General features: G+C 43.8%; 76 protein-coding genes and 1 pseudogene (1 of these 77 running past the window's edge). 24 read left to right on the forward strand and 53 right to left on the reverse strand.

All coding sequences use genetic code 11. From position 1 onward, the window contains the following. Positions 1–103: 103 nt before the first annotated feature. From R7F67_RS07705 to R7F67_RS07780, 16 genes and pseudogenes are all read right to left on the reverse strand, one after another. Positions 104–592: a hypothetical protein gene (locus tag R7F67_RS07705; RefSeq protein WP_017633712.1), complete on the reverse strand. Its 489-nt coding sequence runs from the start codon at positions 590–592 to the stop codon at positions 104–106. A gap of 21 nt (positions 593–613) precedes the next feature. Next, the gene (locus tag R7F67_RS07710) at positions 614–1,057 is read right to left on the reverse strand and encodes an imm11 family protein (protein ID WP_025998544.1); all 444 of its coding nucleotides are present in this window, start codon (positions 1,055–1,057) and stop codon (positions 614–616) included. Between the two features lie 258 nt (positions 1,058–1,315). After that, complete coding sequence (locus tag R7F67_RS07715) at positions 1,316–1,606, reverse strand: hypothetical protein (protein WP_054576086.1); 291 nt, start codon at positions 1,604–1,606, stop codon at positions 1,316–1,318. Beyond that, complete coding sequence (locus tag R7F67_RS07720) at positions 1,603–2,133, reverse strand: hypothetical protein (protein WP_225472993.1); 531 nt, start codon at positions 2,131–2,133, stop codon at positions 1,603–1,605. The genes R7F67_RS07715 and R7F67_RS07720 overlap by 4 nt, the downstream gene beginning before the upstream one ends. A 125-nt stretch (positions 2,134–2,258) precedes the next feature. After that, complete coding sequence (locus tag R7F67_RS07725) at positions 2,259–2,750, reverse strand: hypothetical protein (protein ID WP_017635715.1); 492 nt, start codon at positions 2,748–2,750, stop codon at positions 2,259–2,261. Positions 2,751–2,759: 9 nt separating this feature from the next. Further along, a pseudogene (locus tag R7F67_RS25145) lies at positions 2,760–3,331 on the reverse strand (hypothetical protein). An 88-nt stretch (positions 3,332–3,419) separates the two neighbouring features. Next, positions 3,420–3,572: a hypothetical protein gene (locus R7F67_RS07735; RefSeq protein ID WP_157632379.1), complete on the reverse strand. Its 153-nt coding sequence runs from the start codon at positions 3,570–3,572 to the stop codon at positions 3,420–3,422. A 116-nt stretch (positions 3,573–3,688) separates the two neighbouring features. Beyond that, positions 3,689–4,105 carry a hypothetical protein gene (locus tag R7F67_RS07740; RefSeq protein ID WP_130546334.1) on the reverse strand — a complete coding sequence of 139 codons (417 nt, stop codon included), beginning with the start codon at positions 4,103–4,105 and terminating at the stop codon, positions 3,689–3,691. A gap of 50 nt (positions 4,106–4,155) precedes the next feature. Continuing rightward, entirely contained in the window at positions 4,156–4,725 is a 570-nt protein-coding gene (locus R7F67_RS07745; RefSeq protein WP_053304698.1) for a hypothetical protein, read from the reverse strand. After that, positions 4,722–5,528: an AHH domain-containing protein gene (locus tag R7F67_RS07750; protein WP_017633750.1), complete on the reverse strand. Its 807-nt coding sequence runs from the start codon at positions 5,526–5,528 to the stop codon at positions 4,722–4,724. The genes R7F67_RS07745 and R7F67_RS07750 overlap by 4 nt, the downstream gene beginning before the upstream one ends. 14 nt (positions 5,529–5,542) lie before the next feature. Further along, positions 5,543–7,030 (reverse strand): PAAR-like domain-containing protein, encoded by a 1,488-nt coding sequence (locus R7F67_RS07755; RefSeq protein ID WP_017633751.1) that lies wholly within the window; start codon positions 7,028–7,030, stop codon positions 5,543–5,545. A gap of 147 nt (positions 7,031–7,177) precedes the next feature. Then, positions 7,178–7,969, reverse strand: a complete 792-nt coding sequence (icmH, locus tag R7F67_RS07760; RefSeq protein ID WP_005373354.1) for a type IVB secretion system protein IcmH/DotU — start codon at positions 7,967–7,969, stop codon at positions 7,178–7,180. Then, positions 7,966–9,291: a type VI secretion system baseplate subunit TssK gene (gene tssK / locus R7F67_RS07765; protein WP_318057134.1), complete on the reverse strand. Its 1,326-nt coding sequence runs from the start codon at positions 9,289–9,291 to the stop codon at positions 7,966–7,968. Before tssK ends, icmH begins: the two co-directional genes overlap by 4 nt. Before the next feature lie 11 nt (positions 9,292–9,302). Next, the gene (gene tssJ / locus R7F67_RS07770) at positions 9,303–9,803 is read right to left on the reverse strand and encodes a type VI secretion system lipoprotein TssJ (protein ID WP_005386118.1); all 501 of its coding nucleotides are present in this window, start codon (positions 9,801–9,803) and stop codon (positions 9,303–9,305) included. Further along, on the reverse strand, positions 9,796–11,289 hold the full coding sequence (locus tag R7F67_RS07775) for a type VI secretion system-associated FHA domain protein (RefSeq protein ID WP_047101282.1): 1,494 nt from the start codon (positions 11,287–11,289) through the stop codon (positions 9,796–9,798). The genes tssJ and R7F67_RS07775 overlap by 8 nt, the downstream gene beginning before the upstream one ends. A 9-nt stretch (positions 11,290–11,298) precedes the next feature. Beyond that, on the reverse strand, positions 11,299–11,898 hold the full coding sequence (locus R7F67_RS07780) for a hypothetical protein (protein WP_017633753.1): 600 nt from the start codon (positions 11,896–11,898) through the stop codon (positions 11,299–11,301). Positions 11,899–12,401: 503 nt separating this feature from the next. On the opposite strand from R7F67_RS07780, the gene R7F67_RS07785 reads away from it, so the two are divergent. From R7F67_RS07785 to R7F67_RS07795, 3 genes are read left to right on the forward strand one after another with little or no spacing between them, the layout of a single operon-like run. Further along, positions 12,402–13,715 (forward strand): type VI secretion system ImpA family N-terminal domain-containing protein, encoded by a 1,314-nt coding sequence (locus R7F67_RS07785; RefSeq protein WP_025767906.1) that lies wholly within the window; start codon positions 12,402–12,404, stop codon positions 13,713–13,715. A gap of 27 nt (positions 13,716–13,742) precedes the next feature. Next, on the forward strand, positions 13,743–17,132 hold the full coding sequence (gene tssM, locus R7F67_RS07790; protein WP_025767907.1) for a type VI secretion system membrane subunit TssM: 3,390 nt from the start codon (positions 13,743–13,745) through the stop codon (positions 17,130–17,132). Positions 17,133–17,163: 31 nt separating this feature from the next. Next, positions 17,164–17,616 (forward strand): Lrp/AsnC family transcriptional regulator, encoded by a 453-nt coding sequence (locus R7F67_RS07795; protein ID WP_005373369.1) that lies wholly within the window; start codon positions 17,164–17,166, stop codon positions 17,614–17,616. Positions 17,617–17,670: 54 nt separating this feature from the next. On the opposite strand, the gene tssG is transcribed toward R7F67_RS07795, so the two are convergent. The 13 genes from tssG to R7F67_RS07860 form a co-directional block, all read right to left on the reverse strand. Further along, entirely contained in the window at positions 17,671–18,669 is a 999-nt protein-coding gene (tssG, locus tag R7F67_RS07800) for a type VI secretion system baseplate subunit TssG (RefSeq protein WP_213897872.1), read from the reverse strand. Next, positions 18,666–20,414: a type VI secretion system baseplate subunit TssF gene (tssF, locus tag R7F67_RS07805; protein ID WP_017820373.1), complete on the reverse strand. Its 1,749-nt coding sequence runs from the start codon at positions 20,412–20,414 to the stop codon at positions 18,666–18,668. The genes tssG and tssF overlap by 4 nt, the downstream gene beginning before the upstream one ends. A 10-nt stretch (positions 20,415–20,424) precedes the next feature. Beyond that, the gene (gene tssE, locus R7F67_RS07810) at positions 20,425–20,835 is read right to left on the reverse strand and encodes a type VI secretion system baseplate subunit TssE (protein ID WP_005373376.1); all 411 of its coding nucleotides are present in this window, start codon (positions 20,833–20,835) and stop codon (positions 20,425–20,427) included. Between the two features lie 61 nt (positions 20,836–20,896). Beyond that, positions 20,897–22,372, reverse strand: a complete 1,476-nt coding sequence (gene tssC / locus R7F67_RS07815; RefSeq protein ID WP_005373378.1) for a type VI secretion system contractile sheath large subunit — start codon at positions 22,370–22,372, stop codon at positions 20,897–20,899. Positions 22,373–22,380: 8 nt separating this feature from the next. Further along, complete coding sequence (tssB, locus tag R7F67_RS07820; RefSeq protein ID WP_005373381.1) at positions 22,381–22,887, reverse strand: type VI secretion system contractile sheath small subunit; 507 nt, start codon at positions 22,885–22,887, stop codon at positions 22,381–22,383. 26 nt (positions 22,888–22,913) lie between these two features. After that, on the reverse strand, positions 22,914–24,488 hold the full coding sequence (gene tssA, locus R7F67_RS07825; protein ID WP_318057135.1) for a type VI secretion system protein TssA: 1,575 nt from the start codon (positions 24,486–24,488) through the stop codon (positions 22,914–22,916). Further along, on the reverse strand, positions 24,475–26,475 hold the full coding sequence (locus tag R7F67_RS07830; RefSeq protein WP_318057136.1) for a serine/threonine protein kinase: 2,001 nt from the start codon (positions 26,473–26,475) through the stop codon (positions 24,475–24,477). Before R7F67_RS07830 ends, tssA begins: the two co-directional genes overlap by 14 nt. 237 nt (positions 26,476–26,712) lie before the next feature. After that, positions 26,713–27,657: a hypothetical protein gene (locus R7F67_RS07835; RefSeq protein ID WP_053349229.1), complete on the reverse strand. Its 945-nt coding sequence runs from the start codon at positions 27,655–27,657 to the stop codon at positions 26,713–26,715. After that, positions 27,650–28,642 carry a DUF2169 domain-containing protein gene (locus tag R7F67_RS07840; RefSeq protein WP_017633760.1) on the reverse strand — a complete coding sequence of 331 codons (993 nt, stop codon included), beginning with the start codon at positions 28,640–28,642 and terminating at the stop codon, positions 27,650–27,652. Before R7F67_RS07840 ends, R7F67_RS07835 begins: the two co-directional genes overlap by 8 nt. After that, positions 28,623–29,942 (reverse strand): hypothetical protein, encoded by a 1,320-nt coding sequence (locus R7F67_RS07845; protein ID WP_017633761.1) that lies wholly within the window; start codon positions 29,940–29,942, stop codon positions 28,623–28,625. The genes R7F67_RS07840 and R7F67_RS07845 overlap by 20 nt, the downstream gene beginning before the upstream one ends. A gap of 94 nt (positions 29,943–30,036) precedes the next feature. Continuing rightward, entirely contained in the window at positions 30,037–30,519 is a 483-nt protein-coding gene (locus R7F67_RS07850) for a hypothetical protein (RefSeq protein WP_017633762.1), read from the reverse strand. A 2-nt stretch (positions 30,520–30,521) separates the two neighbouring features. Beyond that, on the reverse strand, positions 30,522–32,600 hold the full coding sequence (tssI, locus tag R7F67_RS07855) for a type VI secretion system tip protein VgrG (protein WP_005373412.1): 2,079 nt from the start codon (positions 32,598–32,600) through the stop codon (positions 30,522–30,524). Between the two features lie 72 nt (positions 32,601–32,672). After that, positions 32,673–33,191 (reverse strand): Hcp family type VI secretion system effector, encoded by a 519-nt coding sequence (locus R7F67_RS07860; RefSeq protein WP_318057137.1) that lies wholly within the window; start codon positions 33,189–33,191, stop codon positions 32,673–32,675. A 456-nt stretch (positions 33,192–33,647) separates the two neighbouring features. Between R7F67_RS07860 and tssH the strand changes: the two genes are divergently transcribed. Both tssH and R7F67_RS07870 read left to right on the forward strand, forming a co-directional pair. Next, positions 33,648–36,326 carry a type VI secretion system ATPase TssH gene (tssH, locus tag R7F67_RS07865; protein WP_213916996.1) on the forward strand — a complete coding sequence of 893 codons (2,679 nt, stop codon included), beginning with the start codon at positions 33,648–33,650 and terminating at the stop codon, positions 36,324–36,326. Further along, a complete protein-coding gene (locus R7F67_RS07870) occupies positions 36,313–37,941 on the forward strand; it encodes a sigma-54-dependent Fis family transcriptional regulator (RefSeq protein WP_213916868.1) in 1,629 nt (542 codons plus the stop codon). Before tssH ends, R7F67_RS07870 begins: the two co-directional genes overlap by 14 nt. 105 nt (positions 37,942–38,046) lie before the next feature. Here R7F67_RS07870 and R7F67_RS07875 read toward each other — a convergent pair whose 3' ends face one another. From R7F67_RS07875 to R7F67_RS07890, 4 genes are all read right to left on the reverse strand, one after another. Continuing rightward, the gene (locus tag R7F67_RS07875) at positions 38,047–42,663 is read right to left on the reverse strand and encodes an OmpA family protein (protein ID WP_318057138.1); all 4,617 of its coding nucleotides are present in this window, start codon (positions 42,661–42,663) and stop codon (positions 38,047–38,049) included. Positions 42,664–42,675: 12 nt separating this feature from the next. Then, a complete protein-coding gene (locus R7F67_RS07880) occupies positions 42,676–44,118 on the reverse strand; it encodes a hypothetical protein (protein ID WP_318057139.1) in 1,443 nt (480 codons plus the stop codon). 3 nt (positions 44,119–44,121) lie between these two features. Beyond that, positions 44,122–45,789 carry a hypothetical protein gene (locus R7F67_RS07885; RefSeq protein WP_213916866.1) on the reverse strand — a complete coding sequence of 556 codons (1,668 nt, stop codon included), beginning with the start codon at positions 45,787–45,789 and terminating at the stop codon, positions 44,122–44,124. 767 nt (positions 45,790–46,556) lie between these two features. Next, a complete protein-coding gene (locus R7F67_RS07890; RefSeq protein WP_318057140.1) occupies positions 46,557–57,098 on the reverse strand; it encodes a tandem large repeat in 10,542 nt (3,513 codons plus the stop codon). 253 nt (positions 57,099–57,351) lie between these two features. On the opposite strand from R7F67_RS07890, the gene R7F67_RS07895 reads away from it, so the two are divergent. Next, positions 57,352–58,326 (forward strand): peptidoglycan DD-metalloendopeptidase family protein, encoded by a 975-nt coding sequence (locus R7F67_RS07895; RefSeq protein WP_053304503.1) that lies wholly within the window; start codon positions 57,352–57,354, stop codon positions 58,324–58,326. Positions 58,327–58,661: 335 nt separating this feature from the next. On the opposite strand, the gene R7F67_RS07900 is transcribed toward R7F67_RS07895, so the two are convergent. Together R7F67_RS07900 and ampC are read right to left on the reverse strand one after the other, a co-directional pair. Beyond that, positions 58,662–59,306 carry a CatB-related O-acetyltransferase gene (locus tag R7F67_RS07900; RefSeq protein ID WP_085569132.1) on the reverse strand — a complete coding sequence of 215 codons (645 nt, stop codon included), beginning with the start codon at positions 59,304–59,306 and terminating at the stop codon, positions 58,662–58,664. 94 nt (positions 59,307–59,400) lie between these two features. Continuing rightward, the gene (gene ampC, locus R7F67_RS07905; protein ID WP_005373435.1) at positions 59,401–60,552 is read right to left on the reverse strand and encodes a class C beta-lactamase; all 1,152 of its coding nucleotides are present in this window, start codon (positions 60,550–60,552) and stop codon (positions 59,401–59,403) included. Between the two features lie 360 nt (positions 60,553–60,912). Here ampC and R7F67_RS07910 point away from each other — a divergent pair, with 360 nt between their 5' ends. Continuing rightward, positions 60,913–62,316 (forward strand): PLP-dependent aminotransferase family protein, encoded by a 1,404-nt coding sequence (locus R7F67_RS07910; RefSeq protein WP_054574689.1) that lies wholly within the window; start codon positions 60,913–60,915, stop codon positions 62,314–62,316. Positions 62,317–62,830: 514 nt separating this feature from the next. On the opposite strand, the gene R7F67_RS07915 is transcribed toward R7F67_RS07910, so the two are convergent. From R7F67_RS07915 to R7F67_RS07930, 4 genes are all read right to left on the reverse strand, one after another. After that, positions 62,831–72,268 carry an Ig-like domain-containing protein gene (locus tag R7F67_RS07915; RefSeq protein ID WP_411913740.1) on the reverse strand — a complete coding sequence of 3,146 codons (9,438 nt, stop codon included), beginning with the start codon at positions 72,266–72,268 and terminating at the stop codon, positions 62,831–62,833. 315 nt (positions 72,269–72,583) lie between these two features. Continuing rightward, positions 72,584–73,198 (reverse strand): phage tail protein, encoded by a 615-nt coding sequence (locus tag R7F67_RS07920; RefSeq protein WP_054576103.1) that lies wholly within the window; start codon positions 73,196–73,198, stop codon positions 72,584–72,586. 146 nt (positions 73,199–73,344) lie between these two features. Further along, on the reverse strand, positions 73,345–74,292 hold the full coding sequence (locus R7F67_RS07925; RefSeq protein ID WP_246535126.1) for a formyltransferase family protein: 948 nt from the start codon (positions 74,290–74,292) through the stop codon (positions 73,345–73,347). A gap of 7 nt (positions 74,293–74,299) precedes the next feature. Beyond that, the gene (locus tag R7F67_RS07930) at positions 74,300–75,598 is read right to left on the reverse strand and encodes a hypothetical protein (RefSeq protein WP_182038394.1); all 1,299 of its coding nucleotides are present in this window, start codon (positions 75,596–75,598) and stop codon (positions 74,300–74,302) included. A gap of 867 nt (positions 75,599–76,465) precedes the next feature. Between R7F67_RS07930 and R7F67_RS07935 the strand changes: the two genes are divergently transcribed. Beyond that, positions 76,466–79,639, forward strand: a complete 3,174-nt coding sequence (locus tag R7F67_RS07935) for an AAA family ATPase (RefSeq protein ID WP_017819913.1) — start codon at positions 76,466–76,468, stop codon at positions 79,637–79,639. 134 nt (positions 79,640–79,773) lie between these two features. Here the strand turns inward: R7F67_RS07935 and R7F67_RS07940 are convergent, their stop codons facing one another. Further along, on the reverse strand, positions 79,774–80,247 hold the full coding sequence (locus R7F67_RS07940; protein WP_005373450.1) for a DUF1842 domain-containing protein: 474 nt from the start codon (positions 80,245–80,247) through the stop codon (positions 79,774–79,776). A 283-nt stretch (positions 80,248–80,530) separates the two neighbouring features. On the opposite strand from R7F67_RS07940, the gene R7F67_RS07945 reads away from it, so the two are divergent. From R7F67_RS07945 to R7F67_RS07955, 3 genes are all read left to right on the forward strand, one after another. Further along, positions 80,531–82,222: an FAD-dependent oxidoreductase gene (locus R7F67_RS07945; protein WP_318057141.1), complete on the forward strand. Its 1,692-nt coding sequence runs from the start codon at positions 80,531–80,533 to the stop codon at positions 82,220–82,222. A gap of 87 nt (positions 82,223–82,309) precedes the next feature. Continuing rightward, positions 82,310–82,636, forward strand: a complete 327-nt coding sequence (locus R7F67_RS07950; RefSeq protein ID WP_258475549.1) for a hypothetical protein — start codon at positions 82,310–82,312, stop codon at positions 82,634–82,636. Between the two features lie 471 nt (positions 82,637–83,107). Then, positions 83,108–84,397 carry a linear amide C-N hydrolase gene (locus R7F67_RS07955; RefSeq protein WP_017635214.1) on the forward strand — a complete coding sequence of 430 codons (1,290 nt, stop codon included), beginning with the start codon at positions 83,108–83,110 and terminating at the stop codon, positions 84,395–84,397. A 146-nt stretch (positions 84,398–84,543) separates the two neighbouring features. On the opposite strand, the gene R7F67_RS07960 is transcribed toward R7F67_RS07955, so the two are convergent. The 5 genes from R7F67_RS07960 to R7F67_RS07980 form a co-directional block, all read right to left on the reverse strand. Continuing rightward, positions 84,544–85,587, reverse strand: coding sequence for a GMP reductase (locus tag R7F67_RS07960; RefSeq protein WP_005373458.1), 1,044 nt, complete (start codon positions 85,585–85,587; stop codon positions 84,544–84,546). 436 nt (positions 85,588–86,023) lie between these two features. Beyond that, complete coding sequence (locus tag R7F67_RS07965) at positions 86,024–87,565, reverse strand: NAD(P)H-hydrate dehydratase (RefSeq protein ID WP_318057142.1); 1,542 nt, start codon at positions 87,563–87,565, stop codon at positions 86,024–86,026. Positions 87,566–87,651: 86 nt separating this feature from the next. Further along, positions 87,652–88,089, reverse strand: coding sequence for a PAS domain-containing protein (locus R7F67_RS07970; RefSeq protein WP_005373463.1), 438 nt, complete (start codon positions 88,087–88,089; stop codon positions 87,652–87,654). Beyond that, positions 88,089–89,093, reverse strand: a complete 1,005-nt coding sequence (locus R7F67_RS07975) for a response regulator (protein ID WP_005373466.1) — start codon at positions 89,091–89,093, stop codon at positions 88,089–88,091. Before R7F67_RS07975 ends, R7F67_RS07970 begins: the two co-directional genes overlap by 1 nt. Positions 89,094–89,460: 367 nt before the next feature. Continuing rightward, positions 89,461–90,369 carry an aldo/keto reductase family oxidoreductase gene (locus tag R7F67_RS07980; RefSeq protein ID WP_005387688.1) on the reverse strand — a complete coding sequence of 303 codons (909 nt, stop codon included), beginning with the start codon at positions 90,367–90,369 and terminating at the stop codon, positions 89,461–89,463. 95 nt (positions 90,370–90,464) lie between these two features. Between R7F67_RS07980 and R7F67_RS07985 the strand changes: the two genes are divergently transcribed. Further along, positions 90,465–90,878, forward strand: a complete 414-nt coding sequence (locus tag R7F67_RS07985; protein WP_005387686.1) for a helix-turn-helix domain-containing protein — start codon at positions 90,465–90,467, stop codon at positions 90,876–90,878. Here the strand turns inward: R7F67_RS07985 and R7F67_RS07990 are convergent. Further along, a complete protein-coding gene (locus R7F67_RS07990) occupies positions 90,859–91,473 on the reverse strand; it encodes a hypothetical protein (protein WP_080996737.1) in 615 nt (204 codons plus the stop codon). The two genes, R7F67_RS07985 and R7F67_RS07990, sit on opposite strands and share 20 nt — an antisense overlap. Positions 91,474–91,929: 456 nt before the next feature. Here R7F67_RS07990 and clcA point away from each other — a divergent pair, with 456 nt between their 5' ends. Both clcA and R7F67_RS08000 read left to right on the forward strand, forming a co-directional pair. After that, positions 91,930–93,333 (forward strand): H(+)/Cl(-) exchange transporter ClcA, encoded by a 1,404-nt coding sequence (gene clcA / locus R7F67_RS07995; RefSeq protein WP_053307249.1) that lies wholly within the window; start codon positions 91,930–91,932, stop codon positions 93,331–93,333. Between the two features lie 261 nt (positions 93,334–93,594). Then, positions 93,595–94,542, forward strand: coding sequence for a TDT family transporter (locus R7F67_RS08000; RefSeq protein WP_005373475.1), 948 nt, complete (start codon positions 93,595–93,597; stop codon positions 94,540–94,542). A 45-nt stretch (positions 94,543–94,587) separates the two neighbouring features. On the opposite strand, the gene folE is transcribed toward R7F67_RS08000, so the two are convergent. Further along, entirely contained in the window at positions 94,588–95,241 is a 654-nt protein-coding gene (gene folE / locus R7F67_RS08005; RefSeq protein ID WP_005373478.1) for a GTP cyclohydrolase I FolE, read from the reverse strand. Positions 95,242–95,528: 287 nt separating this feature from the next. Between folE and moeA the strand changes: the two genes are divergently transcribed. The 5 genes from moeA (at position 95,529) to R7F67_RS08030 (ending at position 101,282) form a co-directional block, all read left to right on the forward strand. Further along, positions 95,529–96,764, forward strand: a complete 1,236-nt coding sequence (moeA, locus tag R7F67_RS08010) for a molybdopterin molybdotransferase MoeA (RefSeq protein ID WP_262627228.1) — start codon at positions 95,529–95,531, stop codon at positions 96,762–96,764. Positions 96,765–96,773: 9 nt separating this feature from the next. After that, positions 96,774–97,523: a molybdopterin-synthase adenylyltransferase MoeB gene (moeB, locus tag R7F67_RS08015; protein WP_053349250.1), complete on the forward strand. Its 750-nt coding sequence runs from the start codon at positions 96,774–96,776 to the stop codon at positions 97,521–97,523. Positions 97,524–97,698: 175 nt separating this feature from the next. Next, positions 97,699–99,804: an LruC domain-containing protein gene (locus R7F67_RS08020; RefSeq protein WP_318057143.1), complete on the forward strand. Its 2,106-nt coding sequence runs from the start codon at positions 97,699–97,701 to the stop codon at positions 99,802–99,804. Between the two features lie 12 nt (positions 99,805–99,816). Beyond that, positions 99,817–100,311 carry a hypothetical protein gene (locus R7F67_RS08025; RefSeq protein WP_318057144.1) on the forward strand — a complete coding sequence of 165 codons (495 nt, stop codon included), beginning with the start codon at positions 99,817–99,819 and terminating at the stop codon, positions 100,309–100,311. Positions 100,312–100,451: 140 nt separating this feature from the next. Continuing rightward, positions 100,452–101,282, forward strand: coding sequence for a sulfurtransferase (locus R7F67_RS08030; RefSeq protein WP_318057145.1), 831 nt, complete (start codon positions 100,452–100,454; stop codon positions 101,280–101,282). A gap of 165 nt (positions 101,283–101,447) precedes the next feature. On the opposite strand, the gene R7F67_RS08035 is transcribed toward R7F67_RS08030, so the two are convergent. Then, positions 101,448–102,449, reverse strand: a complete 1,002-nt coding sequence (locus R7F67_RS08035) for a sugar-binding transcriptional regulator (protein ID WP_005387670.1) — start codon at positions 102,447–102,449, stop codon at positions 101,448–101,450. Between the two features lie 466 nt (positions 102,450–102,915). Here R7F67_RS08035 and tal point away from each other — a divergent pair, with 466 nt between their 5' ends. Both tal and tkt read left to right on the forward strand, forming a co-directional pair. Continuing rightward, on the forward strand, positions 102,916–103,866 hold the full coding sequence (gene tal / locus R7F67_RS08040; RefSeq protein ID WP_005373488.1) for a transaldolase: 951 nt from the start codon (positions 102,916–102,918) through the stop codon (positions 103,864–103,866). Between the two features lie 125 nt (positions 103,867–103,991). Further along, on the forward strand, positions 103,992–105,983 hold the full coding sequence (tkt, locus tag R7F67_RS08045) for a transketolase (protein WP_005373489.1): 1,992 nt from the start codon (positions 103,992–103,994) through the stop codon (positions 105,981–105,983). A gap of 141 nt (positions 105,984–106,124) precedes the next feature. Here tkt and R7F67_RS08050 read toward each other — a convergent pair whose 3' ends face one another. The 3 genes from R7F67_RS08050 to aroG form a co-directional block, all read right to left on the reverse strand. After that, positions 106,125–107,687: a methyl-accepting chemotaxis protein gene (locus tag R7F67_RS08050; RefSeq protein ID WP_017819900.1), complete on the reverse strand. Its 1,563-nt coding sequence runs from the start codon at positions 107,685–107,687 to the stop codon at positions 106,125–106,127. A gap of 209 nt (positions 107,688–107,896) precedes the next feature. Continuing rightward, entirely contained in the window at positions 107,897–109,069 is a 1,173-nt protein-coding gene (locus tag R7F67_RS08055; protein ID WP_025767923.1) for an MFS transporter, read from the reverse strand. Positions 109,070–109,228: 159 nt separating this feature from the next. Continuing rightward, positions 109,229–110,281 (reverse strand): 3-deoxy-7-phosphoheptulonate synthase AroG, encoded by a 1,053-nt coding sequence (gene aroG, locus R7F67_RS08060; protein WP_005389030.1) that lies wholly within the window; start codon positions 110,279–110,281, stop codon positions 109,229–109,231. Positions 110,282–110,740: 459 nt separating this feature from the next. On the opposite strand from aroG, the gene R7F67_RS08065 reads away from it, so the two are divergent. Continuing rightward, positions 110,741–111,733 (forward strand): OmpA family protein, encoded by a 993-nt coding sequence (locus R7F67_RS08065; RefSeq protein WP_042522668.1) that lies wholly within the window; start codon positions 110,741–110,743, stop codon positions 111,731–111,733. A gap of 88 nt (positions 111,734–111,821) precedes the next feature. Here R7F67_RS08065 and R7F67_RS08070 read toward each other — a convergent pair whose 3' ends face one another. After that, positions 111,822–112,424, reverse strand: a complete 603-nt coding sequence (locus R7F67_RS08070) for a beta-phosphoglucomutase family hydrolase (protein ID WP_005389034.1) — start codon at positions 112,422–112,424, stop codon at positions 111,822–111,824. Positions 112,425–112,500: 76 nt separating this feature from the next. Between R7F67_RS08070 and arfB the strand changes: the two genes are divergently transcribed. Then, a complete protein-coding gene (gene arfB / locus R7F67_RS08075; protein WP_017635196.1) occupies positions 112,501–112,914 on the forward strand; it encodes an alternative ribosome rescue aminoacyl-tRNA hydrolase ArfB in 414 nt (137 codons plus the stop codon). 100 nt (positions 112,915–113,014) lie between these two features. Further along, on the forward strand, positions 113,015–114,784 hold the full coding sequence (locus R7F67_RS08080; RefSeq protein ID WP_025767924.1) for a methyl-accepting chemotaxis protein: 1,770 nt from the start codon (positions 113,015–113,017) through the stop codon (positions 114,782–114,784). An 89-nt stretch (positions 114,785–114,873) separates the two neighbouring features. On the opposite strand, the gene vmeZ is transcribed toward R7F67_RS08080, so the two are convergent. After that, on the reverse strand, positions 114,874–115,343 hold the 3' end of the coding sequence (gene vmeZ, locus R7F67_RS08085; protein WP_086047498.1) for a multidrug efflux RND transporter permease subunit VmeZ. The gene runs 2,683 nt beyond the window's last position; the window shows 470 of its 3,153 coding nt (coding positions 2,684–3,153); its start codon lies off the right edge, out of view; it ends in the stop codon at positions 114,874–114,876.

Raw genomic sequence — 115,343 nt, forward strand, 5'->3', positions numbered from 1 at the left:
TTAACATGAGTAGTTTTACAGGCAAAGCCGAAACGGATGATAACCACCTACTGAAGTAGGTGGTTTAGGGCTGAAAATAAAAAGCGCCTTTCGGCGCTATTAATTATACATCCCTTACCCAAACGTCTTTGACGTCTTTCTTAAGAAGGTCAATCACACTCTGGTGAATAAAAACTAATCCAAAGTCTTCTTCTAGTTTAAATATTAATCGTTCTTCTAAGGGAATATTTTCTAATTTAGAGAAATCAAACTCCGTTGACTCGATGTCTAACCAGTTTAACTTGCCGTATTGTTTTTCTTTGTCCGTCAATTTATAAGTTTGATGGATGTAAGGCATTCGATAATCTTCGTAAACTTTAATTTGATCATCTGTTGGTTGGCCTGGAGAACAATCGACACGAGCGTCTAACCATTCTACTCCGTGTACGACCAGTTTCTCCACTTTTGACGCAATATCGCTGATGATAAATAACTTTGGAGAAAAGGTCATTTCAAGCAGTAAATCAGGCTCAACTGGCACTATTGGCTTAGGGCTTTGCTGGAATGGGAAGTCAGTCAAAGATTGTTTAGATAAAACTATGTAGTTAGTCATTATTATATTTACCTACTTACACTAGACTCGGGGCGTCTCTTCGGATGTATCAAATGAAAAGGCAACGATACTAGTGTTTATTTTACCCTCCTCATCTAAACGGACAAGCGCTTCAAACAACTCGATTGAGAAGAACGTTTTTGTCATTCCGACAGGTTTAAAAACATGCCTCTTGCTATCCGGAAGTTCCTTGATCTTTTCATCAGATAAGTAAAAACGAGTAGTTACGTCAGTCACTTTTATGCTTTTATCATAATCAACGACATCTACTAAGTTATCTACTGCTATTATGTAGCGCTCAGTTAACACTCCGTCTCCGGAACAGGTTAATTTTGCGGGATAAACTTCAACACCGTATGGGTCGAAACTCATAATTAGTTCAGCAATAGGCTTAGTGACATTAAAAGCGCCACCTTTGATTAAATCTAATGCTTCAATTTCATAGATATCATCATCTTTCCACACAATCTCACTTTTACAAGAAGTAGGAGTGAAATCATTATCATCATAGAAAGACGACCGAATATCAACGGAAGTAAATAATGATTCACCCTCGTTAAAGTCCTCATTTAAGTATGTTATTTGCATTTTAAACGTAGAAAGCTCCTAATTTCATTACGTAAACAAGGTTGACAACCAGTACAAACACGATCAGTTATACTAGATACTAAAAAATCGATCAAAACATAAAATTTATTTTTAAATAGATCTTCATATAAGTCTTTAGAAAAAAACATGCCCTTCTTCATTTGTAAAAAACGAACTTTCATCTCGTAATATTGGTTCCAACTTATAATAACCAGACAAAAAATAATCTGTCTTAAAATAACGGATTGATATAACACCCTCAGTTAAATTAAGAGCATCAATATAACGTATTTTCCTTTTAACATAATCACTTATAAAAATACTTAATCCGTATGTTTGGGATATATCCGGCTCAACTTTAACAAGTCGGATTTTATAATTATACAAGCTAACTAGGTCATCAATTTTATGCTCTGTATAATTCATGACATTTCCCATTCAACTGACCAATCGGAAGCCTTTTGATACTTTGCATATGAAAAACTCTTAACAGAGTTGATTTTCTCTATAATTGATTTATGAAAAAAAACAACGATAGAACCATAAGAGGGTTTGAATACCAACCTTTCCTCGACGGGTATTTCTGATAATAGATCAAAGTTAAACCCCTTAACTTCATTCTCTATATCGATAATATTATAACAATGAAGATAAACAAACTCTTTCTCTTTGATCTTAGCAGGAACAAGTGAGTTTTTGTATAGCATTAATTCTGATAATACTGCAAGAAAATCCAGGTCAAACAATATCTCAGTGTTGACAGAAACATCAAACGGAGCATCGATAGCGCTGAAATTCTTTAAGCTAATACACTCAAAGTTAACATGCATGGTTGTAGATATCGCTTTATCCATTAACAAACTAAATCCACGTTCATCTTCCATGTTTACTACAAAATTCACCTTTGTGTAGTCATTTGATAACACATAATATTCTTCACTAATTGGTATCACACCATGCTTCTTAAACAAATAATAAAAAGAAGGCTAAGCGTTCAGCTTGCGTTTCCTCTTACAAAATACTCAACACATTACATAAATTGAAGTTACGTGCTCAAAAAAGCGCCTTTCGGCGCTTATTATACATCCCTAACCCAAACGTCCTTGACGTCTTTTTTAAGAAGGTCAATCACACTTTTGTGAATGAAAACTAAGCCAAAATCTTCTTCTAGTTTAAATATCAATCGTTCTTCTAAGGGGATATTTTCTAATTTAGAGAAATCAAACTCTGTTGACTCGATATCTAACCAGTTCAACTTGCCATATTGTTTTTCTTTATCCGTCAATTTATAAGTTTGATGTATGTAAGGCATACGATAATCTTCGTAAACTTTAATTTCATCATCAGATGGCTGGCTTGGAGAACAATCCACGCGAGCGTCTAACCACTCTACTCCGTGTACGACCAGTTTCTCTACTTTTGACGCAATATCACTGATGATAAATAGCTTCGGAGAAAAAGTCATTTCCAAAAGCAGATCAGGCTCTACTGGCACTATTGGTTTAGGGGTTTGCTGGAATGGGAAGTTAGTTAAGTTTTGCTTTGTTAAAATAATATAGTCTTCTTTCATTATTTTCCCCTAAAATTTAGGTGCACGCATAGATGTATTCTTCTTCATTTTCCTAACTAGAGAAAATCTTGAATCATTACTAATCAAATCATAGATTTCTGGAGCGAAAAATACTGCAGTATCAGCTCCTTTAGCCCTATAAACCACCCGTTTATGGAAGGGGATCTTTAAAATTTTCTCTGGGCTTAGAAACAATCGGTGGACGATCAGGTCCCCATTGTTTGGTGATACTTCTACAACACTTCGTTCAAAGTCGACAACGTCTTGAATGTTATTCAGAGCTAGTATATATCGATCGGTGATGACTCCATCTTTAGTCGATAGTGATGCTGGATAAAACTCTACACCATAAGGATCAAAGCTCATTACAAGATCTGCAAATTCTTTAGTAACACATATGTCACCATTGTCCGAAATGGGGTGAACCATGGAGGAAGTTACATTTTATCCTCCCATCTTATTGGACTCTCCGAACTCGTTGGGTGAAAATTATTTGTACTATATAGAAATTCACGATCATCCACACATTGGAATACCGTTGAACTTCTCATATAGTCCTCAGAGATTACCGAAAACTCCATCTTATACCTCTTTATTGTTTGGTAATTATCTTGCTTTGCTCTCTTACACTCATAAGGCGATATTACTAGTGAAGGAATTAAAAACACATCAATAATCTTCTGTAGGAGCAAACCTTTTTACAAGCGGAATTGGCTGATTAGGATATGTTAATACGTTGGATGGAACCGAATAAGAAAATTCATCCGGAAAATCATAAAGTGGTGTTTCAACAATTTCTCTAGCAAAGTAATAATCGCTCATTTACAACTTCTGACGTTCTTATTTTATTCTTGTTCTTTAATTCAACAGGCATCAGCGGTGCTTCAATCGTAGTATTAAAGAAAAAGCGCCATGAGACGCTTTTCAATGCTGGCAGTCTAATAACGGCCATATGGAGCTGTGGTATCATACCATACATCGACACATCCAGCTGACTTCAAGTCTTTAACGAAGTTCTCACTAATATATAATTCATTATTCTCGTTAAAAACAAAAGCATATTTTTCTTCTACTTCTAAATCTGTCAGGGTTGGGAATTGTAAAAGTTCAATTGTTTTATAATCATCAAACTGTCTATCATAATCGTCGGGATTACTACCAAAATCAAAATGACTATCCCAAGTATCTTTTCCTTCTAACCAAAATTCATTTAACTTTTCTAAAATTTCTTCCCAAATTACGAATCGGATAGTATTGTCAAAAATAATAAACAAGTCAGGGTTAGAAAAAACCATACCTGGTCTTTTTTCTGGTAGAATATTGCTTAAATTTTCTTTAATAAACTTAATATACATATTACTTTAGGATTGTTATTTACATAAAAGTCATTTAAATTTAATTTCATCTATCTAAAGTCTGAATAGCCGTCTGCCGGTATAAATTCCACACCGACTAGCTTAGAATTTTTTATTTTTTCAACTAAACTTTTATGGAAAAAAACACACTTCAACCAACCAGGATCTATCACTATCTGTCTTCTATCTACTGGTATAGTCTGAATTAGTTTTTCATCTAATATAAGATTAAGAATACCACTAATCATCTCATCACCATTAGAATCCTTTCGGTACCTCTTGATCTTACTTTCAGATCTATCAATCAACTTAATCTCGTTGACAACTTGTAGCATAAGAAAATCATGTTCGCCTTTATCATGAAGTTTAATATCGACCCAATTAACCCCAAAAATGTTATTAAAATCTAATTTCGAAAATTCATTTTTCTTAATCGAGAAATTTGGCATTTCAAGTATATCTGGGATTTCATAATCATCTTGTGGAAGAAATTCGACTATCAAGGGAACAGGTGCTTTAGGGTAAGTAAAACTCGTTAAGGGCACGGAATCGATGTATTCATCTGGAAAACAATAAATTGGGGAATTGACACACTCTCTTGCAAAAAAATATTCACTCATTTTCCAACCTCAAGTTTTCTAGGTTTCATAGTCTTACCTTTTACATTCTTTATATTGTGTTTTTCTTCCGGTAGCTTGGAAGATCTACTTGGGCATGCGCTTCTTGATTTATTCTTGCTTTCTATATTACTCTCGCCTGCACAACCTATGTCACTTGCCGGAGAGTAATCATGACCAAAAGTCGAAATTGTATATAAAAAGCTATCTAAACACACTAAAACGTCTTCAGAGACGTCGTCTAAATCAGACTGAAAGTGCCTTTTATTCCCTGATTTGCAATAATAGCCTCTTCTTGCACTTTCTTTTACACCTTTAATATCTCGATTAACTGACTTTATATACTTTATATCATCCAGCCGCAACTTAGATGCTACGGGGTCAGGAACCTTTGTTACCGGAATTGATGTAAGTTCACCACTTTCAAGATCTGAACTTGTTTCCCAAAACTGTTCTTGCTCGGTCTTGAAGTCCAAACCTCCACCATGGCCAGACTTATGGACGTGTGTATTGACTTGACAAGCGATATCCGTTTTGGAAGGGAACATTACCCCATTTTTCCAGGTGTTTATATCATACTCATATGCTTCTCTGTATTTTTTCCACTCTGGAGTATCTAAGTTTTTAGTTGTTATGATGTGGTGAGCCTGAAGTCCGAACTGTCCGTCATCCCCCTTCAAACGTCCATCCGCCCATAAATGTTCATTGAAGCCCGACTTATAGTGCTTAGATTTAATTGCTTTTGCTAAAGCAGGCCCTGAACCTTTTATAAGACTATGTGTTTTTGCAGTTGAGTTTTTAGCCATGATGGTATTGACCTCTAATAAGCATCACATTTTTCTGGTTTTTTCTTACAAACGGGACAGACAAAATCTTTTTTATCTTTGTCCTCATTTGCCTTCGCAGAACTCTTTCCTGACTGTGCAGACTCGCCAGTATTATGTTTTACTTTTGCTGGGTAAGTTTTCTCACTCTTACCTAAAATTCGAGCAAAAAGGTCATCAAACTCGCCCATCGCTTCTTTAAGCTTATCCGGTACCATCTTATCGATGATTTTTACCTCATCCGCTAATTTCAAGAAATACGTACCGAGCTCATCTGCACCCATTCTGTTTGCGTATGAAGCCAACTCAGTTGCCACTTCAATGCAAGGTTTTAGAACATCGCTAACAATCTGGCTGGTCTGTTTTGCATAATCCATCCAATCTAACGTGCGTAGGAATTTTTCTGGATCGCCTTTACCCATGCCTCTTAAAACAGCAAGCAAAGTATCTTTTGATGTTCCTTTACCGCCTTTTAACGCAACTTTACAAGTGCCTTTGACTGCACTACCAAATGTCGGGACACAACCGATAAGCGTTAATGAAAGAGCTAGCCAGTTTTCCGACTTTTCACGTTCTTCCTCATTCAACAACGTCATAATGTTCGCTGATAAATCGCGGACATCGGCTGCTTGATCGACAACAGGGATCATGGTCAGGGCCGTATTGGCAATGATCTGTTCTACGGAGGCATCATCGTTAAAGTCACCAAGAATGACGCCCCAAACCCAGCTTGCAGCACCAGACATTCTCTTCCACGCATTCTCCCAGAAACCGACTTCTCCACGCTTAGCTTCTTCAATAATTAGCTGCGCGTTCGCACTCGGATTAAAGTTGGGATTGGTCTCGGTTGGGACATTTGGCATAAAATCGCGGCTGTCCTCGCCGTACTCTATAGCAAACTCCCCCGGAGCAACGCCACCAACAGATGCTTTACCGTTGTTGTCTAGTGTTCCTTCAAACACCGCGCCAGATTGATCTGTGAGAGTGTATGTTGCGCCTTGAACGGGTTCACCATCTGAGTATGAGAGATACAAATCAACCGTATACGTCCCTTCCTGCTCTTCAGTCACAGAAACCGATGGGTTTTGTGCGCCACCCAAACACATAGTGTTGGCTTTGTTCATGGTCATTTGATCGGACAGGCGACATACGCCCTTGCCTTCAAACTTAACCGTTGGTGAGGCTGAAATGAATTTTGCTTCAGCTTCTATCGTGCCAGAGGAAACGCCTTTTCTGTCACCGCCCGCATCGCCGGTACTTTTTGAGAACGTACTGCCCTTGATAGCGACACTGTTACCGCCATCCATAGAGACTGTCGTAGTCCCACCAGCAAGGTCTGCTGATTTAGCATTGTTGCCATAAGGGATAGGGACGACTGGCTTGCCGACCTTAGTTAAACAAACATCTGGGAGCGTTGCATTCGCTTCACCCCCTGAGCCTTTATGAACTATCGAAAGTCCATTCGCACCAACTGTTACGCCCATAACCAATCCATTTGAATTTTATTGATTGAATGATAAAAGAGATCGCAAACTGCAATCTCTCTAAATAACTAGTGAATTTCACTAAAAGACCAGTGATATTCACAATAAGCCCTAAAACTGGCAGAAGATCTCATTTTAGATCTCTGGTTATCTATACATTTCAAGCAGTTGCTGAAATTTTAAGTCTATGACGATGTAGGTTGCCGCATACATAAGCGCAAACGTCATCGCACTAAGACTTAAGATCAGCTTGGGTGAAATTACCCTTTTTAACGGCTTCTTTAGGTATTTAGCTTTAAGGTTGATTAAAGAAACTTTTTCTTGTTCTGCTAGGCGGTCATCTCGCACTAATCGATAAATGGTGCTGCCAATTTCCGCTAACTTTTCGTTACCACGCTCTTCACGGCCGTACTTGCCTTGGAAACCAAGTTGAAGCAATAAATAGAGAAACTCTATAACGTGACGATATTTGCGAGGGTCGGCTTTTAAGCGGTCGAGAATAACGAAGAACTTATCACCACCAGACGTTTCATTATGGAATTCAGACAGTAAGCTGTTCTGGCTCCAGTGACTATTTGCCCCCCATTCTTGCCGACAAACAGATTCATCAATCGCCGCACACAAGCAGTAACGAATTACAAGAACCGAAGCACGATCGAGCTCCATTTCATTAAGTTTTCGTTCGCCTTTTCGAATCTCACGTGCCACTTGTTCACGAAATGGCATCGGGTCATCAAGCCAAGGGATCGAAGACATACAAGACAGACTGGCGATCAACCATGAGAACTGGTCCACTAGCGGGTTAATACCCATGTTGTCGATAGATAGATCTTGTACTGCGATGTTTCTCGACAAGTCAGGCGCTGGCATTACCTCCATTGGTTTGCCAGGCTCTGGTTGGAATAAGACTACGGTGACGTCGGTTTCTGCGTAACTCATAGACGAACGGCCCAAAGTTGCAATGATAAGTTAGCGAAATCGCCCGCAACGTGAATCGCAATCGCAGCAGTATTCTTCAATGCCATCCACTCTTCGCCCGTTTTATCGAGCTCGAAATAGGTGTAGCCAGCGTGATACGGCAGCGCGCGTGGCACTACTGGCATTGGTTTAATCTCAATCCCAGGCAGTTGAAGGTTAATCAAGTCACGTATGTTATCGATAGAACCGATCTTCGTTTGGCTGACAAACTGGATATGCAGGACATCCAAGGTCACGTCGGCTTTAACTGCGAGGATAAAGGTTGTCGTATCAATGATCTTATTGTCAGGGATTGCTGCCGTTCTGATGCCATAGTTCTGATCTTTTAAGGTCAGTGGAATTGCTCTTTGCTCAGACATCACGCTCAATGTCATTTTTGCACTGTCTAGGACACGAGAAAGACAGCTAGTAAGATCACCATGATTGTACTTCGTAAACTCAATAGGTCGGCGTGTCGTTGAGCACAGCGTCGAAAGCTCACCCTCTGCCTGAAGAAGAATTCGATACAAAGACTCAGGATGCACAGCTTCTGTGCTTGCGAAATGCCAAAACAAGGGTTCGTATCGGTTGAGCGCTTGCAATAGCATAAAGTCAGAAACCGATGATACGCCTTGTTGATCCACCACCCCTAATCGCTGAACTATCGATTCCGCGCGATGCTTCAACATAGAAGCAAACTCGGTCGCAAATTTACTCAGTACTGTCGACGCATGAATATCGATACAGGTAGGAATGAAACTATCATCTAAGATCACGCTGCCATCAGGCTTCACTTCTGAGATCTTTAAGATCGGAATAGACGTGTAAGCACTCTTATCTTCATGATCGTACATTAAGCAAAAGTTAAGCTTACCGACGACGATATTTGCCATGTCTTCCGAATCATAACAAGCGTCAACCGCTTCTTGAGATTCCATCGTATAGCGCGCACCGTCTTTTTTGGTACCAAATAACTCAGAGCGTTCCGATGGTAACGGACAGCACAAATAAACGACTTTATCGGCAATCGAAGGATCTACATCTTTCACTTCAGGCAACTCGGCAAGCAACGGAAGCTCAAATGGTGTCCGGTCTTGTAAAATACCTTCAGCACGAGTAATACCGATTTTACCCAGTGCTAGTAACTGAGAGTTGATTTCTAAACGTTTAATTCCCCAATGCAAAGGCGATGCATTGGCACTCAGTAGGCTCGATAGTTTACTTTGCGAACGATCGAGTTGTTGAAAATGCTGCGGCTTCATGAACATTCCATCTTGCCAAACAACTGGATTGTATAAAGACATGTTTCTATCCCTTAAAAGTAAACCTGTTCAATGCCGCGAGTGTTATCAGAAATTAACTCACTGCCCTCTAACTTGAGCTTGATGTAGTACTCGCTCTTCTCTTCAATAACTTCCACTTTTCGCCATGACGAACCATCAATATCACGAAAAGCCACTGAAAAACCGACGGCACGAGTGTCAGGGTCTAGCGTTAGCATTTCATGAACTTTTCCACCTGGCTGTATTTGATATTCGTAACGTTTGATGTACTCATCACCCAACGACGCTTTATCGCTCTCAAACAAGGCAAAGAAATCTAAGCTTCGGAACAATACTGGCGAACTTAATTCGTGAAGACGGAGAATAACTGGAGATGACTGGCCCCCATTTCTCACATTGAGTACAGGTGATGCCTCAATAACCAATTCAATCGACGAAGTTTCTGGTGTGATACCTGTGGACTCTTTAAATTGATCCCACATGGAACAACCGGACAACATGGCAAATCCGAGTAATACGGCGATACTACGCATGGTTTCCCTTAATCACTTTGTTATAGTTTTTCTTAATCAGCCCTTTTAAGGATGTTTCATTAAGCAGGCGACGATTATTAGTGTAGAAATCTAGGTATTCGGCCCACAGCTTTGACTTAGTTGAGAACAAAGACTGGCTAGCGACCCTGTTAGCAAATGCTACGGGATCGTTCGTTTCAGACTGTTCTAAAACGAGCTCATTCAGTGCTTTGTTAAACATAACTTGGTGGTCGTTCAGCTCATCGAGCATTTGTTCAACCAGTTCATTTGGAGCCAGTAATTGCTGACTATTCAAAGTGAGCATTAGCTCTGCAATGTTCGAGTTAGCCTCACTCGCACTCTGCTCATCCTTTAACGATTCCACTTCGTGCAACTCTTTCTGTAGGTTATCAATACATAAACGCAAGCAAGTGCCCATTTGCTTGAATAACTGCGCCTCGTTTGTCATCAACTCTGGATTTCGAATACCCAAACCATCAAAAAACGCTTGCGCTATATCTTGAGAGCAAACGGCCGCATCAGTATCGACTTGTGCTTTCGTCGTACTGTTTATCGCGTGCTCTGCCGTAGGTATTTGAAGTTGCTGATTAGTGTTAGGAGAAGGCGTAAAAGATTGGGTCATCTCTTCCCATTTTGACCCTGTGTTAGCCTGCTCTACGACCATCTCAGTAACATTAGGCGTACGATGTTGTCTTTGAATCGTGCTATCTGGGGCTACCGTGCCAGGTTGCATCACCTCAGCTGAGGCAATATCGGCTCTATGTGCCTTACCGCTTTCTGGCGCTAATGCATCATTGACTGATGCGTTACTCTTGGTTTCCGCAGCCATCCAGTCTTCAGGGATTAGGCTTGGCTGATCGAATTCGGAATATATACTGAAACTGTCATCGACCACCTGACGTGTGCTTTCCACGGTTCTAGGTTGTTCAGATTCTGTACGCTCATTATCACGAATTAAGTAATCGTCATCTCGCTGCATCGAAAAGTTAAGGTGAGCAACAGGATCATGACAATCAATGTCATCCTGTTTAGTCTCCATAAACAAATCTTCTAAGGCACCGACTTTTTCTTCCTCTTCGACAACCGCATCTCCTAGACTAACCAGAGGATCGCTAGATACTCGCTCAGGAGCAATATCAGCGGCGATGTCTAGTGTTGAGGTAACGTGCTCAAGAGAAACACCAATCTCATATTGCCCTAAAGAAATGATGTCGCCATCAACTATCGCAACGGGTTGATTTTTTAGTATTTTATTCCCATTTACCATTGTGCCATTAGTTGATACGTCACTTATATAGTAGGTATCTCCATACACGCTGAGCAAACAATGAGTGCCCGATATAAAGCGGTTGTGATCGGCTAAAGACACGCTACAGCTTGGGGAACGACCTATCGAACCACCACTTTCAGGCATTTCAATATGCTTTGCACCGGTGTATTCCTCTGGACACTTTGAGATAAATAAAACTAGCTGATTTGAGTACATTTACGAACCTCAAAAGAGCAAAGAAACTGATAGTTCAAGCCCACCAATTCCATCATTTACAACCGGAAGGATATAAGAGGCCTGCGGGATAATTTGTATATGGGCGTCAGGATTACTGCCTAACTTTATAGCAGTACCAAGGGTCACAACCGCACCTAACTCAAACTGGTCGATGTCTTCAACACTCTCATAACGATAGCCCTCTTGGTCTACTTGCCAGCGATTAGAATATTGCGAGTAACCGACAGACAAGCCCGCACCAACGTATGGCGTGAAAACACTCCAAGAAGTCAACGCATATTGAGGAACAACACGAAGTTCATAGTTCGTCGCTTCTTGATATAAGCCGTTTGCTGGCGCTTCAATATCTTCTGCTAGATAGTTTAGCCCTAACCACCAACGCCAACGGTTATTGTTTTCATCAATAGGACGAGTATGAACCAAGCCGAACCTAAGCGTATCCTGCTCACCACTTTTACCTTCATCGTATTTAATGCTATCGATAGTCAACATACTGGTAGAGAGTCCATATCGCTCCCCTTTTGCCATTGCAACAGAAGAAAATAGACACATGGCTGAAATCAGCCCAATTTGACTTGGTTTTAGCATTTCGTCCCTCTAGGAAAACCGATATTCTACTTAGAGGCGAAAGATATCAATTATATTCTCTTTTTCAATAAGCCTAAAAAAACACCTATAATTTAATACATTTCAACTATCAGGTTGGTTGTTTTACCTACAAACAAAAACTAAAGAACCGACTACAGATTAAGTGACGAGACAGTAAATCTTTCTATTTAAATAGAAGTAGCAGAATTTGATTGCTAATTGAACAAAACGTAATCTCCGATAACAATTTAGTTACTTTTTAATCAACGTTCTCATCTTCATATATAAGTTTCTTCTTATAAATAGACTTAACTATTGATATTAATATTATGAACAAAGATCACACTAAAAGTAATTTAATTTCTTTTAATGAATTTTTATTATCTAATCCGCTTATTTTGTCTATAGAATTGCGACAGATGTGCACTGCTTATAATTTAATATAACAGTAGTGAAATCCTATATAACTTAATACTTCTATATGATCAGTTGGAACTTTCCTTATGTTTTTTACCGACTTCGCTCGAAGACCAATCGATGAAAATAACCCAAGCGGCTCTAATCCTAATGGTTCTGAGGATTTTGACGAAATTAAACGTCAAATAAACAACCTGAATAAAGTCACAGGGAGAGTCTCGTGGAAAACGGTTCAAACACTCTCAAAAAAGATCTTGAGTACCCAAGCGAAAGACCTACGTTGTTGCTGTTACTTTACCGTTGCGTCAACCTATAACGACGGCTTAAGAGGCCTTGTTGAAGGGTTAAACTCAATACTTGATGTGTGTGTCGTATATTGGTTCAACGCGTATCCAGAGCATTCAAAGTCAAAGGCACGAATGAGCGCTATTGAATGGATGGTAGAGCATACTGAAAAACGAATTAATAAGCATCGGGCGTTACCAGAAGAGCTTCCATTGATAGAGGCAGCACATCAATTATGCTTGAGGATTGAGGAAGAGCTTCGTCTTCATTACGGTATTGAAGCGCCGTCATTAGGTCGCATTCGCCGTATTTTGAATCAATGGATTGAGCAGATAAAAGAACAACAAATTGCGGCTGAGTTACGCGAGGAAAAACAAGCCAACACTAGCGCTCCTACAGCAACGCAGAAGGCACCTGAAATTAAAGTGAATGTGTCTCCCTCTCCGGCACCGGTGCCATCACCCAACCTAAATAGCCAAGAGAAAGCATCACCGGCAAAGTCTGGTCGATTTATGATCTACTTCGTTATTGGTTTGATTGTTACTGCGATATGTTCACATTTCATGTACGAGCAACAACGTTATCGAACATTGGAACAAAAAATTAATCAAGCTTCACTTAATGAACTTGTAAATTTGGTCGCCTCGTTAGATTACGAAAATAAAAAATATGCTCAGTCATTGAAAACGCAGGCCATTAATCGTGTCGATATTATGATGAATAACTGGTTTTTAGACTCGGCAAAAGTAAGTAACGTCAGCGAGCTCGATAGCTTGACCAATGAATTAATCGCAATCTATCCGGATTCGTCTTCTGCACAGCAGCTACGTCAAAACTTTTTGACACAGAGCGCCCATTTAGAAGACCAGTTTATGGATGTTTATAAGCGATTCTCAGACGCAAGAACGGTGTTTGCCAACGTAGCTAGACAGAATGTAGATAAGAACTCTGAAAAGGCGTACGAATACAGTAACTCGTTATTCCCGCTTTTAGGTCGTATTGAATACGCTGAAAAGTATTCACAGCAAAAGGAAATTGACCGCGCAACCCTTTTACTGAACATCTACCTATATAAATTGAGTCAGCTACAAGCTGAAAAAACTGACAATAAATAACAATACAATTAAAGAAGTTTTAGGCTTATGTTCAAACAAAAACTGTTTAGAAATCCAGTGGTGATTTCTACTATATTGATGTTTTTAGTGGCTGCAATTATCACCACTATTTATCTGCTTTTTCTTGACGAAATCGATCAACTTTATCTTTGGCTGACTCTTGGTGCTATCGCCATTGTTTACGTCACTTTTCAATTCACATTATGGTTGAAGAAAAAGAACAACGCTAAAGCTCAACATTTGGAAACCGAGGAAGAAGCACTTTCTATGGTTATCCAGCCTCTTCTTGCTAACTCAGGCAAGAAACCAATTTACCTGATGCTTGGCAATAAAGGGTCAGGGCGACGTCAATTTTTATTTAATTCTAGTGCAATCAAACCGATGGATCGCACTAGAACCGCTAAGAATGACTTTTTTGAATGGTACGAATCTGACAGCGCTGTGTACATCAAACCAGACCAACGCTTAGTGTTCCAGGAAGTATCAAGCAGTGATGCTTCTTTATGGAATACGTTCATTGAAGAAGTTATTCATCATCGACCTCGAAAGCCATTTTCTGGGTGTCTATTCTTCACCGATTTCGAGTTCATGATCGTCTCTGAGCCAGAGCAAAAAGAGTACACCATTTCGTCGTTATTGGCGCGCTTGAGTACCATCAACTCTAAAACGTCTTCAGCATTGCCAATCTATTTGATTATGTCAAAGCTAGACAAGTTAGATGGCTTTAAAGAATACATGCACTTTAGCTCTCTCAAGACACGTGTTGAGTTCCTCTCTATCCCACTAAAAGAAGCCAAGGGTGTATTTGCAGAGTACTACCGCGATAGCTATCGAAATCTAGTGAGAGTGCTTGAAAGTAATGCGCTAGATGCATCCGCTAATTCAACGGACATTGATGAGAAACAAGCAATACTCGCTTTCCCTAAGCAGTTTGAGCTATGTCAGTCTGAAGTCAGCTATGTGCTTGAGCGTCTATGTGATGTTAACAACGGTGTCTATTCACTAGACATCCGTGAGATTTTCTTTAGTTCGAGTCTGCAAGGCGGTCGCAAGTACAATTTACTTGCAAAAAGTTGTAGTAATTACTTCAACTTACCTATTATCGCGTCAGAGCATACTCAGTTAACAGAAACGCCTTATTTCTCTCGCTTTCTGATTGATTCACAAATATTGCCGGAAAGCGACTTTGCGGGCGAAAACAAGACGTATCTTCGTCTAATTCAGAGACAAAGCCGTTTGGCAATACTCGGCTCTATTATCCTGCTTACTGGGGGCAGTTACTTCTTTTTCACGACATTAGACAGTAACTTACACGTGATGAATCAACTCTTGAGTATCGATGACAAATCACAAGTGGAGCAAGATGCAAGATTCAATGAGCTTTTAGCGAAGGCGACGAAAGCAATAGAGCCTTCTTATGGGGCGTGGCTTAAAGGTTCTAAGGCTTTGGATGAAGAGATATTACCACTCAACATTAGCCGTTTGGATCAAAGCACTCGCATCGCTTACGAAGCATTACTTAAGGACGTTGCTCAACAGTTGATACCTCTCATTGAGAAAGGTTACCGTCTACAACTGACACAAAATCAAAACACTTTTACACGCGCTTTACCTCTATTGAAGGGGTATCTAATGCTAAACGATCCAACAAAGCGTGATATCCGTTTTTTGCGTCATCAAACTCTCCAAATGATGAACGATTTGAGCAACCAAAGTGACGTCGTCAATCAGGCGATGCGCTATTTGGACGCTTACTTTCGCACACAGTTTGATCCAATTGATATCAATATGGATCTTGTTCGCGCAACACGTCGCTCATTGCTAGCAAATTCGAATGTTGATCTCGTTTATGCAGGCATTTTAAACGAAGCAAATTCGATTGATTTAGGAACCCTAGATCTGCAACGAGCTGTGGGTTTCGAGTTTAGCAATGTGTTCAACACACCAATCGATAGCGAACGCTTGATCGTAGATAAGATCTATACCTCCACTGGTTTTAGCACTTTTTATCGACCACGCGTGGACCTAATGTCACAACAAGTCATCAGTGACAACTGGGTTTTAGGTCTGTCACAACACGTTATTCCTACTAGTGAAGAACAAGAAGCCTTCAAAGAGGAAGTACGTAAAAAATATACTGACGACTACATCAGTAATTGGCGCAATGCGCTGAGTGAACTAAAAGTCCAGAACTATGACAATGTCGGCGATCTAACGAACGCGATAGACTTAATCTCGGGCCCTTCTTCACCAATGACAACCGTACTGAAGCAGGTCTATGCCAACACACAATTTTCACCCGTTGGTGAAAAAAATGCTCTGATTTCAAAGCTAGACCCGAAACTCGTGGCAGCGGCAGACTCCGCATCAGACGCAGTAGAGGAAGTAGTTAAGCCTGATTACTTGTTGATGAAACGTGTTGAACAAGCTTTTCACTTATTAAACCAACTTCAGGTCAGTGAAACACCAAACTCCCCTACTCCTTGGGATGAGACCGTAACAGCGCTAAGCCGTGTTCGCACGTATATGAAAGACATCGCTGATGCACCTGACCCGCAAATGGCGGCGCTAGCGGCAGCTCAGCATCGAATGAACAGCAGTGAAGCTGACCCATTAATAAAACTTAAACAGATTGCCCAAAAATCACCGGAACCCGTTCGTAGCTGGTTGTTAGATGTGGTTCAACAAAGCTGGTCAGTCATGATTAAAGAGTCCGCTAAAGGCATTCAAACCCAATGGTACAGCGAGATTTACACCAAGTTTAAAGAGATAGGGCTAGGACGATACCCATTTGATCTAACAGCGACCGAGGAAATCTCAATTGAAGATTTTGAATTACTGTTTGCTTCCGGTGGTTTGTTAGACACATTTATTCAGAAAAATTTTGCACCGTTCTACGATACCAATTTGTGGACGCCAAAACAGGTGGATGGCGAGACGATGCCAATCTCTCCGGCTCTGTTAGTGCAACTGCGTAACTATAACGTTATTCGAGACACATTAATTAATAAAAGCACTAACCGCGTTCATATTCCGTTTAGTGCAAGAGTACTCGATCTTGATTCTAGTGCGATTAGAGCGAGCTTAAAAATTGCAGATACCAATATAAGTTACTACCACGGTCCAAGCCGCATTCGTGAAATGGCATGGCCACCGCAAAATGGTGACTTCAATATTAGTATCACACTCCAGGATGTAACCGATGAAGGCAGACAGCACGTTTTAAATAAGAGTGGTCAATGGGCGATATACAGATTGCTAGGTGACTCGACCTTGACAAACACTCATAACGGCAGCTTTGTCAGTGACATAAAAGTGTCAGGGAGGGACTTGAGCTTACGCATCACTCCGTTGACACAGAAAAACCCATTCACTCTTGCTGAGCTGTATAACTTTACGCTCCCTGAGTCGATTTAATAACAATATAAAAACAAAATAGGCAGAACACATGATTTCAAACATGACTTTACAAGGTTTAGATAAATTAGATCGAAAAATACTTTCAAGTCTATTGTCGAATGGGCGAGAGTCGATTGCAAATCTATCCCGAAACATTGGTTTGTCTCGAACAGCAGTAGCAGAAAGAATTAATCGTTTAGAAAAGACCGGTATTATCAAAGGCTATACCGCACAGATTCGTGTAGAAAATGAAGGGCGAAAAGCCGCTAGTTATCTACTGATCTCTTGTGAAAAGGGTAAGAAGAATGATGTAACGAATGCACTTAAAGAAATCCCTGAGGTTCGCTTAACGAGCGTTGTTGGTGGCAACTTTGATATTATTGCCCTAATTGAAGCGCCCGACCTGCAGTCTATTCATCATCTTTGTAATGAAATTGAATCATTTAACGGCATTCAAAGGCTTGATACTACCGTTGTACTGCATCAGCCGATCAGTCGTTAAGCTTTTCTGACCTCTTTGAGGAAAACATAAAGGGCCGCTCGTTGAGCGGCTTTCTTATATGCTTCCGATAAGTCGAATTTTGGCGTCTTTATCACCTGGGTTTCCTAGCCAGAACGTTTGACCTAGTTGGTTCCCTTCTCCATTACCCAGTTTGTTTTCTGGAATACTGTCTAGGTTAACTGTCAACTTTAGGTCCCACGACATTGGGTCACGCAGAATAAAGCGCATCAAGCCCACCAGCGTCTTATGTAACTCACCATCGTAGGAAAACTGCTTAAACGTTTCAAAATCAATGTTGTCGATACACAAGTTAAACTTGCCGTTCAAATCCGCAATGCTTTGTCCCAAGTGTAAGCTTTGCCCCAATACACAATTGGAGCGGTTGAGTTTGTTACGCTGGCTTTCAGCGATTTCTACGCGTCTATAAACCCATTCTTCGATTCGCACATTCGGCAGTGAAAAGTAGTGCGAAACAATACCGGAAATAAGCTTAGGTGAACGTGTACGCGTAGATAACTGGTTCACGTAAGACAGAACCTTCGCTCGATCTAACTCCGCGACTTCGCAATCTTGCATAACGCTAGAAAGACCAGCCAAATGCAGTATGCGCCCAGAAAACGCATCGCTTGCCCCGCTTTTGTACTGCACGTGATATCGGTATTTCTTCCAAACACGATACAGTAAGCTTGTATAGCGGTTGTGGAAAAAGTCGAAGAAGTCCTTCACTGGGTTATCATCGGGATCACGACCGACGAGTTTCTCAGTGTAAGACGCAGGTAGGGGCGAGCTTGAACCATGCAAGCCAAGAAAGTTCGTCTCAATACGTGAATATTGCTGTCCGTTTCTTTCCATATGAGTAATAAAGTCCATATCACTCTTTGGAAAGCACAGGTTTGGCGACACGCTGAACTCAATTCGCTCTTTGTGAAAGTATTTGTTCTCGCCCACGGCAACAAAATTTGAGTTTGGCTCCAGCTGGTAGTGTTTCTCTAACAGCAACACCGCTTGGTAGAAACTAAACTCATTCGACTTATCAGAAAGTGTGTTAATCATAGTATCGTCTGCTGCCCGATTAGGCTTGCCCAGTTGTAAACCTCGCCCGTCGCTTCATCGAACACCTCTAGTTCGGTAAAGGAGTTCACACTCGAATACAAACGGATAAATTCATTCAATACCGTGGCCATAAGGAACATATCGCCTTCATTTACGAAGAACTTAGAGTCCGTCACGAGCTTGAACTGGTTACCACGCACAGAAACGCCACGGAACACGCGGTCAATTGGTTTCATCTCTGAAGAAATAATGCCATCAAGTCGATGAATCGACGCGCGGTGGGCTTGTCTATCGACTCGAGAGTGGAAGTCGTAAGTCGAGAGCAACACTTTCAACACATCGATATTGGCCAAAGACAAGTAGTTGAGCGACATGTTGGCAATCAACTGCCATTGAAGTTCACCATTAACCTGAGGACTTACTGACTGTGTTGGCTTAGTAATGTTTTTAAACGTCGCATACGTTGGCGATTTGTGCGTCGCGTAAGTGATGTCTCCTACTGACAGGCGCTCCGCTAAGTCTGCGTTACTGCATTGCAGTTTCATCAATACTGTTTCAGTCCCTAAATCCGCGATGTCGCCATTGTGAGTATGGAATGAGATATAGCGCTCTAACCCTCTTCCGCTTACTCGCTCGCCCACTTTGGATTTGTAGAATTCTCGCTTATCACGCTGGTTGATTTGGTGCTCAAACGATTCAAATTCAATCAGTGGTTTTCGGCGACGCTCGTCTTTACTCCAGCTCTCCACTTGCTCAATGGAATAAACCTCGTAATGCTCCTGAGTGTTACTTTGTGGACGCACCTTGTACTCGTTTCGTCGATGCTCTAAGCGGATTGGATCGCCGTCTTTTTCAAACAAGTTAACCGCAGGTGTGCAGTGCAACCTTAAGTGTTTATCTTTAAGTACCACTTCTGAAGGCAAAGCACGCTTAAAGTGGAATTTGATTTTGACCGTGCTGCGTTGCGGAATGCCTTTTAGCCACTCTAAGCCCTTGATGTCGAAGAACATGAACTTATCTGGCAAAGAGAAGAATTCTTGCAGCAAACGGTAGCCTGCAAAGGAATTTTTGCTGTAAGGCAACAGCGCCTCGTCCTCTTCATGCCCGACTGGCTTAACGTATTCTGGCCCTAAACGATGTTTGTAGCCGCCACCAACATCCAGCTCGACGTGATCTAGATAACGGAACAGCCATAAGAAGACAGTGCGAGTAATATGAATCTCACCATGCAGGTGCAATCGCAGCGTGTCTAAACCTATCCGAGACAGCTCAAGGCCATGCTCCGTCGATAACGTCACATCAATCATCGAGCTGGTGCGGCTGTTAGTTTGTTCGATGTTAGTAATCGTAATTGGGTATAGATTGACGTCATAACAAGTACGGAACAAACACTGCGTGCCTTCTACCTGCTCGCTGGCCATTTCCGCACCACGTTTCACCACGGTTTTCTCAGTAACACTTCCGGTATGCGGTTTTAGTTCGCTAATACACAAAGACGGAATCGAACGCATGTAATGTGGCCACAGCAAAGTCATCAGAGATTGCGTTAGCTCAGGAAGTTCATCGTCAATCTTTTCGCGGATGCGTCCGGTCAAAAAAGCAAAACCCTCCAGCAATCGTTCGACATCTGGATCAAAAGTTCCTTCAGAGAGAAAGTGAGTTAACTTCGGATGATATTTGGCAAACTCACTACCCGACTCGCGTAAATACGTGAGTTCATCTTGAAAGTATTTACTGTTACTCAAGTGGCACCTACTAAACGTTAAATTGGCCGTCGGTTCCCATGTAGACATCGATCGACATTGGGACTTTACCGCCGTTATGGGAAACTTCGCCGCGAATACCAAAGCCGAGTTGTAATGGATTATGGTGATCTTCACGGTAATGAACCTCGACATTAAGCAATCGGGGCTCAAAGCGTTCTATGGTTGACGTAATGTTTTTTTGAATATGGCGAACGAGGTTTGTGTTGTTAGAAAGTACGTCGTTAAAATCTGGCAGACCATACTCATTGTCGATCATTGCGTTGCCGGAATGCGTATTCAACAAGTCAGCGAGATGCGAGTGAATGGATTCAATCAAATGCTTATGAGACACCACTTTCTCGTAGCAGTTTTTTGGTTCTCCTAGCTCGATCCGCTCTAAAAGACGGTAACCTTTTTCCATATGCGGTCCTACGAAAAAAGCAGCCAGTCTTCACTGGCTGCTTGATGGTTTCAGTAATGGGTTATTGGTCTAGCTTACCAACTAGAGACAAGTCGAAGCTTGCGCCCATGTACTTGAAGTGAGGACGTACAGACATCGATACTTTGTACCAACCTGGATCGCCTTCTACGTCTGATACCTCTACCTTCGCAGCGCGAAGTGGACGACGACCACGGACTTCCGCTGGCGGGTTCTCCTGGTCAGAAACGTATTGACGGATCCACTTGTTCAATTCGATTTCTAGGTCAGAACGCTCTTTCCAAGAACCAATTTGCTCACGCTGTAGAACTTTTATGTAGTGCGCTAAACGGTTGATAATGAACATGTAAGGAAGCTGAGTACCTAGCTTGTAGTTCATCTCGGCTTGTTTGCCTTCAGGCGTGTTCGCAAACACTTTTGGTTTTTGAACAGAGTTTGCAGAGAAGAACGCCGCGTTGTCAGAACCTTTACGCATGGTTAGCGCAATGAAACCTTCTTCTGCTAGCTCATACTCACGACGGTCAGAAACCAGGATCTCGGTTGGGATCTTAGTCTCGATTTGACCCATAGCTTCAAAGTTGTAAACCGGTAGATCTTGTACAGTACCACCGCTTTGAGGACCAATAATGTTCGGACACCAACGGTACTTAGCAAATGATTCACTGATCTTGGACGCCATCGCGTACGCTGAGTTGCCCCATAGGTAGTTATCATGGCTGTCTGTCACTTGCTCATCGTAGTCAAACGCCTTGATTGGGTTATCTTCAACAGAGTAAGGCGTACGTAACATAAAGCGAGACGTACATAGACCTAAATAACGTGCATCTTCGTGCTCACGCAGACCACGCCATTTCGCGTACTGTGGACCTTCGAATACAGACTTAAGATCTTTTAGGTTTGGCAGCTCTTCGTAGCTGTCTAGACCAAAGAATTTAGCCGATGCAGACGTGATGAATGGTGCGTGAGACATTGCACCTACGTTCGCCATATATTCCATCAGTTTGATGTCAGGCGACGAAGCAGACATAGCGTAATCACAAATGACGGCGCCAACAGGTTTACCACCGAACTGGCCGTATTCACGTGTGTAGATTTGCTTGTACAGGCCAGACTTCACCACCTCTGGAGCGTCTTCGAAGTCATCAAGAACTTCGTCTTTCTTCGCAGAGATCAGTTCGATTTGAATGTTCTCGCGGAAGTCAGTGTGATCAACCAGGTACTTAAGGCCACGCCACGTTGATTCAATCGCTTGAACTTCTTCGTTATGAAGAATTGCATCAACTTGCTTAGACAATTTTTGGTCGATTTCAGAGATCATCAGATCAACCAGAGATTGGTCGACTTTCTCTGTGTTCGAACTGCTTAGTAGCTCACTGATGAATGCTTCTACGCCGCGTTTTGCAACGTCAAAACCTTCATCACTTGGCTTTAAACGTGTTTCGTTAAGAATGCTATCCAGAAGTGAGCCTGATTCAACTAAGGCTGCTTCTTGTTCTGGCGCTTGTGCTTCTGCAGACATGATATCCCTTACTCTTCTTTCGCGTCTTGGTCGTTGCCAATGCTTAGTTCATCCAACAGTTTCTTTCTCGCTTCTTCATCTTGAAGAACCGATGCGATCTTCTTACGGAACGCAGGAACATTTCCTAGAGGACCTTTCAGTGCAACCAAGGCTTCGCGAAGCTCAAGTAGGCTGTTTAGTTCAGGTACACTTTTCGCGATCGCTTCAGGAGAGAAGTCCTTCATATTTTGGAACGTCAGATCAACACCAATCTGGCCGCCTTCTTCATCAGAAAGACGGTTTTCAACGTTGACTTTAACGTTTGGAGACATGCCCTCTAGCACTTCGTTAAAGTTGTCTTTGTCGATGTTAATTGGAGTACGTTCTTCAATTGGTGTCTCATCTGCACGCGCAGTAAAGTCGCCAACTACCATCATGCTTAGCGGCAGCTCTACGTCTTCTTGCGTATCGCCAGTTGCTGGAACATAACGGATATTAATTCGCTCTTTAGGAGCCACCGAGCCGTCACGTGACATAATTCGTTCCTTATCTAACTCTTTAATTAGTCGTAAATTGCTTTCCACTCTTCATACTTCTCAGGTAGAAGATCCTTGCTTCCAAATAACCGATGGAGTGTTTTTCGAATTAGGTCTTCTAACTGTGACGATAAGTGGGGTTCCCAGCTCGCGAGATTAAACGCTTTTTGTACTTCCCACCCCTTCTCAAGATACGGCAAACACAACGGGTATAATCCAACAGACTGGTAAGCTGCTATCAATTGTAAATACAGCATGAACTGCCCACGTCCCGAGCTATCCAGCTCAAGTTTGCGGGCAAGCTCTGCGGCACATTCCCCTAGATTTTCTAGAGTGATATCCTCCACTGGCAGCGAGTCTTCCTGCGAAATCACAACCGTTTGAACAACGGGTTGAGAAGTCGAAGAAGTAGTATCTTGAGTCGATAACCAGCTCAAGGTCGCTTCATCTGCAAATGGTATAGAATTCTTAAATGAGAGGTGCTCGATGCCCTCTAGTGATTCAACAAAACGCGTCACTTCTTGTTTCACAGCAAGCGCTGCATCATCAAAGCCCAAGTTATTAAGCATCGAATACACGAAGTAATGGCCCGTCAGCCAAAACGGCGCATCCGTTAATGTGCGCTCCAAACGCTTAATGGTGTCGATGTCGCTTTCTTGTTCAGCTTTATCTCGGTATTCCGCTTGTTGATCGGACGACACTGCCAAGCTCAAAGGCGTTTGATTATTTTGGTGGTCGGGTAGACCATCAATGTCATCCCAAGTCAGATGACGATAAATCCGGTAAGCCAGCGGATCACTTGGGTTCGCATGAAGCATGACTTCCGCAACCTTCTTCAAGGTGCGCTTAGAAGCCGTCGGCGAAGAGAAGTCCGTATCGACATCGACTTCTTTTGCTACCGCTTTCTTAACTGGCGCAGGTTTAGGGGCCGGCGGAACCGCCTTCACCGGTGCGGTTTGCACTTCACTCTGCGCTGGCGTTTCTGCGGCGGCAGGCTGCGTAGCTGGTGCAGGCGCCGCTTGTTCGACGTTAACGACTGCTTCATCGCTCTGCTCATCAGCCGCCGCTTGTTGAGATAAAACATTGAGTTGAGTGCGAATCTCAAAGAAATCCGCTTCTGAGTCTTGGTAAACCTCGTCGTACTGGCGCTGCACTTCTTCAATAATCGAAATGCAGTTTGATACCAAATCCCATGACTGAGCACTTTCCGCTAACTTGCTTCTGACCAGTTTAAACTGATGGTTCAACCATTCGACCGCGCCATCTCGACCCCGCTTTCGGGAAGGATACAATTCAACGCCAAAGCGACTTAACGCCTCACTAAGCAGCTTTAGACCTTGTTCAAAGCCTTGCAGACCAAACTCTTCTGTTAGCGCGCGAACGAGGTAACAAATGGCTTTTAAGTCTTTGCTGTGGTGCTCTAGAACTTCGGTCGCGTGCGTTTTTACCACGCTCCAATCTACTGTTTCGCCAAACAAGGAACCGAATTTCTTCACTTCGGACTCCATCATTTCATAGCAAAACTCGTAACGGGCATCGTTTCCCACTGGAGATTCATCAGAAATAGGATTAAGCAGACGATCGATATCAATGTTGGACAAAATTCACGTCTCCTTCAGTCAAGTAATCTCTCAACGCACGCGCTACCGCAATTGCGCCATTTGCTGGCTTAGATAATCGATGGCTCTGATCTATCGCATCCGACGCCATGCTATCTAGAATTTTCGTGATTTCTGTAAATTTACTTGGTGCATTCCGTTCTAAATCGGCAAGGGATTCATGTAGCTTTTGTTTGTCGTAAACGGATTGCTCCATCACGGTGCTAAACAAAATAAATTCGCTTCTTGCGACGATTAAATCCTTTATTTTTTTGTCTAGTTCTGGCGTATTACCGAAGTAGGCTTTGGCTAATTCAGCTTCTTCAATTGCTTTGGTGTAAAAGTGCGCCTCTGCATGTTTATCGATGGAGTCATTAATATTTTCCATCACAGCCTTTGGTAAGACTTGGTTGTAGAAATAGGCTTGTGACTGGTTTAACAACCATGCCTCTTTCATTTCATTTTCTGCGAGCTTAGCTTCACCATCTAAAATTAAGCGAGCAATCTGCTTATCTCGACTGCCAGCTATGGCAGATACTTTCATGGAATCGATAGACGCGACATTTAATCCAGACATCACTTTAGTCAACGCCTCATCCGCATATGGAAACAGGGCACCGTCACGAACAAGGGTTTCTCGCAAGGTGACAAGCTCTTTACGTAATTCGACTAATGCCATTGGTAAGCCATCCGCTAACGATTGATACGACGTTAACTGAGCCTGTTTTTCTTCATATAAATTCGAGAGGCTTAACTGCTGAGCTTGATATGCTGTTCGATAAGCTACTGTCATATCAATACTCTGAGTAGCTTGAGACAATTCTTCTTTGATTTTCCATGGAGGCTGAGCCAAAAAAGAAGCCGTTTCAGAGGGCGTAATAACGTGAGTTACAGTAGTGACACCTCGGGAAAAAATGGCATCCAATTGATCTTTATTCTGTTGATACAAATAACTTCCTGCTGTTGCCAGCACACTCAACACTAAGCTCGCCTCTAATATTTTAAAGCGACCATACGCCGTTTTATCATTTGGCTTACAGTGTGTAAGCAGCAAGTCCGCGTTACGCAAGCTACTGAAAATTGGTGCGTTAGAATTTGAGCTAATTGATTGCGTATCGATTCGCGCTAACTGTTGAGCAAAAGAAATAGCGGTATAGCCATGCCCTCTTGGTTTGTTGATGACTTCTTTCAGCAATTTCCAAATATGAGCCGGGATCAAAGCCGGACGCTTTCGATCTTTTAACTGCTTATTCCAAGCATCACCAAATATTGATCCTAAAAATAGGTGTCCAGCGAGCAAAGCGAGAGAGTAAACATCATCTTGCGGTTCCGCGATGCCAGTTTCTATATAAAGAGGGGAAGCGTAGCTCAAGCTTGCTTCTGCGTAAGGTTCTGTCTCTCCAATGTAACGAGCAGCGCCGAAATCAATGAGCTTAACGTAATCGCCTTCACTCACTAATACGTTAGATGGTTTAATATCAAGATGGCAGATACCTCTTGTATGCATAAACTCTAGAGCGCCAGCGAGTTGATACACCAACCAAGCGATGTGGTCGTGGCGGAAGCCTTTAGAAGAATGACGCTCCATTTTTTCTGCCAGTGATTCACCTTGGATCCACTCGTACATCAAATATGGGCGTTCGAATTCGTTGCCGATTTTTACAAAGTTAGCCACGCTAGGGTGTTGAGAAAGCTCCAGCCTGCTCGCTTCGTTAATCAACATTTTGCTCGCAAATTCTGGCGAGTCATCATTGATAACTTTGCAACAGATTTGCTTCTCTGGCTGCCCTTTTTTTGCAAGATGGTAAACCGTTGTCTTACCATTTTTAGAAGGAAGCTTGTCTAATACATCAAACTGTGAAAAAAGCACGTACTCAAGCTTCGGCTTATTTTTTTCTGCTAGCCTTTGCTCATTCAGTTTCTTTTTCTCAATAGCTTTAACAACCAACTGATCGATATATCCTTTGGCTGTACTCTGATTATTAGACACTTAGTACTCTTTCATAGAATAAATATTATTAGAGTTGAATAATATTTTCTTGAACGTACTTGTATCAAGGTTGGTATTTAAAACAAACAGTAAGCCTATTATTTTAGTTATTATTACTAACTTATTAGACCTTTTTACTTACGCTTTCACTGCATGAGTTATACGCTTTTTCGTGTTACAAACTTCAACCTAATAATATGAGTATATTTTCATTGCCATTTGATCGATGAGTGCCCACTAACATTGCAGTAATTGGAGAACTCCTTTGTCACCATGAAAGTCGAACATTAACAACGTAGTTGGTTGCTTAAAGTGGTGCTCTCTGACCGCAAAGGCAATTAAAGCGAGAGAAGAACAACTGCCCATTGTGCCCCACAACTCATTGATAAGCTGCGGTTGTTCTGGGTTCGTGAATCGTTCTGCTTTCGCCCCCAGAGCAAAGCCGTAATCTTCCGAATGCATGCGCAGGTTCGTCATATCGGAATACACTTCACCAAATGAATCGAGCTTTTTAGTCGCACGTTGAACAAGTCGAAACATGCCTCTTCGGTCTGAAGTGTTTAATTCCGTATCAATGTAGCCAAGCTGCGCTTGAGGCTTAAGTTTCAATGTTTCTACGGTGTTTTTTCGACAAAGAATTAAACCCGCCCCACCCTCGCTCGGAATAACGCCCCATGGATTATTGGTACTAATTACCATCGCATCGTCGATGAGTGTTTGCATCGAACTCACCAAGGAATCGACACTGATACACATCATAGCATCATATTTATCCAATGATTTCATGGCCTGGAGAACGAAACTAGGCCCACTGGCATGAACAGCATTCACCACAGAGAGAAATTCAGCATAGTTACTTTCACCAAGCCATTCTTGCACCTTTACTAGAGAAACAGACACAGGCACCGCTATAAGCAAAGGTATTGGTCTCAATGAACGTGGTAACTGCGCTAACAATGAATCAAGCAAGTGGGTGATTAACTCACACGTTTTTTCAAACTGCTCACTTTCTTTGGTGTATTCGATTTTGGCGTAAGTAAAACGCTCGATACCATCATCCCCTACACATTGGTCGAATCTTCCTAAATCAGCATACGAAACTGCACTAGCAATATCTAAATTCATACCGGTTGGCGTCATCACTTCCATCCCTAGCACGTAACGGCCTGTTGAATTATGCATGCTCGCTTACCTCTTCCAACTTAGTGATGGATGTCGACACCAACAAATGCTCCTTGCCCTGACAAGGAAACGCAGCGGTGTAACTGATTGATATAGTTTTCTTTTCCGCATCAACGAATAAGGTGTACATCGCCATATCAGCTTGATAACTTTGATCTTTGAACGTCGCGATCGCACGGTATTTTTCTTTAGGAATTCGAAATGAAAGCGTGTCATCATGACAAAAACCACTCATCATCAAACGCTCCCCCCCACGAAGGAAGCCTTTGCACTGTTGATCAATAGGCGCGCTTTGGAAGAACCGCTTATCAAAATCGAGTGGCAACATTGGCTTGCGATTCTCAATCCAATCGTCATCGAACGTGCCGGCCAGCTTCTGGCGCGACTCAAAGAACGGAGGCACAGGCCCGAACCCCGCAACGCGTAGCTTTTTCGCGGCGGCACTCCAGTCCTCTCGGGGATAAAAAATCGAGGGTACTTTCTGTTCAAGCAATTCTTTGTTGGAGTCGGCAACCCCACCACCTATTCGGTTACGTAAATCACCGCCTACCGCGCAAGTGTAATCAATGTCTTTTTCAATAAATGGGACTGGATTGCTCAGCGTGATACTGCCAGCATGCTCAACCCATACGCGTTCCCCGTGAATAGCGAGAATCTTATCGATATGACCATCAATCAACACGCGACACTCTTGGTATGTCACTGGCTTTTTCGCGTAACTGCGCGCTTTGCCGTAAACAAGTACATCTGTGTTGTCTTTGGTATACGCGAACTCGTGGTCAACTTTCATCGCAGAGAAGCCTTCTTCGCCCAAATATTGGGGATCATCGAAGATTTCACTTTCACCTAATTCGTGCCAAACCACACCATCGAATTGCCATGTGCGTTTGGCGACCACAACCCACACTTCATCGCCGTTTTCGTCACGTTGAAAACGACCTTTAAGTGATAGCTCAGGGTGCGCCTCAATATCCCATAACTGCATTGCTATTCCTTAAGTTGAATCGTTCGCTCGCAGAAGGTGCGGCCTTTAAATTGTTAAAGTTCCAGTCTTGTTGATGAATCGGCATTGCCATATCCCAAGGCACGTAGGCTCTGGATTGAATACAGATTTGGCGCCATAGCCAGTCGCGGAACAGCACATCAACGTTAGAATCTTGCATCGCAGCTAACGTAGACTCGAAGCTCAATGCGTAACCCAAGCGGCTTGGTAGATTTTGGATATATTTTTCATCTTCCACCCACTCATTGAGCAGATCGACGATCTCTTCCCATTCATACTCGACACCAACATCTTGCGGAGTCAGAGGAAGAAGCTTTCCGTAGACGACATACAAGGCTTGAAGCCAAATTTCACCTTCAGCTTCCTCCAGACTTTCCAAGTGCTCGATGATTTGGGGCACCAGTTTCCAATCACCACTCAGCGCAAAATCAACAGGTGCTAATGAAGAAGAGATATCAAACGCCTCAAACTCTTTTAACTCAAGCAACTTGGCGTAAGTGAGCACTTGCGCTGATGGTAATCTATTTGGTTCGATGCCAAAGCACTGACGGAACCAAGTGCCTCTGTCACGTTTGGTAATCAAACGTTCAAATAGATATTGTTCGCTGCCTGCATTGTCATTAAGCCAATCAATCCCCTCTTTTACGTCTTGTAAAACGAGCAGTGGCAAAGCAACTTGAGAGCTAATGATGCTGGCTTTGTGCCAGCGCTTGATGAGAGAAACACTTAATGTTTGACGTACACGTAAGCATTCAAAGTAAAACGCACTGGATGTCGCATTGCCCTCAATAAGCTCCGAAAGCGTGCTATCCATAGATTCAACCGGAGATTGTACGGCAATGACCATTGCGGTTTTAGCGTCAATATCTTCGAGTAAACTCAATCCGCACAAAAGGTTATCCAACTCTGAGCCCAACTCGCCCTGTAGCATCAGCCAGCTGTAGATTTCTGGCTCCTGGCCTCTTAACTGATGAATCAACCCCGGTGCTAGCCGATAAAACGACAAGTACACCTGCTTCAGTTCTTCAATTTGGCGTTCGATCAGCTTGAGATACGCCAACTCACGACTTGGATAACCCCTTTTGTGAATTTGAACTCGCTGCCTGATTAAAAACCCGATACTTTCAGAAGCAATGGACAGCTTTTCATTACAGAAATCCAGCCATGTTACTGGCAACTGGGAAAGGTCATTCACAGCGCGATCAGCTTTTGCTAACGCGCCTTCGACTTCTTGATTGGTTATGGGTGCCTTTAGGTGCTCGACACCGATTCTTTGTCGCATCTAGTTATCCGTTATTAGCGTGCCATAACGCGATTGCAATTAGTTAATACAAAGTAATTAGCTAACTCGACGTAAATTAGCTAATGCTAGGTAATTAGTTAATTGCGATCGTTCCGCCTTGAATTTTTTGTGCTTTTTCTGCTTGAGAAGTGACGTACTTCGCTTTAGTGGTAATTCGTCCATCGCGCCCGCTATAGCGAGTTTCTGTCTCACCACTTTTGACTACCAACTCTTGTTCTGTCTCGATAACCATCTTCTTCGCTCGCAATACAAACTCGTCAGAGTCATCCAGAATGGAGAAGAAAATGTCCGTCACAAGAGGCAAGCTTAAGTCGTCGTTCAAAAATTCAACTCGACAACTTAATCGATTATCGATAGCCATTTGCAGCTCAGAACGACGAAAGCCACGTCCTAGTCTCGCAGTGAGTGGCTGCTTAAATGGGTTACCATCAAAATCAACTCGCACACTGCCCGTAGACTCATTGATAGCCACTATTCTTCCAAAACGCGAAAAGCAAGCCGTTGATTCGGCTTGCTGCTTTGATATTACTTCTGTTGTAAGAGGTTGTTTTTCCATTGTTAGTTAACCACTACGTTGCCACCTTTCACGACGACTTTGTCACTGCCTTCGATCGTAATAGCCGAGCCTGATAACTTTATTGAACCATCACTGTTCATCACTAAAGAGGAACCACCCGTTTTCAATACAATCTTGTCGCCACTGATAATTTGCGTTGCACCATCAGCTTTATAAGCGGTATTCCCTTTCACTGATACCGTTAAGTTGCCACCAACCGTCTGGTTATCATCCGCACCAATATCTGAACTCTTAGACGCACCGATAGTAAGGTTACTGTTTTCGCCAATATCTAAGTCATCATTTTTACCGATCTTAGTCGTACGGTTATCACCAATTTCTAAGTCAGAATTGTTTTTCACATACTGGGCTTCGTTCGCGTTGTATGTAACGGTAACGTCTTGCTCGACTGTCTCGGTAAACGTACTGTTTACCTGTGTCGTTTTATGCCCATGAATGGTTTCTTTATGGTCACCATGAACTTCATTCGTTTGGTGACGTGCAACCTTCAAGAATTCATCTTGACCGATATCACGGTAACGGTTGTTGAGCACCTTGGTCGACATGTCTTTTTGAGCGTGAATATAGACTTCTTCTTGGTTCGCTTCGTCTTCAAAACTCAACTCGTTGTAACCTGTTCCTTTGTGCGTTTGCGTGCGGAACGTGGTACGAGTTTTGTTTTCTGGCAAAGAGTACGGTGGGAAATGCAAACCGTTGTAAACTGCGCCCGTAACTAACGGACGATCTGGGTCCCCCTCAAGGAAAGTTACTACGACTTCGTGGCCAATACGCGGCAAATAAACTGCGCCCCATGTTGGCGCCGCCATGGATTGGCTTACACGAATCCAACAGCTTGAATGCTCGTTGTTATCACCGTAGCGATCCCAATGGAACTGTACTTTCACTCGACCAAGCTTGTCGGTGTAAATCTCTTCACCTTCTGGTCCTACAACAACCGCCGTTTGCGGGCCATCAACCACTGGTGCTGCTAGTTTAGGCGCTTTAAATACCACATCACGTGGAATACATGAGAACTGGTTGTAGTAAGTAGTTGGCATACCACTCGCTTCATCTTCATGCACTTGCGGATCTTGACCTGTGTGCATTACAGACAACATGAGGTAATCGCGGTTAATCTCAGAACGCGGGTGGTCACTGACGTTAAAGCTGTAACCAGATGCTAAGCGCATTACGTCACTCGTTGCTTCCACTTGTTGATTATCGACTATGTGTTCCGACATCCACTCCGTGGTTCTCACCTGCCCCATCAGCGGGTCGACGTATCGTCCAGGATAATCAAACTGCTTGAGATCTTGGTCTAGCTCGCCAGCCTGTGTCATCTCTTGTGGAATTTTAGGGTGTTCGTAGTTGTAATCTGTGTACGTAACCTGTCCCGTTCTAACGCGGTTAACTAACTCGAGATCAGAGATATGTTCGCGATCGGCAACACCGCCACCATCGGCATGATAAACAATCGGCCCAATGTAAGAAGCATTTAGTGGCGAGCTTATCAAAGGTGCAATCGCGTCATTACTGTCGACAATGACCATCGTATGATTTGAATCGCTATGGTCAAAGTAATACCACATACCGTGTTCAGCCATCATACGCTGCACGAAGTGCAAGTCAGACTCACGGTATTGCAGAACGTATTCTTTTGGAGGATAAGTACCCGACACTTCAAATCGGTAATCGGTGACTGCCCCATCATCGAGTACTTCTGTGATGATGTCTTGCGCTGACTTTTGCTGGAAAATACGACAATCTTGGCGCTGAGATAAGAACCAAGCTTGAGGCACCAAGACTAATTGATAACGAGAAAAACGACGCCCAGTCCCTAAGTAACGAACTTCATTCACCACGCCGTTGAACACACGCGCAGCCCCAACACCTTGTCCGTAAAGTGTCAATGTTCCTGCTTTACGTATTAACTCATCGAACGAGATATCTGGATCAAGTGAAAGTAATGAGAGATTGATGTGGAAAGGCTTAGATAACTCTTCATGAACATGAAAGCTCTCGACCCGAAATTCATGCCCACATCCAGGCACTTCAAATTTAAATTCTACGTCATTCACCATATCTTTTACCTGATACAAATAATCGAATTAGGGCCAACAATCGTTGGCCCTGAATCTTTACGCGACGAGCAATTAAGCTTCGCGTGGAGCACGCCAGTCGTCGTTACCCGCAGTACCACAGTTTTCGTGAGTTACTTCGATCGCACGGTAAGTGAACTTAAGCACTTCTTCTGTCACGCGGTCAGCTGTTGCTGCGTCTTGACAGTGGTTCATACGAGTTTGGATATCGACAAGTAGCGCATCAATCAATTTGATTGAGTAGTAGTGCTCTTGTTTACCTTGAACTGAAGTGCGGTAGAAGCGGATCACACACTCAGGAAGTTTTTCGCCAGATACTAGTGCGTTGAATAGTAGTGGAGATGAGCGATCTTGAACTTTAGTTACAACAAGTGGACGGTGTACACGTTGACCAGTTGGCTGACCACTTTGTGGATCACGTGGAACTGTTAGCACGTGATCAAGTTCTTGTACTAGGAACTCATCAACGTGAGCTTCTTGCCATGTGTTACCTACTGAATCTGCAGAGTAAGTCTCTTTAGTAATATGGCCTTGAGTCTCACCTTGGATAGACATATATGCTGGAGTTGGCATCGCTATTTCCTTTTCTAAAATCTGTTTTGTTTAAATCACCAAATCGCTTATCACCGCGACTAGTTGGTATAATCAAAGTCCGTGCCAACTTTAAAAATCAAACAAAAACAACAACTTAAGCAATACCAGGCATTGTTCACTAATATATTGAGTACAATTTATTGGATAAAAAACCAAAAAGTTGGATTAAGATAATAATAAATTGTTCTAACTTTAAAAAGTGAAAATAACCATATAAAACCGTGTAAATAAAGTCATTAAAACTAATAAATCCGACACTTTTACTATCAATTAATTTAGAATAACAACGCCATTAAAATAACCACAAACATTAATGTCACAATAATCATTAAAAATAACCAACAAACGATAGTCAAAATATCTTGATAAAAAAAGAACGCAATTACTTTTAGTATAATAGCCGCTACCTCTTTTCCTCTAAAGAATAAAATGGCTATGATAAATATAAACCTTTCTTCATTAATTCAGCGTCTACACCCGATTGCAAAAGTAGCATTAGAAGACGCCGCTGCACTTGCAGTCTCTGAAAAAGCAAACGAAGTTCAAATTGAGCATTATTTACTGAGTCTATTAGAAAGGCCAAATAGTGATTTTGACGTCTTATTGAGTCATTTTGATTGTTCTGAGAACTTATTAAGACAATCGGTTCGATCCACACTCGACACCAACGCCAAAGGAAATGGCAGCAAACCTGTTTTTTCTGCTTTATTAATCGAATGGTTGCAAGAAAGCTGGCTGGTTTCTTCTTTAGATCTATCCGAAACACAAATCCGCTCTGGTGCCTTACTCCTTACTCTTGTTAGCAACCCTCTCCGTTACGGCCAACATGGTTACGCCTCTATCCTTGAAGCGGTAAACCCTGACAGCCTTAAGCGTAACTTTGCAGAGCTAACAAGCCACTCTATTGAGGCGCAAGTTGCTACTTCAGAGAAAACACAAGCTCGTGAGGATGGCTCAGCACTGAGCAAGTTCACGACAGACTTCACTGGTAAAGCACGCAAAGGCGAAATCGATCCTGTTTTCTGCCGTGACCAAGAAATCCGCCAAATCGTGGACATCCTTGCTCGTCGCCGTAAAAACAACCCTATTGCTGTTGGTGAACCGGGCGTTGGTAAAACCGCAGTAGTAGAAGGTTTGGCACTTAAGATTGTACAAGGTGACGTACCAGACAACCTCAAAGGTGTTGAGCTTTACGGCCTGGACATGGGTCTTCTGCAAGCTGGTGCAAGCGTAAAAGGCGAATTCGAAAAACGCCTAAACGCAGTATTGGATGAAGTGAAAAACTCGCCAACCCCTATCATTCTTTTCATCGATGAAGCGCACACCCTTGTTGGCGGCGGTAACCAAGCGGGCGGCAGCGACGCGGCAAACTTGCTAAAACCAGCCCTAGCACGTGGTGAAGTGAAAACCATCGCCGCAACAACATGGTCGGAATACAAGAAGTACTTCGAGAAAGATCCTGCCCTTGCACGTCGTTTCCAATTGGTGAAACTCGACGAACCATCTCCTGAACAAGCAGCATTGATCATTCGTGGTCTGCGCCCTGCTTATGAAAAATCACATAACGTTTACGTGCGTGACGATGCTATCACTGCTGCGGCAGCACTTTCTGCTCGTTACATCTCTGGTCGTCAACTGCCAGATAAAGCCATTGATGTTCTAGATACAGCATGCGCGCGTGTGAACATCAGCCTAAATGCCATTCCGGCGTCTGTAGAAACACTGCAACAAGAACTTGCAGCTCAACAACGCGAGCTTGAAGCACTTGAGCGTGATGCTCTGCAGCAAACTGGCGACAAGCACAGCCTTGCTAACATTCCAGACCTAAAACTGGCAATGGAAACAACGAAAGAAGAGCTAGCAGAACAAGAAGCGCAATGGCACAAAGAAAAAGAGCAGATCCAAGAGATGATTGCTCTACGCTCTCGCTTACATGAACTGGTCTTTGGCGAAACAAATGAAGAAGAGCTTGTTGCAGACGAAGATTCAGAACAAGAGCAAGACGTTTCTCCATATGCAGAAATGGATGAAGAAGCCGTTCGCATTGCAATTTCGGCCTGCCAAGAACAGCTAGATGTAATCCGCAATGGCAACCCACTGGTTCACTTTGAAGTGGGCCCAGATGAAGTCAGCCATGTGATCTCGGACTGGACTGGTATTCCAATGGGTAAGATGCTTCAAGACGAAGCAGAAACCACGCTAAAACTGAAAGAAAGCCTAACACAAAGCATCAAAGGCCAAGAATACGCTATCGATGCACTGTCTGAAGGCATTCAAACCGCAAAAGCAGGCTTAGGCAACCCAGACGCACCAACAGGCGTATTCCTGCTGGTTGGCCCAAGTGGCGTGGGTAAAACCGAAACTGCTCGTGCAATTGCTGATCAAATGTTTGGTGGTGAGCGCTTTATGACGACCATTAACATGTCTGAGTTCCAAGAGAAGCACACGGTATCTCGCCTAATCGGTTCACCTCCGGGTTACGTAGGTTACGGTGAAGGCGGCATGCTGACAGAAGCGGTTCGTCAACGTCCATATTCTGTTGTTCTTCTTGATGAAGTGGAAAAAGCCGACCCTGAAGTGTTGAACCTGTTCTACCAAGTGTTCGACAAAGGCACGCTGAACGACGGCGAAGGCCGCACAATCGACTTCAAGAACACGCTGATCGTCATGACCAGTAACCTTGCAACGCACGAAATTGAATCTTTGGTTCATCAATCAAAAGACATCGATGCGAACATCATCGCAGAAGCTATTCGCCCTACTTTGAACCAACACTTCAAACCGGCGCTGTTGGCACGTATGTCGGTACTGCCATTTGTTCCACTGTCTGATGAAGCAATGACTGAAATAATTCACCACAAGCTAAACAAAGTTTCTCAGCGTCTACAGAGCCATCACAAATTGTCTCTGAGCTACGAAGAAAGTTTGGTTGAGTTCGTACTAGGTAACTGTCGCCTTGCTGAAACAGGCGCGCGTAATATCGACGCGGTCATCAACCGTCAGTTGCTGCCGCAACTATCGACTCAGCTATTGGTGCATGACAAGGATGATTCACATACGCAAATCGAAGTGTCTGTCGATGAGCAAGGAACACTAACCTATGCGTTCAGCTAACCATAGCGAACTTAGTAACGCCCTACTTGCGATCAGTCAGTCTTTGGCTGATCGCAGCCAGCTTACCCAAACGTTGGATGCTGTGTTGACCGCTGCGAGACAAATGACCCTCGCAAAGCACGGCATCATTTACGTTTTGGACCAGACTGGGCAGGCGTTGATTCCAAGTACCGCTCACCATAACGATAAAACTATCGTTTCCCATCCTTGGGAAGCATTACAGTTAGACTCAGCCAGTGAGAACGACCCATTTAACTTTGCCATTCGTAATGGTGAAGTGGTGTTGATTAACGAGCTGTATAAGTACAACGGCTATGACTGCGAAAGCATCTATCAAACTGAGCAGACACTGGGATTAAAAAGCGAGAACTTACTGGCTTGGCCTTTGATTGATAGCGAAAGCAAAACCATTGGGCTGTTAGTCTTACTCGATTTAAGTGTTATCGACAATGAAGCTGCATTGACTGAGTTTTGTCGTATGGCCGCGAGTAATATTCGCCAAGCCGTTTGGTTAGAGCAATACGGGCAAGTAATAAAAAATCTCAATGCCGACAATCAAGCCCTAGTGCGCGAGAACACTCAGCTCAAAAAACGTACCCAGAAAGCCTATCAAGGTCCCATTGCAGAGAGCGAAGAAATGCTCAATGTCTTGAATCGTCTTGATAAGGTGCTATCTCTTCCTGTCGACGTTCTGTTGCGTGGTGAAACGGGCGCTGGTAAAGAAGTGATCGCGAAATACATTCACGAAAACTCTAATCGTTCAGAACAACCTTTGATCGTACAGAACTGTGCCGCAATCCCAGAGCAGTTATTAGAGTCAGAACTCTTTGGCCATAAGAAAGGCTCATTCACTGGCGCGGACAAAGACAAAGTCGGTTTGTTTGAAGCAGCCAACGGCGGCACACTATTTTTGGATGAGATTGGTGATATGCCAATGCTACTGCAGGCTAAATTGCTGCGTGTGCTACAAGAACGTAAAGTTCGCCCAATCGGCACCAGCAAAGAGATTGATGTGGACGTGCGCGTAATCGCCGCAACCCACTGTAATCTTATGCAGCAAATCAAAGATGGCGGATTCCGTGCCGATTTGTTCTATCGTTTGAATGTCTTCCCGATTACATTGCCACCTTTAAGAGCACGCAAGTCGGACATCCTCCCTCTCGCAGAGCACTTCGTGCAACACACCACAAACACGCTAGGTTTACCGCAAGCACCGGGGTTAAGTGCCAACGTGCGTAAACAGCTTCTTGCGTACCCATACCCAGGTAACGTGCGAGAGCTTAAAAACATCATCGAACGCTCGGTCCTGCTGTCCGATTTTGAAACCATTACTCACATCGAGTTTGGTGAACAAATCCCAGAAGATACGCCAAGTGTCGAATTGAAAGCAGCATCACCAACCCCGGAACAATCTGTTTATGAGCCAGCACAAGCGGATTTAGAAGACGCTTCAATGGGCCTTAAGGACGTTGTCAGCCAATACGAACGCACAGTGATCATCGATTGCTTAAATGCCTGTAATTGGCACACGAAGAAAGCCGCTGAGCAATTGGCACTTCCAATGAGTACCCTCAACCATAAGATGAAGAAATACGATATTTCTGCAGCTGGTTAAGCGAGAAGCGAGAAGCGAGAAGCGAGAAGCGAGAAGCGAGAAGCGAGAAAATCTTACTTCAGTTTCCATTGATAAGAAAAGAAAAACCGCCCGAAGGCGGTTTTTTTATTTACTTAAAATCCATTTGTTTATCAATATAATTTGGCGATCACTTAGCCTACTTGGCTTAGCTTCGCCTGCTGCCAACCATTCTAAAATAGGTGAAATATCAGAGTAGGTTTTTCCGTAGCGCTCTGCTATTTCTCGTTTCGAAAATAAGTCTCTTTTATCCTCTATTTTCAGAATTTCTTCGGCTCCTCTGATGAGCTCATCCTTACATTTGTACCACGTTACTGGAATGTCTTCACGGTCAACGGCATGTATATTAAGCTTTAATTTTTCTGATTGCGCATGTAAACCTGATCCAATAGGCCCAATAAGTTCAAGTTGAAGGTCAATGTATTCGTGAAAATTATCAACTAGCTTCTCAACTCTCTTAAATGGTTTAAGCCCAGCTACTTTTGAACCTAATACATTGACATATTCAGGCTTGAAAATCTGAGCATAGATATCCGTCTTCTGACGCAATCCAACAAAGTTCGTGATAGCATGACTTTTAAGTTCATTCGAACTCATTCTTGAAAAAGATTGACGTAAGCTCTCAAGCTGAGTGGAAAGCTCAGTTTTTAATGGTGCTCCATGCTTTTGTGAGGTCATTACGTCAAACTGCCATTCATTATCTTTTTCAACGATGGTACCTATTCGATATAACTCCCCTTTACCCAAAGTGAAGTGAGTTCCACCTGACACACCAGGTAGAAAATCAATACTATTGGTAAGCTCAACCGCTCGCAATTTGGCCTCAACGCCTATCACTTTACCAGGCGCAAATCCTAGGTTACTGAAATGTGTATCAGGACAGTGTTTAGTCTTAACGACCGCTAGGCAATTGACCCACTTACTCCAATCAAAATCCTCAACCTCTTCTTTGTAGTACCGCGCGAAATCAGAGTATTTACCCTCAAGACCTTGCTGCATTATATGGAGTTCAACGGTCGGATCATCAAACACTTTAGGGAAACTACCTTGATCTGCATCCGGTTTTGGCGCTGACAGGAAGCTTTTTGAAACTAATAAATGATCAGCATGTTTAATGTCTTTATTTTTACCAAATTGATAAAGTCGAGAGGGACTTAATGAAAGATCGAATGTAGAAATCCCCCATGTACCCCAAAAGTCATAATTAATAGGTTCGAATGAATCATTCAACCCTTTGATGCCCACAAGGTACTCATACTGTAGAGGTAACTCACCGGTGCGTAATTCTCTATTTTCTTCTTCAAACAAGCGGTTCAAATATATGTTTTTCAGCGAACCGGACGGAATCCACGGTCTTGTTCCTTTAATTTTATTGACTCCAAAAACAAAAGACGGTTCGATAATGACGCCCCAGGTTTCATCATCAGATTGCTCGCTCACCAGCGCTTTTTCTTTAGAAGTCAAACTTAAATTATCGACTATCGGCTTAATATCTCGCAGGTACTCTGAGCTTTTATTGACGATTTTGGACCCTTTCTTCACCGCATCTTCTATAGTTGAGTAATTCGACCAATTCCAACGAGCTTGAACCTCAATTCCCACTCGATGTAAAAAGCGGCGCTTTTCTGGCTCTAATGACTCGACCGCTTCTTTAGCTAAGACGACGATAATCCTAACCTCATCAAACGGTGACAAAGACCCATACTCTGCTAGGAACTCATCCATTGCTATCCATTTTTTTGGTGCTCCGTCACGAGCCGTTTTAACTGATATTGACTGTTTAGCTCCTTTGTATAGCGCTTCCAGATCTTCAGTTTTGAAGGGAACTTCGAACATTTTGACAAGTGCTTGAGTATTAGCGGATGCCATGTAGTGAATTGGGCTGTATTCCATAAATGGTCTTGGGCTTTCGCTATCCTTAGCGTCAGAGTACCAATCGCTCAACTGTCTGCCCGCAATACTTGCCCCTAGTTGTGCGTAAGCAGAATAAGTGCTGGCTTTTAGGAGTGATAACTCAGCTTGTGCATAGTCCGAATCCATATAGAACTCGTCTAAGTGAACCATACCAAACCCATTCTCATTGAGTTGCCACTGATCGTTGAGCAAAAACTGTTCAATGTAGCCAGCAATATGTTCATCCGAGACGTTGACACGCTCGCCTGACATCTCTTGATAGTTTCGTTCAAGCAATAATCGACTCAAGCCATTCAACGCATGCGCACGTTTGTAATAACTTGACTTCATCTCGTCAGAGAGACTTTCTGAACCAAATGACAGTATTTGTTCTTGAGAGACAATATTTTGGTATTGTATTTTTTCAAGATTATTTCGTAACTTTAAAGTGTCTGCTTCTTCAGTAATCAAGTCATAAAGATTTGAGAACAGCGAAGATCCTGCCTTGCCTACCGTATAAACAAAGTTAGCAGTAGCCCCTAAGGGCGTTACTGAAGCCTCATCAAGGGCCGTGTCAAGGGCAAGTTCTATTGCATCTAAAGTGGCCGCGTCAAGCTGCATCTCATTAGCAATCATCATTTGACGGGATTTTTCGACGACAGTTAGTCCACCGCGAGAAACTGGATAATCTAAGATTGCTTCAAAATGAAGCAGTAAGTCGACGCGACGATTGCTACGGCGTTGCTCTTCAGAATCATTGGGGACAAGCGGTTCTCGCTCACCTAGACCAATGGCACGTATGCACGTTTTCCAAACGGCCTGGTTAGACGTAATCCCTTCTAATATACATTCTCGTATATAACTCGCTCGCTCTTCTGACAAAGTCTGGTTGTATTCGATCGACCCGCGCGAACAAGTGTGACCTTTTATCGTAATTGGAATCGGGCGGTGTATTTGCGATAGTATCCCCCCCAATTCAATTAAGTTGGCTCTAGCTTTAGGGTTATTTGAGTCGCTACGGTCAAAAGCAAACGTCGTGCTTCTTAATTCGAATATGTGTCGCCCTTTTTTAACCTCGGTATTTAATGAAAGCTCATCGTTGTCTCCAAGCTTGGACAGTAGGTTTTTGAGTTGTTCAAGTGCCTTAGTCTCTGCGTCCAAAAGTGCCTTATCACCAATACTAGCCAAAGATTTCATTCCAGGCTGCTGTACAGTCGCAAGGTACTCAAGCACAACAGAATCAAGCCTTTTGCTCGCCTTATCGTCTTTGTTGTAAGCCTCTACTAAGTTTCCACCTTTAATGATGACATCAGCCAAAGTGTAACCTTTACCGATCTTTTCCGCTATTTGAGTATCTTGTAATAACTGACGCCACTGCGAAGGCACTTCAATCAAATTGATCTTATCTTTCAACTTATCAAATAAGATATTGCCTTTGTCACCGAACAACTTAATCATGTCGATTTGACTCTGGCCAAATGCGGCCGTGTTCGCTGAAAGGTCATTAGCTTTACTTATAACGGACAAACAAGCCTCTGTCGCACCCGCAATATTTCTCATTTCGCTATCAGCACTGCCACCAACAGAAGCCGCAGCAACCTTGGCTACGGTTTGCCAACTTAACTTGTGTTGCATCGTTTGGGCTGCACTTTCAATGTACGCTTTATTGCTTTGTACACTGTGCCATATCTGGGGAGCAATCGCGTTTTTTGGCTCACTAGCGAGTTTTTCAGGCAAATCAGTTGGGCTTTGTTTCAGTTTTTCCAGTAAATTAGGGTAAAGGTGAGGGGCTTGGTTGAACAGTGCTTCCTCTACTGAGATGGGATCACCGTTTACCAAAGCACTGCGCCCAAGCGGGGTTGAGATTGGTAAGTGCAATACTCGTTCGCAAAAACTGTACTGTTCACTTTTAAAGCCGTCCCAATATTCTTTGTTCGCAACAGTTGAGAGATCAATATCAAAACGGCAATGCTGGTTCGCCTCTTCGAGTTTAAACACCGAATCGGAAATTACCCAAAACGTAGCGCTGTAAATGTTCTTTTCTTGACCGTCGATATCTTTGAATTTGACTTCTTTAACATTGCTTACCGCGGTTAAATTACTGCCTTCTGCATCCCCTTTAATACGCAACTGTGAAGGAAAATTCGACAGCGTGACAGTTGCGTCAACGAAGTTGGCATCAGAGAAGTGGACTACAATCGTATATTTCTGTGGTAATACAATGGCTTTTAGCGTACTCAGTTGTTCTAACTCTATCGACTCCTCAAGTTTACCGATAGCAGCAGCATAGTGTTTATCACAGACCTCTTTACTTGGTAATAGTTCAGAGATGGAATAATCACTTTGTTCAGAAACTTGATAATAATTTTCTAAAGGCTTAATTTCTGCTCCCGAGATAAGCGAATTATACAAATTCGCCAGCCATTTACCGTCTTTGCCCTCTTCACTCATAAGATGAATTGGCGCTAAATAAGGCGGAAAAAATAGTAAACGAGAGTGACCAGAGGCAAACGTTGTCGCAGATGCAGGATTACCTTGCAGTGGCAAATCTTGCCCTAAATCTAATGATTCAGGTGCGTTAAAATAGGTAATTTTCCCGAGTGCATCACTGTACAATAACGCCGCTTTCGGTGGCGTTTGAGTCTGGTGCCCTTCGCCATCATAGCTGACAGTCCTAGTTTCACGGTCGTCTTTGTGCGCGAAACATACATTACGTAATGGAAAATATCGACTATTTGGTACCAGTCCCTTGTCATCAAAAAGTTGCCCTAGGAGGTAAACACCACTGACTTTAAGATTTGATTTCGTCATGTAGTTTACTCCTTATTTAGCTTTATTTGAGTAACAGTGTGACGTCACAAAATGATCGCCTTGTCTTTCAATTTGGCATGTACGCTTGCAACGTCGGATTTCAAGTGATGTCCACTTTCCGTAATCTATTTCTTTACACTTTTCTTGCTGTGCTTCCTGATAACGGGCGAAAGCTTGTTTGTATTGAGCGTGGTCTGGTAAGGCAGGGAATTCCTGACGTAAATCATAGTCAGAAAAATTAGGCTGCAAACTCGCTGGAACATAAAGTGAGAAGCCATTAACACTATCGCCTTCCACAGGCGGTTTATACTGGTAAGCGAGTACATCAATCGGCGAGCTCTCATCTGCCTGACGCGCTCTATACAATCTCGGGGTAGGCGCATCCTTGCCACTTAAAACACCGAGTTGCAACGTGTAGCGGCTGTCTTTACTAGCCAAAGGTAAGGCTTTGTCGGTTGCTCGAGTATTAAATGAACGATAGCCATTCTTGGTGTTGCAAGTAAACGCACCGCCGTCCTCCCGCCAGTAGATATAATCTGCAACGGCATTGTACTTTCTCCGCTCTTCGGCTAGATAACATCCCTTAGGGTAAAAACGCTCCTCCTTGTAATGTTGCCAATCGCCAACTCGATAGATAAGATTGGTTTCCTTATCGGCTTTACCCAAAACTTTTTTGCTACGTGAGGTCCTTGTCTTAACCAGAAGTTCCTTCCCATCATTTAACAGCCTTACTCTTTTAATTTTGTCATAGGCAAGATCCCCCCAATTGCCTTCAAGCCATTTCTTTCTAAGCTCAGGAGAATCCGGGTTAGGTAAAGCCAGCGGCAGCTCACTCATAACCATGCTGTTGGTATCAAATTCATACGCTTTGCCAAGTTGCGACATGTAAGCTTTACTGCTGTCAGGCAGCCAGCCACCAAAGTTACAACCGCCGCCAAAGCGTTCAATTTGGCGGGTTTTAAGATCTGCAACGGCGCAACCTTTTAACGAGGCGAATAACCCCATGTTAAAAAATAAGAAGCGGCCATTTGGTGAGCGCTGCGGGCGTAAGTTTTTGGTAAACCCAACTAGGCTGCCAACTTCTTCTGGGGTCAACAAGGTTTGTAGGTTGCTGCCGTCTAAATTCATGGTGTATAAACCAGCTTGTTTGCGGTTTTCAGCACGATAAATCTGAGTAATGATTTGCGGCTTATCTCCGGGGTTGGCCCACTGAGCCAACGGCGCAGTGCGTGGATCTGCAATATCCAATAGCCATGTGGCCTCTTTTGATGTCGCTCCATCTTTGAAGTGTACTGTTGGCATTAAGCGTTCTAAAGCGTGGTTGTAACGCTCTTTTTCCATCTGAGCAATGGATCTTTCTTTTAACCATTGCTGAACTTGTGGGCTAAAGGCACTGCCTACCCCAACGCCCACAATAGCTAATGCGGTCAAGCCAAAAACGACTTTTTTATTCATAACTTACATTCCTAATTCTTGTTTCCACAGCGACATATATTGACTGAGATTCTCTTCTGCATTCAGCTCTTGTTCGCTGCGTTCTGGCTCGGGCTCTACCCTTTCCGCCATTTGAGTCGGAGTCGACCAATTCTGTATTTGCTCAAGAGTTAAGTCTTGAAAAACCAGTTCCGAGTGATGGGTATGACCTGGAGAGGTGATCTGTAAAGTGAATTTTCCTTTTGGGGGAAAACCACCGAGCTGCGCCGTCGCAAAATGTGGGTTTTCTTGGTCATATTGCAGCGCTTCACTCAGTACCCAATCACTTTCACTATCAGATATCACCGCATAATGAATGACAGGAGTATTAAAATCGATCAGCCCGGTTTCAACTGACAATTGAAAACCACTGTTTTTTCCATCCACATAAGCAATCACGGTGTTGCTCTGGTCATAGCTGCGAACGATGGCTTGTTGGTCACTCAGCCAAGGCATATCGTCTTCGGTAACTTTGTGGATCGCTGCGCTGTCTACATCGGAGGTGAATTCTTGTGCACTGAATGACTGCGCGTCACTGTAACTGCTTAATTCATCTAATGGCGTACTGGATTTCTCTAGCAAAGCAGCATCCGATTCTAATGCTTCAATTTGAGCAAAGCGCTTTTGCTTTGGTGAGAAAATGATCTTGAGTCCATTTTCTCCCTGTTGGACTTCACCCGATATTTTGTAAGGTGCCCAAAAATGCGCCATGGCAAAACCGCTTGCGCTTCTTTGTATTACCTGAGGTGTGTCTTTTTTATTTTCTTCTTGCTCTAGGGTACGGTAATACTCGACGTCAACATCTTGGTAATAACCTTTCTCGTTTATGGCCATCTCTCGCCAAAGCTTCCCTTTCCAAAACACATAAAGGAAACCACCGCGGAGGTCAGAAGCTTTTGCTTTGTCTTTGCTGCCATCTAAGTAAGCCAATGGTCTCACAGGCACCAACACGTTATCCCACTCATCCATCTGAGTTTCTTTATCAACGGGTTGCAGGTCTTCGGCGAGTTTAAGCAAAATTGGCTGAGGCTGGTCAGTGCAAGGGATTTTGATATAGAGCGTTTTGCCCTCAGCTTCGAGATCTTTAAATGTCGCGAGGCTGCGGTGTTTGTTTTCTGTATCAGCCTTGCCTACAGTCACTTTTTCTTTTTGAGTTTCCGTTTTTCCCAACATCAAACATGCCGCGTTGCTAGACCACTGCCCTGCAAACTCGACAACAATTTTTTGGTCTGGGCTTGGCTCAGAAGGTACATGCGTGTAACTGCGAACTAGAGCAACATCGTCAGTAACCTGCTTGTAACCCGCTTTAAAAACTTTGCTTTCATTCGAAGCAGGTACAGAGTCAACGAGTGATTTAAGTCTAGGGAAGCTTTGCAGCTGAGAGTCCGTCAATGGCGACCGACGTGCAACGGTAGATAATGACACCCAATTGCCTTTTCCCAATTCGATTCTTATAGCAGCTAGTAATGCGCTGGTCGTTTTTTTGGCAGAGATGGAAATCTTTTGCGCCAATTCTTTAGGGAGGTTTCTAAGGATGTCATCTGAATTTCGCAAACGCGAAAGCTGCCCTATACACTCGTCCGGTGTAAGAACATAAGATAGCTCGTTGGAGGATAGCTTCGAGCTAGGTATAAATTTGCAAACTAAATGCATTTGAATTCTCCACAACCAACATCGTAAATATGGCTGCGGTGACAATTAAGCTGATAAGGCTTACAAGTACGATTTGGTCTGCGTATCCTACTTACTTAGCCATTTATTTTCAACGAGATAGAAAAATCGCCCGAAATCAAAAACACCAAAAAAATGGTGATTTTTACTATTAAAACATGCGATTTGACCACAATAAAAGCCAGTAACATCACCCACTCTGTCAAAATGGTAAAATCTTACTATCTAAAAAAATTTAATTTATGGACTGAAGTTAACAAAAATTGTAGTCACGTGCGCTTCAGGTAAGCACGAGGAAATTCAGAAGTTTATGAGGTGCCCTCCTCAGCAACAAACAACAAATTGACTGTTACTGAGGAAGTTTAAATAAAAAGGTGAGCGCATTACGCACTCACAAAAGTAACTGCTCTGAAGCTTGCTAGGATTAAATTTGCTTCATCGCGAGTTAAAGAGGCGAGGTATTACCCATCGACCTCATGCAGAACACTATACTCAGAGTATAGAAACGAGCGTAAATATATAATATTTAAAAAGATTTTCAACGCGACACATTCACCACAGCACCTGCCGAGCGACCATCACAATCACGTCATACACACCTAAAAGCAACATTGGCCTAGTTATTATAGTTATTCAGCCTTGTATTAAGACGATTCATTAATTCGAGTAACTTATCAATAAAGGCAATTATTTTGATAAATATCACAAAAAGTCCCAAAGAAATAAAGCGAGCTAAACGCTCGCTTTATTTATGCCGCATTTTTTAAAGTTTTGTTCTCACTAAAATATCGGTTGTAAACAGCACCTAAGGAGGCTGTACTTGCGAAACGATCATAGTTAAATGTTGCTTGAGCCTCTTCAGCAGAGGCGGAAAGCTTGTTGGTACCATTTACATAAATCGTCACTACCCCCTCCTTCAGTCCTGAAAGATCTAAATCAGTTGTCCATGAGTCTGAAAGCACGGTAGCCATGCCTGTGGCTTCTGTACCATCAGCGTCGACTGCTTTGATATCTATGAACTCACCATCTTCAAATCGTTCACTGCTACCACTTACTGTCACGCTTTCCACTCCAGTAACATCGTTGATAACGTCTAGGTGTATTGTCGGTGTAATTGGCATGGAGTAAGCCGTGTTCTGGCCACCGGTATTTCCTGATAAGTCTTGGTAGTCACGAACAAGCAACGCCACATTGAGCTCTGACGTGTTTGGTACCACCACATCACCAGTCCAAACACTTGGGTCCGCGGTTGCCACTAATGAAGTGATCGTCGTACCACCTAACTCTGCTGCGGCGGATTGCAGATTTTTATCGAATTCCAGCGTTACCGTCACGCTTTGGCCGATGGCTTGGTGCTCAGGCGTAAACGTCACGTTAGTCAGCGTTGGCAGAGACTGCTCGAGTGTAAAGCTCTGACTTTCACTTACTTCAATGCCGGCTGAGTTCGTCCCTGTCACAATCACGGTATAAGTGCCGTTGGTTTGGTGACTCATATCCATCGCGTCACTGGTCCAAGTGCCACCAGCTTGTACCGTCGCACTGCTGCTTTTCAATACCGTCGCGCTGCCTTGTGCTTTCACTTCAAGACGCAAGGACAGACCGTCAAAACGTGTCGACGTGCCTTCGAATTGTAGCGTGGCGGCAAGCGTTTCATCCACACTGCCCACTGGCGTGATGGCTAAGGTCGGCGTGATCGGCATGGAGTAAGCCGTGTTCTGACTTCCGGTATTCCCTGAGAAGTCTTGGTAGTCACGAACAAGCAACCCCAATTTGAGATCCGACGTGCTTGGTACCATCACATCACCAGTCCAAACACTTGGGTCCGCGGTTGCCATTAATGAGGTGATCGTCGTGCCACCTAACTCCGCTGCGGCGGATTGCAGATCTTTATCGAATTCTAGCGTTACCGTCACGCTTTGGCCGATGGCTTGGTGCTCAGGCGTAAACGTCACGTTAGTCAGCGTTGGCAAAGACTGCGCCAATGTAAAACTCTGGCTTTCACTCACTTCAATGCCCGCTGAGTTCGTCCCCGTCACCATCACAGTATAAGTGCCATTGATTTGGTGACTCATGTCCATTGCGTCACTGATCCAAGTGCCACCGGCTTGTACCGTTGCGCTGCTGCTTTTCAATACCGTCGCGCCGCCTTGGGCTTTCACTTCAAGACGCAGGGACTGACCGTCAAAACGTGTCGACGTACCTTCGAATTGTAGCGTGGCGGCATGCGTTTCATCCACATTACCCACTGGCGTGATGGCTAAGGTTGGCGTGATCGGCATGGAGTAAGCCGTGTTCTGACTACCGGTATTCCCTGATAAATCTTGGTAGTCACGAACAAGCAACGCCACATTGAGCTCTGACGTGCTTGGTACCACCACATCACCAGTCCAAATACTTGGGTCCGCGGTTGCCATTAATGAAGTGATCGTTGTACCACCTAACTCCGCCGCTGCGGATTGCAGATCTTTATCGAATTCTAGCGTTACCGTCACGCTTTGGCCGATGGCTTGGTGCTCAGGCGTAAACGTCACGTAAGTCAGCGTTGGCAGAGACTGCGCCAGTGTAAAGCTCTGGCTTTCACTCACTTCAATGCCGGCTGAGTTCGTCCCCGTCACCATCACGGTATAAGTGCCGTTGGTTTGGTGACTCATATCAATCGCGTCACTGGTCCAATTGCCACCGGCTTGTACCGTCGCACTGCTGCTTTTCAATACCGTCGCGCTGCCTTGGGCCTTTACTTCAAGACGCAGGGACTGACCGTCAAAACGTGTCGACGTACCTTCAAATTGTAGCGTGGCGGCATGCGTTTCATCCACATTTCCCACTGGCGTGATGGCTAAGGTCGGCGTGATCGGCATGGAGTAAACCGTGTTCTGGCTACCGGTGTTTCCTGATAAGTCTTGGTAGTCACGAACTAGTAACGCCACATTCAGCTCTGACGAGTCTGGTACCACTACATCACCAGTCCAAACACTTGGGTCCGCGGTTGCCACTAACGAGGTGATCGTCGTGCCACCTAACTCCGCCGCGGCGGATTGCAGATCTTTATCGAATTCCAGCGTTACCGTCACGCTTTGGCCGATGGCTTGGTGCTCAGGCGTAAACGTCACGTTAGTCAGCATTGGCAGAGACTGCGCCAGTGTAAAGCTCTGGCTTTCACTCACTTCAATGCCCGCTGAGTTCGTCCCCGTCACCATCACGATGTAAGTGCCATTGGTTTGGTGACTCATGTCCATTGCGTCACTAGTCCAAGTGCCACCGGCTTGTACCGTTGCGCTGCTGCTTTTCAATACCGTCGCGCCGCCTTGGGCTTTCACTTCAAGACGCAGGGACTGACCATCAAAACGTGTCGACGTACCTTCAAATTGTAGCGTGGCGGCATGCGCTTCATCCACATTACCCACTGGCGTAATAGCTAAGGTTGGTGTGATCGGCAATTCGTGAGCGGTGTTATCCTCACCTATGTTGCCAGTCAAATCTTTAAACTGACTAACAACCAAGTCGACACTTAACAGCGCGGTGCTCGGAACTTGTACATCACCAACCCAGACCTTTTTATCTGCCGTTGCTGACAGAGAACTAATGCGATTGCCGCCAAGCGTAGCGGTCGCCTCTTGGAGCTCTTTATCAAACTCAAGCGAGACACTCACGCTTTGCCCCACGCTCTGATGCTCGGGGTTAAATGTCACATTGGTCAGTTTTGGTAAGGTTCCTTCAACCGCGATACTTAAACTGCTTCCTTTTCCAGGAATGGTGTTGATACTTTGGTAGCTATCATCCTCTACCTGTATTGTTATGTTTTTATCTTGCTTTTCTGGACTGATGTAATTAACCGTCCACGTAACGTTGTCTGAAGTGGACCACGTATCTTGCTTTAACGTTCCTGTTGCACCGTTATCACTAGCGACAAGGTGGACATCTGAGATATCAAAGTTAGTAACTTTTTCTGTAAAGTTAAACGTAAGTGTAATCTCTTCACCTCCAAAAAGAGGGGCGCTTGAAGCAGTAGATATACTTAGCCCGGGAACGGTTGCAGCTTCCACATGTGCGTCAATAGAACTCTCGTTCTTATTATCCACTTTGTCTGTTGCTGCTACCGTGATCGTATGATCGCCTTTCGGTAACAAGTAGCTTATGACATAAGGCCCCGCTTCGGTTGTTGGCTCAGTAATCGCTTGAGGAGCCACAGTGCTGCCACCACTCACCGCTTTTGACGTGACGAGATTTAAATTTTTATCTGTAATGTATGCACTAATTTCTAGTTGATACTTATCGTTTGTCGGCACCTTAGAGGTTTGATTAGCACTTAAGCCCGAAATACTTGGAGCGTCATAATCAACAATAGATTCTATAACCTTTCCATCATAACTTTTGCCTAGTAATTCAAAGCTTGTATTCTCTCTTCCAACTGAGTCCGTCACTGTCACTTTAAGGGTATATGACCCTTGGTTATCGACGGCAAAGTTCATCATTCCATTACCACTAGATGAGATAACATCACCTGAGTAACGCAAGGAATCACCGAGGCTTGGAATAAGCTCCACAGAATACTGTGAAGCTTTCACTCTTTCTCCTTCCACCGTAGATACCGTGAATGGCTGGCTCGCCTTGGTTAAAAACAGTTTCCCACCCTGCAAACTCGTAATTCCATCGAAATCAATCGTGACTTTAGGAACACTAATATCAATGACTTTTCTGATATCAGAATACAGTCCGACGCTATCTGTCGCTTTGATATCAACCGTGATTGAACCACGCCCCTCTAACTGAGATTTTGATAGTTCAAAGTACGTAGATGAACCGTTCCCATCCTCTACTCTTTCTTCTTGATAGCTTGGGTTTAAAACCGAATAGTTTACTTTTGCCAGGCTGCTACCAGTGTCCGTTATGTCGAAACGAAAACGAACGTTATCTGGATTTGTTGGCGATTCAGTTACGATAATCTCATCGCCAACACTTGGAGATGTATTGTCAACTTTAATATCAACGGTCGCTTCACCGACTCTCGACCACACATCCGTTGCGATAATCGTTGTCCTGATCGTTTTTCCATCCGCATCGCTAGGAAGTTCACTCGTAAATGTTGAACACTTGTAGGTTGGGTCATCTGCACACACCTCTAATTGTGCAAACTTCTCCGGGTTATCTTTATAGTTGTAGGATTCCGTTCCAAATCTGGCCATCACATTGTCTAGTCTAGAGTTTTCATACAGCTTAATTCTGAATTTGGCGACAAGCTGCTGACCATTAATGGTTGTGTTTCCAACCGGATCAGTAATTTCGACGACTACCGAACCTTTAGGTAATTCAAGCAGTAGATCGTGCTCTGGCGTCAAGTTTCCTGCTAAATCAGATAAGTTCTTGATTTTGTATTCTTGAGTTGTACTCAGGCCATCAATAATATCGGCATAGGATTCAGAATACGTACACTTGATATTTCCAACACCTTTGGCACAAGTCGTTGGTGTATAAGCTTTGTTGCCAAGATTACGAACCAACTTTGGATATTCATCTGAACTTTCGGTATTCACGCCTGATAAAGCATCATTAAAAGAGAGCTCAAATGTGAGCATCTTCTTCTTCAAAGCTTCATCAAACCAAACATCACTTCCTTTAAAACTGTATGAGTTACCATCCACGACTGTCGGTGCATCAATATCCACCATCGAGAAATTGAACTTGTTGATCGTTTCACGCCCATTTGTACCCAAGGTTTTAGTGATCAAAGTGACAGGTGCTTTGGTCATGTTTTGCCCAACATTGACACTACAACTGTAAGGTTCTTGCGATACGTTGATAACACCAGAAGTTGGTTGCTCATTAGTTGGTGGCGCATCTAGAGAGTTGTATTCTTCACGAACCCAACACTCTAACGTTTTGGCTTTGACCGCACTCAATGTAGTAAAGGTGACATCAAGAACACCATCAGATAAGTAATTTTGGAAGTCCAGCGGGCTTTCAACTGTTAGAACCACGCCTTCACGCTGTACGCTAAAGGTTTGGTTTACTTTTCCAACCTTTCGGTCTTTTTCATCAAGGTAACGAACTTTGTTATAAACTTTGATATCAAGTTCATAATTACCATCTTTGGCAATTTGTGTAGAAAGCAACGTTGCAGTCCAAGTGCCATCTGCGGTTTCTGAGAACGTAAAGTTAGTCCCGTTTTGCTCTCCAGAGAATCTATACGTTGAGTCAATTCGATCAACGCCACTATCATCAACAATATCAAGCGTAAGTACGATATTCCCATCTTGATAGATGGTGTTGTTTGTAATTGGCGTTCCATCCGTGTAACTCATCGCCAGCGTCACCTGCGGGATTGAGTTGTACACTTTGACGGTAAAATCTTGCTCATCACTGGTTAAGGTTGTGTTGCCACGAACATCAGACCCTTTTAAACGAATCTTGTGTGTACCCGTACCTAAATCACCAAGGCTCACTTTGAGATCCTCATTGATTTTTGTACCAGGAGAGCCAGGTAATGGTTCCAGATCGCTAAACGTCCAATACTCTAGGCTTTCTCTATTTACGCCATTAATTGAAACATCACCGTTAGCATTTAGGTCTAGCGCCGTTAGGTCAAAGACATAGTTACCTAAGTAGTAGTCATTCGCATTGAAACCACTTAATCCTAATGTTGGTCCATCACGATCAAGAATAACCTTGTGCGCGTTAGAACTAGACTCAAAACCATAAATATCGGTTGCTTTTACATACAATGACGTTGTTTTTTCATCTTCAGAAATGTCTATTTTATCTGTGTCACTCTTGATAAGAGACATGACAAACTCTTTAGATGAATCCGTTGGCACAATTGTCTTAATTGGCGAATCTTTACCACTTTGATACAGCGAGACTTGCTCAAGGTCTGAATCGTCTATTACGGATTTAAATCGCACGTTGAACTCACGCCCTATAACATAGTTCTCTTTGGACAATGTGTCTTCAACCCAAGGCGTATTTAGGATGATTTCAGGGCCTTTGTTATCGACTTGGAAGGTAAATTTCCCTGTTGTACTAACATTGGCAGGGTAAGCGTTGTCCGTCGCAGTGACGTAAAATTCATTCCATTCATCGTAATCAAATGCTTTTGAAACCAGTTGGACTTTGACGTCAGGCTGTTCACCAACTAGGTATGGTACGTCACACGCCTCTGTTAGAGGGTCACAGCTTTCTAATGTCAGAGCCTGACCAGATCCGCGGCGCAAATCTATTTTTACGTTATTGCCAGAGCTTAACGTCCCCCAATCAATGACAGGTGTCCATTGGTTATTACCACCTAAACGGCTTTGAACCTGCTCACTTTTTACAATAGGGGCTTCAGAGTCGATACGAATATTGAATCTCGGAGCGGTGCTAGTTAACTCTGAAACGGAGTTACCTAAGTTGTCCTCTGCTGCTGCAACAACTAACCAATCTCCATCACCAGGATAAATCGTAGAGCCTTGATTTGAACAAATCTCGCCCGTACATAGTTTGACTTTAAACGCGTCTTTCGAGTTACTTGCAAAGTTTTCTGGTGTATATGTTACTTTTTCACCGGTTTGCTGATAGAAAACAAGGCCCCTCGAGGCAAGCTTATCACCAACAATATCCTCAACCTTGAAGGTTAATTCATGAGTATTGTTCGCATTTAAATAAATACCGTTTTCTACAGGTTTACCATCGACATCATTCGGTGGAAGGTAACTGGCCTTAGGGAAGTCGTTATCAATAAACACCGATTCTATAAACGGAGATTTACCATTGTAACCATACGCATTGCCATGTGGGTCCATAGCACTGGTCTCCACGGCAAACTCTATAATATCTTTTAGTTCACTAGACTGGGAGTTAAGGGTGAAGAAGTACTCTTTTCGATAAGCATTGCTGCTGTCTGAGTTTTCTACGATGTTGATGTCCAGTGGTATTTCAATATTTGGCTCATTAGCTTGATACCACATCGTGCTAAACTTCGGACCGTAAGCGTCGGTTCCTACAATACCAGAAGGATCGTCTAGGACAATTTTAGAAACAACCTCGCCAGCGATATAAAGCCTATTACCAACCATCGTCTCTCTACCGCTTTCAATGGTTAATTTTGGCTGCGGCGGCAAGGTATCGATACTGCTACCCTCTGTATCAAAAATGTTCTTACCATTTAAGTCAGGATTAGCCATCGAAATATCATCAGCATAGAGCTGCGCGATATTGGTCTCAATACCGTATTTGCTCGCCATGATTTCATAATAGGATTGCGCCAGATCTTTTCGGTAAGTTTCAGCGCCAAACGTGTAAGAATCGAGCGTAACTTGACTTCCTCCGGCCCCTATACCATTTGCTTTTCCATCGTAGCTAAAATCATCGTAAATAGCAGATGCAAAATCTAATGAGTTATTTCTTGGCATTCTCTCGGCAATACTATCAATTGCTTCAACAAGGAATCGGTGTAGATAGTCATTTGATGGCTTGTCTGGAATCGCTTTAGTCGTAAGCATTTCATTGGTTGCATAAGACACAACCGTTGGATCAAACCCAAAGAATGAGTTGTTATTCGTACCTGATAACGCGTAGCGCACCTCATCAAGAATTTGAATCGCACGTTCTGAAGTTTTCTCTCCCGCTGTCACTTGATCCCACTGGAAATCAAACAAACCAGTCTGATATGTCGATAGTTCAGTAATATAGTAAGTTTGAGAACCTTTGAGCTTAAAATACACACCAATATTGGCCTTGTTTAAGTCAACCGTTACTTTCTTGGTCCCTGGATCTCTTTTCCATTGGTAATAGTATGGCTCACTACCTTCGATACCAATTAAACGAACACGCATGAAATCATAATTCACTACGTCAGTTGTGGTTTCACAGCTCGCTACGTCAAGAGCCATAGACTGGTCACTTTCCAGTTGCTGGATAGTGGTACAACTTGCAAGTGAAGTGAATTCACCACTTGGGCTCAACCCTTCAAGTTGAGCTCGCGCACCAATAAATGGTGTCACCACTTTTATGGTTGGTAGGTCAAAGCTACTTCTAAAATATACTTCTCTTGGAGTGCTTTCGTTATCAGACTCATCGACGGTTTGAATGACTAACTTTTGACTACTGTTTTCTGATACCGATTTAAAGCTGTCACCCAAAATATCTCTTACAAAAGGAATGTAATAGATGACATCCTCTACTCGCCCATTGCTATCTAACAGCGTTTCGTGCGGAATTTTTGCGATGTAATCGTCATCGGATGCGGTTGTGTCAATAACTTGCTGAAGTGAGTAGTTGTTATCGTTGTTTTGGCTTACGAAGTACTTGACGACGAGCTTAAGCTTATTAGCGTTGGAGCCTAAAACCGTATCGGTGTTTACGTCTGAAACTTTCACACGAACATAAGGGATTTTATTCTCTTTCAATAAATTAGCGTTGAAGTTACTAAAATCTATCCCTTTTAATGAGTTCTGAATCCCTAAACTTGCGTACGCATAATCAATCTTCAGGAAATCGCGGCTTGCTTGAACATTGTCTGGGGTGTACGTATCTTGAGAGTAGATACCATCGTAAGTGGTTCGTTCACCATCTAAACCCACATTTACGTACGTCATTGACGTACCTTCAGGATAGGTTATCGTCTGTGCTGGCGCTTGATCGTCACGACTTACTGCATGCTGCGCAGAGCCCGTATTGCCTTTGCTATCCCTCGCTCGAACCTCAAAGACCGTCGTAGATAGGAATTCATCAGTTGGGTAAGCCTTACTAAACTCACAAGCATTTCCAGACTCTACAGTGACAGGAGAACATGTGACGCCCTCATGTAAGCCATCTTTAAATGAAATACTGACCGAACTAATCTCTTGCGAGCTTTCTTTTACAACCCCTTTCAGAACGTATTCTTTAAGTTGGTTATTAATTGCACTCGCCGATGTAATATCGATAACAGGCGCATCGTTATCCCATTCAAAGTTGATATGAAGACCCGAATGGCTGCCTGGAATTAACTCATTACCCAGTACATCCGCTGTATATAAGACTAACCGTGCTGCTGTTACGTTTGAGAGCCCTGTGGCAGGGTTCATATCTACACTATCGATCTCTTTGGTATTAACGTTAACTTTAACGTTGGTCTCTCGAAGGCCAACTTCAAAATCATCAAATTCAACCGAACAGAATGTGCTTCCAAAATCTTGTATGTCGTTACATTGAAATTCACCAGACCAAGAGCCATTAATCTGATACTGAATAAAGGCGGATACGTCTTCTACACCGATGTCATCAACAATTTTTAGATCAACTTTATCGGTGCCAGCAAGTACATCACGGTCAATGCGTGTCACGATAGGCGCTGTGGTATCGATCTCCGTCCCATCTCGCGGTGGAATGACGCCATCTGTACTGCCATATGTACCTAAGTCATTAAGCTTCTTACTAAAGTCGACATAGTCGGCAGCATCAGTACCAGAAATATTGATACTTGGGTCGTTTACCACGATCAAAACATGTTGAGATAAGTCACGTGTATAAACGTCGCTGTTTATCTTTTTCTGTCCAAAGCTGAGGGGAGTCACTGCTCCGGAAGTCTGGCTCACTTCAAGACCATCAAGAACACCATCTGCAATAACATCCCGATATTGGATGTCAGCGAAGTGCATCGAAGTGTAGACGTTATCGCTGTTGCCGTATTTTTTAATAAGATCGTAAGAGTAAGACGAGTATGCTGTTAATAAAGCGCCGTATTGATGCCCTACACTAGCAAAGCTGCTTTGCCCACCTTTGGTAATATCAATAGGTTTGGTCTCATTTACGTCAAAGCCATACATGCTATTGATACTATCCAAAGCAGTTGAAAAGGCACTTTCATCTGTGGCCCCCTGAGAAATTTTGTACTTTGCCAAGCCTGCTGCCAAGTTCGACAGCGGAGTAAGCATTAACTTTTGCTCACTCCCCTCTTTAAAGTTCACAACACCTTCAAATTTAAGTGTCTTCGCATTACTCACAGATACCGTTTCATTTGTAAACGGATCGGTATAACTCCCCTCTTTTGCAACAACAAAAAGAGGCATTGACGACGATTCAAACTCTAGCAGATAGTTTCCGAAGGCATCAGACGTCGTGTTAGCCAACTTCCGACCTAAGTTTCCATTTTTGAACTCGAAAACCTCAATCTTGGCGCCATTGACTGGGGCGTCAAACACCATACCGGAAATGCTTCCTTTGCTTCTAGCTGGAGGTGTGTTGTCTCCTCCATCACCACCACCACATGCACTCAATAAAAGAGATGTAAGCGTAAGACCTAATGTTAATTTCAGCGTATTTTTAGCGAACATAGTAATTTGGCAAAATATATTTTCCCGAGATTATATTATTGAAAAATATTTTCTCAACGTGACATTAACACCAACAAAATAGGCATAAACACCAAGCCAACCGTCACTTTGACTGAATTATTAAAATTATTATCACATCCTATAATTATTAACTTAGTTAAAACAGAGGAATTACTCATGCTTTAATGCTAGTTTTTATTTAAAATATTATACTCTACGCACAACTGTCAGTATTGATAAATCAACAAAACTAATGACTATTTTAATAATAAAAAGGAGTGTGCAAGCTCCTACCGTAGCCCTTATCACTACTGCGTTAATCATATTGATTAGCGTATCGCTTTCTCACTACTTCCTCACTCCTGTGGATAGGCTACCTACCATCAAGCCTTTAGAATTCGAAAGTGAGAATGTGCAGCCACCAATTAAAAAGAATACTCGTAGGCAAAAAATCACTATCGGTGTGGTTGAATACTCTTTTGTCGCTTCATTATTAAAATCAGGAGTGAGTCAAAAAGAGATCAACTTGCTATTAGCACTGATCAAAAGCAAGTTTAATATTATTGACTCTATTAAAAGAGGTGATAACTTTATCTTAAGAACTAAATTAAATAGTAAAAATGAAACTTACATTAGTTCTTTTTACTATTTAGGCAGTAAAACTGATTTATTTATTATCAATGATGGTCACGGCAACGTATTTGATGAGCATGGTGTGTCGATAAATAATCAGTTCATGTTTTCTTCACCCTTTGATAAAAACTACAGAGTGAGCTCTGACTATGACTTAAAGCGAACACATCCAGTGACCAATATAACGACTCCGCACTTAGGCACTGATTATGCCACACCTGTAGGTACACCGATTCGTAGTATTGCTGATGGCATCGTTTTAAAGTCCCGCTACAACCGTTTTGCCGGCAACTACATTAATATCCGCCACACAAATGGCTCTGTATCACGCTATCTACACTTATCTCAGCGCAACGTCCATGTTGGTGAGAAGATCAGCCGAGGACAAGTGATAGGGAAAACGGGTAACACAGGAAGAACAACAGGGCCGCATTTACATCTTGAACTGCACATCAATGGTGTTCCGGTTGATTACGAGCGATACATTCAAAGGCACCCAAACACTGACGTAAATATAGAAATGCTGATTGCAGCGAGAAAAGAAAAAGCAGAGTTAACAGCGGAATGGCAACGGTATGAGCAGTCAAATAGGTAACAACATCCACTTCGATTCGCTCTTTCTTCATTTATCTGAAGCGAGTCCTCGTAACCCTCTGAGCGCTTCGTAGTCTGTCGCCACTAACCAATTTCAGGATCAAAAAGAGCCGCTACATGCGGCTCTTAATAATTATAGTTTCCCGATATTCCATCGGTTTCCCCTTTACCAAGCACGTTGTCCTCTTGTTCTTGAACGCAAGTGGTACGCGCCGTTATCATATTCACATAAAAAATCAATAAAAGAATAAAATGATTACTCATTGTATTGGCTAGATATTTAATACAAAGAGGCCCAACAATGGCCTCTTTCTGACCTTTTAAATGGTGACGTTGTCATGATGCTGAATGGTTTCTATCATATTCAGCGCTTGCCTTTCTCAGCCCTTCTAAATCGTCTGAACATAAAAATCTCTTCAGGCTGTCGATTTTCTTATCAGGCCAATCATATATCCTAAGAGCAAGCAGTTCGTCTATCGTCTCTCGAGAAAAGCGATATTTGACATGCTTAGCTGGTGACCCCGCAACCATGCTGTAAGGCTCAACATCTTTCGTCACCACACTGTTTGCCGCAACGATTGCTCCTTCTCCGATAGTCACACCCGGCATTATCATGGATCGCATACCGAGCCAGGCGCCATCGCCAATATGAGTATCTCCTTTCCCGACGTACGCTTCTTCAATAAAGTCCATAAATGGGTACAAGGAGAACCAATCAGCTCTATGTGTACTGTTTCCCCCCATAACAATCACAACTTCCGCTGCAATACAGACAAAGTCACCTATATGTAACTTATCAATCTTCCATTTTGGTTCCCAATCTCGGCTGAACTCATCGCCTTGTAGATATCTTACAACAGACTCCTCAAAACCGGCGTCCCAACAATCACTGTAATAACTATGTTTACCTTTAATCGTTATATTTGGGTTCGTAACAGCTTCATGTAGCAAAGTCACCTTAGACCAATGCTTAGTTTTCATGAATACTCCTATAAATACTATCGAATAAAACACTGCAGATAGTATGTATCTAAATAAGCTCTAATAATTACGTAGTGCCTATTACCACTAAAATTTACTTCACCACTGAGCTAATAATATGGTAAGCAGCCTCTACTCTTTCTGCATTAGGGTAGTTTTTATTCGCCAGAATCACTATGCCTATTTTTTCAGAGGGTACATACGCGACATATGCCCCAAAGCCACCTGTTGAGCCCGTTTTGTTATACCAAACGTCACGACCGAGAGTACCAGATACACTTGCTTGAACCGGTTTAGCTTTGAGAATTACATCGCTGGAGTTACCCTTCAATAATTGCGAAAGTGAAACGGGGTAATCATAACCCTCCCATCCTACGGCTTGTGTAAACGTGTCGGTATCAAAATACTTAGTATGAGTTCTCTCTAGCGCATTTTCTATATCAGTATTAAGTTGCGCTTGACCCATATTTGCTTCGATATATTGAAGCATATCTAAGCTTGTTGATTTAATACCATAGGCTTGTGCATCAAGAATACCTGGATTAACTCTAACGGGTTTTCCCTCAGAACTATAACCAAAAGCATAGTTGTTAAGCTTATCCTTTGGTACATCGACAAAGGTATTGGTCATACCGAGCTCAGGCAGGATGACGGTTTCCATCATTTCCGTATAGTCTGACTTCATACTCAAGGCACCGATGTAGCCAAATAGACCAATACTAGGGTTTGAGTACTTCCTCTTAGTACCGGCTTCGTACTCCGGTTTCCACGTTTTGTAGTACTGCATCATTTCAGCGTCGTTCGTTACTTCGCTAGGGAATTGCAATGGTAGACCACCTGCAGTGTAGGTGGCGACATTAACTAGCTTGGTATTACCCAGAGCACTATTCTCTAATTCTGGAATATAATCTTTGACCTTGTCATCCATGTCTAGCTTACCTTTTTCTTGGGCGTACCCAGTCAAAGTAGCAGCAAAAGTTTTACTGATAGAGCCGAGTTCAAAAATTGTGTCGTTGGTGACTAAACTCCCCTTACTTACGTCAGCCAAACCGTAATTATAAAAATAACGTTTACCATCAATCGTTACTGCAACAGCCAACCCCGGAATGTCGTATTCGTTGATTAATCCTTTAGCGCATTCATCAACTACGCTCTTTAATTGACTGCTAACCGTTAACTCCGTTTTCGCAAACGTGACGAAAGAAGTGAGCGATAAAATGGCCAGCAAGGCATTGTTTAACTTCATTGAACCCTCAATTTTTTAATTTTAACTTATAATTAATTTCTAGTTTATTCCAAGGCTTTTAACTTTTTATATAAAAGTAATCCTGACTTGAAGAACTCCAATCGTTAACCCTCGATGAATAACACTGTGTCTTCAAATTTTTAGTGCGATATAAACAGGTCTAAACCTGATCACCGTTGATAGGTAGGCCGGTTAGATACGAATGTAAGTAACATCCGTTTCCAAAATGGGGAAATAGTGTACTCAATTACGCTTTCTCCATATCACGATAACGGTATACTAGGTAGATATACTTGGTATATACAGATCCACATCCTCACAACGCTTTAGAACCACTTTTCAACGTCTACAGAGAAAACGATGCCATTTTCACTACACTTCGAAACTGGAAAAGTCACCAGCCAACAACTTTACTCCGAGATATACCAAGGGATATTAGAAGGCAGATTACGATCAAATGAGAGATTACCATCAACTCGCATGCTGTCGAAAAAGTTAGGCATAGCAAGAAACACTGTCATTTCGGTGTATGAGCGACTTCAGTTCGAGGGGTGGATAGTAAAAAAGGCAGGGTCTGGCACGTACGTAAGTAATGCTCTAGAACAAACGGTGAATCAAGATAAGAGACCAATAAAACACTACCAACTAGGGGTGTTTGGCACTAACGCAGCGAAGAAGCCAGAGATCATCGCACCAAAGAATCTAGACTATGACTTCACTTTAGGCGTTCCTGATCATCAGAGAATAGCAAAGCATATTTGGCGACACTCAAGACTGAGTAGGCTCAATGCATTAACTCCAGAGTTTGCACATGGCGGTGATTTGCAAGGGTTAGCTTGTTTACGAGAGTCTATCTGCGAGTATGTGAGACACTCGAGAGGCGTAATCTGTGACCCTGAAGACATCATCATTACTCAAGGGTGCCAGCAGGCAATAATGACGACTCTCCTTACATTACTCTCTCCCGGGGATCTCGTGTCGACGGAAGATCCAGGATATCCTGTTTTTCGAAATCAAGCTCGATTACTTGGCGCGCAAATAGGCTCCGTGCCGATGGACGACCAAGGTGTTGTCGTTGAATCAATCCCTTCTAATGCCAAAATTATTTATACAACGCCTAGTCATCAGTTCCCTTTAGGCTTTAGCTACTCAGCTGACAGGAAGTTAGAACTGCTGAGATGGGCAGAAGTTAATAACGCAATCATTATCGAAGATGATTATGATTCGGAATATCACTATCTCAATACCAGTAAGAAAGCTCTCAAGTCACAAGACAAAAATGACTGCGTCGTTATGATAGGCAGTTTCTCTAAAATACTATTTCCCGGCATACGCATTGGCTATATGATTCCGCCAAAGTCTTTAATAGAGCCAATTTCAAATATGTTATGGCACTTGGGAAGAAGTACATCTGTAGTGTCTCAAATCCTACTTGACGAATTCATGCGTGACGGTCATTTCTCTCACCATTTACTCAATATGAATAAAATCTACAGCGAAAGGTATAATAAGCTAACTCAATTAATTGACAACATAGATTGCTTACAACGTATTCCAAGCCAAGGTGGATTGCATATAGCAGCTGAAGTATCGGGATGCGCGACACAAATGATGAATAAATTTGCTTCATCAAATGTAGCGGTTTACCCATCATCGCATTTTTCTATCAACAATCATTCTAATGCCCTCTTATTTGGATTTGGCATTATTCCTACCCAAAAAATAGAAAAAGCATTTGATATTATTCAATCAATATTGGATTAAAACAGATATAAAATTATCGTTTTGCTCGGTATCAATTTATCGTCGCAGTTATCAGCATCAGGGCGACAGCCAGCGTGGAACGCTTTTCAACCCAATAAGGGTTCAATACGAACTGTGTCGCTCTGACACGCTTGGTTTGGCTTCAGCCCCAACACTATATTTCTTCGCCTGTAAACGTACTAGGTTCAAAGTAAAGCGACGTATCACGCTGACATTTGCAGCACTACCAACAACCCTATTGCGTAAATCATCTTCTTTTAAGTTAAGTTCACATCGAGCATTCAATGAACCTTATTTTTCTAATATCGAACCGTAAGTTCTGTTTAACACTCTATCAAAACACTATCTTTCGCTAGATGTTAAAGAAGAAAAGACTTCAAGGTAATTAAGGATTTGTTATAGACTATTGACCTACATAATAAAGAGCACAATCACGACATTAATCTCCAGTGATTTACCATACCGCTTCATGAGCAATTGGGATATAAATTATCGAAAAATACCAAACCATAAGTTAATACGCTGCTAACGGCTCAAAAAAATAACGAAGTTGTAGCGCAATTATATCAACATCATTTTCATGTAAAAAATAACGAGCGCCTTGGACACCGATCTCCCAATTATCTGAGAAGTTGTAGCCAACTTCTGCACCAATATATCCATCAAAACCATCCACTTCCGTCGTTATCTTGCTGCCTTGATACGTACTTTCAATATCGGTTTCCCAGAACAAGCCCCCCAAACTCAGTTTTGCGGACCATGAATTGTATTGCCAGAACTTATAACCGATGTCGAAGCCCATGCCCTTAACAAGGAGTGGTGCTATCGATGCGACATTGGCGTGATAGTCTTCTGGTGAAGTAGTAGCACTACGCAATGTAGCGCTACCTTCACCCATATCAATATAACGAATAGTTCCAGACCATTGCTCAGAAAAAGTATATCCAAACCCGACAGAGCGATAGAGCCCGGTGTTGTCAGTAGAGATTACGTTATCACCTTTAACAGCATCACGCTCATCTGCATGGCTTGACCCCATTTGAACATCAACATACCAACCCGCTTGACTACTAAAACTAAACACAGCAATTAGTGCTAAAGCACTGTTTCTTCCATAACGTTGCATGGCTCCTAACAAAATCAAAAGCATCAACACTATGCCACCCAATGATCCTGCTGAAGTATTTTCAACCTTTACATCTCTTACCAACTTAACGGTCACTATAACTTTCCCCGCGTCTTGCAGGCCTTGGCTATCCTGAATGATATATGTCAACACATCATTGCCTTCAAACCCTGAGGTAGGGGTATAGGTCACGCTCTGATCTGCATTCATGACCGACTGCCCATACTGCGCTTGGACTGAAACCAACTTCAATGTGTCGTTATCCGGATCGGTATCGTTAGCAAGGACATAAACCGTGACAGGGGTACGATCATCGGTGGTAATATTATCGTCCACCGCATTCGGATTCTGACTGTTTACCACATTTACCGTCACCTTCGCCGATCCCGTTCCACCATTACCATCCGTTACGCTATAAGTGATCAAAGCCTCCCCGTAGTACTGTGGTTGAGTGACATAACTTAGTTTGTTATCAACCACACTAACACTACCAATATCTACAGAAGCGCGACTTACCTTCAGCCCATCACCATCAGCATCGGTATCATTGCTCAATACATCGATCGTCACCGTACCATTGAGACTAACAAACGCATTGTCGTCAATCGCTTGAGGGAGTGTATTATTGCTTACACGAGCGGCAACGACGCCAGGGTCAACGACACTGCCATTAGCCAATCCGTCATCATCGTTCGGGCCACCGTCTTCAATGGTAAGTTGTACACACCAGTCACCTTCAGTCAGACCCTGTGACCATGAACTGTGCCCTGGTGGCGGACAATAACCAGCCTCGCCAGCACTAGAAGAAACTGTGTTTTGAGCATCCTCAATAAAGTCTACCCACCCCTGTTCAGCATTATACTTTCGGTACACTGCATTTGCTGGAACAGGTAAACGCTGAGGCATAACTAATTGATAGCTTTGACCGGGAAGCGGCAAATTAGTTACTACAAAATCAAAGATTCCCCCTATGCTCTTCATATTGATATCTTTAGGAAGCTCCTCATCCAGCAATAAAGCTCCTCCTGTTGCGTTAGTCAGAATGGTTATTCCTTTGCGTAAACAGACACCTGGCTGCCCCTCAATGAGGAAGCGATCTTTTTCTGACACAACCTGTTGAATTACGTTACAGTCAGAAATTGCATCAAGATAATCAGGGATACCATCACCATCACTATCATTATGACCTTCTTGATCATCCGGGATTAAGTCGCCATCACTGTCTTCACTCCCGAGCTCCGCCAATGTTTGTACCACTTCTAAATAGACATTCCGTGTCACTGATAATGGTGGAGTGCCATTGTCAGTAACTGTCAATTGCAAATTGTAAATCGCTGAACTCAGTAATTGCGGAGAGAAAGTCAATGTTTCGCTGTACATCTGCCCCGCAATCGCTTGGTTAAGTACATCGCTATCACTACTCCATCTGAAACTGTGTATATCGGACATATTGGCATCACTAACACTGCTCGTGATTGTGACCGGTTCAACACCATTTTCAATTTGTCTCCGCTGCTCCCCCGCCTGAGATACACTTACCGTGACCTTCGGAGCCACATTCTCTTCAAAGATTGTCAAGGTGTAACGACGCTTACTACCTAGATTAAGGGTGCTGTCCAGATCAATCACTAAGGTTTCAACGCCCTCATTTTGTCCATCATTAAGTAGTTCGAACGAAAGTTTGCCTTCGGTACCACTAGGTATCACCACTTCACCAGAGGTGAGCGTGTGGTCATCACTGTCCGTGCTTCCTGAAACCGTATAAGGTATGATTACTGGGTAGCTCGGCGAAGGACCGTTAAGGTGTATCGATACGCTATGATTGGTGCCTTCCGTGGTTTGCGCATCTTTGGAGATACTTATCAGTGGATACACTGTTACCGTTTGACTAGCTTCAGCGACGTTTCCATCAGAGTCTTGAGTGCGCCAATAGACCGTATTAGTTCCAGGTCGGAAAAAGGTCGTGCTGTCGACCAATGAAACAGGTAATAGCTTGCCTGTACTATCTCGTGCCACAGCAGAGCCTAATGCAACTTTAGTAAAGAGCGAAGTTGCGTTCACTTCGATATCTGAAGGTGCGGCTATTGTTGGTGCGTCCAATTTCGCACTTTTAATTGTCACGATTGCTTTCGCGGTGGCCTTTCCACCGTTACCATCTTTCACACTGTATTGCACTGCCACTGTACCAATTGAGGTCGTTACCAATTGGATTTGACTGCCCACAATCGTTGCCGTTCCAGATGTAGGTTTAACCCATTCCAGTTGTAATGTATCTAGGTCAATATCGCTGTCGTTGCTGAGTACATCCAATAAGTAGCTACCATCGTTACTCTCGGTAAAGACATAGGTATCATTAACCGCCACTGGCTCATCATTGACGTTGATTACCGTGATGCTAAACGCTGCTAGAGATGTGCTTAGCTCACCGTCTGAGACACTAATAACAATATTATTGGTGCTGCCAACATGCTCATTTGCCGGCGTACCACTTAGCAACCCAGTTACTCTATCAAAGGTTGCCCATGATGGTTTATTGCGGATTGAAAAGCTCAAGCTACTACTATCAACATCCGATGCCTGCAGTGCAAAGCGATACGTACTGCCTTCGTTGACGGTAAGAGCAGGAGTGCCACTGATCATCGGCGCGTCATTGACATTGTTAACCACAATACTGAATCTATTGAGCATTGTTGTCGTGAGACCATCAGAAACCGAGATAACAATGCCCTGATATTTGCCAACATCACCATTATCTGGAGTACCACTGAGCGTGCCTGTTGATGCATCAAAGCTAGCCCAAGATGGCTTGTTCACGATACTGAAGGTGAAGGCTTGGCTGTCAACATCTGACACTTGTGGCGTGAACAAATAGGTGCTGTCTTCATTCACTTGTGTTGCTGGTGAGCCAGAGATAACGGGTGCATCGTTAACGTTATTCACAGTAATCGAAAACGCTGACAATGAGGAAGAAATAGTGCCATCGGATACGCTAATCACGATATCTGGATAAGTCCCCACATAACGGTTACTTGGCGTGCCAGAAAGCGCTCCTGTTGTATTGTCAAATGTAGCCCAAGGTGGCTTGTTAGCTATCAAGTAGGTCAGAGTATCCGCTGGGTCATTATCCAATGCGGCGGGCACAAACTGATACACACTATCTTCATCCACTTGCGCCGATGGAGTACCCGTAATCACTGGCGAGTCATTAACGTTATTCACTGTGATGGTCACTAACGCCACTACAGAGGTAAGCTCTCCGTCACTTACGCTGTAAGTGAAACTGTCCTGACCAAAGAAGTTACTGTTACCCGTATAAACCGCGTGATTGCCTGTGACGGTAACATTACCGTTGACTGGCGATTTTACAATTTGATAGCTCAAAGATGAGCCTTCTGCATCGTTACCATTTAAAGTAATGGTCAGCGGTATTTCTTCCTCTCCCGTAGCACTGACACTGGTCGCGGTTGGTGTATCGTTGACTGCATTAACCGTCAAATCGACACGAACCTCTGTCGAGTCGAGATCACCGTCGTTGACCTTGAACAAGAAGAAGTCGGAGCCATTGAAGTCCGCTTCTGGTGTATAGCGCCAACTATTATTGGTCAACTGCTCTAGCACGCCATGACTGACTTGCTCAGTGATAAGATACTGCAGAGTGTCATCATCGTTATCAATATCTGAACCAACCAGCGTGATCACCAAACTATTGTCTTCATCAAGCGTTTGTGACTGTGCTTGCGCCATTGGTGCGTCGTTGACTGGTGTTACTGTCATGGTCACTGTTGCGGCGTTAGATACAGCACCTGCTAAGTCTGCCACCGTATAGGTGAAGCTATCTTCACCGAAGTAGTTCTCATTGGGGTTGTAAACAATCGCTCCTGACGCCGTCACGTTCACACTGCCATGTGCTGGCGTATCGACGACTGTGACACTAGTGAGTTCAAAACTGTCTCCAACATCGGCATCACTATCATTGCCTAATACATTGACCTCGAAGGAGCCTCCCTCTAGTAGTTGTGCACTGTTATCAACAGCAACGGGGGCATCATTCACTGGCGTAATATTGAGCGTGACGGTTGCGGGCATTGAGGCTGCTTGACCACTATCGGTTAGCATGTAGGTAAAGCTATGTTGACCATTAACGTTCGCTGTTGGCACAATCTTTAAGGTCCCATCGACATTGACACTGACCGTGGCAAAACTGTATACCCCCTCTCCTTGACCAAGATCTTGCAGGGTAATACTACTCGGGGTGAATGACCCATCTTCAATATCACTGTCGTTACTTAAAATATCGAGTGTCGATGTGATATCTTCATCAAAAGTAAAACTGTCTTCCTCCGCTACTGGTGAGTCATTGACGGAACCGATATTGACGCTGACCGTGGCCGCAAGAGAAACGCCGCCTTCACTGTCTGCGATCGTGTAAGTAAAGCTATCGCTACCATTTTCATTCGGATTCGGCGTATATACAAAAGTGCCTACAGTTTGATCAATGGCTACTTGTCCTTTTTGAGGCAAACTAACTAACGATAAATCACCCGTTGGGATGCCATCTTCAACATCCTCCGCTTGACTACGCGCGCTGACTGCTGCGCTTGCGGTATCTTCGTCGGTGTTGATGGTCAGCGCTTTAGCGACTGGCGCATCATTTATAGCCATGATAGTGACGGTCACTGTCGCCTCTTGCGACTCCTGCAGCAGGGCATCTTTCACGGTATAGGTAAAGCTATCTGTGCCTGTCTCATTATTATTTGGCGTATAGGTAACAACGCCGTTGCTGATCGACACCTGACCTTTAATTGGTTGCGTTTTAATCGTTGTAGAAGAAGCGACCATGTCATCATTAACATCGGAATCGTTGGCTAACAGATTAAATTGTTTCGCCGTATCTTCCTCAGTCGAGAAGCTATCATCAACTACCGTTGGCGCGACATCGTAGCGTTTGGTCACAGTATCCGTCACTGCATCAGATGCGTTGCCTGCGGCATCGGTTACCACCACGCTTACTGTCAACGTCCCCTCTTGCAAAATAGTGACGTCAATGCCCGTTACTTGCATGGTCTCCGAAGAAATTGTTTGACTAGCGCCGTCAATGGTCGTGGTACCGTCGGTCACGCTATAAGTGAACATCGCGTTCACTTCAGCTGCTGCGAAGGTAAAGCTCATCGCCTGTTCGTTGGTTTTGTTAATGCTCTCCTGATCAATGCTGATGCTATGTCCAGTCGGGATCCCCGTATCCACTGAGATCAACAACTGAGTCGCTGCTGTATTGAGGTTGCCAGCTGCGTCGCTAAATTTCTCGGCTGCAACATCAATAGTTGCATCCTCAGTGCTTTCTTCTGCAGGTGTAAAGGTAGCCGTGTAACTGGCGCTACTGCCCGCAAAGTTAGAAAGAGTTCCTCCAGCCACGGTCACATCGGCTTCGGAAAAATCAGTTGCGGCTTCACTCAAGGTAAACGTGAGTGTTGCCGTTTCACCCGCTTTCAACGCAGCGCTGGAGCTAGTGATACTAACGGTTGGAAGCACAGTATCGACGCTGATGGAAAGTGGTGTAGCTGCACTATTGGTGTTACCAGAGGCATCGGTAAATGTGCCTGTGGCAACTTCAATAGTACCGCTCGTCGCACTCTCTTCCGTTGGTGTAAAGGTCGCAGTGTAGCTGCTACCACTGCCAGCAAAACCAGACAAAGTACCGCCACTAACCGTGATATCCGCCTCGGTAAAATCGCTCGACGCTTCACTTAAGGTAAAGGTAATGGTCGCCGTTTCGTCCGCTTTCAGCGCCAATTTATCACTGGAGATAGTCACACTCGGCACTAAACTATCAACGGTTATAGACAGTTGAGGCGCAGCAGTGTTGCTATTCCCGGCAGCATCGGTAAAGAAATCTGCCGCCACGTTAATCGTCGCTGTACTTGTACTGTCTCTATCCGGCGTAAAGGTGGCCGTGTAATTGTCACCGCTGCCCGCAAAGTTAGACAAACTGCCGCCAGTGACGGTGACATCTGACTCAGTAAAGTCACTTGAGGACTCACTTAAGGTGAACGTGATACTCGCCGTTTCGCCAGAGATCAAATCAAGGTCTGAGCTGCTCAAAGAAACAGTTGGCCTCACGTTATCTAACGTAATTGTTGTGCTATCTATACTGGAGGTGTTGCCCGCCGCATCGCTCTGGCTCGCCGCGACCGTCAGGGTGCCGTTGTTAAACGCACTTACATCAAACTCACTGCCAATAGTCGTCCAAGCCCCGGTATTGTCGGCCGTCACCGTACGACTGACTGAGTTGTTATTGTCCGTGATGGTCACGGTCACACTATTGCCAGCCTCCGCGCCGGAGCCAGCAATCAGCACATCATTGTCTTCTGCCGCATTGACGATACCGTCGATTGCAATCGGCGTGGAAATGGTAACAGCGGATGGCGCTGCGTTATCTAGGGTTACGCTCTGGGTGGCTACGGTGGAGATATTACCTGCTATATCAGCTTGGGTTGCAGACACAGTCAGGGTGCCATTGCTCAAGCCACTGATATCCAGCTCGCTGCCGCTCAACGTCCAGTTGCCTGAGTTGTCGGTCGTCACCGTACGACTGACAGAGCTGTTGTTATCCGTGATAGTCACGGTCACGCTGTTGCCTGCTTCCGCGCCGGAGCCAGCAATCAACACATCGTTATCTTCCACTGCATTAACAATACCATCGGTTTCAATCGGTGTAGTGATGGTCACAGCTGATGGTGCGGCGTTATCTAAGGTAATGCTCTGGGTGGTCACTCTGGAGGTATTACCCGCCGTATCCGATTGCGTCACAGCAACTATGAGTGTGCCGTTGTTCAGGCCACTGACATCAAGCTCACTGCCGCTCAACGTCCAGCTGCCTGAGTTGTCGGCCGTCACCGTACGGCTGACAGAGCTGTTATTGTCCGTGATAGTCACGGTCACGCTATTGCCTGCTTCCGCACTGAAGCCAGCGATCAGTACGTCGTTGTCTTCTGCCGCATTGACGATCCCATCAGTTTCAATCGGCGTATTGATGATTACAGCAGATGGGTCTGCATTGTCCAGAGTAATACTCTGGGTGGCTGCGGTAGAAGTATTACCTGCTATATCTGCTTGGGTTGCAGACACAGTCAGGGTGCCGTTGTTAAACGCACTTACATCAAGCTCACTGCCGCTCAACGTCCAGTTGCCTGAGTTATCGGCCGTCACCGTACGACTGACAGAACTGTTATTGTCCGTGATAGTCACGGTCACGCTGTTGCCTACTTCCGCGCCGGAGCCAGCAATCAGTACGTCGTTGTCTTCTGCCGCATTGACAATACCATCGGTTTCAATCGGCGTGGTGATGGTCACTGCTGATGGGGCTGCATTGTCTAGGGTAACACTCTGGCTAGCTGCGGTGGAGATATTACCTGCTATATCTGCTTGGGTTGCAGACACCGTCAGGGTGCCATTGTTCAGGCCACTGACATCCAGCTCGCTGCCGCTCAGCGTCCAGTTGCCTGAGTTGTCGGCCGTCACCGTACGACTGACAGAGCTGTTATTGTCTGTGATAGTCACGGTCACGCTGTTGCCTGCTTCCGCGCCGGAGCCAGCGATCAACACATCGTTGTCTTCTGCAGCGTTGACGATACTGTCAGCCTCAATCGGCGTGGTAATGCTCACTACGGATGGTGCTATTGTATCAATGGTGACACTTAACGCGTTGGATGCCGAGCTAACATTATCATCGCTATCAGACGCTTTAGCACTTATTGCATGTGTAATACCAGACGCCAACTCATTGGTTGTTATCTGCCAGTTTCCTCCAGTAGCAGTGCCTGTGCCAATAACCGTTGCACCTCCACCGACTTGATCACTGTATAAAGTAACGATCGATCCACTCTCAGAAGTCCCACTAAACGTTGGTGTAGTGTCACTGGTAATATTATCAGTATTTAATGGCCCGGTATCCGAACTAGCATCTAAATCGGGTGTAGATGGCGCATTTGGCGTGGTATCGACTGTCGTAAAGTTAAATGTGGCATCATCGCTGATCCCAGCGAAGCTATTATTTGCGCTGTCAGCCACGGCACTGGATTCAATATGAATGGCGTAGGTCCGGTTCCCTGCCAGATCACTGGTTGGGTTTAAGTAAACTTTATTGTTGGTAACACTGATGCGACCAGCGCCTGGTGATGTTGTTTTGCCATCGCTTTCGGTGGCAACATTAAATACTTCAAAGTCGCGACTGTCGGTAACATTACGAATGGTAATATTGCCGCTCTTCAGCTCAATATTTTCATCGAAGGCAATCTCGATGTTGTTGCTAACAGAAACATTGGTTGCATCATCAGTGGGGGTTGAGCTCGCACTGACAAAAGTAGGCGCGGTAGAGTCTGAAACCGCAGCGTCATCAATCTTGATACTTCTGATAAGATAACGAGAGTCAGCACCCGGACTTCGGGTAAACGCCATAGTCACTGTATCAACGTCCTGCCATGCCGAATCATTAAAATCTGTACCACGGGTCAGGGTAAACAAGTCCTGTAACCCTGAGTTTGCTTCACCACCTTTTGGCAAGGTGACAGTTTCGGTCACTGTTTGAGTATCATTAGAGAAGCCAGTTAACACAAGTTGATACGTTTTATCTGAGTCTCGCGCCGACCCCTGCATAAAGGTAATTTCGTCGAAACTGAAGTTAGTACTTGATTTCTCAAAAAAGCGGAAGCCACGATTGTTGAACTCATTAATCATGGTATTTGAGTAAAGAACACCAGCTACAAATCCGAGGTCATTTAGGCCAGTAAACGGAGTGCTATCAGTGCTATTGCCGGCATCTAATACCATAGACACAGCACCTGCATTGGTAAGAGTGACCGAGGGCATACCCCCAGTGACGCCGGTCTCCACCTCACTAAAACTGGAACCTGAACCATTAGAGTAGTTAATCGTTTGCTGTGCAGCCCAGGCTTCACCGGAAAAAAACGCTGAGGACACCCATGCTGTTGTAATTGCGATCGCTACCTGACGACGTAATCTCATTTTCCTCTCCTGAAGATGACGGCCTTATCAACATAGCCGGGTTATCATAATCAACTTAAATGTTTAATTTTTTTATAGGAAAGGATTAGCGATAGTTTCAGCCAATTCTTTCTTGGTTGATTAGCTGCGTGGTGGGTATACTCCCGCAGTGGCAATTAACCAATTAATCGGCAATACCGGGCTCAAAATATTAAGTGGCATTGAACCGCCTGTTTCAGTCACAGCTACAGTACCTCCGCCCGAGCCACCACCAGACACACTTAAGCCTTCGATCTCGGTCAAATCTGGTTGCTGAAACGTCGGTTTATAGAACCCGGGGGTAGAGTTTTGCGCTATATACGAATTACTATCGGGTACCTGTGTATTTGCAGCATTGGTAGCAACCTTCATCCTGCCTGTTACAGGTGCAGAAGTGCCAAGAGGGGTAAAAATTGCCGTATGTAAGTGTGCTGGCATTTGAGTTATATCAATAGTTACCAGTTCAGTACCCAATCTTTCTCCCTGATGATAATCCATCCCCCCAGGTCGTGTGCCTACACCAACTGGACTGCGGCCACGCAAATCAGGTAAACCAAAGGTAGTTCGGGCGTCACCTCCGTATAGAGTGCTAACTAGAGAGAAGAGCGCTGGATTATCTTCAATTGCCTGCATTTGCCCCGAGCACATTGCCCAATTTCTAATTGCAAAATTGCCACCAAATGCGGTTAGTGTCCCAAGATACGGTTCTGTAGCCATACTGTTCTTCCTTTCAACGTATACACTTAAGTTAAAACCAGCCCATAACGAAATTGGTGTGGTTGGTTAAAACTTTCCAATCTCGCATTACTAAATACCGTTACGGGCTTCATCACTGCCGCAAAGAGCCGTATTGAGATATTTATTTACTCACAAGCAGAAGCGTGCTGGAGCAATGACATCCCAGCATCTAGCCCAGCCATTTGCGCATAGCGATAACCCGAAAACACGCCTTGCGGTGTAGCAATAACATCTATTGATATGGCGCTATCTAACGTTTTCACTTGTAACCCATGTTGTGGGCTGATCTCGAGAATTCTCCCCGCCTCAACACCGACTAAAGAAGTCTCCATTGCGCTTGCTTGCAAAACATTGGCGACACCACTTGGCAAGCTCAACATCGCACCACCGAAGTCATGATTGCCTGCTCGCACTAAGTTGACGATTTCGCGACTCGTTTGCACGTTCCAACGAATGTGCAGATCATGTTGGTTTACTGCTCGTGCTACTTCGTTGGGGTTTGATACTTGTTCACGCCAAACCAGCCCTTGCTTTTGTTGCGCGATGAGGAAGTCATACATCAGCTTAGCCGTCATTTGTGACGCTTTTTTCTGAGCACTGGTTAAGGTCTCAAACGGGTGAAATGGTACCTCTAACTCCATTCCTATAGCGCCGGAATCAGCCGATGCCTCAAGACGATGCAGGGTGAGGCTAAAGGTGTCTAAACCGTCTCTTAATTGCCAATAGAGAGGCATCGGGCCTCGATACTCGGGCAGCTTTCCCGGATGAATGTTGTACAAGTTTCCGTTGAAAAACTGACACAGCGAGGAATGAACTATGTGCCTGAACAAATAGATGACGCCATCCGTGACTCGCCAAGCATCGAGTTGCGCTATCAAAGCACTGCTATCATTGGCGGTATACTGAGCAATATGAATCGATTGAGCGCTCAGATAGCTCTGTAGCTGCTGTAAGTCTGGATTTAGTTCTCCTTCCGGTACTACCACGCCCGCCAATTTATGTTGTTGTGCCAACAACTGAATGATGGGCAAGGCGTAACAACTTCCTGTAAAAACGACGTATTTTTGCTGCATATCGAAATCATCCATGGGTGGCGACAAAACCTGGCAATCCGGTTAACTGATAATAGAAACTGACCTTATCCCCTCCCTTCGCTTCAAAGTAATGGTGTTCAACAGCTTTGGGCTTGGCATCCACATAAAAAGTCATGTCGGGATTAGGATGGGTAATACCAGAGTCGTATTGTCCGACCATCGCATCTCCGTAAGTATCGATATGGCTGTAAATGGCGAGGATACGTTTTGCCATATCTGGCACATCTTTCGGCAGCTCAATGGTGTTGCCTTGCAGCATTTTTATTCCACCATCTAGCTCAAAAATCTCGCTTCTGAGCAACATGGCTTTATTGACGTTAAGAATTTCTCCCAGATCAATTCGATCATCGATCGCTTCCGGCTGGCAATGGTTGGAATGTGCATACTCTGCTTTTTCCCATTGTTGATTAAATTCCGTCTCCCCGATGACCATCATGGCGCGCACAGATACCTGATTGGGGATCATTTCGCCTTGAATATGTAAATATTGAACCAAATGTTTCGCGATGCTGAGGAACCCTTCCCGACTAAAGCCATGCTGCATCGCTTCAAGTATCAGGAGATCAAACGTTTGAGTTGGCGAAAATTGGGTAGCATCTTCTTCCACTAAGGCTTCAATGTAGTCTGCGATATCGAGATCCGCGATCAATTGATTGAGTGCTTTAATGGCTCCGGGGTGAATATCTACTAGTGTCACCTGAAGCTGCTCTGCGCTAATTCGATCACTTTGTTTGTAGTGAGCAAGTAAAGGCAGCAGCAATGGTGCAAAGGGGCCGCAAGCTGGATAAAGCACTTTAACCTGTGACTTGTTGGCAAGCATATGTTGGATAGCTTTGTTTATACCACACGCAAAGCCTTTAATTCGGTACACATCTTTGATGGTGTGTTTACAGTTAAGTGGGGACATCACCAGCCCAGACGTGGAAATGTACTGTCGGGTCAGTTCCTCTTGAGTGAGTTTAGCCAGAGAAAGAGATTGGCAAGCGTTGCCATACATGCTCTGAAAGGCTTGCACCAGTGTTCGGTGCTCAACTTTCGTCTCCTTCAATACGAGCTCAACTGCCGCAGCGAAACTCTCTTTCAGTTGCCGTTGGCGTTCAGCCGTGCTGAGTTGGTTTGGGAGCATAGCCTCAAGTTGAGTCCGTAATGAGTACTTAAGCAGCTCATCCATTTCGGGTTCAGCAAAACCAAACTGTTGAGTTTGTTGCTGCACTTCTTCAACACCGACCGTCTCACGAGATTGAGGACGTTGCTGGTAGAATTCTATAGATGAGCCTTTTTGCATAATTCATGAACCTCACTTGCCGCTGTAGCAGTAGTTAATGATGTAACACACCTGTACTTGAGAAAAACATATGCCAGAGGTCCGCGTTACAATATCTCAGCTCCCGGCTCTAACTTCATAAACCGTACTGACAAAATTGGGCAGAAAAATTGAGATAAAAACAGTTCTAATCCTGTAAATTCAGAGAGTAGTAAATAGTTAGGGTAATAGGCCTTTCGATGTGATTCTTCTAAAGCAAGCGCTTGCCAATCCCCTCGATGGCAAGATCGTTTGACATATGGCAGCCACGCAGTCTCCTTAATAGAGGTAAGCGCGGCACTCAAGTGTGGTGTAATATGAAAGCCTTTTAACAGGCAGAAAAAGCCAATATCCATAGTATAAAGCCAACTATTTATAATATTGAAATTAAAATAATTTTTTCGGCAGTTATTTTGAAATTGCCGATATTTGATTTATAGACTAGAAAAAATCAGTTAGCCAGAATAGAGATCAAAAAAAACACTAAAAATAAGATTGTCAATTTATATCTCTAAAATTAAAGAATTTAATTTTTAAAGTTTAATGAAGTCCAATATAAGTTTAAGGTGTGCAATCTTTTAAAAGATATAAGTTTAAAGATATTTCAAAAAACTTATTAAGAAAAACATGAACTCACAAAAATAAATATCAAAATTATTAATAAAAAACACCACTAATATAACAATGAATTAAGGTGGTTTGAAGATTAAAATGCCCATTTCATTTTCGTATATAACATTTTAACTACTAGTATTATATATGTGGTGAAATAAGATAAATTTATTCACTCAACATATCCAATCGATTCAGGTTTACTGGGAAAAGCTATACGTTACAACGGAGTGAAATATGGCAAATAGGGATGGAAGAATTCCACTCAACGTATTACGACTCAAAGAACTGAGAAAGAAATTAGGACTGAGCCAAGAAAAACTGGCGGAAGAATGCTTTCAACAGGGTTTTGTCGTATCTATTGCTTCTATAAAGCGAGCAGAGTCTGGGGCGAATGTGCTGTATCGTACCGCATCCAATCTCGCGGAATACTTTTCTGTCCCCGTAGAGGACCTTTTAATAGATCGGGCCTCAGAACCATTATTTACAAATGTATCTTCATCACCACCATATTTTTTTATTTTTGCAATCGAAGCAAAGTGTGATTTGACCGCAAAGGCTCTGCAAACCTTACTTCTCAGCCAAAACACTACACCCATAATACAAAACCGAACGTTTGTTCTTACTTGGTCTTTACAGGAATCGGACGAATATATTTTTGAGCGAATTCGACAACTAGCCCTTCAATTAAAGGTTGCTCTTTCGGCTTCGATTCGGTCTTTTATCAATGTGAAATACATGCATCGAATCACTGAGCTATCGGAACATCCAAATGCGATAACCCCAATCAATGAAATCCTAGTTAAAATCCCTTGGGGAGAAATAGCTGCTTGTCCTTGCTTTATCTCGTCCAATTGTGCCAGACCAATAAAACCTTTTCTAACAGGAGAGCCAGACTTCAACAACTGGCATTTTGTATCCTTACACCAAAACCATACTGATTGTTTCGTAGGGCGTAAACTTGAACTAGAAACATTGAATAGCGGAATCAAGCGATGGCAAAAACAAGAAGCAGGCCAAACGTATTGTATTACTGGTACCGCAGGGATAGGAAAGACCAGCCTACTCAACCAGGTCATTTCGTCTTTGAGTCGTTCTTCGTGTTTAACCACAGAGATTCAAATCCTGAATCATGGCAGTGCTGATCTCTTGTCCCCTCAAAATATATTCACTCGGGCAATTTGTTCATTTACTCGTGAAGATACCGATGATTCTATTCGTCAGCAGACTGTCGAGTCATCAATTCCCTCTTCTTTCCATCTCTGCCTTTATTGGTTAATGGGGGTAACACTCAACGAATCAGAAAAACAGCTGCTGAACTTAATGGAGTTCCAAACGCTGAAACAAACGATAGAGCAATCTATCCCTTTCTTAATTCAACAACGGCAGACCAGCAAACCGCATTTGATTATTGTTGAAGATGTCCATTGGGCCGACGAGGTAATGTTGGCATTTCTTGAGACACTGCTACCTTATATTACAAACACCAATATTTTACTCTTTCTGACGTTTAGGCAGCAAAAACGACTTAGTTCCAAACAATCTTGGTTTGCCAACGTGAATCTAATCGAACTTAGGGAGTTATCATCTGAAGAGTCTTACGAGTTAGCTTGCTCAATCACATGCCAACAGAATAAACATATCAATGACTGTATAAAGCTTGCGAAAGGCCATCCTCTATACTTGCGCCAAACACTACTTTGTTCTCAGTTTGATAAAGACGTTCCGGAGTCATTGGAACATTTAGTTTCGATACAATTAGCTCAACTTCCAGCCCAAGATCGCCAAGCACTCTGTACTGCATCTGTGTTGGGGCAGTACTTTCAACTGGAGCAACTGCGTGAAATCACTCGAATTCCCGGCTACGTACCAGATAAGTTAGTCGACGCTGGCTTAGTAAAACTCAATGGCGATCAATACCTTTTCCATCATGATTTGATTTGTAATGCTGTTTTCCGTCAAATAGACAAGTCACAGTGTTCAAAAATACACATGGCCTGCGCAAAATGGTATGAGAACCGAGATCGGTTCTTATATGCAGTCCATATCAATCATGCCAAGGGCGAAGGTGTATTTACTGTTCTTGACCAGACCGCCAAACATTACCTGAGCAATTATCAATTTGAAAAAGCACTGACTCTTATTGAATACGCTATTAAAGAGTCACCTAAAGCACAGATGGCGTATGCACTAAATATGAAAGGAAACTGCCTGTATTCGATGGGACGCATCAAAGAGAGTATTGAGGTTCTTGAGCAAGCGATTCATCACACAGAAAATGATTCTGAACGTGTTCAATACTATTTAGACCTCATTAACCCCTACCGTTTAACCGACAACTTTGTACAAGCGATGTCGATTTTAGACCAAGCCCAAGCCCTGTGCGAAAAGCTGACGTTAAATAAATCTTTGTGTGAAATTCACTCGATGAGAGGTAATATGCTGTTCCCCACTGGGCAGCTAGACGAATGTGAGAAAGAACATTTACTTGCATTAGATTACAGTCAACGAGCAAACTGTTTTCGCGCGAAAGCAAAATCGCTTGGCGGCCTCGGTGATTGTGCCTACGCACAAGGAAAAATGGCTCGCTCATACGAGCACTTAACCGAGTGTTTGCAACTGTGTGAAGAGCATCAGTTGCTTTCGATTGAAACTGCTAATCGCTACATGCTGGCAACAGTGATGATCTATCAACTGCAATCTGACGAAGCACTAAAACAGGCTCAGCATGCCTCGAATCTTGCCTATCTCACGGCAAACCGCCGAGCAGAAATTGTTTCTAGGCTTACGGCTGCATGGATCTTTCTCGACCGTAATGTCTTGGTGCAAGCTGAAAACGAAATCTCGACCGCTCTACAACTTTCAAAACAGCTTAATGCTCATCGATTTGTCGCTTTTCTTTTGGAGTCCAGTGCAAGATTGCACTGGTATCAGGGAAAAGAGGAGAAAGCCCTTTCGGACATCGACACGGCTCTAGATCTTGTTCATATCAATAAGCTACACAATTTTATTGGTCCTTGGCTCGTATCTACCAAGGCACTTATTTGTGGCGATGAATCAACGGCCCTCTCCGCTTTGCGCACTGGTGAGGCTTGGCTAGAATCTACCTGTGTTGGTCATAACTATTTACGCTTTTACCAACAAGGAATCCAAGTAGCGTGGCAGTATAAGCAGCCTACGCTACTTCGAAAATATCGCGATAAGCTGTCTAACTTCACCCAAGAAGATCCGCATCCATGGGGTGATTTTTATATTGAACAAGCGAATCTGATGCTTGCCTTACTCGACCAGTCCAGCTCCGTCTCTGAGTTGTTAAACTTCAATCAGGCCGCGCGTAAGCATCAACTGAATCAGGCTCAAATAAGTGTTGATGAGCTCGACCATTGGCTCTCCACATCTACTCAACCATGAAATATTCAATAAACGAAGAAAGTCGATTAATTGCACCGTCAAGTCATCGTGTTTACTCGATTTACCTCGTCAAACACAGATATTCGAAACCATCGAATATCTGTGTTTTGGCACAGTGTCATCGCTGATGAGATTTATGCTGGCGCAAGATCATTTTGCTCCACCTTAAAGTTCTCGATGCTAGGAACATGCTCAGGCAAAAGTAGAGTAACGCGTTGATTTGCTGCTTCAATCCATTTACCTGAACTATTTTTATATCGATAGAATGCCACGCCTGACTTCCAATCATCATTAAGTAGGAGGTTGAGCGTTACGTTATGAAGATCAGCTCCTAAAGGAGCAATGCCTAGATAAGGCTGGTAGCCCTGCAACGTCACCATGATATGACAATCACGCATCGTGCATTGATAGTTGAAACTACCATTGAGATCAGACACCACATTTAACGGTGGGTTAACGGCCTGAAAGATATGTCCTTTACCCACTATTGATTTGTCTTCGCTGGCCACGAGTAGATTAACATCGAAGCTCACTCCTCCAGGTAAGCCGTTACCAATTTGATAATGAGCAGTAAAAATTGCTTGTGATTCTTTTGAGTCCATTTTCATTGTGTTCTCCAACTGAATTTATTGTCGTTAGTGACCCATTCAATGTAGATAACACGTCATTCTGGTTCAGTATCAATTTAGGCTCAGATCTACTTGACTACATAAATTATCCACGGTCACGCAGATGCCGATCGTTCTTTTCATCAACCAGATATTGTTGCTCTCTCGCTGATGCTTTTGGCGATTTGTACAGAACAACTGATACCAAACTGATATGGTGAATGTATGCATTTGGTTTAATATTTGAACAACTATTCAATACATAAGCCAAATGGAAAAAATAATGGAACATGAATGGATGCAGGGAACTAAAGAAAACCAAGTGGTAGAACAGCACCCTAACCCTCAAATACAACGCCTCGCTGTACTTAGCGCGTACTCAATCTCAGTCAATAATGCCAAACTGTTTATTCAGAAAATGGATAAGTGCGGTTTTCCTAAAGAACGATTACTGACACCTCTTGAAAACACGGTTTCACCGGTTCCCGGTTTGAACCAATATCAAGTCGAGTCACTCATCTTCAATACTCGCTATCAACACCAACCCTTTGTCATTGTCATGTGCGAAAGTACGCAAGAAGTTCAGCAAGCCTATCTAACAGCAACTCAATTCAATCTCCCGATTCGTGTTCGCTCAGGAGGGCATGATCACGCAGGTGAATGCAGTGGTGACAACGTCATTTTGATTGACGTGAGCAGAATTAAGACCTTCCAATTGTGTGACAATATTGCCACCATTGGTGCTGGCTATCGCTTCTATCAACTGACACCAAAACTTGCAGAGCATGATCGAATGATTGCACATGGAACCTGTGCCACAGTTGGGTTGACTGGCTATATTCAAGGCGGAGGATGGGGCCCTTGGACGCGAAAATACGGCATGTGTTGTGAGCACCTAGTGAGTGCAACCGTGGTATTGGGTGATGGTACGATCACAGAAGTCTCAGCAGAGTCCAACCCTCACCTATTTTGGGCACTAAGAGGCGGCGGAGGCATTAGCTATGGCATTGTTACCGAGCTACGCGTAAAAACATTCCCTTTACCCAAAGAGATCCACCGCTTCGAGCTTCAGTGGAACCTCTATCCAAAAATCAACGGTATGCTTCAGCCAATACCAACGCACCCTACCATAGATGTGCTAAAAAATTGGGAGCAGGCTATAAAAAGCCTCGATACGCCTAAACTTCTTGGCACCAACTTGCAAATTGATGCTCTGCCTGAATCATCTAACCACTGTGATATTGAAACCATCAGCCATCACTGCACCATGTATGGCTACTGGGAAGGAACAGAACAAGATCTTCACCAATTTATAGCCGTTCAATTTGGCGCTTGCTTCCCTGATTTAGTTCAAGTCTATGAAGCACATGGCACTGACTTTGACGGGAAGAAATACGATCACTCCCTGATGAGCACATGGGGGCGCGATTCTTTGTGTCAAAACGGTTCTCCTTTCCCTCCCGATTATGACGCCCCAGCACCTCACAAAATCACTTCGCGATTGGTGTCAGAGCGAGGTCTTAAACCAGAAGGCTATACTGCACTTTTGCAAAGCTTAACTTCACCTTTGATAAAGCCAGAAAACCGCGATCAAGGGCTATTTAGTTACGTAACCTTAGGGGCGATCACTGGCGGTTTTTATCATCACTCAGACGACCTTGAAGACATATCTTTCCCCTACCGCCAGTGTCAATATACAGTCCAATACCAAACCTGGTGGAATGAAGAGATAAAGCAAAAACTAGAACTACAAAATAACCCAGTACTTGTTGATGTAAACAGAGCCATGGACTGGATTGATAAAGCCAGAGAAGCTGATATACCGGGAACCTATGGTGCCTTCATCAGCTTTAAAGATCCGGCAATTCCGACAAGCGTTTATTTTGATCGAAGCTACCGCGACTTAATCGGTATAAAAGAAAAATACGCTAAGGATAAGTTTAATCACCTTAGAACTAATAAGACCATCATTTAACATCAATATGCATCTTAAAAAGCATATATTAACAGAACGTCATTTGGCCGTTCTATCACGTATAGAAATTAAAAAAGAGGAAAAATTATGACAACTAAGGGTTCATTTTACGTTAAAAATAACTCCAACGATAAAATCACCGGATATGTGAGATTTAAAGACTCTCCGGAAATGGAGGTTCATTTCGACTTGAATATTGGCGAACAATCTGAATCTGCTAGTTTTGAATCCGGTGCCGCTACCCATGACTCCTGGTATTACAGTTTCAAAAAGGCAGGTAAAACCTATACTGGGGACAAGTCCTGTGCATACTATGCAAAAGATGAAAATAAAGGCCCCGTCGTTGTAGAAATCTTTAATGATAATTTAAAAATATCTCCACAACTTAGCGGTTCTTGTGAGAAAACTTTATAGCTGCTCACCTGATTCATCACTTCGCCCGAGACAGTTGCACAACTTCTCGGGCAGTTTCATTTCTCGGTATTTGGATTGAAGACTCTCCCCATTTTCAATCACAATCTGAAATTGTTAACTTTATGTTCTCACTTTATATCACCACTGCAAGATAATCGAATAAATACAAATCACTTTTAAAATAAACTTTAAATCTAGAGTAACCAAGATTGAAAAAATAAATATATTATTAATTTCTAAGATCAAAGAGTTTTACTTAATACATCACTTTTTATTTTAACTCTATCAACTGATACTAAACTGCTACTGACGTTTTTTGATTGAATGCTTAACTTAATAGCATGCGCTTATCTCAATGGCTAAAACCATTATTAAAGCGCAATTCATCTATATCCACGTAATCTCTAAGCATTTGATTCAGAGGGTTTCTTGGATATTCATCATTCAAGATAAACAACGGAAAGCATGGCTATGTGTACAGATGTTAATATCAATTATGGTTGCAACAACCAAACCTTATCCGCTAGAACCATGGAGTTTGCAGTTAACCTTCAGACCGAGATTTGGTTTAGAGCCCAACAAACTTACCAAATTACGACCTTTACTTCCGACGGAAAAGCCGACCGTGTTTTCAATGGTCAGCCGCCAAAACGTCACAGTAAAGAATGTGAGTTTCGAGCAAATTGGCAGGGAGAGTTGAGCTTCATACACTGCAATGCCATTACCCGGTATAATAACCCTCTTTTAACAGCTGATGGCATTAATGAATCTGGCCTTTCTGTTGGGTCACTGTACTTGCCCATTCTCAATCAAAATGTATCGACCTCTCACATCCCTGATGATGCCTTTGCATTAGGCAGCGGCCTGTTTGGTACTTTTATCTTGTCTACGTTTAATACTGTGGACGAGATGGTGACCTACTTCACCACCCACCCCGTTTACGTGTTTAACTCGACTATTTCAACTGGTGAAACAGAGAGTGACAACATGGCTTTGGACCAGCATTTCGTGATTCACGATGCAAATAATGACAGTGCCGTCATTGAGTTTCTTAACGGTAATATGCATATCTATCGAGCATTCAAAGAAAGCGATATGTTCAGCAAAGAGGAAAATCAGCAAGCACGCTATCAATGTACCGAATACGACTTTGATGATTATAAAGTGGTTGTGGACCACTCCTACGTTGGAGTAATGACTAACTGCCCAAATTACCATTGGCATGTCAATCACCTCTCTTATTTTTCCAATTTGCGCAACTACAACCCAGAACCGAACAATGAAGCAACCATGCAACGTCATGTCCAAGTGCCTGGCCCACTTCAATCAATCAATGGCGCTGGCTTGATGGGTCTACCCGCCGACCCAACACCGCCGTCTCGATTTGTACAAACCTATGCAATTAAGCAGTTAAGCGAACAACCAACTAACTTCGACGAAGCCTTCTCACTCGGACAAAAGCTACTTAATCGCGTTGATATACCTTTGGGCATCATGGCGAATGAGTTTGAGACATCCGATAACCCTGAAGTCTTTTTTAGTGATATTACCCAATGGAGCGTTATTAGACATAACAGTCATCAATCACCCGCGTTCTATCTGCGTACTTACGGAGACATGACTTGGCGAGTCGCTAATGTCAAAGACTATATTGGGTTAAATAGAGACTGTCAGATTTCAAGCGTTTTACAGCTCATGCCAGTTACAACATCATTACCGTTTGAACAAGTCGAATCTCGACCAACTATTAAAATCGCTTAGAGTTAATTTTGAAGCGCAAACAAATGAGAAGCAAAAAGCCAGAGTAAGAAATCAATCTCACTCTGGCTCATAGCTGCATATAGTATAGTTTTATCTGCTATAGATATAACGTATGGTTGCTTTTACACTTGTTACATTCAGTCGATTTACTCTTTACCGAACACGTTGTTCTCTTGTTCTTGAACGCGGATGAATGTAGTACGCTTGGTTAGCTCTTTAAGCTTTGCTGCACCTACGTATGTACATGTTGAGCGAACGCCTCCAAGGATGTCTTGAATAGTGCCGTGAACGCTACCACGGTATGGCAATAATACGGTTTTACCTTCAGCCGCACGGTAGCCAGCGACACCACCTGAGTGCTTATCCATCGCGCTCTTCGACGACATGCCATAGAATTTCATGAACTTCTCGCCGTCTTTCTCGATCACTTCGCCGCCTGACTCTTCGTGACCCGCTAGCATCCCACCTAGCATTACGAAGTCCGCGCCACCACCGAATGCTTTCGCTACGTCACCCGCACAAGAACAGCCACCGTCACCGACGATCATGCCACCAAGGCCGTGCGCTGCATCACCACACTCGATGATTGCAGAAAGCTGCGGGTAACCAACACCCGTTTTTACACGAGTTGTACATACAGAGCCTGGGCCGATACCCACTTTAACGATGTCTGCACCAGCTAGGATTAGCTCTTCACACATATCACCAGTAACCACGTTGCCTGCAGAAATGACCTTGTCTGGGAACTCTGCTCGCACGCGTTCAACATACTCGACCAAATGCTCTGAGTAACCATTTGCAATGTCGATACAAATGAAAATAAATTCATCTGAAAGTGCCATGATGTCTTTGGTTTTTTGGAAGTCTGCGTCAGATGTCCCAGTAGACACCATAACGTTATTCATGGTTACTTTATCTGCTGATTTAGCAAACTCAGCCCAATCTTCTACCGTGTAATGTTTGTGAACAGCGGTCATTACACCATGCTCAGCCAGCGCTTTAGCCATTGCAAAGCTACCAACCGAATCCATGTTTGCTGCGATTACTGGCACACCAGACCATTGACGACCACTATGCTTGAATGTAAAATCGCGGGTTAAATTTACTTGAGAACGGCTCTTAAGGGTAGAACGTTTCGGGCGAAACAGTACATCTTTAAAACCTAACTTAAGTTCTTGTTCGATACGCATTGTGTAATTCCTTGATTCATATGTATATGTGTCATTTCAGAGTGCGTAGTGATTTCGTTGGCAGACGAGTTCACTGTTCTTCGGACACAAAAAAACCGGAGCGTTGGCAGACGCTCCGGTTTTCAGCATTATAGGCTGTGATTTATTTCCTACAAGTCTGATATTTGAATTTTTTTTGTGATACCATCTTGAAAATCGCATATCAAAAACGCTCCCCAAGTCACCAAAACCTCTTATTATTTATAACTATCAACAACTTGAGAAAGCACTTAAGTTAACCCATTGCGCAAACCTTTGCGTCATATCTTAAAAATTAAAACGCATCACCTCTCAAATCTGCCTAAAACTCAATCACCTAATACTAAGATGCCCTGCTAATTCGTAAAAAAGTACTCAAAAAAATCGACCAATTTTCTCAAAAATGCATGAAATCTAATTAAACTCGATAGAGCTCTTGGATGATAGCGGTACGAAGAGTGCTAACGACATCACTTGCCAAAAGACCAATTTGACCATTCTGACTCACGTTTATATCAGCAGCATGACTGTGAAGTACCACACCTAAACGTGCGGCAACAGAAATTGGTAAACCTTTGGCTAGTAATGCACCAATGACTCCAGATAACACATCTCCCATTCCCCCCGTCGCCATTCCGGCGTTACCCGCTAGACAGACGTACATTCTCGTTCCATCGTAAATAAGCGTCCCCGCGCCTTTTAAAACCACTACACCGCCATAACGCTCTTGCAGTTGTCTTGCAGCAGAGTATCGGTCACTTTCTATTTGTTGAATGGTTACATTTAGTAGTCGAGCTGCCTCTCCAGGATGCGGCGTGATCACTCGATGGTTGTCGCACACTAGAGTGCCATCGCATCGCTGGCTCAGCATCGCTAGAATATTGAGGCCATCAGCATCAACAACTTTAGGTTTCTGCTCTTGAGCCAGATATTGATAGGCTTGATAAGCCCACTCATCATCTCCAAAGCCAGGACCAAACACTAATACGTCAGCCCAGCGTATGCGTTTAGTTAAGTCGTTCTCAGTATCCCTGAGTAAGTCAGCGGTGATGCTCTGGCTCATTACTTCTGGGCAACCAACCTGCAGTGGAATAAGGCTACTCGTGTGAGTAATTGCGGCAGTTAAACCCGCTCCGGCTCTAATCGCAGCGGAGGAACATAAACGAATCGCTCCAGACATCCCTTGGTTGCCACCAACACAAAGCAACTTCCCGTTGTCACCTTTATGGACCGTTGGATTTGGCTTGGGCATTAATCTTGAAACAACCTGATGATCAATACCTAATGCACTTTCTACTTCGATAGTATCAAACTTAGTATTGACGCCTAAACCACAAAAGTAGAGCTCGCCAACTCGATCTCTCGCTTGTCCAGTGCATAAGCCTTGCTTAACCCCAATGAAGGTTACAGTATGCTCGGCACGAATAGCATCACCTAAAACTGCACCTGTATTAGCACACAGACCAGAAGGAACGTCGACTGCAATCACAGGGGCATGAATTTGATTAATTTGGTCAATATAGCGACGATACTCCGAACGAACCTCACCGCTTAAACCAGTGCCTAACATGGCATCGATGATCACATCTGCTTCTAGCAATGCGGTATTCCATTCATCCCAATCATTGTTAACACCGTCGATTGACTGCCAGTCTTGGTATGCGCGCAAAGCATCACCTTTTAGCACAGATACATCACCAATTTGGAAAACATGTACATTGAGTTGAGCTTGTTTCGCAAGAGATGCAAATACGTAACCATCGCCACCGTTATTCCCTTTACCGCAAATCACTAAGATATTTTTTGATTTAGGATACAGATGTAAAAAGCGCTCATACACGGCCATACCAGCGCGTTGCATTAAGCTATACATAGAAACACCAGCCATTTGCGCAGCCAGCGTTTCACCGTTTTTTACTTGCTCTGCGGTGTAGAGTTTTAGGGCGAGATTAAAGTCCATATTCACGTTCTACGCATTGGGAAACACAATTATAAGTATACAAAAAAGCCAAGGCGGACCTTGGCTTTTGAGAAAGTTTTTTATCGCTATTGATTCTGAGACATCAGAGCTTCAGCCGTCGCGTCTTGTATAGACAAAAACAACGAGTTGATTTTTCCAGTCGGTGTGCGCATTGGGTTCAACGTAACATTCTGGTACATAAACTCCGCTTGCTGCGTAACTGGTCGAACATTGCGACAGCAGAATAAGTAAGGTCGTTGTCGCCATGTGATGAAGCTGCGACAGCCTAGGTCATACACTGGTTTTGTTTTTAATTTAAACCACTCCTGTGGGATTTCAGGGAAGATATCAAATATAGAACGACCTATCGCATCATGAGACTGCAAACCACTGTGATGAGTCATAAACCCATTCCAGACCTGTACATTGTAATCTCGATCAATGACCACTAAGCCCATGTCAACGTTTTGTACCATATCCACCATCCAATGGAATTGTTCAAACTCTGCTGGCATATTCAACATTAGAACTCCTCCATTAGATAAGACAGTTTGTTATCAAGCAGCGGCAAGGATTCATCCACAAACATAAACAACAAGTCACAACGAATCGACGTTCCTTCAATGTTGTAGCTCACTTCGAATGTCATCGTGCGGCTGAATGCTCCAGTTGTAGATTCAATGATCGAGTCAATTGAGATATGCTGACCAAGGAGTACTGGTGGACTTTGGAAGAATCGGACTTCAGACTGCTCGCCTAAACCATTTAAGAACGACCCCACCAAAATATTAGAAATATCCATTAGCAGCTCAAGCTCTTCTAGCTCTTCGCTGTCTGCTGGTACTTTCATCAACTTTTTGAGATCAGATACGCTTGAATCACTCAAAATCACTAGCGCTTCGCCAGCAATACCTTCGCCACAAAATCCCTGACAAACACCCGATACGTTGTCATGCGACGCCAAGTCGCGTAGGGCCATGTGAAGTTCGCTCACTTCAAAGATATTGACGTTCGGCAGAGGTAGTTGCACAAACACATCAAAGTGACGCGCCAATGCATCGGCTGCTCGACCAATTGAAACGTTAGCCACTTCCATGTAAATATCGCGACGACGTAAAATCGGTAACTCAATAGAGACAGGCGTGATAATTTGAGGACGAGGTTCTGGCTCGACCAACTCTTTAAGCGCCTTCTTGAGTTCATCTTTGGCGATCGGTTTTTGAATAAACGCTTTTGCACCCAGTGCGAACACGCGCTCTTTCGCTTTAGGTTGGATATCCCCCGACACAACAACCACCGGAGTTTTATCCCCCAACCGTTGCATGTGCTCTAGTGTTTCAAAGCCATCCATTTCTGGCATGGTCAAATCAAGAAACATCAATTTAAACTCGTTTTTTTCGAGTTCTTCTAGCGCGTTTTTTCCGTGGATAGCAAACGTAATATCGGCATTCAATGTGGCTGGTAGTGATCTCGCCATCTGTTTGCGTGCTAACGCTGAATCATCACAGATGAGTACGGGAAAAGACATTCAATCACCTTTTTATATTCCACAATCTGCGCCGGAGTCTAACAGATTGTTACAGCATGTAATACGAGAAAACTGACGAGTTTTTTATTTCTTTATTATTCAATAAGCATACGCAATATGAATGAATGAGTGAACAAAATGACTAAAAAGCAAGCATCACATTCGCTGTTTAGTGACATAAAACAAACATGGGTAAAACTCCTCCACCCAAAGTAAGCAAAAAGTTGCAGCTAACATCCAAAGCCCATTTTTGCTCGAATTTCATTCTTTCCATTTCCATAATGGGTAAACAGTAACGCGCTAAAACTAAAAAGGCACCCTGCTAGAGGATGCCTTTAATAACAATTTCATCGATAAGATATCAATTCTATGGCACACCATGACCTTTAGAAGCCACCCATACGCGATACCATTGCTCTCGAGTAAGTTCGATGTTCAATGCATTAACTGCAGTTTGCACACGCTCGATTTTACCAGAGCCAATGATTGGAATAGGGTTAGATGGCAAACGACGTACCCAGGCATAAATTACTTGGTCAATACTCGCTGCGCCCACTTCTTCACGAATTGCTTCTAATTCGTTACGGACACGAACAGCTTGCTCACTGTCACCACTAAAAATTGAACCTCCACCGAGGCAAGACCAAGCCATTGGTCGCGTACGCAACATTTGCATTTGGTCAAGCGTTCCATCGTGAGCAACCTCAAAGTTAAGTGGGTTGATTTCCACTTGGTTAGTAACCAACGGCTTACCTAAGCGAGATTGCAGCAGTTCAAACTGGCGTGGAGTGAAGTTAGACACGCCAAAGTGCTTCACTTTGCCGACTTTATGAAGCTCAGAAAATGCTTCTGCAACCTCGTCTGCATCCATTAACACGTCAGGACGATGAATTAAAAGTACGTCGATTTCATCCACATTCAAACGTTCTAGCGAGTTGTTCACCGATTGGTAGATATGTGCTGAGCTCGTGTCGTAGTGATTGATCTTACGCTCTGGCGTTTTATCGCCACACAAATTGATGTCGCATTTCGTCACGATCTGAATTTGCTCACGAACACTCTTGTCTAAAGCTAACGCTTCACCAAACAACGCCTCACACTCGTAATTACCGTAGATGTCGGCGTGATCGACTGTCGTAATGCCTAACTCAATGTGTTGCTTAAGAAATGACAAACGCTCTTGAGCCGTCATTCCCCACTCAACTGCACGCCAATATCCTTGAACCAGCTCTGAGAACTCTGGGCCTTTTGGTGCAGTTACTACTTTTGCAACCATGGGTTTTCTCCTTCAATTGATCTGCATTCATCGTAGTCTTGTTTTCGTACCGGCTCAACGGGTAAACTTTCGCAATTCGAACTGGAGTACGAAATATGTCTTTTGCCCAACGCCTAGCCACCCTGATCGGAGAAGAAAGCATCAGCGGGTTCGCACGACGCGTCGATGTGTCTGAAGCTTTAATACGCAAATACCTTAAAGGCAGTGAACCTAGCCTAACTAAAGCAAATCAAATTGCAATGCGCGCCAATTGCTCTCTCGAATGGTTAGCAACGGGATGCGGTTATTTATATCGCCGTGCTGAAGTCGTGGATATGGATGCGTACAAACTTGCCTTTCAACACGTTATGAATCAGCCGTTGTCAGACGATGCAGAAGAGCTACACCGCAAGCTAATTGCAGGATATCAATACCTGCGCGCTCACAAAAAATCGGATGGTTTTTTGGATGAATCTGCAATGGCGACCTTCCTATCTCTCCATAAAGAATCTAAAAACGAGTCACTTTGACCTCGATAATTTCGCCATCACTGCGCAAGTGCACATTTAAGGACGGTGATGGCGTCAGAAACTCGTCCGGCTTTACCCAAAGCAAACTTCGAATCGTTTCTTGTGGATAGCGGTTCATCAACAAAATAACTTCTTTATCGACAAGCTCGGAAGATTTCTTTTCCAGAGCTTCAACGACATCATATTGCTCTTTTCCGATAGTGACTCTGCGTAAAACTAACCCATCCTTTCTTAAGTTGAGAAGTAAGTCATTCAGACGCTGCCACTCGTATTCAGTAAGAAACGAGAACTGAGCACTTTCTCTTCTCAAAATCACTTCACCATACAAGTGCTGCTGGTAGTACGAAAAATCATCCAAACAAAATGCGTTGATAAACGTTGAGTTGTCTCGCAACTGCACTTCGCAACCATACCAGCTTCCACTTTTTTCTATACGTTCTTTTAGATTGGAATATGGCATTGCTGACAACGTGTCTTGCCACCAGCTCGGCGTTGAAAGTGCCGGAAACGTTACCGAACAACAACATAAAGAAAGTAAGAGTCGAAGATAAAAGCGCATGCACTGCTCTAGTTGGTTGACATCGAACCAAGACATTACTAACTGCAAGAAAATGTTCAAGAGAAAAATAGTGGCAGGTGGTGATGAAAGTTATAACGCAGAAATTAAGAAGGCGCACATGTGCGTGCGCCTCTACCTCGTTACTCAATCGTGAGTGTGCGAATCGGCGATGTCTATTGATGCATCCCGAACATAAAACGAGGACTTACCGTAGGGTTTGAATCCATCCAAATTGTGTGTAAAACCTCACATCCCTCCTTCTGAAGCAGTCATGTTGCTTTACATTTAAAGCATGGTTCATTTTTCTCAAAAAACAAGTTTTTTATCCTAAATTATGAGAGCAATAGCACAATCTGAGTGAATGAATAATATCGCGACACTTCGAACACTCAATAGTGAAAAGCTAAATTGCATCTTTATTGATTAGGTCTAGACTCTGCGAAGCGTATACTTTCTTTCGTCCCTTCCCCCCAGCAACAGGAGAGCTTTTTAATGACCAAACGCGAGAGAATTGTGAAATCTGTGTTGGCGCACGTACCGAAAGATGCGATTAACCAGTTTGTCTCTCGAGGGTCAACATCATTTTCTGTTCTCATTATGGCCGCCATTGTGGGTACGTTGGCTGGTTTTGTCGGTACGTATTTCGAGCTTGCCGTTCATTTCGTTTCTGAAACACGAACAGAATGGTTAAGAAGCGAAATTGGAAATGTTCTACCATTGTGGCTGGCAGCGGTTCTCATTAGCGCACTTTTAGCTTTTATTGGCTATTTTCTTGTGCACCGCTTTGCGCCAGAAGCGGCAGGCTCTGGTATTCCTGAAATCGAAGGGGCAATGGATAATATTCGTCCAGTGCGCTGGTGGCGCGTGCTACCAGTAAAATTCTTCGGCGGCATGGGCGCACTTGGCTCTGGTATGGTGCTTGGTCGTGAAGGCCCAACCGTTCAAATGGGTGGTGCTGTTGGTCGAATGGTGACCGATATATTCCGGGTAAAGGATGACGATACCCGCCACTCCCTGCTCGCTTCTGGTGCTGCTGGCGGTTTGGCTGCGGCCTTTAATGCCCCACTCGCAGGCATTATGTTTGTTGTGGAGGAAATGCGACCTCAGTTTCGCTACTCTTTGATCTCAATTCGCGCAGTGATCATTTCTGCCATTATGGCGAACATAGTGTTTCGCGCCATCAACGGGCAAGACGCCGTTATCACTATGCCGCAATACCAGTCGCCAGAGCTTCAAGCCCTATGGCTGTTTTTATTGCTTGGCGCATTGTTTGGCGTGTTTGGCGTGATCTTCAATAAACTGATTACCGTAGCACAAGACAGTTTTGTCGCAATTCACAAAAACGATCGTAAGCGCTACTTGATTGTAGGTTCGTTACTGGGAGGCGTGTTTGGCTTGCTTCTTTTGTACGTACCCCAACTAACTGGTGGTGGTATCGGCCTTATTCCTGACATTACTAACGGTAACTACTCGGTATCCATTTTAGTTTTGCTTTTCTTTGGTCGTGTAATTACAACCCTGCTCTGTTTTGGTTCTGGTGCGCCGGGAGGCATCTTTGCACCTATGCTTGCTCTGGGAACCTTATTTGGCTATGCGTTCGGAGCAAGTGCTGATGTCTTACTCCCTGCGCTTGATATCGAGCCTGGTGTATTTGCGATTGCGGGCATGGGTGCCCTGTTTGCAGCAACGGTACGTGCACCGATTACAGGTATTCTGTTAGTGATTGAAATGACGAATAACTACTACTTAATCCTGCCATTGATCATTACTTGTTTGGGCGCTGTGATTATTGCTCAATTGTTGGGTGGACAACCTATTTACAGCCAGCTGCTGCATCGCACAATCAAAAACGAAAAGTTACGCCAACAGGATCTACCGGAGAATCAATCAACATAACATTCTCTTTGTTATCACTTCGCTCCAGACTATCGAAGGGTTTGGAGCGATAAACGCTGCATTTTTGCATCTTTTCCCAAATATTCGATACCAAACTCACAAAATTATCATTCTCTGATATTTGCTCACCACCTTTCATGAGAAACCCCTCTCCATACTTGTTAGTATTCGCTACTTAAATAGAGCATTTCATCCAAATCGTCATGTTTTGTTTCATTCAGGCAAAAATCAAATGGAGTAGATTTGAACTGGAGAAGACTTGTGCAGTTTTATAGTGTCCCGCCGTCTCAAGCCGCGTTGGCACTAGGTATGATAGGTTTAGGGCAAGCTTGGGCACTCTATGTTCCTGAGATTGGTGAACCGATACGCCCATTTTTGGCGTCACTCGGCGCACTTTTACTCGCCCCTGTACTCATAAAATATGCCGCTAATCCACGATTATTCATGGTCGACATTCGTCACCCGCTGAGTGGTAGTTTAATGGCACCAATGAGTATGGCGTTACTGATCCTTGCAGATTATCTTGCCGCTGTAGCGCCTATCATCGCTTATCCACTTTGGTTTATGGCGCTTTTGCTGCATTTTACTATGATGGTGCTGTTTTTTAGCTTTCAGCTAATGAACTTCAAAATGTCCAATATCGTACCGAGTTGGTTTCTTTATCCGGTGGGGCTGATCAGTAGTTCACTAGCCGGTTCTCAACTAGGTCACAACTTATTCTCCGAAACGTTAGCGATGATGTGCATCGGCATTTATTTCTTCATGCTGCCACTCGTGTTGTATCGTTTAGTGTTTTTCGGCTCTCTACCAAGGCGAGCAAGACCGACCCTCGCGATTATGGCCGCGCCGGTAAACTTGTCATTAGCAGCATACTTGGTGAACTTTCCCTTACCTGATCCGATACTAACAGGCGCATTGGCAGGGATCGCCATCACTATGACTTTATTGATCTACTTATGTTACTTCCGCTTACTTCGCTTGAAGTTTCAACCTTCTATCGCGGCAGTAACCTTTCCTTCCGTGATCAGCGCTATCGCAATGCATCGCTTAACCTCTTTTTTTGCCGAATCGCACCCTCACTGGCACTGGCTGCACGACTTTGGTTTTCTAGAGCTCAGTATCGCGACTGTATTGGTTGTTTGGGTATCGGCAGGTTACGTCAAAATGTATTGGCCAGAAATCATGAAGTCATTTTCTAAACAAGCATAAAAAAAGGATGGCGTTTGCCATCCTCTTAGAATAGTGCTTGGTTACCTAACGTAAACCATGCAGAAACTCGGCACGCGTTGCTGGGTTGCTTTTGAAGATACCGCCCAATGCTGTTGTCGTGGTTTCGCTGGTTGCATCCATCACACCGCGAGATTTCACACAGTAGTGTGTTGCGTCAATTGTCACTGCCACATCATCAGACTCAAGCAACGTTTGAAGTGCAACAAGAATCTGCTGAGTCATACGCTCTTGAACTTGTGGACGCTGGGCAAAGAAGCGAACGATACGGTTGATCTTTGATAGGCCAATGATCTTGCCACGTGGAATGTAAGCCACAGCCGCCTTGCCATCAATGGTCACAAGGTGGTGTTCACAAGTACTGGTCACTGTGATGTCCTTCACGCGAACCATCTCGCTCACGTTCATCTTGTTCTCAATCACCGTGATTTTAGGGAAGTTAGAGTAATCCAGACCGGAGAAGATTTCGTCAACGTACATCTTAGCAATGCGGTGTGGGGTTTCTTCTAGGCTATCGTCGGTAAGGTCAAGTTGAAGCAGACCTAAGATCTCACGCATGTGGTGTTCGATCTTCTCTTTCTTCTCTTCACGACTTACGTTGTTTGGACGCATTGGCGTTTCCAAACCGCGTTGCTCTAGCGCTTCTTTTACTAACTTCGCTGACTCGCTAAGACCTGACATTCCACTTCCTCTTTTGTTTTACTTCAGCCTTCGTACAAACCCAATCAAAATTGCATTCATACTTTTCGCTTTGAGTTGCTCAGTTCGTGTCTTTACACCAAGTCACATCAGATGAAGGTACTGAGCTGATTTTCTTGAGCTCCGCAGGTTTTTTACCCCTTTTGGATGGCTGACAAGGATACTCGGATTTTTGAATAATTACACCCATATTTTATAGGTGGACATTCTTACTCAGTCCCCTTTTATGGTAAAGTTGCCACAAAACAAAAGAACACAGGATTTTCTCAATGGGCTGCTGCGACGCACCTGGCTTGATGCCAATTGAAGAAGCGATGGACAAAATGTTATCGCGAATCAAACCTATCCAAACAACGCTTTCTCTTCCACTTGCAGACGCACTCGGTTTTGTACTGGCAGAAGACATTTTGTCTCCTATTCACGTACCACCATTCGATAACTCAGCAATGGATGGCTACGCTATTCGCATTCAAGATCTTGAGTCATCTTCTGTATTGCCTCTGGCAGGTAAATCATTTGCAGGACAACCTTTTGAAGGTGAATGGCCTCAAGGTACCTGTGTTCGCATCATGACTGGCGCAAAAATCCCACAGGGTTGTGATGCCGTTATCATGCAAGAAAATACTGAAGTGACAGATGATGGCATTCAGTTCAACCAAACCGACGTGAAGCCACAAAACAACATCCGCCCAACAGGTGACGACATCAAGCAAGGCGACATCGTACTTGCAAAAGGTGCACGTTTGACACCTCGCGATATTCCGATGATTGCGTCTCTTGGTATAAGCCATGTGACAGTAGTACGTAAGCCAAAAGTTGCTTTCTTCTCTACTGGTGATGAACTTAAACCACTGGGCGAGCCGCTAGACGAAGGCCAAATCTACGATAGCAACCGTTACGGTATTAAACCACTTATCGAGAACTTCGGTTGTGAAGCCGTTGATCTTGGCATCATTCCAGATTGCCCAGAGACTCTGAAAGCAACCTTTGAACAAGCGCAAACATTGGCAGATGTGGTTGTGACCTCAGGCGGTGTCAGTGTGGGCGAAGCGGATTACACCAAAGACATTCTTGAAGAACTTGGTGAAATCGGTTTCTGGAAGCTAGCAATCAAGCCGGGTAAACCTTTCGCGTTTGGTAAGCTAAGTACAGCTTGGTTCTGTGGTCTGCCAGGTAACCCGGTTTCTGCAGTCCTTACTATGTACGTGCTTGTCCAACCAATGCTGGCAAAACTTGCAGGCCACACCGAATGGAAAGCACCCGAATCTATTCCAGCAACAACCAAAACCGCCTTTAAGAAAGCGCCAGGCCGTACCGATTACCAACGTGGTATCTATACATTGGAAGATGGCAAGTTTGTCGTTGAAACAACCGGTAACCAAAGCTCTGGCGCATTCCGCTCAATGAGCCTAGCGAACTGTTTTGTTGTCTTGGAACGTGAGCGCGGCCGAGTTGAAGTGGGCGAAACGGTTCAGGTTCAACTATTCAACTCAACCCTTTACTAGGAAGACGTTGTGGATATTCTTTCCGATCAGGAAATGCTGCGTTACAACCGCCAAATCATTCTTCGTCAGTTTGACTTTGAAGGACAAGAAGCACTCAAACAAGCATCGGTATTGATGCTTGGTGCTGGCGGTTTAGGCTGCGCATCAAGCCAATATTTGGCGACTGCTGGTGTCGGTAAAATCACGCTGATTGATGATGATATCGTCGAGTTGTCTAACCTTCAGCGCCAAGTGCTGCACCACGATGCGGATATTGGTCGTAAGAAGGTAGACTCGGCGGCCAATGCACTACGTGAACTTAATCCGCACATTGTCGTAGATACCATCGCAAAACGTCTTGATGATACCGCGTTAGAGAGCCTGATTAAGCAACACACTATTGTTGTCGATGCATCAGATAACGTCGATACGCGCAATCAACTTAACCGCCTATGTTTTGCGACTAAAACACCGCTAATTTCAGGCGCGGCTATTCGTATGGAAGGCCAAGTGAGTGTGTTTACTTACGACGACCCAACTCAACCATGTTACCAGTGCTTAAGTGCCCTCTTCGGCAGCGGTGCGTTAAGTTGTGTCGAAGCCGGAGTCATGGCTCCTGTTGTGGGTATTGTTGGCGCAGTACAAGCGATGGAGACGATTAAAGTGATTGCTGATTACGGCCAACCAAAGAAAGGCAAAATTCTGATTTTGGACGCGCTCAGCATGTCTTGGCGAGAAATGAATCTGATGAAAATGCCAACCTGTCCGGTTTGTAGTTAGTTCTAAACCTCTAATCATTCCCAAAAAGCCCAACTCAATGTTGGGCTTTTTCTCATTTTGACAATCAGATTTACAACCCTTCTTCTTACAAATATTAAATCAATAAAATTCAACAACTTAAAACTTGGCACATTCCTTTCATTGCATATATCACGAACCAATGAGAGGGCGAATTATGAAAAGGACATCACTACTACTTGGGTCTCTAATAGCGAGCGCTTACGCACAAGCGGCGCCATTTGATACGTGCCCAAGCCAAGCATACCTGTTCCAATCAACCCCGGTTCAAATCTATGGCGTCAATTTGGTTACAGGCTCTACGACTCTTTTAGAGGACGACACAGGTTTGGCTTCGGGCATCAACGGTGTAGGCTTTAACTTCACTGACCGTTATATCTACGGCTACGACACCACAAACAAAAAGATTGTTCGTCTTGGTAAAGACTTCCAAGCAGAGACGCTTGATGTTTCGGGCCTTCCTACCGACCACACGTTTTACGTAGGTGACGTTTACAACCACGTCTACTACTTGTACCGCAAAGGCAAAGGACTTTTCTCCATTGACCTTTCTCCGCTCGATTCTGATCCAAATGCGACATTGAGCATCGTGAAAATCAGCTCAACAGCGACAGTGAACCTAACCGACTTTGCATTCCATCCAGGTGATGGCTCCCTTTACGGCATCGACAACAACTCTGGTGTGCTATATCAGTTCAACCCATCAAATGGTAGCGCAACTGCGATAGGTGACACAGGTGAGAAAGGCACATTTGGTGCTGGCTACTTCGATGTAAACGGCAACTACTATGTGTCACGTAACCAAGATGGCAAAATCTATCGCGTTGACCTTTCGGAAGGTAACGCAGCCAATATCGCAGCAGGTATCGTTCCTGCGGTTGAGTTTGTATCCAACGGTCCAAGCTCAAGCCAAAATGACGGTGCACGTTGTGCAAATGCTCCGGTGATTAACGAAGACGAGCCAATTGATTTTGGTGATGCTCCAGACAGCTACCACACAACACTTGCGTCAAACGGTCCTCGTCACGAAGTGGACGGTGTAACTTGGCTTGGTTCCGTCGCTCCAGATGGTGATGCCGACGGACAGGCAAACGATAACTCTGTGGGCACAGCCGATGAAGATGGTGTTGGTTTTGTATACGCACTTGATCCAGGCTTAAGCTCAATTGTGAATGTGACAGCTTCTACTTCTGGCTACCTATCAGCATGGTTTGACTGGAACCGCGATGGTGACTTTGATGATGAAGGCGAACAGGTCTTTACTGACCAATTACTGTCTGCGGGTAATAATCCCCTACCGTTTGTCGTTTCAACCGCTGCAACGGAAGGTTCAAGCTGGAGTCGATTCCGCTTTAGCCAACAAACCGGATTAAACTACGATGGTGGTTCGACATCTGGTGAGGTGGAAGATTACCCAATTACCATCACTGGTAATGGCTACTCAGTGGAATATTTCCCGAGTGCAGAAGATTACGCCACCGTGGCTTATGAAGATAATTGGCCATACACCGCAGACTACGACATGAACGATGTGGTCGTGAAATTCCGCATCACTGAAACCAGTCTTGCTGGTCATGTTGAGAATATCCAGATTACAGGTGACCTAGCGGCCTACGGCGCAAGTTACAAAAATGGCTTCGCAATCCGACTACCGGGTGTATTGAGAAGCTCGATTGAAAACGGATTAACAACGCTATCCTTCAATGGTGTAGAACAAGCATCTAATGGTTTGGAAAGTATTTCTGATGAAGCAATTTTCATCATCAGTGAAGACTTAAGCACATACGCGGCTAGCAGCTGTAGCTACTTCCGTACCGAGTCTGGCTGTGATGATAACGTTTCACTCACCTTTACCTTGAATGTGTACTTCACCGAAGGCTCTGACCGTTCAGCCATTCAAGCCATGCCATACGACCCGTTCATCTTCGCAACGCCGGGGACTTACCATGGCGATGGGATTACCTTCCAACCAGGCCGTAAATGGGAAGTTCACTTAGCAGACCAAGCACCAACAGAACAGTTTGATGACCAAAACCTCTTCGGTGTCGGCGTCGATGCAAGTGACCCTGCGCAAGGTGTGTACTTCAAAACAGCAAACAACTTACCTTGGGCACTGTTGATAGTAGAAGATTGGGATTGGCCGCTAGAGCGTGTAGATATGGTCGATGCATACCCTCAATTCCAAACTTGGGCTGAGTCTGGTGGCGAACGAAGCACAGATTGGCACACCGCTCCAACACCTAACAAATGCTACATTCCATAGGGAGATAACATTATGAAAGCACTTATCACAATCATCATGGGATTAGCACTAACGGCTTGTGGCGGTGGCGGCGGAGGTGGTAACAGTACACCACCTTCACCAACCCAAACCACCGTTGCAGAGGAAGACACAACCCAACAGGAAGAAACAACCGTAGAAGAGGCTACCGTAACTGTAGAAAATGCAACCATGCAGGACCTAGTAGTACCGGATGGCTTTAGCTACAACCCAGTGACGGAGGGTACGCTCAATGTAGACATCAGTGGTTTCTCTTCACAACGTGCACACCTAAGCGTGTACAAAGAGTTTGTCGAGAACAGTTCAGGTAACTACGATGCAAAATATCCAAGCAAAGTCGCATCGGTTCCACTCAACAACGGTACAGCAAACGTCGACTTTAATGTTTCTGATAGCCAAGGTAGCCTACTTGTTGAAATTTGGTTCTATGACGGCAGTGACCCAATTCAGAAAGTGATTACTTCTGGAGACAACACTTGGACCATGTAACTAGATAGATTGAAGGCATGGCGAAAGCGACCTTTCATCATAAATCTTCAATCTCAAGCTTAAAAATCGCATCGTTCTTTTGAACATGCGATTTTTTTGTTGTAAAACAGTAAGATTATCCACCTAGCAAACTAAAGACAATGCAAGCACTGATTAGTACTGATGAACTCAATAGCTTTCTCGGCCAACCTAACGTCAAGCTCCTCGACGCTAGTATTGCGTTTCAAATCCCTTCTGAAGGCAAAAAGATTCAAGATAAGTGGATTCCAAATACTTTACGCTTCGATTACGACAATGACTTTTGTTTACCCGGTTCTTCCCTGCCGCATATGATGCCAACAGAAGAAGGCTTCAACCAAAGTGCGCAACAACTCGGTTTGAACAACGAAGACTTGATTGTGGTTTATGACAACTCAGGCACTTTAGCGGCACCAAGAGCTTGGTGGATGTTCAAAGCCATGGGGCATGACAATGTCCGAGTCTTAAATGGCGGTCTTCCAGCTTGGATTGAAGCAGGACTCCCTGCCGAAAGTGCCCTATCGCAACCAAGCGAAGAAGGCAACTTTGCGGGCAAGCTCAACCAAAATGCCTTTTTGAGTGCACAAGATGTTCTTGCTCATTCAACCAATAAAAGTGCCAATATCATCGATGCTAGAGCCAAAGCTCGCTTCCTTGGTGAAGTGCCTGAGCCACGAGAAGGTCTACGTAGTGGGCACATTCCAAATTCGGTTTGCTTACCGTTTCAAGAACTCTTGGCCAACGGTCACATTAAACCAAATTCAGAGTTGCAACAGATATTTAGCGCACTAACGATAGATAGTGACAATTCGATTATTTTTAGTTGCGGTTCCGGTGTAACCGCATGCATTTTATTACTCGCGGCGTATCAAATTGGTCTAGACAATCTGTCGGTGTACGACGGTTCTTGGACCGAATGGGGTGCAGACCACTCTCTACCTATCGAGCGTTAAGACAAGTGTCTGTTTAACAAAGTATCTTACGTTTATCTAAAGATGATGTGTTCCAATATACTAAACGCAGCTTCTAAACCAAACTTGTCATTTCGAAATAGAAACTGGCTATGAGTGATTTGTCACCCCTCATAGCCTGACTACATCAAAAGCCGACTATTTCCGTTAGCGTTCAGATGTCGCGTTGCCGTGCATTTGCTCATCTAAGTTGAGCACGGTTAATGCGTTGCTAACGCTCGTGGCGATCACGTCTATCGCTCCAGTTCTTAATGCTCCGAGTAGAGCGAGTGGCTTGCTGTTCTCAGCTGCGATCGCAATGACTTCCGAGATCGGCCGAAACTCTTCAATACCAAGTCCAATTACTCGGTCACTCATTACCGTGTTCGCTACATTACCGTGAATATCAAAGAAGTCATAACCTGCAAAATCCCCTACCACACCTTGTTGAAGTCTCGACTGAACCACTTCATCAGGCGTAAACCAACCTAAGTCGACCATGTAACTGTTTTCGCTCATGTCACCAATACCAACCAAAGCGACATCGGCTTTACGTGCTAGGTCGAGCGTTTGTTTCACGGTTGCATTTTGCATAAAGGCCAACTTCTGTTCTCTGTTTTCTGCGTAAGCCGGCGCATAAAGTGTTTCAGAGGTTCCCCCATATTTCTTCGCCAACTGACGACAAATATGGTCGGCGTTATACATACCGCCACGCGGATGAATACCACCAATGCCACACACAAATTTACAATCACGCGGCGTAATAACACCAATATGGTGAGCGACAGACGACACGTTGCGCCCTTGTCCGACCGTCACCACCATGCCGTTTTTGAGCGTGCTAGTGAGATAATTGGACACCAATCCCGATACCTGTAGTCGTTGCGCTTCTTCATTCGGTTGATCAAGAGCAACAAGCGCGCGCTTAACGCCGAATCGCTCGATCAAACGTTGTTCGATCTTGGCGCTGAACACCGGATGGTATTTAACGGTAATTTCAACAATGCCTTCATCACGCGCCTGCTTGAGCATTCGCCCGACCTTTGCGCGTGATATGGCAAATTTTCTCGATATCTCTTCCTGAGTCGCACCGTCTTGATAATACGCGACGGAAATCTCTGTCAACAAATCCGTGTTTTCAATGGAAATATCTTGATTAGAACTGCTCATGGTTTCTCTCGCCCTTTAAGAGGATCGATATTGTATGCAATAAGTGAACATATGCTCATTGACTTAGCATATGTTCTTTATCAATTTAAACGCTACATTTGCTCATCGCAATAACATTTTCTCACTACAATTTTTTACCCTCTTGGACAACGCTCAAGCTTTGAACAATAAGGGCAAACGTTTATTTGGGTTAACCACTAAACACACAGTAAAAAAACGTTGATGAAGTTCACTATAAGTCCATTTCAGCGATTGACTTTCAGCATAGATAGGATAAATATGGACACATCATTTACTCAGCTATCGATCAAATGTTCATAGCATTTGTTCGGTAACGAAATTTTCCGTAGTTGGCTGAGCAGATGTCTCATTAAATGCGATGAGACGGTTAGCTAACTCGCTTGCAAATGCACAAGCTGTGATAACAAAAATCACGCTTAAGCCCATTTAAATAGGATGATCGATTATGAGCAACAAGTTAGAGCAACTTCGTAAACTAACGACTGTAGTAGCAGACACTGGCGAAATTGATGCAATTAAAAAGTATCAGCCAGAAGACGCAACAACTAACCCTTCTCTTATCCTTAAAGCCGCTCAAATCGCAGAGTACGCACCTCTAATCGATGCTTCAATCGAATACGCTAAAGCACAGAGCAACGACAAAGCTCAACAAGTTCAAGATACTTGTGACATGCTTGCAGTAAACATCGGTAAAGAAATCCTAAAAACTATCCCAGGTCGTATCTCTACAGAAGTAGACGCTCGTCTATCTTACGATATGGAAGGCAGCGTAGCGAAAGCTCGTCAACTAGTGAAAATGTACAACGATGCTGGCATCACTAACGACCGTATCCTTATCAAACTGGCTTCAACTTGGGAAGGCATTCGCGCAGCTGAGATCCTAGAAAAAGAAGGCATCAACTGTAACCTAACGCTTCTATTCTCGTTCGCTCAAGCACGTGCTTGTGCAGAAGCGGGTGTATTCCTAATCTCGCCATTCGTTGGTCGTATCATGGACTGGTACAAAGCGAAAGAAGGCCGTGACTTCGAAGCTCAAGAAGATCCAGGCGTACTATCTGTAACTAAGATCTACAACTACTACAAAGAATACGGCTACAAAACTGTAGTTATGGGCGCAAGCTTCCGTAACATCGGTGAGATCTTAGAACTAGCTGGTTGTGACCGTCTAACTATCGCTCCTGCTCTACTTGCAGAACTAGAAGCAGCTGAAGGTGAAGTAGTTGAGAAACTAGTTGATTCTAAAGGCGCAGCTGAGCGTCCAGCACCAATGACTCACGCTGAGTTCCTATGGGAACATAACCAAGACCCAATGGCTGTTGAGAAGCTGGCTGAAGGTATCCGCAACTTCGCCGTTGACCAAGGCAAACTAGAAGCGATGATCGAAGCTAAGCTCTAATTGCTTACCAAAAGCGAGTAGCCCGTCTACTCGCTTTTACCATCAACACTATTTTCAAAAAATTCTATTTGAACTTGTTTCGGCGAGTTCCCTCTATTTAAATCAAATATCGAGAAGTAATCACTATGGATCGTAAACATCTAGCAAATGCAATCCGTGCGCTAAGCATGGATGGTGTTCAACAAGCTAACTCTGGTCACCCAGGTGCACCTATGGGTATGGCTGACATCGCTGAAGTTCTTTGGCGCTCTCATCTAAACCACAACCCATCAAACCCTGAGTGGGCAGACCGCGACCGTTTCGTACTGTCTAACGGCCACGGCTCAATGCTGATTTACTCTCTACTGCACCTTGCAGGTTACGAGTTGTCTATCGACGATCTGAAAAACTTCCGTCAGCTTCACTCTAAAACTCCTGGTCACCCAGAGTATGGTTACGCGCCAGGTATCGAGACCACAACGGGTCCGCTAGGTCAAGGCATCACTAACGCGGTTGGTATGGCTCTAGCTGAAAAAGCGCTAGCAGCGCAATTCAACAAAGAAGGCCACGACATCGTTGACCACTTCACTTACGTGTTCATGGGCGACGGCTGTCTGATGGAAGGTATTTCGCACGAGGCATGTTCTCTTGCAGGTACTCTTGGTCTAGGCAAGCTGATCGCATTCTGGGATGACAACGGCATCTCTATCGACGGTCACGTTGAAGGTTGGTTCTCTGACGATACACCTAAACGTTTCGAAGCTTACGGCTGGCACGTAATTCCAGCAGTAGACGGTCACGATGCTGACGCAATCAACGCAGCAATTGAAGCAGCGAAAGCGGATCCACGTCCTACACTTATCTGTACTAAGACTATCATCGGTTTTGGTTCACCAAACAAATCTGGTTCACACGATTGTCACGGTGCGCCATTAGGTGCAGAAGAAATCGCAGCAACACGCAAAGAACTAGGTTGGGAGCACGGTCCTTTTGAAATTCCGCAAGAAGTCTACGCAGAATGGTCAGCGAAAGAAACAGGCGCAGCTAAGGAAGCAGCGTGGAACGAGAAATTTGCAGCTTATGAAGCAGCGTACCCTGAGCTGGCAGCTGAATTTAAACGCCGCGTAAACGGTGAGCTTCCTGCACAGTGGGAAGAGAAAGCAAGCCAAATCATTGCTGATCTTCAAGCTAACCCAGCAAACATTGCATCACGTAAAGCGTCTCAAAATGCTCTAGAAGCATTTGGTGCTCTACTACCAGAGTTCATGGGTGGCTCTGCTGACCTAGCACCTTCTAACCTAACAATGTGGTCTGGTTCTAAGTCTCTAGAAGCAAGCGACTTCTCTGGTAACTACATCCACTACGGCGTGCGTGAATTCGGTATGACAGCGATCATGAACGGTATCGCGCTACACGGTGGTTTCGTTCCTTACGGCGCAACATTCCTAATGTTCATGGAGTACGCACGTAACGCAATGCGTATGGCTGCGCTGATGAAAATTCAGAACATCCAAGTGTACACGCATGACTCTATCGGTCTTGGCGAAGATGGTCCAACTCACCAACCAGTTGAGCAAATGGCATCGCTACGCCTAACACCAAACATGAGCACATGGCGTCCATGTGACCAAGTTGAGTCCGCTGTAGCTTGGAAACTAGCGATTGAACGTAAAGATGCACCGACAGCACTTATCTTCTCTCGTCAAAACCTTGCGCAACAAGAGCGCACAGCAGAACAAGTAGCAGACATCGCGAAAGGTGCTTACATTCTGAAAGATTGCGAAGGCAAGCCAGAGCTAATCCTTATCGCAACAGGTTCTGAAGTTGAACTAGCAGTAGAAGCAGCAGCACAGCTAACTACTGAAGGTAAGAAAGTACGCGTTGTTTCAATGCCATCAACAGATGCATTTGACAAACAAGACGCCGCTTACCGTGAATCTGTACTGCCATCAGACGTAACAGCACGTATCGCAATTGAAGCAGGTATTGCTGACTTCTGGTACAAGTACGTAGGTTTCGACGGTCGCATCATTGGTATGACTTCATTCGGTGAATCTGCACCAGCCGGCGAACTATTCAAAATGTTTGGTTTCACGACTGAAAACGTAGTGAACACAGCAAAAGAGCTACTCGCGTAATTGCAGTAAAAAGATAGTCAGTTTTCTCTATTGCGAATGTGAAAACTGAAAAGCCCCACCAGCAATGGCGGGGCTTTCTTTTATCTGGCTCCTATTCGCATAAACGCAGCCAGGACATAAACATCACAACTTTCGTTACGACTATTTGTCTTCAAATCGAAGTGCGAGCTGATAGAAATCTTGTACTTGGTCTTTCAACTGTCGGCTATTTTGCTCAACTGAATGTGTTGCTGCCAAGTTTTGTTCTGCGGTCGAAGCAATAGAATGAATGTGCTGGTTTACATCACTAGATAGCTTTAACTGGTTATTCGCCGCTTCTGCTACATCAACCATCAGCCCACTCATGGTTTGCATCATCTGTTCAACTTCAGACAAACGCAACGCGCTTTGTTCTGCTACTTGAGAACAGGCATCGGTTTGCTCTTTGTTTGCCAGAATATCTTTCTGCCAACTTTGAATCGTTGCCAACATAGTGGAGATAGAGGCTTGGATTTGTTCAGTTGCATTGGATGTTCGCCCAGAAAGCGCGCGGACCTCATCAGCTACAACAGCAAAACCACGACCTTGCTCCCCTGCTCTTGCCGCTTCAATCGCCGCGTTGAGTGCCAGTAAATTGGTTTGCTCTGCGATCCCACCAATCTCTTCCATCAAATGGTTCACCTTCTGCGCCTGATCACTCAGTTGATACGTCGTTTCCGTCGCTTTTTCAGCTTGAAGGCTTAACTTCGCTAGATTGGTGTGCGTTTGATCAATGGTCTCCTTCGCCATCAAGCATGACTTCAATGTATCATCAATCAACATATGGGCATCATTGGTACTCGAAGAAACCGAATTTGCCGACGACTCCACCTCTTGGGTAGCATCTCGCACACGATGAATATCGGTATTTTGCTGATTTAATGCAGCCGAGACTTCTGCCGTTGTTTGACTGAGCTCTTCGGCGCAATGCTGCAAAGGCAATGCGGAGTCAGTCATTCTTCCTAACACGGTTCGAATTCTTGCGGATAGCATTTTGATATGGAAATCGGCAATCGAAAATGCCGTGTTACCGGAATAGATCAAGCGACTTACGCTGTCATATTGCTTTTGTAACTTTTTAAGTTGCTGAGGTGTATCAATTAACTCTTGGCGGAATAACAGAGCTAGAACACTTGCAGGTAACGCACTTGCAAGCCAAGCCAACGGCCCTTCAACAGACAACGCATATGCGGTTGCAGGTGCGGTTAGTGCACCAAGTAGAATCGCATAGCGAATGGTTTCATTGATTTTCAACGACCAAGTTCGGCCAGACTTCTCTGCAGCACGCATGCTTTTGTAGGCTTTTGTCGCAATATCAACCCACTCTCGCTTTGGTTTCACGCGCACTGATTGATACCCAACAACATGGTTGTCTTCGTAGATAGGGGTGACATAAGCATCAACCCAATAGTAACCGCCAGACTTAGTGGCATTCTTAACCATTCCACGCCAGGCTTTACCTTGTTTAAGGCGTGCCCACATGTCACCGAAAGCGGCTTTAGGCATATCATTATGACGAACTATATTGTGGTTCTGACCGACAAGTTCTTCGTGAGTGTATTCAGCAACGCGGCAAAAGGCTTCATTACAATATGTAATAACACCTTGTAAGTTCGTTGTTGAGACGAGCTCCTCAGACTCCCTCACGAGAGTTTCTTGAGCTTTATGAGAAATATTGGCTGACATAGACGAAACTTCTTTAGTTTTTATTGATTTTCGGCAAGATATATACAGGATTTTTATTTTTATTACAAAAAGTTAGATAAAAAGTCTTATCAAATCGACATTTTTATTGTGGGAATTCACATTATCGATAAAAAGATAAAGAAGAGATTGTTGATTTGAGCTAATAAACAAACCCGACACGATCGGCCGGGTTATATATTAAGCCTTAATTAAGCGGTTTGTGATTCTGGCTTTTTATTCGTTTTTAACGCAAACATCGCGATAACGAGTAACACAAATGGAAGAACATACAAATTAAGATTCTGCCAACCTACGGTAGACTCAAGCCAACCAGATAGTAATGCGGTGATGGTGACACAACTGAACACGAAGAATTCATTAAACGCTTGAGCCTTGCTTCTGTTTTTCGCTTCATAGCTTTGACTAAACAGCCCGGTTGCTGCGATAAACATAAAGTTCCACCCTATTCCTAACAGGATTAAAGCAAGGCTAAAATGCCAGATAGACACTCCATGTATGTTAATTCCAATACAAGCAACAAATAGCAATCCACCCGCTAAAATCATATTCTTAGCGCCAAACCGCTCTATCAGACGGCCCGTGACAAACGCAGGTGCAAACATACCCAACACGTGCCATTCGATCACTCCCGCCGCTTTATCAAAATCAAAGCCACAACCAATCATCGCTAAAGGAGTTGCTGTCATTAAAATGTTCATCACCGCGTACGCAACCATTGCCGCGATAACTGCCAGCATGAAATTAGGTCGACGAATAATCAGTCTCAGCTTATCCGCCTTAGCGTGTAGCGCCTGCGTGTGTGCAGGTGGAAAACGAATGGTTTGTAGCACAACCAACGCGGTTATATAAAGCACGACAAGCACAGCAAATGCACTAATGTATAAGCCATCACCTGACCACTGCTGCGAGTACACGGCCAGATTAGGCCCAAGGATCGCCGCTAACACCCCACCCGCCATAGATATCGAAATCGCCCTATGTCTTGCCGACTCTTCACACACTTCAATGGCAGCAAACCTGTATAGAGTACCGAAACCTATACCAACACCAAGCAAAAACGTAGACATGCAGAACAGATAGAAGTTTTGTTGACTTAATGCATACGTCGCTAGACTAGCACCCAAAATGCCAATGACATTACCAAGGCTAAAACCAAGGCGACGCCCTAACTTGCCCATAATTAGCGACGCGGGAATTGTCGCGGCCATCAGTCCCAAAAACTGCAGTGCAACTGGTAATGTGATAAAACTTGATGACGGCGCAAGTGTTTTGCCAATAAGGGCAATAACAGATATGAGTAAAATATTCCCTGTCATTAATAAGGCTTGGCAGAGGGATAGAAGCCATACATTACGATTCAATTCCAAATTCCTTTTGGTTACAACGTATACAGATAACATATAGGAAAGCAGAAACAATAGAAAGATATGAGAGTAATTCTCAACAAAAAGAGCCAGAGGCATAGTACCTCTGGCTCTTCACTATTCACTTTTCGCTTTTAAAAAGTTTTTCTGTTGAGCTTACTTGTTGCGGCGCGCTTTTACTGCATCAGAAAGCTGACGAAGTACCGTTTCCGTATCTTCCCAACCAATACATGCATCAGTGATCGACTGACCATAAGTGGCTGCTTTGCCATCCACTAAGTCTTGGCGACCTTCAACTAAATGAGACTCGATCATCACTCCAAAAATGGCTTCTTCGCCACCAGAGATTTGCTCGGATACATCATCAGACACCAGCATTTGACGCTTGAACTGCTTCGAGCTGTTAGCATGGCTAAAATCAATCATCACTTTTTTCGGCAGACCTGCGGTGTCCAGCTCATCTTTAATTTGAGCTACATGTGCTGCACTGTAGTTTGGTTCTTTACCGCCACGTAGAATAATATGGCAGTCTGGATTACCAGCGGTTTCTACGATCGCGGAATGACCGTATTTTGTTACTGAAAGGAAGTGATGGGAAGCGCTTGCAGAACGAATCGCGTCGCTCGCTATTTTAATATTCCCATCTGTACCGTTTTTGAAACCTACAGGACAAGAAAGACCAGAAGCAAGCTCGCGGTGAACCTGAGATTCTGTCGTACGAGCACCGATAGCTCCCCAACTGATCAAATCCGCCACGTACTGAGGTGTAATCATATCTAAGAATTCACTTGCCGTCGGCAAGCCCATATCGGTTAGATCAAGAAGAAGTTTACGTCCGATACGTAGACCATCATTTAGCTTATAGGTGTCATTTAAGTAAGGGTCATTGATAAGGCCTTTCCAACCAACGGTCGTACGCGGCTTTTCAAAATAAACTCGCATAACAACCTCAAGCTGCTCGCCCAGTTCATCACGTAATACTTTTAGCTTTTTACCGTACTCAACCGCGGCAGCCGGATCGTGAATAGAACACGGGCCAACGATCACGAGTAATCGATCGTCTTTTCCTTCAAGAATATTGTGAATGGCGTTACGGCAATCAAAAGTGGTCGAAGAAGCGGTTTCAGTCGCTGGGAACTTCTCTAATACTGCAACAGGTGGCAATAACTCTTTTACTCTATTTATTCTTACATCATCAGTTTGAAACATTACTTCTACTTCCTGGTTTTATTTCCGACCCCATTTTTACCAACTGAACTCATTGCAACATTGTTCACAAAGCGAGCAGCATCAAGGGCTGTGGTCATTTTCTGTCTAGCGTTTAAGTAACTTATCGGCTTAGGCGTAGACTTGCAATCAGTTTTTGCAAATAAATGCAAATAAAAACCACCTGTTAACCACCGCGCACAATGTAAAGTAAAGTTTACGAAAAAAAGTTCAAAATAATCATCAATTTTCTTATGCACCAAAAAATCTTTACTACAATGTAAGAAATATCAGAAGTTTGTGAGGTATTTTTGGGTAGTAAATGTTGATCAAGTTCAAATATATTGTTGCTTGATATGAAATGATTAGAATATTAAACTAATTTCTTATAAACGCTGGTTTTTTCTAATTTTTTGATAAAACGAAGTAGAAGTTAATATGCAATCAATACAAGGAAACATTATGAACAAAGTAGCAATTGCAGTAGCAGCAGTGGTAGCTGGTAGTAGCGCGCTTTTAAACTCTGCTCAAGCTGAAATGTACATCGGGGGCAAAGTGGGCATGACTACACTTGACGACGCTTGCTATCTAAATAGCCCTTGTGATGATGAAGCGTTCGGTGCAGGACTACATATCGGTTATGACTTTACCGATATCATCGGGCTAGAGTACGGCGTAGACTTCTTAGGCGACTATGAAGGAAACTCTAGGTCAGGGGCTAATACGATTAATACGATTGACGGCAATCTAACGGCTTTAACACTTGCACCTAAATTCAACTGGCACTTAAACGACTCTTGGAATCTATTTGCTAAGATCGGTGGTGCTTACATGATGTCTGATGACGAAACAGACTTTGTCCCAACAGGTTCTTTGGGTGCTGAATACTCGATCGATAGAAACTGGAGTGTTCGCGCTGAATACCAACGCTACCAAGACATGTCTGACGACGTGTGGGACGACATGGATGCTAACTTCTTTGGTATCGGTGTTAACTACAAATTCGCAGCAGCTCCAGTTGTTGCAGCAGTTGTAACGGAAGAAGTGATCGAGCCAGATCCAGAACCAGTGATGATGAGCAAGGTGCACAAAGAAGAGTACGGTACAGGTACGTTTGAATTCGATAGTGCTAAGTTAACAGATTCCGTTTCTGAACGTCTGGACAACTTTGTTTCATTCTTGAACGAATATCCTCAAGCTCAAGTAGAGATTACTGGTTACACGGATAGCTCAGGCCCTGCGGCATACAACCAAAAACTGTCTGAGCGTCGTGCTCAATCTGTTGCTGATTACCTAACCGCAGCTGGCATTGGTTCAGATCGTTTGACAGTTAAAGGGATGGGTGAAGAAAACCCAGTTGCTGACAACAGCACTCGCGAAGGTCGTGAGAAAAACCGTCGCGTAGAAGTTGTGGTACCTTCATTTGAATACCAAGAGCTAGTTCAGCCAGAATAAGTATCTATGATTCATGATCGATGATGTGGTAAAAATTAATGGGGTGCATTTGCACCCCGTTTTGATCTCATATTAAGGGATATTGCCACTATGGTTTTGGGAAAAAGATCAACTCATTATCTTGCACCATAACGCAATCCATACCAGCTGCATGCGCCGCTCGCTTCCCCAGCTCAGTATCCTCGAACACAAGACACTGTGACACCTCCAAGTCGAGTTGTTTCGCGGCCACCAAAAAGGTATCTGGAAAGGGTTTATGGTTCTCTACATCACTCGCGGTTACTACAACATCCAACTTGTCTAATAAACCTGCATGGCTTAATAAGCGCATGGCACTTTCTCGTTGGCTGCCAGTCCCGACTGCAATTTTCTTATGGCCTAAATATTCCTCTAACACGATGTTCGTGCAAGGAATAACGTCACCATGAAGCTCCATAGCAGCGAATGTTTCCATTTTAAATGTCGCGACAGTTTTAGGATCTAACGAAAGCTCATGCACACGATTTAGTTCCTCAACAATTTTAAAGCTCGGCATCCCTCCCAAACTGTGAAACCATTCCTGGCAAAACGGAAAATCAAAACGCTCAGCAGTTGCTTGCCAAGCTGCCAAGTGGGCTGGCATGGTATCGATTAGAGTACCATCCATATCAAATATGAATCCCTCATAGGGTCTAAAATCAATCGTGCTCATGTCTTTTCTTCTATTTGTGCATCTGTAATGTTAATTTATCAGCTCTTTCAATCGTCCTTACCGGCATTTACTTATCATGCTCAAAATTTCGAACTCCGTCACAATTCAAGAGTGGGAAATTCAATTATCCCCAATTAGAGCTCAAGGAAATGGTGGCCAGAACGTTAACAAGGTAGCGTCCGCTATACACCTGCGCTTTGATATCCGGCATTCAAGCTTACCTGACTTTTACAAAGAGCGATTACTTGCACTTTCTGATAGTCGTATAAGTAAAGATGGCGTGATCATCATCAAAGCGCAACAATTTCGGACACAAGAACAAAATAAGGAAGACGCCCTAAATCGGCTTCAAGCATTGATAAAAGCTGCCGCTTTACAGGAGAAGAAGCGTATTAAAACGAAACCAACCCGCGCTTCTCAACGCCGACGACTTGATACAAAAAACAAGCACGGAGCGAAAAAACAGCAACGTAAAAAAGTGCTGTATTAGTGCATGTCGTTTTCTCGACATGTTAGTTGAACAACGTTTGCTAGCCCTTGGAAATCTCATTGGATTTCTCTTTTTAGTTACTTATTCAGGAAACAACAATATGACTATTAGGCAAAAACTCTACTTCCTCGGAGTTATCGCCATTTTAGGCATCGTGGCCCTTTTGGGTACGTCATCCCATTTTGAAAATAAGAGCAATGATCTTAATCACGCCATCAAACTCGTTGGTGATCTAGAAATACGCTTACTCAACTTACGCAGAAATGAAAAAGATTTCCTACTGCGTAGTAATGACAAATATCTAAATAAGTTTGACGCCAATGTTGACAAGTTTATAGACACAGAAAAAGAGCTTGCGAACATACTCAAGAGTAATGAATTACCTTCCAGTCAACAATTTAAGCAAGACTTGCTCGCATACCAAAGGGGCTTTCAGAATCTGGTCAGCGCTTACCAACGATACGGGCTTGATTCAAAGAGTGGGCTTCTCGCCGGTTACGAACAAGCACTATTAGAAGCTAAACAACGTTCAGACCACCAGCAGTTATTGGCATTAGTCCGTTTTGACTCTGCGGTAAAAGCAGGACTATTCAATAGTGACTTGCTTGAGGGGCAATATGCTCCGGAGCTTATCAAAACAGGTAAGCAATTGGCGGCCCAAAAGCAAGTTGTTGGGGTTGCTTATGACAAAGGCCTACTCGGTGAAACTCGCGCATTATCCCATGCCGTAGAAGAGCAATTTGAAACCTTTTCCACAGCCCTTAGCTCTGCTGCCGCACAACGTGATGAACAAATGTCGACCATCAAGCAGGTCATTACAGCTCTGATCTTAGTCGTTATTTTCGCATTGATTTGGCAAATTTCACGTTCAATCAATACGCGAGTGAATAGCTTACTTGGCACCATTCGAAGTATCAGCGAAACGAACAACATGGGACTTCGATCTGATTTGAAAGGTCAAGACGAGCTATTTGATATCAGTCATCACCTCAATGACCTATTGGATAAGCTTGAGCATCTAATTAGTAGTACCCAAGAAAAATCGGCGCAACTCACTGCAAGTACCGATAATATGCATCGTGAGTTAGAAGGCGTTATGGAGCAATTCCACACTCAAACTGACCACACAGCATCAATGGCGACGGCAGTTCAGCAAATGGTTGCCACAATAGGTGAAATCTCTGAGAGCACATCAGTTGCGGTAGAAGGCGTACATCAGGCAGCGAATAATGCCGAACAAGGTCGAGGAGTTGTTGAGGCGACGGTAACCAACATCGGTCAACTAACCACGATTTTATCAAACAGCCAGCAGTCGATTGGCTCGCTGAATCAGCATGTAGATAAAATTGGTGGTGCCGTGAACATCATCCAAGAGATTGCAGAGCAAACCAACCTACTAGCTCTCAACGCAGCAATTGAAGCCGCGCGAGCAGGCGAACAAGGCCGCGGGTTTGCAGTTGTTGCCGATGAAGTACGCGCCCTAGCTAGCCGAACTCATCAATCCACTGAGGAAATCACGCGGGTCGTTGCAGATATTCAAACTCAAATGTCTACAGTTGTTGCTGATATTGATCAATGTAACGATCAAGGGCAACAAACACTTAATGCTTCTGAAAAACTGGATTCTAGCCTGCAACAGATCATTACTGACATGCATTCAATTCAAGGTAATTCGGAGCGCATAGCTTCAGCAATTGAAGAACAAGGTATCGTGATGAACCAAGTTAGCGGTTCAATCACCGAGCTAAACGCCATATCTGAGAATAACATGCAATCCGCTCAGGAATGCTTGCATGAAGTGAACTCTGTCTCTGCTCAAGCTCATGATATGGATGAAGCCGTTGCACAATTCAAAACTGCGCTAAAATAACCCTTTTCAAAATAGAAAGCCCGAGGCAATCATTGCTTCGGGCTTTTTTTCAATTGTCACTTCGTGCTTACTGCGCACTTCGGATGTGATTATTCATCATCAAGAGGAACCAGCTTGGTGTTGCCGCCATGAACTTTCTCACGCTGTCTTTGCACCAGGGCGTAGAAGCCTGGGATCAAGAATGTACCTGCTAGAAGCACACACAATAGACCACCAATCAGCGACACGCCGAGTGAGTTTTGACTCACGTGCCCCGCACCAGCGGCAAAGATAAGCGGGAAGATACCCAGGATAAATGACCAAGATGTCATATTCACAGCGCGGAAACGTAACGTGCCTCCTTTAACCGCTGCACTATCGATATCAGCATTTTTTTCTTCACGCTCTTGCTTGGCGAACTCCACAATCAAAATTGCGTTTTTCGCCGCCAAGGCTATGAGCAAGACAAGACCAATTTGGGCATACAAGTTAAGCGGCGTGCCAGTTAGATTCAACGCAAGGAAGGAACCTAACGTTGCTACTGGGACCACCAAAATAATAGCCAGTGGAATACTCCAAC

Source organism: Vibrio sp. YT-17 (genome assembly GCF_033337375.1).
Taxonomy (GTDB): domain Bacteria; phylum Pseudomonadota; class Gammaproteobacteria; order Enterobacterales; family Vibrionaceae; genus Vibrio; species Vibrio alginolyticus.

Excerpts from the sequence above, each read along its gene's own strand:
- R7F67_RS07705 (WP_017633712.1), bottom strand. The coding sequence starts at position 592 with ATGACTAACTACATAGTTTTATCTAAACAATCTTTGACTGACTTCCCA.
- R7F67_RS07715 (WP_054576086.1), bottom strand. The coding sequence starts at position 1,606 with ATGAATTATACAGAGCATAAAATTGATGACCTAGTTAGCTTGTATAAT.
- R7F67_RS07725 (WP_017635715.1), bottom strand. The coding sequence starts at position 2,750 with ATGAAAGAAGACTATATTATTTTAACAAAGCAAAACTTAACTAACTTC.
- R7F67_RS07735 (WP_157632379.1), bottom strand. The coding sequence starts at position 3,572 with ATGAGCGATTATTACTTTGCTAGAGAAATTGTTGAAACACCACTTTAT.
- R7F67_RS07740 (WP_130546334.1), bottom strand. The coding sequence starts at position 4,105 with ATGTATATTAAGTTTATTAAAGAAAATTTAAGCAATATTCTACCAGAA.
- R7F67_RS07745 (WP_053304698.1), bottom strand. The coding sequence starts at position 4,725 with ATGAGTGAATATTTTTTTGCAAGAGAGTGTGTCAATTCCCCAATTTAT.
- R7F67_RS07750 (WP_017633750.1), bottom strand. The coding sequence starts at position 5,528 with ATGGCTAAAAACTCAACTGCAAAAACACATAGTCTTATAAAAGGTTCA.
- R7F67_RS07755 (WP_017633751.1), bottom strand. The coding sequence starts at position 7,030 with ATGGGCGTAACAGTTGGTGCGAATGGACTTTCGATAGTTCATAAAGGC.
- icmH (WP_005373354.1), bottom strand. The coding sequence starts at position 7,969 with ATGAGTTACGCAGAAACCGACGTCACCGTAGTCTTATTCCAACCAGAG.
- tssK (WP_318057134.1), bottom strand. The coding sequence starts at position 9,291 with ATGTCTTTATACAATCCAGTTGTTTGGCAAGATGGAATGTTCATGAAG.
- tssJ (WP_005386118.1), bottom strand. The coding sequence starts at position 9,803 with ATGCGTAGTATCGCCGTATTACTCGGATTTGCCATGTTGTCCGGTTGT.
- R7F67_RS07775 (WP_047101282.1), bottom strand. The coding sequence starts at position 11,289 with ATGTACTCAAATCAGCTAGTTTTATTTATCTCAAAGTGTCCAGAGGAA.
- R7F67_RS07780 (WP_017633753.1), bottom strand. The coding sequence starts at position 11,898 with ATGCTAAAACCAAGTCAAATTGGGCTGATTTCAGCCATGTGTCTATTT.
- R7F67_RS07785 (WP_025767906.1), top strand. The coding sequence starts at position 12,402 with ATGTTTTTTACCGACTTCGCTCGAAGACCAATCGATGAAAATAACCCA.
- tssM (WP_025767907.1), top strand. The coding sequence starts at position 13,743 with ATGTTCAAACAAAAACTGTTTAGAAATCCAGTGGTGATTTCTACTATA.
- R7F67_RS07795 (WP_005373369.1), top strand. The coding sequence starts at position 17,164 with ATGATTTCAAACATGACTTTACAAGGTTTAGATAAATTAGATCGAAAA.
- tssG (WP_213897872.1), bottom strand. The coding sequence starts at position 18,669 with ATGATTAACACACTTTCTGATAAGTCGAATGAGTTTAGTTTCTACCAA.
- tssE (WP_005373376.1), bottom strand. The coding sequence starts at position 20,835 with ATGGAAAAAGGTTACCGTCTTTTAGAGCGGATCGAGCTAGGAGAACCA.
- tssC (WP_005373378.1), bottom strand. The coding sequence starts at position 22,372 with ATGTCTGCAGAAGCACAAGCGCCAGAACAAGAAGCAGCCTTAGTTGAA.
- tssB (WP_005373381.1), bottom strand. The coding sequence starts at position 22,887 with ATGTCACGTGACGGCTCGGTGGCTCCTAAAGAGCGAATTAATATCCGT.
- R7F67_RS07835 (WP_053349229.1), bottom strand. The coding sequence starts at position 27,657 with ATGCATAATTCAACAGGCCGTTACGTGCTAGGGATGGAAGTGATGACG.
- R7F67_RS07840 (WP_017633760.1), bottom strand. The coding sequence starts at position 28,642 with ATGCAGTTATGGGATATTGAGGCGCACCCTGAGCTATCACTTAAAGGT.
- R7F67_RS07845 (WP_017633761.1), bottom strand. The coding sequence starts at position 29,942 with ATGCGACAAAGAATCGGTGTCGAGCACCTAAAGGCACCCATAACCAAT.
- R7F67_RS07850 (WP_017633762.1), bottom strand. The coding sequence starts at position 30,519 with ATGGAAAAACAACCTCTTACAACAGAAGTAATATCAAAGCAGCAAGCC.
- tssI (WP_005373412.1), bottom strand. The coding sequence starts at position 32,600 with ATGGTGAATGACGTAGAATTTAAATTTGAAGTGCCTGGATGTGGGCAT.
- R7F67_RS07860 (WP_318057137.1), bottom strand. The coding sequence starts at position 33,191 with ATGCCAACTCCAGCATATATGTCTATCCAAGGTGAGACTCAAGGCCAT.
- tssH (WP_213916996.1), top strand. The coding sequence starts at position 33,648 with ATGATAAATATAAACCTTTCTTCATTAATTCAGCGTCTACACCCGATT.
- R7F67_RS07870 (WP_213916868.1), top strand. The coding sequence starts at position 36,313 with ATGCGTTCAGCTAACCATAGCGAACTTAGTAACGCCCTACTTGCGATC.
- R7F67_RS07875 (WP_318057138.1), bottom strand. The coding sequence starts at position 42,663 with ATGACGAAATCAAATCTTAAAGTCAGTGGTGTTTACCTCCTAGGGCAA.
- R7F67_RS07880 (WP_318057139.1), bottom strand. The coding sequence starts at position 44,118 with ATGAATAAAAAAGTCGTTTTTGGCTTGACCGCATTAGCTATTGTGGGC.
- R7F67_RS07885 (WP_213916866.1), bottom strand. The coding sequence starts at position 45,789 with ATGCATTTAGTTTGCAAATTTATACCTAGCTCGAAGCTATCCTCCAAC.
- R7F67_RS07890 (WP_318057140.1), bottom strand. The coding sequence starts at position 57,098 with ATGTTCGCTAAAAATACGCTGAAATTAACATTAGGTCTTACGCTTACA.
- R7F67_RS07895 (WP_053304503.1), top strand. The coding sequence starts at position 57,352 with ATGACTATTTTAATAATAAAAAGGAGTGTGCAAGCTCCTACCGTAGCC.
- R7F67_RS07900 (WP_085569132.1), bottom strand. The coding sequence starts at position 59,306 with ATGAAAACTAAGCATTGGTCTAAGGTGACTTTGCTACATGAAGCTGTT.
- ampC (WP_005373435.1), bottom strand. The coding sequence starts at position 60,552 with ATGAAGTTAAACAATGCCTTGCTGGCCATTTTATCGCTCACTTCTTTC.
- R7F67_RS07910 (WP_054574689.1), top strand. The coding sequence starts at position 60,913 with ATGCCATTTTCACTACACTTCGAAACTGGAAAAGTCACCAGCCAACAA.
- R7F67_RS07915 (WP_411913740.1), bottom strand. The coding sequence starts at position 72,268 with ATGGTATTAGATGCCGGCAATAGCACTGATAGCACTCCGTTTACTGGC.
- R7F67_RS07920 (WP_054576103.1), bottom strand. The coding sequence starts at position 73,198 with ATGGCTACAGAACCGTATCTTGGGACACTAACCGCATTTGGTGGCAAT.
- R7F67_RS07925 (WP_246535126.1), bottom strand. The coding sequence starts at position 74,292 with ATGCAGCAAAAATACGTCGTTTTTACAGGAAGTTGTTACGCCTTGCCC.
- R7F67_RS07930 (WP_182038394.1), bottom strand. The coding sequence starts at position 75,598 with ATGCAAAAAGGCTCATCTATAGAATTCTACCAGCAACGTCCTCAATCT.
- R7F67_RS07935 (WP_017819913.1), top strand. The coding sequence starts at position 76,466 with ATGGCAAATAGGGATGGAAGAATTCCACTCAACGTATTACGACTCAAA.
- R7F67_RS07940 (WP_005373450.1), bottom strand. The coding sequence starts at position 80,247 with ATGAAAATGGACTCAAAAGAATCACAAGCAATTTTTACTGCTCATTAT.
- R7F67_RS07945 (WP_318057141.1), top strand. The coding sequence starts at position 80,531 with ATGGAACATGAATGGATGCAGGGAACTAAAGAAAACCAAGTGGTAGAA.
- R7F67_RS07950 (WP_258475549.1), top strand. The coding sequence starts at position 82,310 with ATGACAACTAAGGGTTCATTTTACGTTAAAAATAACTCCAACGATAAA.
- R7F67_RS07955 (WP_017635214.1), top strand. The coding sequence starts at position 83,108 with ATGTGTACAGATGTTAATATCAATTATGGTTGCAACAACCAAACCTTA.
- R7F67_RS07960 (WP_005373458.1), bottom strand. The coding sequence starts at position 85,587 with ATGCGTATCGAACAAGAACTTAAGTTAGGTTTTAAAGATGTACTGTTT.
- R7F67_RS07965 (WP_318057142.1), bottom strand. The coding sequence starts at position 87,565 with ATGGACTTTAATCTCGCCCTAAAACTCTACACCGCAGAGCAAGTAAAA.
- R7F67_RS07970 (WP_005373463.1), bottom strand. The coding sequence starts at position 88,089 with ATGTTGAATATGCCAGCAGAGTTTGAACAATTCCATTGGATGGTGGAT.
- R7F67_RS07975 (WP_005373466.1), bottom strand. The coding sequence starts at position 89,093 with ATGTCTTTTCCCGTACTCATCTGTGATGATTCAGCGTTAGCACGCAAA.
- R7F67_RS07980 (WP_005387688.1), bottom strand. The coding sequence starts at position 90,369 with ATGGTTGCAAAAGTAGTAACTGCACCAAAAGGCCCAGAGTTCTCAGAG.
- R7F67_RS07985 (WP_005387686.1), top strand. The coding sequence starts at position 90,465 with ATGTCTTTTGCCCAACGCCTAGCCACCCTGATCGGAGAAGAAAGCATC.
- R7F67_RS07990 (WP_080996737.1), bottom strand. The coding sequence starts at position 91,473 with ATGTCTTGGTTCGATGTCAACCAACTAGAGCAGTGCATGCGCTTTTAT.
- clcA (WP_053307249.1), top strand. The coding sequence starts at position 91,930 with ATGACCAAACGCGAGAGAATTGTGAAATCTGTGTTGGCGCACGTACCG.
- folE (WP_005373478.1), bottom strand. The coding sequence starts at position 95,241 with ATGTCAGGTCTTAGCGAGTCAGCGAAGTTAGTAAAAGAAGCGCTAGAG.
- moeA (WP_262627228.1), top strand. The coding sequence starts at position 95,529 with ATGGGCTGCTGCGACGCACCTGGCTTGATGCCAATTGAAGAAGCGATG.
- R7F67_RS08020 (WP_318057143.1), top strand. The coding sequence starts at position 97,699 with ATGAAAAGGACATCACTACTACTTGGGTCTCTAATAGCGAGCGCTTAC.
- R7F67_RS08025 (WP_318057144.1), top strand. The coding sequence starts at position 99,817 with ATGAAAGCACTTATCACAATCATCATGGGATTAGCACTAACGGCTTGT.
- R7F67_RS08030 (WP_318057145.1), top strand. The coding sequence starts at position 100,452 with ATGCAAGCACTGATTAGTACTGATGAACTCAATAGCTTTCTCGGCCAA.
- R7F67_RS08035 (WP_005387670.1), bottom strand. The coding sequence starts at position 102,449 with ATGAGCAGTTCTAATCAAGATATTTCCATTGAAAACACGGATTTGTTG.
- tal (WP_005373488.1), top strand. The coding sequence starts at position 102,916 with ATGAGCAACAAGTTAGAGCAACTTCGTAAACTAACGACTGTAGTAGCA.
- tkt (WP_005373489.1), top strand. The coding sequence starts at position 103,992 with ATGGATCGTAAACATCTAGCAAATGCAATCCGTGCGCTAAGCATGGAT.
- R7F67_RS08050 (WP_017819900.1), bottom strand. The coding sequence starts at position 107,687 with ATGTCAGCCAATATTTCTCATAAAGCTCAAGAAACTCTCGTGAGGGAG.
- aroG (WP_005389030.1), bottom strand. The coding sequence starts at position 110,281 with ATGTTTCAAACTGATGATGTAAGAATAAATAGAGTAAAAGAGTTATTG.
- R7F67_RS08065 (WP_042522668.1), top strand. The coding sequence starts at position 110,741 with ATGAACAAAGTAGCAATTGCAGTAGCAGCAGTGGTAGCTGGTAGTAGC.
- R7F67_RS08070 (WP_005389034.1), bottom strand. The coding sequence starts at position 112,424 with ATGAGCACGATTGATTTTAGACCCTATGAGGGATTCATATTTGATATG.
- arfB (WP_017635196.1), top strand. The coding sequence starts at position 112,501 with ATGCTCAAAATTTCGAACTCCGTCACAATTCAAGAGTGGGAAATTCAA.
- R7F67_RS08080 (WP_025767924.1), top strand. The coding sequence starts at position 113,015 with ATGACTATTAGGCAAAAACTCTACTTCCTCGGAGTTATCGCCATTTTA.